This window comes from Kosakonia arachidis (genome assembly GCF_900116535.1).
Classification (GTDB): Bacteria; Pseudomonadota; Gammaproteobacteria; order Enterobacterales; family Enterobacteriaceae; genus Kosakonia; species Kosakonia arachidis.
This window is the reverse complement of record NZ_FPAU01000001.1, coordinates 917218-1032560: the sequence shown is the minus strand read 5'-3', so window position 1 is coordinate 1032560 and position 115343 is coordinate 917218. Positions and strand designations below refer to the sequence as shown.

At 52.5% G+C, this 115343-nt stretch carries 109 protein-coding genes, 1 tRNA gene and 6 pseudogenes (1 of these 116 running past the window's edge); 43 read left to right on the top strand and 73 right to left on the bottom strand.

Going from position 1 to position 115343, the window contains the following annotated elements:
• A pseudogene (locus BM427_RS04985) lies at positions 1–99 on the top strand (IS3 family transposase) (its annotated part extends 705 nt beyond the left edge of the window); the annotation flags it as partial.
• 94 nt (positions 100–193) lie between these two features.
• On the opposite strand, the gene BM427_RS04980 reads toward BM427_RS04985, so the two are convergent.
• Positions 194–2779, bottom strand: a complete 2586-nt coding sequence (locus BM427_RS04980; protein WP_244316591.1) for a bifunctional diguanylate cyclase/phosphodiesterase — start codon at positions 2777–2779, stop codon at positions 194–196.
• An 840-nt stretch (positions 2780–3619) separates the two neighbouring features.
• Here BM427_RS04980 and BM427_RS04975 point away from each other — a divergent pair.
• A complete protein-coding gene (locus BM427_RS04975; RefSeq protein ID WP_090119736.1) occupies positions 3620–5524 on the top strand; it encodes a methyl-accepting chemotaxis protein in 1905 nt (634 codons plus the stop codon).
• A 247-nt stretch (positions 5525–5771) separates the two neighbouring features.
• On the opposite strand, the gene BM427_RS04970 is transcribed toward BM427_RS04975, so the two are convergent.
• The gene (locus BM427_RS04970) at positions 5772–6155 is read right to left on the bottom strand and encodes a nuclear transport factor 2 family protein (protein WP_167518513.1); all 384 of its coding nucleotides are present in this window, start codon (positions 6153–6155) and stop codon (positions 5772–5774) included.
• Positions 6156–6299: 144 nt separating this feature from the next.
• Here BM427_RS04970 and BM427_RS04965 point away from each other — a divergent pair, with 144 nt between their 5' ends.
• Both BM427_RS04965 and BM427_RS04960 read left to right on the top strand, forming a co-directional pair.
• Entirely contained in the window at positions 6300–7208 is a 909-nt protein-coding gene (locus BM427_RS04965; protein ID WP_208809147.1) for a LysR family transcriptional regulator, read from the top strand.
• 675 nt (positions 7209–7883) lie between these two features.
• On the top strand, positions 7884–9434 hold the full coding sequence (locus BM427_RS04960) for a methyl-accepting chemotaxis protein (RefSeq protein ID WP_090120683.1): 1551 nt from the start codon (positions 7884–7886) through the stop codon (positions 9432–9434).
• 59 nt (positions 9435–9493) lie between these two features.
• On the opposite strand, the pseudogene BM427_RS04955 reads toward BM427_RS04960, so the two are convergent.
• The 5 genes and pseudogenes from BM427_RS04955 to BM427_RS04935 form a co-directional block, all read right to left on the bottom strand.
• Positions 9494–9837, bottom strand: a pseudogene (locus BM427_RS04955) (IS30 family transposase); the annotation flags it as partial.
• A 79-nt stretch (positions 9838–9916) separates the two neighbouring features.
• On the bottom strand, positions 9917–10654 hold the full coding sequence (locus tag BM427_RS04950) for an SDR family oxidoreductase (protein WP_090119732.1): 738 nt from the start codon (positions 10652–10654) through the stop codon (positions 9917–9919).
• A gap of 31 nt (positions 10655–10685) precedes the next feature.
• Positions 10686–11612 (bottom strand): SDR family NAD(P)-dependent oxidoreductase, encoded by a 927-nt coding sequence (locus BM427_RS04945; RefSeq protein ID WP_090119730.1) that lies wholly within the window; start codon positions 11610–11612, stop codon positions 10686–10688.
• Between the two features lie 15 nt (positions 11613–11627).
• Positions 11628–12548: an NADP-dependent oxidoreductase gene (locus BM427_RS04940; protein ID WP_090119728.1), complete on the bottom strand. Its 921-nt coding sequence runs from the start codon at positions 12546–12548 to the stop codon at positions 11628–11630.
• Positions 12549–12571: 23 nt separating this feature from the next.
• Positions 12572–13018, bottom strand: coding sequence for an ester cyclase (locus BM427_RS04935; protein ID WP_090119726.1), 447 nt, complete (start codon positions 13016–13018; stop codon positions 12572–12574).
• 112 nt (positions 13019–13130) lie between these two features.
• Between BM427_RS04935 and BM427_RS26440 the strand changes: the two are divergent.
• Both BM427_RS26440 and BM427_RS04925 read left to right on the top strand, forming a co-directional pair.
• Positions 13131–13328: pseudogene (locus BM427_RS26440) on the top strand (LysR family transcriptional regulator); the annotation flags it as partial.
• A gap of 406 nt (positions 13329–13734) precedes the next feature.
• A complete protein-coding gene (locus BM427_RS04925) occupies positions 13735–14274 on the top strand; it encodes a GNAT family N-acetyltransferase (RefSeq protein WP_090119724.1) in 540 nt (179 codons plus the stop codon).
• A 402-nt stretch (positions 14275–14676) separates the two neighbouring features.
• On the opposite strand, the gene BM427_RS04920 is transcribed toward BM427_RS04925, so the two are convergent.
• On the bottom strand, positions 14677–15555 hold the full coding sequence (locus BM427_RS04920) for a LysR family transcriptional regulator (RefSeq protein WP_090119723.1): 879 nt from the start codon (positions 15553–15555) through the stop codon (positions 14677–14679).
• Between the two features lie 104 nt (positions 15556–15659).
• Here BM427_RS04920 and eamB point away from each other — a divergent pair, with 104 nt between their 5' ends.
• The gene (gene eamB / locus BM427_RS04915) at positions 15660–16247 is read left to right on the top strand and encodes a cysteine/O-acetylserine transporter (protein ID WP_090119721.1); all 588 of its coding nucleotides are present in this window, start codon (positions 15660–15662) and stop codon (positions 16245–16247) included.
• A 98-nt stretch (positions 16248–16345) separates the two neighbouring features.
• Here the strand turns inward: eamB and BM427_RS04910 are convergent, their stop codons facing one another.
• Together BM427_RS04910 and BM427_RS04905 are read right to left on the bottom strand one after the other, a co-directional pair.
• Positions 16346–17356 carry an aldo/keto reductase gene (locus BM427_RS04910; protein ID WP_090119719.1) on the bottom strand — a complete coding sequence of 337 codons (1011 nt, stop codon included), beginning with the start codon at positions 17354–17356 and terminating at the stop codon, positions 16346–16348.
• Positions 17357–17466: 110 nt separating this feature from the next.
• On the bottom strand, positions 17467–17868 hold the full coding sequence (locus BM427_RS04905; RefSeq protein WP_090120682.1) for a MarR family winged helix-turn-helix transcriptional regulator: 402 nt from the start codon (positions 17866–17868) through the stop codon (positions 17467–17469).
• 241 nt (positions 17869–18109) lie between these two features.
• On the opposite strand from BM427_RS04905, the gene BM427_RS04900 reads away from it, so the two are divergent.
• Positions 18110–19498: an MFS transporter gene (locus BM427_RS04900; RefSeq protein WP_090119717.1), complete on the top strand. Its 1389-nt coding sequence runs from the start codon at positions 18110–18112 to the stop codon at positions 19496–19498.
• 112 nt (positions 19499–19610) lie between these two features.
• On the opposite strand, the gene BM427_RS04895 is transcribed toward BM427_RS04900, so the two are convergent.
• The 3 genes from BM427_RS04895 to icd form a co-directional block, all read right to left on the bottom strand.
• Positions 19611–20876 (bottom strand): Y-family DNA polymerase, encoded by a 1266-nt coding sequence (locus BM427_RS04895; RefSeq protein WP_090119716.1) that lies wholly within the window; start codon positions 20874–20876, stop codon positions 19611–19613.
• 2 nt (positions 20877–20878) lie between these two features.
• Positions 20879–21301 carry a translesion error-prone DNA polymerase V autoproteolytic subunit gene (locus BM427_RS04890; RefSeq protein WP_090119714.1) on the bottom strand — a complete coding sequence of 141 codons (423 nt, stop codon included), beginning with the start codon at positions 21299–21301 and terminating at the stop codon, positions 20879–20881.
• Between the two features lie 296 nt (positions 21302–21597).
• Positions 21598–22848, bottom strand: coding sequence for an NADP-dependent isocitrate dehydrogenase (icd, locus tag BM427_RS04885; protein ID WP_090119713.1), 1251 nt, complete (start codon positions 22846–22848; stop codon positions 21598–21600).
• 186 nt (positions 22849–23034) lie between these two features.
• Between icd and rluE the strand changes: the two genes are divergently transcribed.
• The 8 genes from rluE to BM427_RS04840 all read left to right on the top strand — a co-directional run bounded on the left by rluE (position 23035) and on the right by BM427_RS04840 (position 31003).
• Positions 23035–23703, top strand: a complete 669-nt coding sequence (rluE, locus tag BM427_RS04875) for a 23S rRNA pseudouridine(2457) synthase RluE (RefSeq protein WP_090120680.1) — start codon at positions 23035–23037, stop codon at positions 23701–23703.
• Positions 23696–24148: an NUDIX hydrolase gene (locus tag BM427_RS04870; RefSeq protein WP_090119711.1), complete on the top strand. Its 453-nt coding sequence runs from the start codon at positions 23696–23698 to the stop codon at positions 24146–24148. The genes rluE and BM427_RS04870 overlap by 8 nt, the downstream gene beginning before the upstream one ends.
• 118 nt (positions 24149–24266) lie before the next feature.
• On the top strand, positions 24267–25373 hold the full coding sequence (gene mnmA / locus BM427_RS04865; RefSeq protein ID WP_090119709.1) for a tRNA 2-thiouridine(34) synthase MnmA: 1107 nt from the start codon (positions 24267–24269) through the stop codon (positions 25371–25373).
• A 73-nt stretch (positions 25374–25446) separates the two neighbouring features.
• A complete protein-coding gene (gene hflD / locus BM427_RS04860) occupies positions 25447–26076 on the top strand; it encodes a high frequency lysogenization protein HflD (RefSeq protein ID WP_090119707.1) in 630 nt (209 codons plus the stop codon).
• A gap of 19 nt (positions 26077–26095) precedes the next feature.
• The gene (purB, locus tag BM427_RS04855) at positions 26096–27466 is read left to right on the top strand and encodes an adenylosuccinate lyase (protein WP_090119706.1); all 1371 of its coding nucleotides are present in this window, start codon (positions 26096–26098) and stop codon (positions 27464–27466) included.
• A 138-nt stretch (positions 27467–27604) separates the two neighbouring features.
• A complete protein-coding gene (gene phoP / locus BM427_RS04850) occupies positions 27605–28279 on the top strand; it encodes a two-component system response regulator PhoP (protein WP_090119704.1) in 675 nt (224 codons plus the stop codon).
• The gene (gene phoQ, locus BM427_RS04845; RefSeq protein ID WP_090119702.1) at positions 28276–29739 is read left to right on the top strand and encodes a two-component system sensor histidine kinase PhoQ; all 1464 of its coding nucleotides are present in this window, start codon (positions 28276–28278) and stop codon (positions 29737–29739) included. Before phoP ends, phoQ begins: the two co-directional genes overlap by 4 nt.
• A gap of 142 nt (positions 29740–29881) precedes the next feature.
• A complete protein-coding gene (locus tag BM427_RS04840) occupies positions 29882–31003 on the top strand; it encodes a ribosomal protein uL16 3-hydroxylase (protein WP_090119701.1) in 1122 nt (373 codons plus the stop codon).
• A gap of 100 nt (positions 31004–31103) precedes the next feature.
• Here BM427_RS04840 and pepT read toward each other — a convergent pair whose 3' ends face one another.
• Entirely contained in the window at positions 31104–32330 is a 1227-nt protein-coding gene (gene pepT / locus BM427_RS04835; RefSeq protein WP_090119699.1) for a peptidase T, read from the bottom strand.
• 259 nt (positions 32331–32589) lie between these two features.
• Here pepT and potA point away from each other — a divergent pair, with 259 nt between their 5' ends.
• Together potA and potB are read left to right on the top strand one after the other, a co-directional pair.
• Complete coding sequence (gene potA, locus BM427_RS04830) at positions 32590–33729, top strand: spermidine/putrescine ABC transporter ATP-binding protein PotA (protein ID WP_090119697.1); 1140 nt, start codon at positions 32590–32592, stop codon at positions 33727–33729.
• Positions 33713–33906 (top strand): annotated as a pseudogene (gene potB / locus BM427_RS26435) (spermidine/putrescine ABC transporter permease PotB); the annotation flags it as partial. The gene potA and the pseudogene potB, both read left to right, overlap by 17 nt.
• A 118-nt stretch (positions 33907–34024) precedes the next feature.
• On the opposite strand, the gene BM427_RS04820 reads toward potB, so the two are convergent.
• The 9 genes from BM427_RS04820 to lolC all read right to left on the bottom strand — a co-directional run bounded on the left by BM427_RS04820 (position 34025) and on the right by lolC (position 43549).
• Positions 34025–35416: an NAD-dependent succinate-semialdehyde dehydrogenase gene (locus BM427_RS04820; protein WP_090119694.1), complete on the bottom strand. Its 1392-nt coding sequence runs from the start codon at positions 35414–35416 to the stop codon at positions 34025–34027.
• Positions 35417–35668: 252 nt separating this feature from the next.
• Positions 35669–37036 carry an ATP-binding protein gene (locus tag BM427_RS04815; RefSeq protein WP_090119692.1) on the bottom strand — a complete coding sequence of 456 codons (1368 nt, stop codon included), beginning with the start codon at positions 37034–37036 and terminating at the stop codon, positions 35669–35671.
• Positions 37008–37691: a response regulator transcription factor gene (locus tag BM427_RS04810; protein WP_090119691.1), complete on the bottom strand. Its 684-nt coding sequence runs from the start codon at positions 37689–37691 to the stop codon at positions 37008–37010. Before BM427_RS04810 ends, BM427_RS04815 begins: the two co-directional genes overlap by 29 nt.
• Complete coding sequence (locus BM427_RS04805; RefSeq protein ID WP_090119689.1) at positions 37691–38449, bottom strand: MipA/OmpV family protein; 759 nt, start codon at positions 38447–38449, stop codon at positions 37691–37693. Before BM427_RS04805 ends, BM427_RS04810 begins: the two co-directional genes overlap by 1 nt.
• A gap of 174 nt (positions 38450–38623) precedes the next feature.
• Entirely contained in the window at positions 38624–39445 is an 822-nt protein-coding gene (gene cobB, locus BM427_RS04800; RefSeq protein WP_090119688.1) for a Sir2 family NAD+-dependent deacetylase, read from the bottom strand.
• A 16-nt stretch (positions 39446–39461) separates the two neighbouring features.
• Positions 39462–40373 carry an N-acetylglucosamine kinase gene (nagK, locus tag BM427_RS04795; protein WP_090119686.1) on the bottom strand — a complete coding sequence of 304 codons (912 nt, stop codon included), beginning with the start codon at positions 40371–40373 and terminating at the stop codon, positions 39462–39464.
• Positions 40374–40411: 38 nt separating this feature from the next.
• Entirely contained in the window at positions 40412–41656 is a 1245-nt protein-coding gene (gene lolE, locus BM427_RS04790; protein ID WP_090119684.1) for a lipoprotein-releasing ABC transporter permease subunit LolE, read from the bottom strand.
• Positions 41656–42357: a lipoprotein-releasing ABC transporter ATP-binding protein LolD gene (gene lolD / locus BM427_RS04785; RefSeq protein WP_090119683.1), complete on the bottom strand. Its 702-nt coding sequence runs from the start codon at positions 42355–42357 to the stop codon at positions 41656–41658. The genes lolE and lolD overlap by 1 nt, the downstream gene beginning before the upstream one ends.
• The gene (gene lolC / locus BM427_RS04780; RefSeq protein ID WP_167518515.1) at positions 42350–43549 is read right to left on the bottom strand and encodes a lipoprotein-releasing ABC transporter permease subunit LolC; all 1200 of its coding nucleotides are present in this window, start codon (positions 43547–43549) and stop codon (positions 42350–42352) included. The genes lolD and lolC overlap by 8 nt, the downstream gene beginning before the upstream one ends.
• 291 nt (positions 43550–43840) lie before the next feature.
• On the opposite strand from lolC, the gene BM427_RS04775 reads away from it, so the two are divergent.
• From BM427_RS04775 to ldtC, 3 genes are all read left to right on the top strand, one after another.
• Positions 43841–44914: an acyltransferase family protein gene (locus tag BM427_RS04775; protein WP_090119679.1), complete on the top strand. Its 1074-nt coding sequence runs from the start codon at positions 43841–43843 to the stop codon at positions 44912–44914.
• 111 nt (positions 44915–45025) lie between these two features.
• The gene (mfd, locus tag BM427_RS04770) at positions 45026–48472 is read left to right on the top strand and encodes a transcription-repair coupling factor (protein WP_090119678.1); all 3447 of its coding nucleotides are present in this window, start codon (positions 45026–45028) and stop codon (positions 48470–48472) included.
• Positions 48473–48625: 153 nt separating this feature from the next.
• Positions 48626–49591, top strand: a complete 966-nt coding sequence (ldtC, locus tag BM427_RS04765) for a L,D-transpeptidase LdtC (protein WP_090119676.1) — start codon at positions 48626–48628, stop codon at positions 49589–49591.
• A gap of 78 nt (positions 49592–49669) precedes the next feature.
• Here ldtC and bhsA read toward each other — a convergent pair whose 3' ends face one another.
• Positions 49670–49927: a multiple stress resistance protein BhsA gene (gene bhsA, locus BM427_RS04760; protein WP_090119674.1), complete on the bottom strand. Its 258-nt coding sequence runs from the start codon at positions 49925–49927 to the stop codon at positions 49670–49672.
• 242 nt (positions 49928–50169) lie between these two features.
• Between bhsA and BM427_RS04755 the strand changes: the two genes are divergently transcribed.
• The gene (locus BM427_RS04755) at positions 50170–50805 is read left to right on the top strand and encodes a TetR/AcrR family transcriptional regulator (protein WP_090120679.1); all 636 of its coding nucleotides are present in this window, start codon (positions 50170–50172) and stop codon (positions 50803–50805) included.
• Positions 50806–51324: 519 nt separating this feature from the next.
• On the opposite strand, the gene BM427_RS04750 is transcribed toward BM427_RS04755, so the two are convergent.
• The 22 genes from BM427_RS04750 to yceD all read right to left on the bottom strand — a co-directional run bounded on the left by BM427_RS04750 (position 51325) and on the right by yceD (position 70285).
• Entirely contained in the window at positions 51325–51864 is a 540-nt protein-coding gene (locus BM427_RS04750; protein WP_090119673.1) for a glycine zipper 2TM domain-containing protein, read from the bottom strand.
• 195 nt (positions 51865–52059) lie between these two features.
• Positions 52060–53364, bottom strand: coding sequence for an NAD(P)/FAD-dependent oxidoreductase (locus tag BM427_RS04745; RefSeq protein WP_090119671.1), 1305 nt, complete (start codon positions 53362–53364; stop codon positions 52060–52062).
• 256 nt (positions 53365–53620) lie between these two features.
• Positions 53621–54163 carry an alpha/beta hydrolase YcfP gene (ycfP, locus tag BM427_RS04740; RefSeq protein ID WP_090119669.1) on the bottom strand — a complete coding sequence of 181 codons (543 nt, stop codon included), beginning with the start codon at positions 54161–54163 and terminating at the stop codon, positions 53621–53623.
• A 36-nt stretch (positions 54164–54199) separates the two neighbouring features.
• The gene (gene nagZ, locus BM427_RS04735) at positions 54200–55225 is read right to left on the bottom strand and encodes a beta-N-acetylhexosaminidase (RefSeq protein ID WP_090119668.1); all 1026 of its coding nucleotides are present in this window, start codon (positions 55223–55225) and stop codon (positions 54200–54202) included.
• Positions 55226–55236: 11 nt separating this feature from the next.
• The gene (gene thiK, locus BM427_RS04730) at positions 55237–56052 is read right to left on the bottom strand and encodes a thiamine kinase (RefSeq protein ID WP_090119666.1); all 816 of its coding nucleotides are present in this window, start codon (positions 56050–56052) and stop codon (positions 55237–55239) included.
• Positions 56033–56692, bottom strand: a complete 660-nt coding sequence (gene lpoB, locus BM427_RS04725; RefSeq protein WP_090119665.1) for a penicillin-binding protein activator LpoB — start codon at positions 56690–56692, stop codon at positions 56033–56035. Before lpoB ends, thiK begins: the two co-directional genes overlap by 20 nt.
• A 10-nt stretch (positions 56693–56702) precedes the next feature.
• Positions 56703–57077, bottom strand: coding sequence for a YcfL family putative periplasmic lipoprotein (locus BM427_RS04720; protein WP_090119664.1), 375 nt, complete (start codon positions 57075–57077; stop codon positions 56703–56705).
• A gap of 1 nt (position 57078) precedes the next feature.
• Positions 57079–57438, bottom strand: coding sequence for a purine nucleoside phosphoramidase (hinT, locus tag BM427_RS04715; RefSeq protein ID WP_090119662.1), 360 nt, complete (start codon positions 57436–57438; stop codon positions 57079–57081).
• Positions 57439–57910: 472 nt separating this feature from the next.
• On the bottom strand, positions 57911–59344 hold the full coding sequence (gene ptsG / locus BM427_RS04710) for a PTS glucose transporter subunit IIBC (protein ID WP_090119660.1): 1434 nt from the start codon (positions 59342–59344) through the stop codon (positions 57911–57913).
• Between the two features lie 299 nt (positions 59345–59643).
• A complete protein-coding gene (locus BM427_RS04705; protein WP_090119658.1) occupies positions 59644–60438 on the bottom strand; it encodes a metal-dependent hydrolase in 795 nt (264 codons plus the stop codon).
• Positions 60439–60448: 10 nt separating this feature from the next.
• A complete protein-coding gene (gene holB / locus BM427_RS04700; RefSeq protein ID WP_090119656.1) occupies positions 60449–61453 on the bottom strand; it encodes a DNA polymerase III subunit delta' in 1005 nt (334 codons plus the stop codon).
• Positions 61450–62091 carry a dTMP kinase gene (tmk, locus tag BM427_RS04695; protein ID WP_090119654.1) on the bottom strand — a complete coding sequence of 214 codons (642 nt, stop codon included), beginning with the start codon at positions 62089–62091 and terminating at the stop codon, positions 61450–61452. Before tmk ends, holB begins: the two co-directional genes overlap by 4 nt.
• Positions 62081–63103 carry a cell division protein YceG gene (gene yceG, locus BM427_RS04690; RefSeq protein ID WP_090119653.1) on the bottom strand — a complete coding sequence of 341 codons (1023 nt, stop codon included), beginning with the start codon at positions 63101–63103 and terminating at the stop codon, positions 62081–62083. The genes tmk and yceG overlap by 11 nt, the downstream gene beginning before the upstream one ends.
• Positions 63100–63915, bottom strand: coding sequence for an aminodeoxychorismate lyase (pabC, locus tag BM427_RS04685; RefSeq protein ID WP_090119651.1), 816 nt, complete (start codon positions 63913–63915; stop codon positions 63100–63102). The genes yceG and pabC overlap by 4 nt, the downstream gene beginning before the upstream one ends.
• A gap of 114 nt (positions 63916–64029) precedes the next feature.
• A complete protein-coding gene (fabF, locus tag BM427_RS04680) occupies positions 64030–65271 on the bottom strand; it encodes a beta-ketoacyl-ACP synthase II (protein WP_090119650.1) in 1242 nt (413 codons plus the stop codon).
• Between the two features lie 90 nt (positions 65272–65361).
• Complete coding sequence (gene acpP / locus BM427_RS04675; protein ID WP_000103754.1) at positions 65362–65598, bottom strand: acyl carrier protein; 237 nt, start codon at positions 65596–65598, stop codon at positions 65362–65364.
• A 154-nt stretch (positions 65599–65752) separates the two neighbouring features.
• Complete coding sequence (fabG, locus tag BM427_RS04670) at positions 65753–66487, bottom strand: 3-oxoacyl-ACP reductase FabG (protein ID WP_090119648.1); 735 nt, start codon at positions 66485–66487, stop codon at positions 65753–65755.
• 12 nt (positions 66488–66499) lie between these two features.
• Positions 66500–67429: an ACP S-malonyltransferase gene (fabD, locus tag BM427_RS04665; protein ID WP_090119646.1), complete on the bottom strand. Its 930-nt coding sequence runs from the start codon at positions 67427–67429 to the stop codon at positions 66500–66502.
• Positions 67430–67445: 16 nt separating this feature from the next.
• Positions 67446–68399 carry a beta-ketoacyl-ACP synthase III gene (locus BM427_RS04660; protein ID WP_090119644.1) on the bottom strand — a complete coding sequence of 318 codons (954 nt, stop codon included), beginning with the start codon at positions 68397–68399 and terminating at the stop codon, positions 67446–67448.
• Positions 68400–68405: 6 nt separating this feature from the next.
• Positions 68406–69494, bottom strand: a complete 1089-nt coding sequence (plsX, locus tag BM427_RS04655; protein ID WP_090119643.1) for a phosphate acyltransferase PlsX — start codon at positions 69492–69494, stop codon at positions 68406–68408.
• Positions 69495–69573: 79 nt separating this feature from the next.
• Positions 69574–69747, bottom strand: coding sequence for a 50S ribosomal protein L32 (gene rpmF / locus BM427_RS04650; protein ID WP_007374494.1), 174 nt, complete (start codon positions 69745–69747; stop codon positions 69574–69576).
• 16 nt (positions 69748–69763) lie between these two features.
• Complete coding sequence (yceD, locus tag BM427_RS04645; RefSeq protein ID WP_090119641.1) at positions 69764–70285, bottom strand: 23S rRNA accumulation protein YceD; 522 nt, start codon at positions 70283–70285, stop codon at positions 69764–69766.
• Between the two features lie 141 nt (positions 70286–70426).
• Here yceD and BM427_RS04640 point away from each other — a divergent pair, with 141 nt between their 5' ends.
• Both BM427_RS04640 and BM427_RS04635 read left to right on the top strand, forming a co-directional pair.
• Positions 70427–71011, top strand: coding sequence for a Maf family protein (locus BM427_RS04640; protein WP_090119640.1), 585 nt, complete (start codon positions 70427–70429; stop codon positions 71009–71011).
• A 102-nt stretch (positions 71012–71113) separates the two neighbouring features.
• A complete protein-coding gene (locus tag BM427_RS04635; protein WP_425280066.1) occupies positions 71114–72247 on the top strand; it encodes a dienelactone hydrolase family protein in 1134 nt (377 codons plus the stop codon).
• Positions 72248–72284: 37 nt separating this feature from the next.
• On the opposite strand, the gene rluC is transcribed toward BM427_RS04635, so the two are convergent.
• Positions 72285–73238: a 23S rRNA pseudouridine(955/2504/2580) synthase RluC gene (gene rluC / locus BM427_RS04630; RefSeq protein WP_090119636.1), complete on the bottom strand. Its 954-nt coding sequence runs from the start codon at positions 73236–73238 to the stop codon at positions 72285–72287.
• Positions 73239–73810: 572 nt separating this feature from the next.
• Here rluC and rne point away from each other — a divergent pair.
• On the top strand, positions 73811–76951 hold the full coding sequence (rne, locus tag BM427_RS04620) for a ribonuclease E (protein WP_090119635.1): 3141 nt from the start codon (positions 73811–73813) through the stop codon (positions 76949–76951).
• 40 nt (positions 76952–76991) lie between these two features.
• On the opposite strand, the gene BM427_RS04615 is transcribed toward rne, so the two are convergent.
• Positions 76992–77999: a LysR family transcriptional regulator gene (locus BM427_RS04615; RefSeq protein ID WP_090119633.1), complete on the bottom strand. Its 1008-nt coding sequence runs from the start codon at positions 77997–77999 to the stop codon at positions 76992–76994.
• A 68-nt stretch (positions 78000–78067) separates the two neighbouring features.
• Between BM427_RS04615 and BM427_RS04610 the strand changes: the two genes are divergently transcribed.
• Complete coding sequence (locus tag BM427_RS04610; RefSeq protein ID WP_090119631.1) at positions 78068–79291, top strand: MFS transporter; 1224 nt, start codon at positions 78068–78070, stop codon at positions 79289–79291.
• A 79-nt stretch (positions 79292–79370) separates the two neighbouring features.
• Here the strand turns inward: BM427_RS04610 and flgL are convergent, their stop codons facing one another.
• The 11 genes from flgL to flgB all read right to left on the bottom strand — a co-directional run bounded on the left by flgL (position 79371) and on the right by flgB (position 89233).
• A complete protein-coding gene (gene flgL / locus BM427_RS04605) occupies positions 79371–80339 on the bottom strand; it encodes a flagellar hook-associated protein FlgL (RefSeq protein WP_090119629.1) in 969 nt (322 codons plus the stop codon).
• Between the two features lie 14 nt (positions 80340–80353).
• Positions 80354–82003, bottom strand: coding sequence for a flagellar hook-associated protein FlgK (gene flgK / locus BM427_RS04600; protein ID WP_090119627.1), 1650 nt, complete (start codon positions 82001–82003; stop codon positions 80354–80356).
• Between the two features lie 75 nt (positions 82004–82078).
• On the bottom strand, positions 82079–83038 hold the full coding sequence (gene flgJ, locus BM427_RS04595) for a flagellar assembly peptidoglycan hydrolase FlgJ (protein ID WP_090119625.1): 960 nt from the start codon (positions 83036–83038) through the stop codon (positions 82079–82081).
• On the bottom strand, positions 83038–84132 hold the full coding sequence (locus tag BM427_RS04590) for a flagellar basal body P-ring protein FlgI (RefSeq protein WP_090119623.1): 1095 nt from the start codon (positions 84130–84132) through the stop codon (positions 83038–83040). Before BM427_RS04590 ends, flgJ begins: the two co-directional genes overlap by 1 nt.
• Before the next feature lie 12 nt (positions 84133–84144).
• Entirely contained in the window at positions 84145–84843 is a 699-nt protein-coding gene (gene flgH, locus BM427_RS04585; RefSeq protein WP_064569036.1) for a flagellar basal body L-ring protein FlgH, read from the bottom strand.
• Positions 84844–84900: 57 nt separating this feature from the next.
• On the bottom strand, positions 84901–85683 hold the full coding sequence (gene flgG / locus BM427_RS04580; protein WP_090119621.1) for a flagellar basal-body rod protein FlgG: 783 nt from the start codon (positions 85681–85683) through the stop codon (positions 84901–84903).
• 15 nt (positions 85684–85698) lie between these two features.
• Positions 85699–86454 carry a flagellar basal body rod protein FlgF gene (locus BM427_RS04575; protein ID WP_090119619.1) on the bottom strand — a complete coding sequence of 252 codons (756 nt, stop codon included), beginning with the start codon at positions 86452–86454 and terminating at the stop codon, positions 85699–85701.
• A gap of 20 nt (positions 86455–86474) precedes the next feature.
• Complete coding sequence (flgE, locus tag BM427_RS04570; protein ID WP_090119617.1) at positions 86475–87683, bottom strand: flagellar hook protein FlgE; 1209 nt, start codon at positions 87681–87683, stop codon at positions 86475–86477.
• Positions 87684–87709: 26 nt separating this feature from the next.
• Complete coding sequence (gene flgD, locus BM427_RS04565) at positions 87710–88396, bottom strand: flagellar hook assembly protein FlgD (protein WP_090119615.1); 687 nt, start codon at positions 88394–88396, stop codon at positions 87710–87712.
• Positions 88397–88407: 11 nt separating this feature from the next.
• On the bottom strand, positions 88408–88812 hold the full coding sequence (flgC, locus tag BM427_RS04560; RefSeq protein ID WP_090119613.1) for a flagellar basal body rod protein FlgC: 405 nt from the start codon (positions 88810–88812) through the stop codon (positions 88408–88410).
• Between the two features lie 4 nt (positions 88813–88816).
• Positions 88817–89233: a flagellar basal body rod protein FlgB gene (gene flgB / locus BM427_RS04555; RefSeq protein ID WP_090119611.1), complete on the bottom strand. Its 417-nt coding sequence runs from the start codon at positions 89231–89233 to the stop codon at positions 88817–88819.
• A gap of 157 nt (positions 89234–89390) precedes the next feature.
• On the opposite strand from flgB, the gene flgA reads away from it, so the two are divergent.
• From flgA to flgN, 3 genes are all read left to right on the top strand, one after another.
• The gene (flgA, locus tag BM427_RS04550) at positions 89391–90050 is read left to right on the top strand and encodes a flagellar basal body P-ring formation chaperone FlgA (RefSeq protein ID WP_090119609.1); all 660 of its coding nucleotides are present in this window, start codon (positions 89391–89393) and stop codon (positions 90048–90050) included.
• A gap of 94 nt (positions 90051–90144) precedes the next feature.
• Entirely contained in the window at positions 90145–90438 is a 294-nt protein-coding gene (gene flgM / locus BM427_RS04545) for a flagellar biosynthesis anti-sigma factor FlgM (protein WP_090119606.1), read from the top strand.
• Positions 90439–90442: 4 nt separating this feature from the next.
• Positions 90443–90856 (top strand): flagella biosynthesis chaperone FlgN, encoded by a 414-nt coding sequence (gene flgN / locus BM427_RS04540; RefSeq protein ID WP_090119605.1) that lies wholly within the window; start codon positions 90443–90445, stop codon positions 90854–90856.
• 46 nt (positions 90857–90902) lie between these two features.
• Here the strand turns inward: flgN and murJ are convergent, their stop codons facing one another.
• From murJ to rimJ, 4 genes are all read right to left on the bottom strand, one after another.
• Positions 90903–92438 carry a murein biosynthesis integral membrane protein MurJ gene (gene murJ, locus BM427_RS04535; RefSeq protein WP_090119603.1) on the bottom strand — a complete coding sequence of 512 codons (1536 nt, stop codon included), beginning with the start codon at positions 92436–92438 and terminating at the stop codon, positions 90903–90905.
• A 107-nt stretch (positions 92439–92545) separates the two neighbouring features.
• On the bottom strand, positions 92546–93469 hold the full coding sequence (locus BM427_RS04530) for a Gfo/Idh/MocA family protein (protein WP_090119601.1): 924 nt from the start codon (positions 93467–93469) through the stop codon (positions 92546–92548).
• 2 nt (positions 93470–93471) lie between these two features.
• The gene (locus BM427_RS04525; protein ID WP_090119599.1) at positions 93472–94122 is read right to left on the bottom strand and encodes a YceH family protein; all 651 of its coding nucleotides are present in this window, start codon (positions 94120–94122) and stop codon (positions 93472–93474) included.
• Positions 94123–94131: 9 nt separating this feature from the next.
• Positions 94132–94716, bottom strand: coding sequence for a ribosomal protein S5-alanine N-acetyltransferase (gene rimJ / locus BM427_RS04520; RefSeq protein WP_090119597.1), 585 nt, complete (start codon positions 94714–94716; stop codon positions 94132–94134).
• A gap of 238 nt (positions 94717–94954) precedes the next feature.
• On the opposite strand from rimJ, the gene mdtH reads away from it, so the two are divergent.
• From mdtH to BM427_RS04475, 9 genes and pseudogenes are all read left to right on the top strand, one after another.
• Positions 94955–96163: a multidrug efflux MFS transporter MdtH gene (gene mdtH / locus BM427_RS04515; RefSeq protein WP_090119596.1), complete on the top strand. Its 1209-nt coding sequence runs from the start codon at positions 94955–94957 to the stop codon at positions 96161–96163.
• Between the two features lie 45 nt (positions 96164–96208).
• Positions 96209–96463, top strand: a pseudogene (locus tag BM427_RS26295) (glutaredoxin); the annotation flags it as partial.
• Between the two features lie 170 nt (positions 96464–96633).
• Positions 96634–97194 (top strand): lipoprotein, encoded by a 561-nt coding sequence (locus BM427_RS04505; protein ID WP_090119592.1) that lies wholly within the window; start codon positions 96634–96636, stop codon positions 97192–97194.
• A 117-nt stretch (positions 97195–97311) separates the two neighbouring features.
• Positions 97312–98355 (top strand): dihydroorotase, encoded by a 1044-nt coding sequence (gene pyrC / locus BM427_RS04500; protein WP_090119591.1) that lies wholly within the window; start codon positions 97312–97314, stop codon positions 98353–98355.
• A gap of 73 nt (positions 98356–98428) precedes the next feature.
• The gene (gene dinI, locus BM427_RS04495) at positions 98429–98674 is read left to right on the top strand and encodes a DNA damage-inducible protein I (RefSeq protein ID WP_007374461.1); all 246 of its coding nucleotides are present in this window, start codon (positions 98429–98431) and stop codon (positions 98672–98674) included.
• Positions 98675–98949: 275 nt separating this feature from the next.
• Positions 98950–99204: a biofilm formation regulator BssS gene (gene bssS, locus BM427_RS04490; RefSeq protein ID WP_007374460.1), complete on the top strand. Its 255-nt coding sequence runs from the start codon at positions 98950–98952 to the stop codon at positions 99202–99204.
• Positions 99205–99322: 118 nt separating this feature from the next.
• The gene (gene solA / locus BM427_RS04485; protein WP_090119589.1) at positions 99323–100441 is read left to right on the top strand and encodes an N-methyl-L-tryptophan oxidase; all 1119 of its coding nucleotides are present in this window, start codon (positions 99323–99325) and stop codon (positions 100439–100441) included.
• A gap of 49 nt (positions 100442–100490) precedes the next feature.
• Positions 100491–100604, top strand: coding sequence for a YceO family protein (locus tag BM427_RS04480; protein ID WP_090119587.1), 114 nt, complete (start codon positions 100491–100493; stop codon positions 100602–100604).
• 162 nt (positions 100605–100766) lie between these two features.
• Positions 100767–100951: pseudogene (locus BM427_RS04475) on the top strand (YceI family protein); the annotation flags it as partial.
• A 39-nt stretch (positions 100952–100990) separates the two neighbouring features.
• On the opposite strand, the gene trhO reads toward BM427_RS04475, so the two are convergent.
• A complete protein-coding gene (trhO, locus tag BM427_RS04470) occupies positions 100991–102040 on the bottom strand; it encodes an oxygen-dependent tRNA uridine(34) hydroxylase TrhO (protein WP_090119586.1) in 1050 nt (349 codons plus the stop codon).
• A 217-nt stretch (positions 102041–102257) separates the two neighbouring features.
• On the opposite strand from trhO, the gene BM427_RS04465 reads away from it, so the two are divergent.
• The 3 genes from BM427_RS04465 (at position 102258) to BM427_RS04455 (ending at position 105124) form a co-directional block, all read left to right on the top strand.
• Positions 102258–103178 carry a Kdo(2)-lipid IV(A) acyltransferase gene (locus BM427_RS04465; RefSeq protein WP_090119585.1) on the top strand — a complete coding sequence of 307 codons (921 nt, stop codon included), beginning with the start codon at positions 102258–102260 and terminating at the stop codon, positions 103176–103178.
• A 143-nt stretch (positions 103179–103321) separates the two neighbouring features.
• The gene (gene mdtG, locus BM427_RS04460) at positions 103322–104578 is read left to right on the top strand and encodes a multidrug efflux MFS transporter MdtG (protein ID WP_090119583.1); all 1257 of its coding nucleotides are present in this window, start codon (positions 103322–103324) and stop codon (positions 104576–104578) included.
• Positions 104579–104749: 171 nt separating this feature from the next.
• The gene (locus BM427_RS04455) at positions 104750–105124 is read left to right on the top strand and encodes a MysB family protein (RefSeq protein WP_090120678.1); all 375 of its coding nucleotides are present in this window, start codon (positions 104750–104752) and stop codon (positions 105122–105124) included.
• Here the strand turns inward: BM427_RS04455 and BM427_RS04450 are convergent, their stop codons facing one another.
• The 3 genes from BM427_RS04450 to mdoG form a co-directional block, all read right to left on the bottom strand.
• Positions 105125–105352, bottom strand: coding sequence for a YceK/YidQ family lipoprotein (locus BM427_RS04450; protein ID WP_090119580.1), 228 nt, complete (start codon positions 105350–105352; stop codon positions 105125–105127).
• A gap of 73 nt (positions 105353–105425) precedes the next feature.
• Positions 105426–107954, bottom strand: a complete 2529-nt coding sequence (gene mdoH, locus BM427_RS04445) for a glucans biosynthesis glucosyltransferase MdoH (protein ID WP_090119578.1) — start codon at positions 107952–107954, stop codon at positions 105426–105428.
• Entirely contained in the window at positions 107947–109482 is a 1536-nt protein-coding gene (gene mdoG, locus BM427_RS04440; protein WP_090120677.1) for a glucans biosynthesis protein MdoG, read from the bottom strand. The genes mdoH and mdoG overlap by 8 nt, the downstream gene beginning before the upstream one ends.
• A gap of 271 nt (positions 109483–109753) precedes the next feature.
• Here mdoG and mdoC point away from each other — a divergent pair, with 271 nt between their 5' ends.
• Positions 109754–110902 carry a glucans biosynthesis protein MdoC gene (mdoC, locus tag BM427_RS04435; RefSeq protein WP_090119576.1) on the top strand — a complete coding sequence of 383 codons (1149 nt, stop codon included), beginning with the start codon at positions 109754–109756 and terminating at the stop codon, positions 110900–110902.
• Between the two features lie 38 nt (positions 110903–110940).
• Here the strand turns inward: mdoC and ymdB are convergent, their stop codons facing one another.
• The 6 genes from ymdB to ghrA all read right to left on the bottom strand — a co-directional run bounded on the left by ymdB (position 110941) and on the right by ghrA (position 114938).
• Positions 110941–111483 (bottom strand): O-acetyl-ADP-ribose deacetylase, encoded by a 543-nt coding sequence (gene ymdB / locus BM427_RS04430; protein ID WP_090119574.1) that lies wholly within the window; start codon positions 111481–111483, stop codon positions 110941–110943.
• Between the two features lie 75 nt (positions 111484–111558).
• Complete coding sequence (locus BM427_RS04425) at positions 111559–111858, bottom strand: YmdA family protein (RefSeq protein ID WP_090119572.1); 300 nt, start codon at positions 111856–111858, stop codon at positions 111559–111561.
• Positions 111859–112018: 160 nt separating this feature from the next.
• Positions 112019–112501 carry a DUF1097 domain-containing protein gene (locus BM427_RS04420; RefSeq protein ID WP_208809149.1) on the bottom strand — a complete coding sequence of 161 codons (483 nt, stop codon included), beginning with the start codon at positions 112499–112501 and terminating at the stop codon, positions 112019–112021.
• Positions 112502–112605: 104 nt separating this feature from the next.
• Complete coding sequence (locus BM427_RS04415) at positions 112606–113157, bottom strand: TorD/DmsD family molecular chaperone (protein ID WP_090119568.1); 552 nt, start codon at positions 113155–113157, stop codon at positions 112606–112608.
• Positions 113158–113176: 19 nt separating this feature from the next.
• Positions 113177–113914, bottom strand: coding sequence for a phosphatase (locus BM427_RS04410; RefSeq protein ID WP_090119566.1), 738 nt, complete (start codon positions 113912–113914; stop codon positions 113177–113179).
• Between the two features lie 85 nt (positions 113915–113999).
• Entirely contained in the window at positions 114000–114938 is a 939-nt protein-coding gene (gene ghrA, locus BM427_RS04405) for a glyoxylate/hydroxypyruvate reductase GhrA (protein ID WP_090119565.1), read from the bottom strand.
• A gap of 262 nt (positions 114939–115200) precedes the next feature.
• Between ghrA and BM427_RS04400 the strand changes: the two genes are divergently transcribed.
• Positions 115201–115288, top strand: a tRNA-Ser gene (locus BM427_RS04400).
• Positions 115289–115343 lie beyond the last annotated feature (55 nt).

Below are 115343 nucleotides of genomic sequence, written 5' to 3'. Positions count from 1 at the left end.
CGCACGGATGAAGGCTGGCAGTATCTGGCGGTGGTGCCCGACCTGTGGTCTCGTGCAATTATGGGCTGGTCGATGTCCTCACGAATGACGGCGAAACTGGTCTCGTCAGTCCGGAGGACTTTTAGCAGGCCTCTTTGTAAGGATTGGATATATCCTGGATTGGGAAGCACGGCCAAAAAAAGCGCCCTTTTACTCAAGATAAATTCAAATCTGTAATGGCCACCGGTTTCCCGAGAAAATACCCCTGGACTTCATCACACTTATTCTTTTTAAGAAAAGATAACTGATCGGCGGTTTCCACTCCCTCTGCTGTCACTTCCATTGAATAGGCTTTACCCAGATCGATAATTTTCTCTACCACCGACTGATTTTGTTGCGAGTCGCCCAGTGAAAAAATAAAGCTTTTGTCGAGTTTCAATCCGTCAAACTGAAACTTCCTCAGATAGCTCAGCGATGCATAGCCGGTGCCGAAGTCATCAATCAGAATGCGCACGCCCATTTGTTTGAGAGTTTTCATGGTTTGACAGGTCCTTTCTGGATCAGAAAGCGTGACGTTTTCAGTCACTTCTATTTCAAGCCGTGTGGGCTCAAGCCCCGTATCCTCAAGAATATTTTTTATTCTGTCCGCCAGATCACTTGCCTGGAACTCAACAGGCGAAACGTTTACCGAAACTGATAATCCAGGCAATTTATCAAGCGTGTCGGAACAGGCTTTCCGTATAACCCAATTGCTGAGGTGAATAATTTGCCCGGTTTCTTCAGCCAGCGGAATGAATTGATCCGGCATCATGCTCCCTCGTTCCGGGTGCTGCCAGCGAACCAGGGCTTCCACCGCTTCCACATTGGACGTTCTGAGATTGAAGCGAGGCTGATAAACCAGAGAGAGCTGACCTTCCTGAATGGCGGTTTTCAGTTCCGCTGCCATTTTTCTGCGCTCGGTCAGCTTTTCCGACATATCCTGACGGTAATAAACCCATTTGTTTCTACCGGATTGTTTTGCCTCATAGAGCGCAATGTCGGCAAAGCGTAAAAGATCGTTCGCGCTGCTGCTGTCCTGTGGCGCCATGGCAATCCCCATGCTGACGCCTATCGTCACATCATTACCATCAATGGAGAAAGGACGGTTGAGTTCCTGCACGATGCGCCGGCAAACCTCTTCAACCTGATTTAATTGACTGGTGTCGGCGAGAAGAATTAAAAATTCATCGCCTCCCTGCCGGGCTACAAAGTCACCGCTGCGTATACATCTCTTAAGGCGCGAGGACACTTCGCCAAGCAGGGCATCGCCTGTTGAATGCCCAAAAATATCATTCACGGGTTTAAACTTATCCAGATCGAGGCAAATCATTGAAAAGAAGTAATCTTTTTCTTTATTTAACTGGCCCGCCAGAAACTCTTTAATGTGATACCGGTTGGGGAGGCCGGTTAATTCATCATGCCGTGACAGGAACTGGACGCGTTTTGTTGCCTCGACTTCCTGCGTAACATCGTTCGCAGCGCCACGGATAACCACGGAGCCATCATACTGAACCACAAACTTTGCCAGCAGGGTGCAATATGCCGTTGAGTTTTTTGAGTTTATGTATGGGCAGTTCTTAAATGCAATCTGCCCTGATATTTCCTGTCGATGTAGACAGTCCTGAAAAACATCCTTTATTGAAGGAAATAATTCATCGAGACGGCGGCCTGTCCATTCACTACTATCAAAACCTGTTACTCTGAAAAAACGTTCAGATAACCACAATATCTTCAAAGAGTTATCCGTTTCCCAGAGCCAGTCGCTGGTTGTTTCGCTGACATCCCTGAACCGTTTTTCACTGGTAATAAGTTTTAGTCGAGCCTGCTCGAGGAGAAAGCTATTTTCATCATTAATCCTGGCCTTGTGCATGATATGGCGCATTAATATTACCGTCATACAAATAGTCAGGAGTACTGAGAGTATTAGTAATGGCAGGAGAAAAATTATCAAAGCCTCACCCGGGTTTTCTCTGTCCCAGGCAATGCGTACTGCGCCAGTATTAAGGGCTAAGGTAAAACCTGCCCGGTTTTCTGTTTGAGAAATGCCTTTGACAGGCAAAGCGCGAACGTTCTTTATCCCTGCATCATGCCCAATTGTAAGCAGCTTTTGAGGCGTGAGTTTTTCGATAAATACCATGGTGGACGGGGAGCCCGGTAAGGTGGCCACGCTCGTATCACTGCCCGTTGTTATCCATGCGGCAGAAACAATGGCCGGAACGGAATTGATGAGCGTCACCACAGACATGGGCATTCCATGGTTTTGGCTCAGTTTATTAAGTAAATCATTTTTTGTAGCTATGCCTGTCCAGCTGTCCAGGTCTTCCAGCCTTAGTGTTCCGTCAAGCACGCTGTAGCGGGTTCTGCCTTCGGGGGAGAGGACGAAAACGCCTTCGTAGCCAAAATTATCATAAAGCGACTTACCAAGGTTCTGTTTATCCCACGCCCAGGCCAGGTCGATCGTTGTATGAAGGTGCTTATAGGCACCACCCCATTCAGCATAGTCTTTCAATTGGTTGCGTATATTTTCCTCTCTCGTGAAAAGTGTTTTTTTCAAAAAAAATTCATCACGCCTGTCATTGGTTGTATTAACGTTATCCTTTATGGCAAGCAATGAAATAATCGCGATGATAAAAATACCCATCAATAACGAGACCATATATGAAAATGTCTTATTTATGAGTTTTTTGGTTTGCTCGGTGTCGGAAACACCGAGATTAAGTATGGATATGCTCATCATTCGCCTTGTTATCTGAGGTAACATCAACTCTTCCCGCTTTATCTGTTATCGGCGCTTAAGGTTAAATATTTATAGTTATGAATAAGAGATAATTCCCTTCAATCTCACTCGATAATAATTAACCTGCATTCTGTAACCCTCTGAATTCAATGTGTTAGTTCGGCTGCGCAACTTAAAAGGAAAGCTTTTTAGTTCATAAATAAGCGTAAAAATCATATTGAAACCGGAATTTATTTCTCTACTGTGGGCTGATGAAATGAGTGCCATTCGGCGCTATGAATTAACAAAGATCGAAATGTGATTAGCTTACCCCCTCTCATAATAGGTAGTATTGTATAATCAGCTAATCATTATCCATATATCGATAATTCTGCGAAGTATAAAAGTGTGTGTTTTCTAATTTCTCCACGTCGGCCATTTTACTCATCGTACAGACATAACTGCGTTTAACTATCAAGCGCCGCTCTAAATCCTATCTTTTGAAAAGATATTTTTTCAATGTGTTAGCAAGCATTTTGAATTTAATGAATCTTATAATTGGCAAAAATTTGATTTATGTATACAAAGTTTTTCTCGTAATTTTAAATTTATAAGCATATAGCTTATTAGTATATGTGATTTATATATCATCGCTGATGAAAATATATTGGTTTTTTAGCTTCTTTTCAGGCAAGCTTGCTTTTGAAGAACATAAATGATGGATTACTCTTTATCTCATGGGTTAATAACGCAGGAAGCATATCTTTTTCTTTTACTGCGAGGCTAAAAAACTCATCACTAGTCGGTTAGAAAAATAAAAACCACAATATTATAAATAATAAGCGTTTATCGTTTTATGCACACGCTTCACATCAGGGCAAAATTATGAAAATAAATATCTTACCGTTAAAAAACCTTCCCGTCGCAGCAAAGCTGTATGGTGGTTTTTCTATCCTTATCATGATTATTATTGTCTCCTCGCTGATGAGTATTTACCAGTCGGACAGGATTAAGGATCGCGCCCATAAAGAGAAGCTAATAACGGAAATGCACGATGAACTCAACGCGGCGAGACGAAACCGCCTTGCTTTTCAGATAAACCATGACGAACGTACTATTGAAGAAAACAAAGCTGCGTTAGAAAGAATTCGACAGAAGGCAGTTACCGGCGACTCGTTTGTCTGGGCTAAAGAAACGCGTATTCTTTTTGATGAGTTAAAACGAAACTTACCGGTCTATAATGACGAAAGGGATTTCTTTGTCAAACTCGAACAAATAACTCAGGAATCATCAAAGAGGCTGACAACCCCTGCATTAAGGTCCGATCTGGATAAACTCCTTGAAAAAATATCCGAGAGTGGACTTCTGGTGAAAGAAAGCTTTCAGTTACAAACGACACTGAATCATCTTTGGGATGATGTTTATCAAATCCGCTCAAGTAATGGGACTCAGGGTTGGTCAGAATTTACTTTGGACCAAAAAGCCGCTTCAGATATGGCACGAAATTTCGCCGGCGTTCTTCCTGCGGAAACTAACACCTCATTAAATCTCTTTATAAACAAGTTACAGTTAAATGTGAAAGCCTATGGCGAAGCCAGGCAAAACTCACGCAATGCTTCGGATCAGTTAACCGTCACTGCGGATAAACTCGATAACGCGATGCAAAAACTACTCGAGTTTCAGAACACCTCTAACCTCTCAAACATTCAGCACGTCATTATCATTATGATTGTGGTTGCTGTCTGCGCTGTCGTAACCGGGATCCTTGTCGCATGGCTCCTGACGCGTCAAATGACCCGGCAGATACGTCATAATCTGACCCTGGCGGAGAAGATTGCCAGAGGTGATTTAACCGGTACGATTGAGCCCGAGTCAACGGATGAGTTCGGTCGGCTGACGATGGCGATGGCTACCATGAATGATCGGCTCCGTGAAATGATCTCTCAGATTAAGGAATCCGTGATGCATGTCGCGAGTGCATCCTCCGAAATTTCTGCGGGTAATATTGATCTCGCTTCCCGTACAGAAGAGCAGGCCGCAGCAGTAGTGGAAACCGCAGCCAGTATGGAAGAACTGACTTCAACAGTGAAACGTAATGCAGAGAATGCCCGTGAAGCCAGTAAACTGGCCGGTGTGGCTGCGGATCATGCCCGTTCAGGCGGAGGGATTGTCTGGGATGTGGTCAACACTATGACCGCCATTACTGAAAGCTCGAATAAAATCACTGAAATTATCAATGTCATAAATGGTATATCTTTTCAGACTAATATCCTGGCGCTGAATGCAGCAGTCGAAGCCGCAAGGGCGGGTGAACAGGGGCGCGGCTTTGCTGTTGTTGCAGGTGAAGTGCGTGCTCTTGCCCAGCGTAGTACGAATGCAGCTAAAGAAATTGCCGATCTCATTAAAGAGTCTGTTGAACGTGTCCACGCCGGCTCTGCGATGGCAAATAAAGCTGGAAGTACCATGGAGCAAATAGTTGCCTCAGTAACGAATGTCAGTGGGATTATGAATGAAATTTCTGATGCCTCTGACGAACAAAGCCGGGGCATTGACCAGATTGGTAAGGCAGTGACTGAGCTGGATTCCACAACACAGCAGAATGCTGCACTTGTTCAGGAATCTTCCTCTGCTGCATCTTCACTTGAAGAGCAGGCCAGCCAGCTCTCTCGCCTGGTATCAGCATTCAGGTTGACGAAAGAGAGCAGGGAAAGACGTCCCGCCACAGCTGGATCAAAGAGGCTTCGTCCTGTAACTGTTACAGCAGACAACGGAAGCTGGGAATCTTTCTGACACAGTCGTCTTTCATGATTACAGTCCGGTGATCGATTTATTCATTCGTTTTACCGGACTGATTATAGTTTTAAGATCCAGAAAACTGAATCTTTCGGGTCCGGGCTCGGTTTGGCAAATACCGCGCGTGTTGCCGCCGAAGATGATGAGCTCGGGATCATTATACGGCACCTTGATCCGATCGCAGATGCCAGACCGGATTACGCCGAGCTCTGGCTCTCCAGGCTGGAATTAGATTAACGGTTGCTCACCCTATTGGGGCGGCCGGTACAGACATCATCACGTCCCATCGCTCCACGATAATTCCATCGTCCAGGCGAAAGAACTCAGCTATAACGGAGCCGTTGTCGCCTGGAGTTTTGCGCATCAATGTATGTGCGACGACCAAATCATTTTCGGCAACAAGACATTCAACGCTGAATTCAATTTCCGGCAGGACATGGAAAATATGTTTTAGGAATTCTTCGAGCCCGGATCTCCCACTTCTCATCTCTGGATTATGCTCGGTGTAATCTTCAGAAACAAAAGTGGCCAAGGCAGTTAAATCGCGCCCATTGTAAATTCTTTCATAGAATTCACGAACCCTGGCCTTATTCAGGGCTGCTTTAGCGATTTCGTTTGAGTTCATCATGTCATCGATCCTTATTAGCGAGTTTAGCGAGGGGCGGCTCATGAGCTGATGCCCTCAAGTCTTCCTGGACAAAGATAGTCGATTGACATTCATAAATATAATAGATACTAAATATATTAATCATAAATATCATGGATATGTAATTTGGACCTTAACCTTCTCACATCGCTTAACATTTTGATCGAGGAAGCGAACGTCACGCGTGCCGCGGCACGTCTTGGTATCAGCCAGCCAGCTTTATCAACGCAACTGGCGCGTCTCCGTGACATATTTGGAGATCCATTACTGGTACCCTCAGCGACGAGTCGCGGTATGGTTCTGACAGCCCGGGCAATGTCCTTGCGAGATCCTCTTCGCGAGGCGCTGCAAAGCATTGATACTATTGTTCGGCAGCCCGATGCATTTGACCCGTTGACAGCCAACCGGCGTTTCAGCATTGCTGCCAGCGACTATGCTGCGACTGTTTTGGGAGTCCCCCTGGCTGGCTTTTTGACCAACGCCTCAGGCTCAGGAATTCAGGTGAGCTTCCAAAACCTGTTGTCCGAGCCCGCAAGCGCCACGCTACTTGAGCGTGGCGACGTCGATCTCCTGATTGGCAGGAGAGAACATCTTCAACCGGCAGTAAAGGCCCGCAAGCTGTTTGAGGATAGTTTCGTGGTTGCCCAACGCAAAAAACATCCGCGTGGAACACGTTCTTTTACTATAGAATCCTATTGCACATGCGATCACTTGCTCGTCTCGCCTGTCGTGGCCGATATGTGGGGTGTAGTTGACAATTTGTTAGAAGATTTTGGACACCAACGCCGCGTAACCATGTCAGTTCAGCAGTTTATGCTGGCTCCGCCACTGGTGGAGAGTTCAAATTTACTATGTACCCTGCCTAAACGTTTTGTCAGGCAATTCAGGGACCGTTTGGATTTTTTCCCGCTTCCATTTGATGTCCCGACGATCAATATCTTTATGGCGTGGCACCCACGTTTTGATGCTGACCCCGCTCATATTTGGATCCGCGAGCAGATTATTCATATTTCAACGAAATCCTTGTTATCTTAGTCATGAAAAATCAATAAATTGGCGAAAATCATCGGGTTCCTGGTGGTAATTTCATATGTTAAGCTTCTGGAAGCAGGTCAGCTAATCGGCAATGTTCAACATCAATGCTTCCGAAGATACAACACATCTTTCGATCAACACTTGTTGTAATGTTTTCTAAAAAACTCAGTCCACTTTATCTCGTCTATATGCTGTACATGAGATAGGAAAAATAACAGACCGTCGTGTTCCGACAGGATCTGCGCCAAATCGATCAAGCGGACTGAGCATCGATTGAAAGAAGTCATTATATTAAAAGCCAAACTTCCTCAGAGACTCACTCTTTTTCCGTGATTATTTCCTGTTCTATATCCTTAGGAAAAGCATTATGCGTAATAGAGGCTTTGAGAATATATTATATAATATATTTACAGTAAAATTTATACTTCCTTGAAGCCTGCCATGACTACTGACCTGTTCCCAAGCAATTAACACTGTGGCATCGAACTATATTTTCTTGAGTTCATAGCAGCTATCTCTTTGAAAATTAGTCGGTAAAAAAAGCAGGAATGAATATATCCTCTTCACGGCATATTTTTATCCGTTTTAGTTAAAGCCAGAAAAATACATGCCGATATCTTATATGTTTTACGTCTCTTCAGGCTGCTATCTCAAATTATGTGGATCGAGGTTAAAATGTTCAGGAACTTACCTATCAAGAAAAAATTCTTTTTTGCCTTTGGGGCCGTTTTAGTTTTGTTATTGTCGCTGTGCGCAACCTTCTACAATAATTTTTCCAACATCGTTAATACAAACGAATGGAACATTCATAGCTGGCGCGTCATCGATAAAAGCCGAGCCCTGACCCAAAGTCTGGTGAATATGGAAACCGGTCTGCGCGGCTATGCAATTAATGGCAAAGAGGAAATGCTGGCACCCTGGAGTTCAGGCAAAGAGGATTTTGTAAAATTTTGGCAGGAAACTAAAGACTTAACTGCGGATAACCCTGCACAGCAGAAACGCCTGGATAATTTGCTTAATCAGGAGAAAGAGTGGCAGAAGAAGTTTGTCGCTGAGTTACTTGATCACCGTCGCGCGCTAAACGCAGGGTCAATAACGCAGGGGGATTTCACTACCGCCTTCGAATCCAATACTGGCAAGCCGCAAATGGATCAGATGCGTAAAACCATTGATGAAATCGTCAATGATGAAACACGTCTGCTCAGCGAACGCCAGAATTCTGTCGATTCCGTTCAGACACAGACCGGACTTACCTTATTTATCGGCGCGCTGTTGGGGGTATTCATCGCTTCCGCTTTAGGCTATGCCCTTGCCCGCACCATTACCCTTCCGCTTGGGGAAGCGGTAAAAGCGGCTAAGGCGATTGCTGCAGGCGATCTCTCTTCCCGTTTGGTTGCACGTTCAAAAGATGAAACCGGTGTTCTGATCGTCACCCTTACCGCCATGCAGGAGCAGCTCAAAAAAGTGGTGTCTGATATTCAGACCGCCGCGTCCTCTATCGATAGTGCTTCTAAAGAAGTCGCGATGGGCAATACCGATCTCTCTGTACGAACTGAACAGCAGGCCGCCTCGTTGGAAGAAACCTCAGCCAGCATGGAGCAACTGACGGCGACCGTGAGGCAAAACGCCTCTAACGCGCAAAACGCCAGCAGTCTGGCGTCCGACGCGTCCGAGGTTGCGCAGCAGGGAGGCAAAGTGGTGGAGGAAGTCGTCTCCACCATGGCTGCCATTTTTGATAGCTCACAAAGCGTGGTTGATATTATCGGCACAATAGAAAGTATCGCTTTCCAGACCAATATCCTGGCGCTCAACGCCGCGGTGGAAGCCGCCCGCGCCGGCGAGCAGGGGCGCGGTTTCGCTGTGGTGGCAAGCGAAGTACGCGCTCTTGCGCAACGCAGTGCGACAGCGGCAAAAGATATTAAATCGTTGATTGAAGCCTCGAATCATCGCATATCCCAGGGTACAGATCTGGTCGCTCAGGCGGGTAAAACCATGACTGAGATAGTCACGGCGATCAGCAACGTCTCAGTCATTATGTCAGAAATCTACACAGCCTCCGGCGAGCAGGTTAACGGTATCGAGCATGTCGGTATCGCTATCACGCAGATGGATGAAGTAACCCAACAAAACGCCGCGCTGGTTCAACAGGCCGCTGCAGCTGCCGCGTCGCTGGAAGATCAGGCGGCTCAGCTAAACCGCTCGGCTGCAATTTTTAAACTCGCCTGACAAATGGATTTATCTTTAAAAACTGGCAAATACCTTTACGTCCGCTTCTGGCTGTGAGTTCATCCGATGGATGCAACACATTGGTTAACACGCTCTGCGGGTGATTCACAGTCCAGCGTTTTTCCTGGCCTCTCGTTGAGCTGCCTGGCACACTGTTTAGTCTTTGCTGGCTGTGAACCGATAAGTCAGTTCCTTTTGGAAAATACTGCCTGAGCAATCTGTTTGTATTTTCATTGGAGCCGCGTTGCCAGGGGGATTGAGGATCGCAGAAGTAAACCTGAATATCGGTGGCTACAGTAAACCGGGTGTGGCTGGTCATTTCAGCGCCCCGGTCCCATGTTAATGTTTTATAAAGTTCAGCAGGTCATTCCCGGGCTTGTTTGATGAGTGCAGATATAACCGTTATCTGGTTTTATCCCTGTGCAACACGTGCTACCAGACAGCCGTAATGCGTGGGTCGCCCTTTCTCAGGGTTGTTAGATTCAAGCGAAGCCCCCATTAACCCGGACAACCTGTGAGTTGACCCATCCGCCGTCTTTTCCTACCAGGAAGGAAACCGCGTTGGCAACGTCCAACGGCGTTCCCAAACGTTCCATTGGAGACATCTTCGCCAGCATCGCGATCTGTTCTTCGGTCTTACCGTTGAAGAACAACTCGGTGGCTACGGGTCCCGGTGCAACCGCGTTCACGGTGATGTTGCGGCCGCGCAGTTCATTGGCAAGCACATGCACCAAGCCTTCAACGGCAGACTTGGAAGCGATGTATGGCCCGTAGCCCGGCGTCGCCTTGGCGATGACGCTGGTAGACAGAGCCACGATACGCCCCCCATCACCAAGAATTTCAGCGGCCTTGGCCAGGACGAGGAACATGCCCCGCACGTTCGTCGTCAGCATCTGGTCCAGTTTTTCTACGTTGTCCGTCTTGATCGGCGCGAAGTTCATGATGCCTGCGTTGCTGACCACAACATCCAGTCGGCCAAACGCTTTCTCGGCCGACGAAAACAACTTACTCACATCGTCCACATTGGCGACATTACCCTTGATGGTAATCGCAGTACCGCCATTATCTTGAATTTCAGCCGCCACCGCGTCAGCCTGAGCTTGGTTGCCGGCGTAGCCGATAGCCACAGCGAAACCATCGGCAGCTAATCGCAGCGCGATGTCTTTGCCAATACCGCGGGATGCGCCCGTCACGATGGCTGTTTTGCTTGTATTCTTCATGGTCAAAACTCCAGTGTTGATTGAAGTGCGTCTACACCGCGCTTGATGGTGCTGGCAGAATCAGATCTTCGAGTCCCATTTGGCGTAGGAAAGCCGCCTGTTTCTCGTGATAAATGGCATCGATTGCATCCGTGCCTTTTCGCTGGCCGTCAATGACTACGCGGAAGGGTCGTTGACCGCGTGGTATCGCCAGCACATCGACAGCAGCTTGACCGACAGCTGAGACATCCAATGCCCCTCCGTTGGCCGCATCAATCGCACTGAGCTGATCGGCCAGGCCCGATATCCGATCAGGCAAATCTCCATACTGCTGTTCGATTGCGAAGTACTCCGGGGCATTGGAATGCGCGAAATGCTCAGTTCCCGAGGTAAAGGCACCTGGAACCAGGATCACGCTCTCGATGCCCACGGGACGCAACTCCATGGCCATTATCTCGGCTATTGCATCGCCTGCGACTTTGCTGGCGATGTAGGGACCAAGGAAAGGTTCATGCAGGCGAGCAGTCGTGCTGCCCACGTACATTAGAAGACCTCCCCCCTGCCGGCGCATTGCCGGCAGGACTGCACGATTGACGCGCAGCCAGGAGAGCGCGTTGGTGTCGATGATGCGTGCGACCTGTTCGATAGAGAACGCTTCGGTGATGCCTGTCATCAACATCCCGGCGTTGTTTACCACCACATCGACACGCCCATGTCTGGCGAGAATCTGGTTTACCGCAGCCTGGCAGCAAACCTCGGATAGCACGTCAAGTTCGACGATATCCAATGAAAGGCCTTCCGCCCGTGCGAGTTCCAGTAGCGCTTCGGCTCGTTCTCGATTCTTTTGCCGAATCTCACGCATGCTTGCGTAGACCTGATGCCCTGCGCGTGCCAGCGACAGGGAAACCGCGCGGCCGATGCCAGAGCCAGCGCCTGTCACCAGCACTACTTGTTGCGAATTTCTCGCGTTGTGTGTCATCGAATAACTCCTGATTCAGTTACGCATGCGGATCGAGACTTTGCCGCGCGCATGGCCTGTGGCCACTTTTTCCAGCGCAGCCCGAGCATCTTCCAGCGGGAATATCGAATCGGTGACGATCTGAAGTTGTCCGGCCTGAAACCGGCTGGCCGCCTCAGGCAGATAGGGCGTGGCGCTCGAGAAGAACACAGATTCGCCGGCCATCCCGTTTCTGCCCGTGATGTCGAATGCCACCAAACTCGCGATACGCCCATCCGGACGCAGCACCGACCATGATTTCTCCAGCGTCTCGCCCCCCAGGGAGTCGAGCACCAGATCGATGTCGCGTAATGACGAGAAGTCTTGCGTGCGGTAGTCGATCACTTCGTCCGCACCCAGGCTTTTCACCAGATCGAGATTTGCACCCGACGCCGTGCCGATAACGTATGCGCCGGCCAGATGGGCCTGCTGAACTGCCATGCTGCCCACACCACCCGCTGCAGCATGGATTAGCACGCGCTGTCCACGCTGTAAACGACCGATATCGAACAGTGCCTGACGGGCTGTGCCGAATGTAGTCGGGAGGGAGGCTGCTTGCTCGAAGCTCATGGCAGCCGGAATGACACACAGGTCTGCAGCCGCGGTTACGATGCTCTGCGCAATAGCGCCGCCAGCGTTGGGCATGCTTCGCCCGAACACGCGGTCGCCCGGTTGCAGATGCGTTACCTGTGTGCCGACCACGTCGACCACGCCGCTAAAGTCGGTGCCTGGAACGTAGGGGAAATCGACCGGGAAAACCTGTTGCAGATAACCTGCAATGATTTTCACGTCCAGGGGATTGATACCAGCCGCTTCGATGCGAACCACAACCTCTCCCGGTTGCGGATTACGCACGGTCATTTCACCGATACTGATGACGTCCGGGCTACCGAAAGTCTGGATGAGTGCTGCTTTCATAATGAACCTTGCCTTCAAAATAATCAGGACTGGACGGGGAACTGTCCAAGCTGAAGGAACAGGCCGAACCAGTCCTCCATGTGCCATGTGGTGGTGACGCGGCTGCCGCTCAGCGTGTGGAATTCATGCAATCGGAAGCTGACCTTCTTGCCAGTAGGTGCTATTCCGAAAAATTCGCCCTGGTGCGTACCGCTGATCTCGGCACGCACTCCGATCTGGCCAGGCACCTGGATCATGTCCTGGATAGCGATCTGTACATCGGGAAAAGCCTCGCCGAGGTCGCGGATAATCGGCTTGATACCTTCCGGCCCGGGGGCATGGCCCGGCGCCAGCGGGATGTCCTCCCATTGCGGCGCCAGCACGGTATCTACGAGATCGGGATTCTTTTCGCTGAAGGCGCGATACAGCGTTTCTACGGCCTGGCGCTCGATGCGCAGACGCTCGGTGAGTTCGGCGTTGATTGTGTTCATAGGTTGCTTCCCTTAGGGTACAGTTACCTACAAGTGGTTGTGGATGACTAAAGTGTCTTCCTTGCGATAAAATCCGTCTAACAAATGAATGATATGAATGATTATTTGATTTATGGATTTTCACGGAATTAACTTGAATCTGCTCGCAGCATTCGATGCGCTGATGACCGAGCGCAATGTGACGCGGGCCGCTACTCAGATTGGCGTGAGTCAACCCGCCATGAGTGCAGCATTGTCGAGGTTACGAAAGCTGTTCGGAGATCCGTTATTTTTGCACAGCGCAGATGGCCTGTTGCCGACGGCGCGCGCGTTGGCTGAACCCATTTCACAGGCGCTGCGGCAGCCTGAAGCCACTCTGGTCCGGAAGCCGGATTTCGTGCCAGGTGAAGCAAATGACAAAATCCACATCAACCAGCAAAACGCCCCGTAAACAGTACACACCTGAATTCCGTGATGAGATCACAATAAGCGCATACCCGGAATCACTTAAAAGTGTCATTCTCAGGGTTCGAATGACTATAACTGGCGCACGGCTGACAAGTGGCATGAGCAGCGAGTCAGCTATGCGCGAAGACTGGCCCTAAAACGCCCAACAATCCGGCAAAAATTGATAATATTAAATTAGAAATATATTATTAATCAGAATATCTATAGATCGTTTTACAGAGAGCATTTTATTAACCCACCAGGCCTATATTTTGACATAAGGATAAGTTATGAAGTTATTTTCTACAGAACGAACTGATGTGTACTTGCTCGTAACCGACCTTGCAGAAGCTTTTCAGCACTATCTACTTAATAACAGGTCACACCTGGCACCCTTTGAACCATTACGTAATGATGACTACTTTAAACTTGAAAACATATCAAGCAGAATAATAAACGCACTAAACGATTATGAGAATAAAAAGTGTTTGAACCTGGTTTTTACTTTAAAGAATGAAAGCAAAATAATCGGAAGTATAAACTTCACCAACTTCATATTTGGTGTGTTCGAAGCATGCTATCTAGGATTTTCGCTCGATCATGCTTATCAAGGTAAAGGGATAATGCATGAAGCTCTCAATAAATCAATCACCTATGTTCATGAAAAGTACGGAATGCACAGAATTATGGCCAATCATCTTCCTGATAACATTCGCAGTAGTAAGACTCTTGAAAAACTGGGGTTTGTTAAAGAAGGGTATGCACAATCTTATCTCAAAATAAACGGGGTATGGCAGGATCATGTCCTTAATTCACTTGTTCTTTCATAAGAGTTTATTAGTTAACTTTTGCCCTGCCCCCTTAAAATAACATATCGCAATGTTATCAACTTCCGCTTCTGGCACTTAGCGAATAATGCCAGAAGAAAAGATTTTACCTCTATCTTTACGACGCTCCTACCAAAAGAAACGCACGCGTTTATTATATCGAGCCTTTGATGAGTTTTCTGATTGATGCAGGCAGGTACTCACTTGTTGCTTTCCTGTCATCATCAGAAGGAGCACGCCGCGCATACCTGAGAATGAAAGGAAAAATTGACCCGGTGTCATCAGCCGTACCTGGACTTCCGGGAATCCGGCTTATCGTGACATTCTTTAGCCGTTAACTATTATCAGTCCTGTCAACGGCTAAAATCGATGGGGCAATTCTGCAAAGCAGTATGAGGGCAGCGGTCAAGCGTCCAGACTCTCCCGTAAGGACTGAATAAACAGCCCCATTGCTGGCGTAATGACCTTACCTGAGTGATGAGCACACACTGCAGAAAGGGTTTCAGGGACTGGTGACAGAGGAAGTTCCTGCAGCAGTCCGGCACGCAGATCTTTCTCCACCGTGAATCGCGGTAAGTATGTCACGCCTGTATTGGCCATGACGCACTGCTTAATACTTTCAATGCTGATGAGCTCAATGGTGGAGTCAATCGTTATTTTTCTTTGTCTGAGGACAGATTCAAACATCAGACGAAATACACATTGTTTTTCATTAATAATGAAACTGACGGGGATATGCTGATTTCCCCGTGTGAAATCAACCAGCGTTAATTCAGGAGAGGCAACGAGCACGAGAGGATGTTCGCCATAGTTTTCCGTGATAAGAGACGCATCCTTGCCCACCCGATAGAAAATCCCCAAATCAATTTCATTGGCCAGCAAACTGTCACGGATTGTATAACAGTTCTGGGATTGCAGAGACAGCAACACATTCGGCGCTCTTTTTTTAAAACTCTTTAGCACCTGCGGTATCTTGTAGGAAAGTAGCGTCTCGCCCACGGCAATGCGCAATTCACCTTCCGGTTCAGCATGTTGTTGGACGGCCTGTTTAATACCATTTATGGCGACCATCATCACATCAATATAGGGCATCATATTCCTGGCGGCATCCGTTGGCACCATGCGGCGACCAATTTTTTCAAACAGCTGAACACCGTATTCGGCCTCAAGTTGTCTGATCTGAAATGTGACCGTTGACTGCGTACAGCAAAGTTTACTGGCTGCTTTGGCAAACGATCCTTCTTCCAGAATGGTCCTGAGGGTTAACAAACGACGTAAGTCCAAGATTGTCTCCTGTGAAGTATTCATAACGTTGAATCATGAATGCGAAAACATTCAATATTTTTTCTTATTGGCATCCTCTAAATTAAAAAAAAAGAGGAGTTATTATGTCACTTTCGATTGCCGGAGCTTTTCTGGCTTATACTTTCATTACTGCACTTACCCCGGGTCCTAATAACATTCTGGCTCTGAGCAGCGTGCATACTCACGGATTCCGTAAAAGCCTGCGTCCACTGGCTGGCATGGGAGCAGGATTTCTCATTATTATGCTCCTGTGCGCCTTATTTACCGTGGCGATAACCCGAACACTGCCTGCCGTCACCCACTGGCTGACCTGGTCAGGCGTGGTTTATATTCTCTGGCTGGCGTTGAAAATTGCCCGAAGTCAGCAGGCAAATAACACCGGCTCTGACGTCCCACTGACCTTCAGAACCAGTTTTTTACTGCAGTTTGCGAATGTAAAAATCATCCTTTACGGGATAACGGCTCTCTCCGCCTTCGTCATCCCCTATACCAGCAGTAAGGTCTGGATTATTCTGGTCAGCGTTCTACTGGCTCTGATCGGCGCCTTTGGCAATCTCTGCTGGGCGGCAGCAGGACACCTGTTTCAGACGCTTCTGCACCGGCACGGTCGCCTGGTCAATATGATCCTTGCAGGGGCACTGGTACTGGTCGCGGTAGATATGTTGCTGTGAAACACAGACAGTTCGCGTGATCCTGTTCCAGTCACTTCGGTCGGATAAACTGACAACAGTTCTGATGTCAGTTTATTCCCCAGACCATAGTCCTCATGTTATGCCACTGGTTTACCTGGTATAACCTGATCCAGTAATGCCTGCACGGGGGCCGTTTTAATGTCATTGTCAAACTGGCTGACGCTGTTCAGCCTGTCGATTTGTGCCTCTGTGAGATTCAACCCTGAAAACCCCACATTACTGACGTACTGCGCCTGCGTCCGGGGGCCGATAATAGGGATACATTGCTGTGCAGCAACCCAGGCAATAGCCACCTGGTCGGGGCTTGCCCCGGTTTCAGCGGCAATAGCCAGAACTTCGTCGAGAATGGCGCTCCGCTGTTCGTTGTTTTCCGCCTGGAATACTTTTCCCCCCATCCCTTCTGCCCTGCCTTTTTCACCGGCACGGTATTTGCCGGTGAGCATTCCACCGCCCAGCGGGGACCAGGTTATGGGGGTTATCTGCAGCGCTCTGCAGGCTTTCAGCATGTCACGTTCGGGTTGACGTGAAACCAGACTGTACTGGAACTGAGAGGCGACAATGGGCACCGCGTGATACAGTTCGGCAAGCGTTGCTGCGCGTGCCAGCCGCCAGGCCGAAAAATTGGACAAACCGGCGTAAAGAATTTTTCCGGCTCTGGATAGATCTTCAAGTCCCCGGACCAGTTCTTCTGACGGCGTGATATCGTCAGGATGATGAACCCAGTATAAATCGATACGATCGGTTTTAAGCCGCTTCAGGCTCGACTCCACCGAGGACACCATCGCCCGACGACTGTTGCCTGTAACCAGCCCGCCGGCCACTTTAGATGCGCCGCTCGAATATTTTGTCGCGAGAAAGAAATTTTCTCTGCGTCCCTGAAGGAGGGCCCCCAGAAACTCTTCCGATTCACCGAACTGATACACATCAGCCGTATCTATAAAGTTACCGCCATCCGCTTCAAAAGCATCTAAAATCGCCCGACTTTCGTCTAATGATGCGCCGTACCCCCACCGCATGCCAAAATTTGCCGTTCCCAGGGCCACTGAGGAGACTCTAACGCCCGTATTGCCAAGGATCTGATATTTCACATTGCCACCTCTTACTTATGTTAATGATTTATTTGGTCTTTAAAATAGATTCATATATACGGGTATATACCCATATGTCATTTTATTCTTTTAAGCTGGCAACCTGCAATTCAGATTTGGTGAAAAATGTGCTGCAGCGCCCTGACGTTGTCCGCGCCAAGACGTTCTTCAATGATGTGCTGGCAGCGCTGCCAGGCCGGAAAGGCTTCTCTGATGAGCGCTTCACCTTCAGGGGTGATGGAGACCTGCTGCTGCCTTTTGTCCATACCATCACGGTCGACCTGCAACCACCCCTGACGCGCCAGAACGGTGACGTTTCGTCCTACCGTAGAACGATCCAGCCCGGCGATATCACCGAGCCGGGTAAGGCTTACGGGACTATTGTTTATCACCAGCCTCATCAACGAATACTGCGCAATATTGATGCCATAGGCATCCAGCTCGGCGTCGTAAATCGCGGTCATCTTACGTGTGAAATCACGCAGATTTTTACAGTAGCAGGGAGAACTCATATCCAGTGCCCATATCAAGTTCAGATAACAAAAGGGGTTTACGAGCATATACCCACATTATACCTGAGTCCAGAAAGCGATGCCGGAAGAGAATCATCTGATGCAGAGACTTCATGGCTGAAAGCGAAGGTTTATTGTTCTGCAGGTTGGAAAGCATTGACGCTCGTCGCCATATGCGGGTATATACACGTATATTGTTATACCTGCAGTCAGTGGGTAGCGCTTTATTCAGAGAGGAACAATGGCCCTTAATTCATCAACCATAACAGCGAGTTCACCATCACGTATTCACCCGGCAGGTCTGCTTTCAATCGGACTGGGCAGCATCCTGAGCTCACTGGACTTATTTGTCGTCAACCTTGCCTTCCCGTCGATCAGCCGAAGTTTTCCCGGGCAACCCGAGGCCACGCTGTCACTGATTCTGACGATCTTCTCCGTCTGTTTTGCCTCAACGCTGGTGCTGAGTGGTCGTTTTGCCGACCGGTACGGTCGACGGACCATCTTCTCGGTAGGTCTGGCCCTGTTTGGTCTGTCGAGTCTGCTCTGTGGGCTAGCACCCACGCTCTGGATACTCATCGCCGCACGAGCAATACAGGGGTTTGCAGCGGCCATGCTCATCCCGACAAGCCTTGGGCTACTACTGAGTGCATATCCTCAGGAGAAGCATAAGCAGGTGATCGGCTTCTGGGCAGCCACCGGCTCGGTTGCGGCAGCGGCCGGTCCTGTCCTGGGGGGTGTTCTGGTACAGGCTGACTGGCATCTGCTTTTCTTCATCAACGTGCCAATCGTGATTGGGGCTCTCATATGTACCCGATACCTGAAAGAAAGTGCACCGCATACCGGGCCTGCACCCGACATCACGGGAAGCGTACTCCTGACGACAGGAATAGCCCTTCTCACCGCCACCATCGCTCACACTTCGGAATGGGCCACCCATGAAGCCGGTATTCTCACGGGCAGTGTGGGAGCCATCGTCGTCCTGACGGTATTTGTGTACCACTGCCTGAAATCCTCCCGTCCTCTTCTCGACCTGAGCCTCTTCCATTCCCGGGCTTTCACAACGGCAACAATAGGCATGGGATGTTTTTATATGAGTTTTGCCGTTATGTTACTTGGCGGCACGATGTTCCTGACCCAGGCATGGCACCTGACCGCCGCGCAGGCAGGTCTTGCTTTTGCTGCGGGACCCGGTACCGCCGTTGTCGCCTCTCTGCTTATCGGGAGGGTAAAGGCCAGCCCGCAGAACCTTGCTGTCGCAGGCTCCGTACTGTACTTCCTGAGCGGACTATGGTGGTTTTTTACGCTTAGTAACCATACTGGTGATGCCTGGTTACTGGACTATTTGCCCGGCCTGATTATGACCGGACTCGGTGCGGGTATCGCGCAGACGGGCTTTATGGCAGGAGCAGTTTCCGGGCTTCCGGCCCATATGTATTCGACAGGAACAGGGCTCATCAACACCTCACGCCAGATTGGTGCGGCAATCGGCGTGGCGCTTTTTGTTGCGCTAAGCGGTAAGGCTGATGCACCTGAATCCTTCCGTACAGCCTGGCTGCTGATGAGCCTGTGCGGCCTTATCGCGGCCCTGGCGGCTAATTACCTGCGCCGCAAAATCTCCCCGAAAAAGTAAATGCCTCAGCAACACGGGAGCAGATCAGCTTGATCTGCTCCCCGTTTATTAACCCAGGCTGAAACGAGCAACTTCCGCCTGGCACATAGCAGACCACGTTAACTGATAAAGCTCATCGGACCCTAAGAAGATCTGAATACCTTGTGGTGTACCGTGGCGATAGCAGATTGCTCTTCATCTGCCATGGGGGTTGTATACCCTGCCCGGCAAAATACAACGTGCCCCGCCCGTCTTTTGCGTTGAGCTGATCCAGAACGTCCATCAGCTTTTCACTGTTCGCCCGCGGCGCGTTGTCATCGAATAGATTGAGCTGCGCGACACCCTGACTGAAAAAATCGCCGAGCATTACCCCCGCTTTCTGGTAGTGATGACCCTCTTTCCAGATCGCATCCAGGCAGCGTGTGGCCGCACCAATGATGCCCCTGCTGTCCTGCGTGGGCGTGAGGAGCTTTACAGATGCGCTGTTGCCATAATACGGCTTGTTTAATGCAAACGGGCTGGTCTTAACAAATACGGAGATAAACCGGCAGTACTGATGCTCACCACGCAGCTTTTCCGCCGCCCGGCTGGCGTAGCTGCATATTGCCTGTCGCATATCCTCGTAACCGGTAATGCAACCGCCAAACGAACGGGAGCAGACAACTTCCTGTTTTGCTGGCGCGAACTCCTCCAACTCGAGACATGGCTCGCCGCGAAGCTCCCGGACTGTCCTCTCCAGAACGACGCTGAAGTGCTTACGGATAAACCGGATATCGCTGTCAGCCAAATCCAGTGCCGTTTTGATACCCATGGCGTCGAGCTTTTTTGAAAGACGACGGCCTACACCCCAGACTTCTTCAACCGGAAGCATTGCCATCAGCCTTCGCTGGCGCGCCTGGTTCGACAAATCGACCACTCCGCCGGTCTGCCGCTGCCACTTTTTGGCGGCGTGGTTGGCCAGCTTCGCCAGGGTTTTGGTTTGTGCGATGCCAACGCCGACCGTCAGATGGGCACGTTTCAGCACGGTGGCCCGAACCTCATGCCCGAAGTCAGTTAAATCGCGGCAATTCCGCACGCCAGTAAGGTCACAAAAGGCCTCATCAATGGAGTATATTTCCACGCGCGGGCTCATCTCTTCCAGCGTCGTCATCACGCGATTAGACATGTCCGCGTACAGCTCGTAATTACTGCTGAACGCCACAATGCCGTGGCGCCGGAATGCCTCTTTCTGTCTGAAATAAGGCTCACCCATGGACACAAAAGGCTTCGCTTCCGCGCTGCGGGAAATCACGCAACCGTCGTTATTCGATAAAACGACGACAGGTCGCCCTTTCAAATCCGGTCGAAAAATGGTTTCACACGACGCATAGAAGCTGTTCACATCGCACAGCGCAAACATAATCAGCCCACTGCTTTGACGATAAAAGTCACGACACCGAAGATGTCGAGCGTGTCTTCACTCGTCACCCGGATCGGGCTGTATGCGGGATTCATTGGGTTAAGCTGAAGGGAGGGTCTGAGCTGAAGACGCTTCACGGTGAATGCGCCGTCTACTGCTGCGATCACAATGTCGCCATGCCGGGCGGTACGGGAACTGTCAACGACAAGAAGATCGCCATCGCTGATTCCGCCATCAATCATGGAATCCCCTGCCGCCCTGACGAAATACGTCGCGCAGGGATGTTGTACAAGTAGCTCGTTAAGGTCAATCCGCTGCTCAACATAATCTGCTGCCGGACTGGGAAAGCCGCACTGAACAAGGTCGCTGAAAAGGGGTAGCGCGACAACGGCGCGCGGAAAATCTGCGGGTTTGATGAGCTGCATAGTGTAGTCCTGCTAAATACTGTTTTTATATACAGTATATTCATCGATGCAGATGATCAAGCCCGCTTCGCTTAACATCAACACATTTTTAGCTGGTTTTCTTTTGGTGTGAGATGGTTACGGTGGTGAAAAAATTTTATGTTTTATGGCACCGGCTGGAGGGCCTCCACTTTCTTTTCCCACTATTACTGGCAGAGCCAAAAAGCCGAAAAACACGCCCATAGAACGTGTTTTTCAGTTAGCAATAAAAAACGGAAACCATCTGGCTCCCGTTCTTGTTTAACCCGCAAAGCGGATTACATGTTCGCGATGATCGCGTCGCCAAACTCTGAACATTTCAGCAGCTTAGCGCCTTCCATCAGACGTTCAAAATCGTAGGTCACGGTTTTGGCGTTAATCGCGCCGCTCATGCCTTTGACGATCAGGTCAGCCGCTTCAACCCAGCCCATGTGACGCAGCATCATCTCAGCGGAAAGGATCACAGAACCCGGGTTCACTTTGTCCTGACCCGCATATTTCGGTGCCGTGCCGTGGGTCGCTTCAAACAGAGCACATTCGTCACCAATGTTCGCGCCAGGCGCAATACCGATACCGCCAACCTGAGCAGCCAGTGCGTCAGAGATGTAGTCACCGTTCAGGTTCATACAGGCAATAACGTCATATTCAGCCGGACGCAGCAGGATCTGTTGCAGGAATGCATCAGCGATCACATCTTTGATGATGATCTCTTTGCCGGTTTTCGGGTTTTTGATTTTCTGCCACGGGCCACCGTCGATCAGTTCGCCGCCGAACTCTTCGCGAGCCAACTGGTAACCCCAGTCTTTGAACGCGCCTTCGGTGAACTTCATGATGTTGCCTTTGTGAACCAGCGTCACGGAATCGCGGTCGTTGGCGATCGCATATTCAATCGCGGCGCGCACCAGACGTTTGGTGCCCTCTTCGGAACACGGTTTGATGCCAATACCGCAATGTTCCGGGAAGCGAATTTTCTTCACGCCCATTTCTTCGCGCAGGAATTTAATCACTTTTTCTGCGTCAGCAGAGTCCGCTTTCCATTCGATACCGGCGTAAATGTCTTCAGCGTTTTCACGGAAGATGACCATGTCAGTCAGTTCCGGGTGTTTAACCGGGCTTGGGGTGCCCTCGTAGTAACGAACCGGGCGCAGGCAGATATAAAGGTCCAGCTCCTGGCGCAGCGCAACGTTCAGGGAACGGATTCCGCCGCCAACTGGCGTGGTCAAAGGGCCTTTAATTGCAACGCGGTATTCACGAATCAGATCAAGTGTTTCAGGCGGCAACCAGACGTCCTGGCCATAAACGTGGGTCGATTTCTCGCCGGTATAAATTTCCATCCAGGAAATTTTACGCTCGCCTTTGTAGGCTTTCTCCACAGCGGCATCCACCACTTTCAGCATCGCCGGGGTAACGTCAACACCGATACCGTCACCTTCAATGAACGGGATAATCGGGTCATTCGGAACGTTGAGCTTGCCATTTTGCAGGGTGATCTTTTTACCTTCCGCCGGAACAACTACTTTGCTTTCCATTCACCTCTCCTTCGAGCACTTCTGGTTGTTTGCTCGCTGACTTCATGCCGGGGCGCTCAGACTTCGTCCGTTCACCTGTTATCTGAATCACACAGAGCAAACCGTTTTTTGTTAATAAATTGTAATGAGCCCGTCAATACTAACCGATACTCAGGCTCCATGAAAGGCAATCGTTATTCCGTTATAATGCGGGAATTGATAACTACTGAAAATACCATGAAGAAAACTTCTTTTAGAAATCACCGGGTTGAGCGATTCAGCTCGCGACAAGCGTCTAAACCTTCCGGGCAAAGCCAACCAAAACGCGTTATTTTGTTCAATAAACCCTACGATGTTTTGGCACAGTTTACCGACGAAGACGGACGCAGCACGCTGAAAGATTTTATTCCGGTCCAGGGCGTGTATGCCGCCGGTCGTCTTGATCGTGACAGCGAAGGGCTGCTGGTATTGACCAACGATGGCGCGCTGCAGGCAAGTCTTACCCAGCCAGGCAAACGTACCGGCAAAATTTATTACGTGCAGGTGGAAGGGGAACCGACTGACGAGGCCATCGCCGCGCTGCGCAGTGGCGTCACCCTCAATGACGGCCCAACCCTGCCTGCAGGTATTGAGCTGGTCAATGAGCCAGACTGGCTATGGCCGCGTAATCCGCCAATCCGCGAGCGCAAATCGATCCCCACCGCCTGGCTGAAAATTACGCTATATGAAGGGCGCAACCGCCAGGTACGTCGCATGACCGCCCATGTTGGATTTCCCACTCTGCGTCTCATCCGCTACGCTATGGGGAATTACACGCTGGATAACCTCGCCAATGGCGAGTGGCGTGACGCTTACCAGGGAGCCAGCTATGTTTAAACCCCATATTACCGTCGCCTGCGTGGTTCACGCCGCCGGTAAATTTCTCGTTGTAGAAGAGACAATCAACGGCAAAGTACTATGGAATCAGCCTGCCGGCCATCTTGAAGCTGACGAAACCCTCATTCAGGCGGCAAAACGCGAGCTGTGGGAAGAGACCGGGATCCGCGCCGAGCCGCAGCAGTTTATCCGCATGCACCACTGGATCGCCCCGGACAAAACCCCGTTTCTGCGTTTTCTGTTTGCCATCGAGCTTGACGAAATGTGCGCCACTGAGCCGCACGACAGCGATATCGATCGCTGCCTGTGGGTGACTGCCGAAGAGATTTTACAGGCGTCAAATTTGCGCTCGCCACTGGTCGCGGAGAGCATCCGTAGCTGGCAGCGCGGGGAGCGCTATCCGCTAGCGTTAGTCGGTGAATTTAACTGGCCGTTCACCGTATAAACGGCCGCTGTGTGCCTTATCGCAACACATCCACAACATGAATGGGCACAAAGGGGTGCCTGCGCTGCCAGCCCGTGATAGAATACGCCGCCCTGAAGTTCTTAGTCGTGAGTATTCTATGTCTGATAGCCCAAAAAAAGTGATCGTCGGCATGTCCGGCGGTGTCGACTCTTCCGTTTCCGCTTACCTGTTACAGCAACAAGGTTATAAGGTGGAAGGCCTGTTCATGAAGAACTGGGAAGAGGATGACGGCGAGGAATACTGCACCGCGGCGGCGGATCTGGCCGACGCGCAGGCCGTTTGCGACAAGCTCGGCATTGAGCTTCACACGGTTAACTTTGCCGCAGAATACTGGGACAACGTGTTCGAACATTTCCTGGCTGAATATAAAGCCGGACGGACGCCGAACCCGGATATTCTCTGCAACAAAGAGATCAAATTTAAAGCCTTCCTTGAGTTTGCTGCTGAAGATCTGGGCGCAGACTACATTGCCACTGGTCACTATGTGCGTCGTGCCGACATTGACGGCAAAAGTCGGCTGCTGCGCGGCCTTGATGGCAACAAGGATCAGAGCTACTTCCTGTATACGCTGGGCCATGAGCAAATCGCCCAGAGTCTGTTCCCGGTCGGCGAGCTGGAAAAACCACAAGTGCGTAAAATCGCCGAAGAACTCGACCTGGCGACCGCGAAGAAAAAAGACTCTACGGGTATCTGTTTTATCGGCGAACGTAAATTCCGCGAATTCCTCGGTCGTTACCTGCCAGCCCAGCCGGGCAAAATCCTCACCGTCGACGGTGAAGAGATTGGCGAGCACCAAGGGCTGATGTACCACACCCTCGGCCAGCGCAAAGGTCTGGGGATCGGCGGCACCAAAGAAGGTAGCGAAGAGCCGTGGTACGTGGTTGATAAAGATGTGGAAAACAATATCCTCATCGTCGCACAGGGTCACGAACATCCGCGTCTGATGTCTGTCGGGCTGATTGCCCAGCAGTTGCACTGGGTCAATCGCGAACCGCTGCAAGGAACCCTGCGCTGCACGGTGAAAACCCGTTACCGTCAGGAAGATATTCCCTGCACTGTCACGGTGCTGGACAACGAGCGCATTGAGGTGCGTTTTGATGCGCCGGTTGCGGCCGTCACGCCGGGGCAATCCGCTGTTTTTTATCTCGGCGAAGTCTGCCTTGGTGGCGGCATCATTGAGCAGCGCCTGCCGCTGCCCCTTTAACGAATTAGCGTAAATACTGGACTGGCAAAAGCCCGCGCAGCCGTTAACGATGCGGGCAGTGGAAGGAGTGAGTGTGGCGAAGAACTATTACGATATTACCCTTGCATTGGCAGGCATTTGCCAGTCCGCACGGCTGGTGCAGCAACTGGCGCACCAGGGACATTGTGACTCTGACGCGCTGCACGTTTCGCTCAATAGCGTTATCGATCTCAACCCGGACTCCACGCTCAGTGTGTTCGGCGGCAGTGAAACCAACCTGCGTACCGGGCTGGAAACGCTGCTGGGTGTGCTGAACGCGAGCAGTCGCCAGGGTCTGAATGGTGAATTAACCCGCTACACTCTTTCTATGATGGTACTGGAGCGTAAACTTGCTGGCAGTAAAGGCGCAATGGATACGCTCGGTAACCGCATTGCTGGATTACAGCGACAGCTTGAGCATTTCGATCTGCAATCGGAGACGCTGCTCAGCGCGATGGCTGCTATTTATATTGACATTATCAGCCCGCTGGGGCCGCGCATTCAGGTCACTGGCTCGCCCGCCGTGCTGCAAAGTTCGCAGGTGCAGGCAAAAGTACGCGCCACGCTGCTCGCCGGGATCCGCGCCGCCGTGCTGTGGCATCAGGTCGGCGGGGGCCGCCTGCAATTGATGTTTTCCCGAAATCGCCTGTCGACACAGGCCAAACAAATTCTCGCTCATTGTTAACCTCCCGGAGTTGTGACTTATGGAATTATCCTCACTGACCGCCGTTTCCCCTGTCGATGGACGCTACGGCGATAAAGTCAGCGTACTGCGCGGGATTTTCAGCGAATTCGGTTTGCTGAAATTTCGTGTTCAGGTTGAAGTACGCTGGCTGCAAAAACTGGCGGCGCACGCGGCGATCAAGGAAGTTCCTGCTTTTGCTGCCCACGCAAACGGTTACCTCGATAAAATCGTCGAAGACTTCAGTGAAGAAGATGCCGCCCGCATTAAAACTATCGAGCGCACCACTAACCACGATGTCAAAGCGGTCGAATATTTTCTGAAAGAGAAAGTGGCCGATATTGCCGAACTGCACGCGGTATCCGAATTTATCCACTTTGCCTGTACCTCGGAAGATATCAACAACCTCTCCCATGCTCTGATGCTGAAAACCGCCCGTGACGAAGTGATCCTGCCTTACTGGCGCAAGATCATCGACGCGGTAAAAGATCTGGCGGTACAGTACCGTGATATTCCGCTGCTCTCGCGCACCCACGGCCAGCCGGCAACGCCATCCACAATGGGTAAAGAGATGGCCAACGTCGCTTATCGTATGGAGCGTCAATTCCGCCAACTGAACCAGGTGGAAATTCTAGGCAAAATCAACGGCGCGGTAGGTAACTACAACGCACACATCGCCGCCTATCCGGAAGTGGACTGGCATCAGTTCAGCGAAGAGTTCGTGACTTCGCTCGGGATCCAGTGGAACCCGTACACCACGCAGATTGAGCCGCATGATTATATCGCTGAGCTGTTCGACTGCATGGCGCGCTTCAACACTATTCTGATCGACTTCGACCGTGATATCTGGGGCTACGTTGCGCTGAACCACTTCAAGCAGAAAACTATTGCCGGCGAAATTGGTTCTTCCACCATGCCGCACAAAGTTAACCCGATCGACTTTGAGAACTCCGAAGGCAACCTCGGTCTGTCAAATGCCGTGTTACAGCATCTGGCAAGCAAACTGCCTATTTCCCGCTGGCAGCGCGATCTGACCGACTCGACGGTACTGCGTAATCTCGGTGTTGGCGTTGGTTACGCGCTGATCTCTTACCAGTCAACGCTGAAAGGCGTGAGCAAACTGGAAGTGAACCGTGACCGTCTGCTCGACGAACTCGATCACAACTGGGAAGTACTGGCCGAGCCTATCCAGACCGTGATGCGCCGTTATGGCATCGAAAAACCGTATGAAAAATTAAAAGAACTGACCCGAGGCAAACGCGTTGACGCCGAAGGGATGAAGCAGTTTATCGATAGCCTGGCACTGCCGGACGACGAAAAAGCGCGTCTGAAAGCGATGACTCCGGCCAACTATATCGGTCGTGCTATCACCATGGTTGATGAATTAAAGTAATCCATTCTTCTGCCTGCTAACCCTCTTTTTTCCTTGAAAAGAGGGTTTCTTCCCTCCTGGTTTAGTAAATGTTTATCCCCTACGCCTGACAATCCGCGTTAAACTATTTCAATCAAAAATATACGGAGAGTTCTGACGATGCGCGTTCTCGTTGTGGAAGATAATGCTCTGCTGCGCCACCACTTAAAAGTTCAGTTACAGGAACTGGAACATCAGGTTGACGCGGCGGAAGACGCAAAGGAAGCAGATTACTTTCTGAATGAACATCTGCCGGACATCGCCATTGTCGATCTCGGTCTGCCGGATGAAGATGGCCTGTCACTGATCCGCCGCTGGCGCAGCCATGACGTTTCACTGCCGGTGTTAGTTCTGACCGCCCGCGAAGGCTGGCAGGATAAAGTCGAAGTGCTGAGCGCGGGTGCCGACGACTACGTCACTAAACCCTTCCATATTGAAGAGATAGTAGCGCGCATTCAGGCATTGATGCGCCGTAACAGTGGCCTGGCCTCGCAACTGATCTCGATGTCACCTTTCCAGGTTGATCTTTCACGACGGGAATTATCCATTAATGATGAAGTAGTGAAACTCACGGCCTTTGAATACACCATTATGGAAACACTGATCCGCAACAGCGGCAAAGTGGTAAGCAAAGATTCCTTGATGTTGCAGCTTTATCCCGATGCAGAACTGCGTGAAAGTCACACCATCGACGTGCTGATGGGCCGGTTGCGTAAAAAAATCCAGGCGCTGTATCCCAATGACGTTATCACCACGGTGCGCGGTCAGGGATATTTATTTGAATTGCCGAAATGAGGCGTCTGCTGCAACACATCATGCCGCTGTCATTGCGGGTTCGCTTTTTACTCGCCACGGCAGCCGTAGTGATGGTGCTCTCGCTGGCGTATGGTGTGGTGGCACTGGTGGGTTATAGCGTCAGCTTTGATAAAACCACCTTCCGTCTGTTGCGCGGTGAAAGTAGCCTCTTTTACACCCTGGCGAAATGGGAAAATAATCAGCTCAGCGTTGAGTTACCGAAAAATCTCAACCTGCAAAGCCCGACGGTGGCATTTATCTATGATAAAGATAATAAACTGATCTGGTCGCAGAAAAATGTGCCATGGTTGCAGAAGATGATCGAGCCGGACTGGCTGACAGCTAACGGTTTTCACGAAATCGAAGCCGATGTCGATGCCAGCAGCACGCTGGTAGATGACGACCATTCCATTGAGGAAGAGCTGAAAGAGATCCGCAACGACGACAGCAACTCGGAAATGACGCACTCCGTGGCAGTGAATATTTACCCCGCTACGGCACGCATGCCGCAACTGACCATCGTGGTTGTCGATACCATTCCTGTCGAGCTTAACCGCTCCAATATGGTCTGGAACTGGTTTATCTATGTACTGGCCGCCAACCTGTTGCTGGTGGTACCACTGCTGTGGCTGGCGGCATGGTGGAGTCTGCGACCTATTGAGGATCTGGCGCGGGAAGTGCGCGAACTGGAAGAGCATCACCGTGAGCAACTCAACCCGGAAACCACCCGCGAGCTGACCAGTCTGGTGAGCAATCTGAACCGCCTATTGAAGAGTGAACGCGATCGCTACGACAAATATCGCACGACACTAACCGACCTCACCCATAGCCTGAAAACACCGCTGGCGGTATTACAGAGCACATTACGATCGCTTCGCAGCGAGAAGATGAGTCTTGGCGAAGCTGAACCCTTAATGCTGGAGCAGATCAGCCGTATTTCGCAGCAAATCGGTTACTACCTGCATCGGGCGACAATGCGAGGCAGCAGCGGCCTGTTGAGCCGCGAACTACATCCCATTGCGCCATTGCTCGACAGCCTCACATCAGCGCTGAATAAGGTTTATCAACGCAAAGGGGTGAATATCACACTCGATATCTCACCGGAAGTTAGCTTTGTTGGCGAACAGAATGACTTTATGGAAGTAATGGGCAATCTACTGGATAACGCCTGCAAATACTGCCTTGAATTTGTCGAAGTTTCCGCCCGGCAAACCGAAGATACCTTGCATATTGTGGTTGAAGACGATGGCCCCGGGATCCCGATTGCTAAACGCGAAATCGTTTTTGATCGCGGGCAGCGCGCCGACACACTGCGTCCCGGTCAGGGCGTCGGGCTTTCCGTAGCGCGGGAGATCGTTGACCAGTATGAAGGGCAAATTCTAACTGGCGAGAGCATGCTTGGCGGGGCCAAAATGGAAGCGATTTTTGGACGACAGCACACCAGCGCCATCGGTGACTGATCGCCATCATTTACCACGTGTGCAAAAAGGGGGATGAATTCGCCCCCTTTTTCTTGTTATCTCCCCTGTTACACAGACAAAATAGCGCATCAGCATTACTATAATCTTTTATTCAGCCAATGATTATTTGCCGGAAACGCATATGGAATATCATGTAGAGATTAACTGGCCAGATTTTATCCAACGCTACTGGCAAAAACGCCCGGTAGTGCTGAAACGCGGAATTAAAAATTTCGTCGATCCCATCAGCCCTGACGAGCTGGCCGGGCTGGCAATGGAAAATGAAGTGGACAGCCGGCTGGTCAGCCATCTTGATGGCAAATGGCAGGTCGGACACGGGCCGTTCCAGAGCTATGATCATCTGGGTGAAAACAACTGGTCGCTGCTGGTGCAGGCAGTAAACCACTGGCATCAGCCTGCCGCCGCGCTGATGCGTCCGTTCCATGCTCTGCCCGACTGGCGTACCGACGATCTGATGATCTCTTTCTCAGTGCCGGGCGGCGGCGTAGGCCCGCACCTCGACCAGTACGATGTGTTTATTATTCAGGGCACTGGCCGTCGTCGCTGGCGCGTGGGTGAAAAAACGTCGCTTAAACAACACTGTCCACACCCGGATTTGCTCCAGGTCGATCCGTTCGAGGCGATTATCGATGAAGAACTGGAGCCGGGCGATATTCTCTATATTCCGCCGGGATTCCCGCATGAAGGCTATTCGCTGGAAAACTCGCTTAACTATTCAGTAGGTTTTCGCGCGCCAAGCGCCCGCGAATTGATCAGCGGTTTTGCCGATTACGTTTTACAGCGTGAATTAGGTAGCCAGCGTTACAGCGATCCGGACGTGCCGCAGCGTGCGCATCCGGCAGATATTCTGCCGGAAGAGGTGGACAAGTTGCGTGGAATGATGCTGAACCTAATCAACCAGCCCGCACAGTTCAACGACTGGCTGGGTGAGTTTATTTCCCAGTCGCGTCATGAGCTCGATGTCGCGCCGCCGGAACCACCGTATCAGCCGGATGAAATCTATGATGCGCTGCAACAGGGCGACAAACTGGTGCGTCTTGGTGGCCTGCGCGTGTTGCGTATTGGCGAAGATGTCTTTGTTAATGGTGAGAAAGTGGATACGCCGCACCGCCCGGCGCTGAATGCGCTGGCAGCCGACGTCGTGTTAACCGGAGAGAACTTTGGTGATGCGCTGGAAGACCCGTCATTCCTCGCCATGCTCGCCGCGCTGGTCAACAGCGGTTACTGGTTCTTCGAGGACTAATAAAAACAGGGCGGTTGTGCCTTATCCGACCTGAAAAATACTCAACGTCCTGCCCTTGCACCAGGCCCGGTTAGCGCAGCGCTACCGGGCATTTACGGTGTTAATGCCCTTTTGCGGTCAACCCGGCGATACGGGCAATCACCCGCACCGCTTTTTCCATCCCTTCCAGCGTTACAAATTCATGCTTGCCGTGGTAGTTATAGCCGCCGGTAAACAGATTCGGACACGGCAATCCCATGAAGGAGAGCTGTGCGCCGTCGGTGCCGCCGCGAATCGGTTTCATGTCCGGTTCGATATCGCAGTCGCGCATCGCCTGCCTGGCGACCTCCAGGATATGCGGGAACTCCACTACTTTATCGCGCATGTTGTAGTAGCTGTCTTCAATCGCCAGTTCGATATAGCAATCCGGATGCAGCCCTTTACCCACTTTTTTGGCGATCTCCATCATTTTACGTTTCCGCGCTTCAAAGGCTTTACGATCAAAATCGCGGATGATGTAATGCATATCAGCGCGTTCAACCGTGCCTTTGATGCTGGTCAGATGATAGAAGCCCTCATAGCCTTCCGTCTGTTCCGGGCTCTCCTCTTCCGGCACCAGCGCATGGATCTTACTGGCGAGTGTCAAAGCGTTGACCATCACCCCTTTCGCCGTGCCGGGATGCACGTTGTTGCCGACAATTTTGATATCCACCGATGCGGCGTTGAAGTTCTCATACTCCAGTTCACCTACGCCGCCGCCATCGACGGTATACGCCCATTTCGCGCCAAAAGTTTCAACGTCAAAATGCTTTGCCCCTTTGCCAACTTCCTCGTCCGGAGTGAATGCCACACAGATGTCGCCGTGTGGAATATTTTCCTTTTTCAGCACCGCCAGCGCGGTCATGATTTCCGCGACGCCTGCTTTATCATCCGCGCCGAGCAGCGTTTTGCCGTCGGTGGTAATCAGCGTCTGCCCCAACAACTGATGCAGCACCGGGAACATCACCGGCGAAAGAATTTCATCGCCAACGCCGAGCGCGATATCGCCGCCACGATAGTTTTCAAGGATTTGTGGGTTGACGTTTTTCCCGCTGCAATCCGGAGAAGTATCAACATGGGAAATAAAACCGATCGCCGGAACCGGCGTTTGCACGTTCGACGGCAGCTTCGCCATTAGCGTGCCTCTGTCGCTTAATGTCACATTTTCCAGCCCCATCTCTTCCAGTTGGGCCTGAAGTAAACGCAGGAGCTTCCACTGACCGTCCGTGCTTGGCACCTGGCGGACGCCGGGCTTAGATTGAGTATCCAGAGAAACGTACTGTAAAAAACGCTCTAATAATTTGTCCATGAAGCCCCCCAACAAAGTGTCACAACATTATCAGTAAGCATGAAAAGATAAATATTGCGTCAAGTCACCTTTACCCCGTAAACGAGCATATTTTCAAAATTGCTCTCACACAGGAAATGCCGTTGAGAAAGTGATGACTTGATTAGCAAAAACTCACATGATTGGCGATTTCAGGGCGTTGCCGTAGCATGCCAACCCTTAAATCGTGCACAATCCTTACGGTGGTTAATCACTCCCCCCGCATCCAGTACGCCATCAGATGCACAAACACCAGACAGAGAAAAAATTGAATACACAATCGCGTTCGCCACTGGTTCAACTGGCCGGTATTGGAAAAAGTTTTGATGGAAAAAATGTCATTACCAATTTTAATCTCACCATCAATAACGGCGAATTTCTCACCCTGCTTGGCCCCTCCGGCTGCGGTAAAACTACTGTTCTGCGCCTGATTGCCGGGCTGGAAAACGTCGATGTCGGTCATATCCGCCTCGATGATCAGGAGATAACGAACGTTCCGGCAGAACACCGCCATGTAAACACCGTTTTTCAAAGTTACGCCCTCTTCCCGCACATGACCGTTTTCGAAAATGTGGCATTTGGTCTGCGGATGCAAAAAACGCCGGCCAGCGAAATCTTCTCGCGCGTCACCGAAGCGCTGCATATGGTGCAGCTTGATGAGCTCGCCCAACGTAAACCGCATCAACTCTCCGGCGGCCAGCAACAGCGTGTTGCTATCGCCCGTGCAGTGGTCAATAAACCGCGCCTGCTACTGCTGGATGAATCCCTCTCTGCACTCGACTACAAGCTACGCAAGCAGATGCAGAACGAACTGAAAGCGCTGCAGCGCAAGCTCGGCATTACCTTTGTCTTCGTCACCCACGATCAGGAAGAAGCGCTGACCATGTCCGATCGTATTGTGGTGATGCGTGATGGCCGTATTGAGCAGGACGGCACCCCGCGCGAAATCTACGAGGAGCCGAAAAATCTATTTGTCGCCAGCTTTATTGGCGAGATCAATATCTTTAACGCCACAGTGCTCGAACGTCTGGATGAGGCGCGCGTGCAGGCAAGCATTGAAGGTCGCGAATGTAATATTCATGTTAATTTCGCTGTCAAAAAGGGTCAGAGACTCAATGTGCTGCTGCGCCCGGAAGATCTGCGCGTGGAAAAGATTCATGATGTTGCCAAAGTGGCAGGTCTAATCGGCTACGTGCGCGAACGCAATTATAAAGGTATGACGCTGGAATCAATGGTTGAGCTGGAGAACGGCAAGATGGTGATGGTCAGCGAATTTTTTAACGAAGACGATCCCGATTTTGACCACTCGCTGGACCAAAAAATAGCCATTAACTGGGTGGAAAGCTGGGAGGTTGTACTGGCTGATGAAGAGTACAAGTAAATTCCAGAACGCGGCAATCATCACCATTGTCGCCTGGTTTGTTCTGCTTATTTTTTGTGCAATCTGATGATCATCGCCACCCGCTTTTAACCCACAATGACGCCCATTTTGTCGCGCTGGTCTTTAACACTGGGCACCGACACACGCCTGTTCGATCCGCTCTATTTCAACGTACTGCCGCTGTTCTTGTTGATCATCCTCTTCTGGACCATTAAGCCGCAAACCGCGGCCCTGAATGTGGGCCGCGTTGCGTTACCCGGGGAGCCGAACCGATAGGGCCTGGCTCCTCGCACAGTTAAAAATCGGCATCAATATCGACAACCGAAATCAGCTTATGATTGACGAACTCTTTAATCCCCAGCCCGGTTAATTCGCGGCCATAACCGGAACGGCGAACCCCACCAAACGGGAGATCAGCTTTAACACGTGTTGGGTGATTGATATACACCATGCCAGTAGAGATGCGGCTGGCAAGCGCTTCACCGCGCGCGGTGTCGCGGGTGAAGACAGAACCGCCAAGGCCAAACGGCGAGTCATTGGCAATCCGCACCGCGTCGTCTTCGTTTTTGGCTCTGAAGATCATCGACACAGGACCGAAGAACTCCATATAGTAGGCCGGATTGTCTGGCGTCACATTGGTCAGGATCGTCGGCTGTACAAATGCCCCGCGTTCCGGGACTTTCGGTCCAACTTCCAGCGCCTGTGCGCCATGCGCAATGGCCTGGCTGATTTTCTCTTTAACTTCGTCAGCGGCCTGCTGCGATGAGAGCGGTGCCAGCGTTGTTTTTTCATCCAACGGATCGCCCGCCTGCAACGCGGCAACACCGTTGATGTAATGGTCAACAAACTGGTCATACACCTCATCAACAACGATCATGCGTTTCGATGAGACACAAACTTGTCCGCCATTCCAGTGGCGACCAAATACACCCCACTTCGCCGCTTTTTCGATATCGGCATCGGCAAGCACGATAAATGCATCGGCCCCGCCAAGTTCCAGCGTGGATTTTTTCAGCGCCTTCGCCGCTTGCTGAGCAACGGTTGCGCCCGCACCCTCAGAACCGGTTAACGCCACACCCTGTACCCGTGGATCATTAAGAATCAGTTCGATATGGTGACGGGTTGCGTAGAGATTAATAAATCCGCCATCCGGAAGACCGGCCTCTTTCATCAGGCGCTCAAACCGGGCGGCACTTTGCGGAACATTCGACGCATGTTTTAACAGTATGGTGTTACCAGCGGAGAGTTGCGGAGAAATAATGCGGGCGATTTGATAGTACGGGAAATTCCACGGCTCAATTGCGAGCAGCACCCCCAGCGGTTCATGCACAATTTTCGCGGTGGCTTCTTTCGGATTTGCCACCGGCAGGATCTCCGGCGCCAGAAGTCTTTCGGCATTATGCACGTAGTATTCAAAAATTTGCGCCGACAGCTCAACTTCCGCTCGCGCTTCTGAAATCAGCTTTCCCATTTCAAGCGTAAGCAACTGCGCAAATTCATCTTTTTGTTGGCGTAACAGGTTGGCGGCGTTCTGTAAAATCGCGCCGCGCTGTGCAAATGAAACGTTTTTCCACTCGCTAAAAGCGCGGTGAGCTCGTTCTATCGCATCGTTAACTTCCGCATCGGTGGCATCCGGGAACGTCTTAACGACTTCGCCGGTATACGGGTTTGTTGTTACATATGCCATGCTAAATCTCCTTTTATGGGCCGGGGATCCTTGTAGGGTTTCCCGGTTTTAGCTCGGCCCTTTCTCATCTGATGGTACTGCGCAGATCGAAATCCGGGCCGATCCGGTTGTTCGCCATGATGGGTGCATCATGGGTATCAACAGAAAGATACTACGGTTGTAACGCTAACAGAGAAAGTCAGGAGATTTGTTGGCCATCCTCAGAATATCTGAACATTATGTACGCGGGATGCGAGATCCAGGAAGTAACACTCACTCCCCCGTCACACACAATCTCAGTCGCAGACCAGGTTGCACATTTTCCGCCGTCAGCGTCCAGCCATGAGCCACGGCAATTTCCTCGCAGATCGCCAGCCCCAGCCCGGCACCGCAATCGCGCCGGTGTGCGCCGCGCCAGAAACGCGTGAACAACAAAGGCAGTTCGTCTACAGCAACGCCCGGACCACAATCGCGAAGCGTGATGGTCTGTGCATTAATTTCCACCTGCACGTCGCTCCCCGCTGGTGCATGCTGGATTGCATTTTCCATCAGGTTTTTCAATAGCGTGAACAATGCACCGCGATCGGCATTCCACACCACTGTGGCATTCCTGAAGGTAAGCGTCAGATTGACGCGTGTCTCCTCGGCAATGCGTTGCAAAAATCGCGCGCTATCGTGGGCGACATCCGCCACATCAACGGGTGCGAAATGGTAGCTGAGCGGCTCGCTGGCCTCCGCGAGGATCAGCAGTTGCTGTACCTGGCGGGAAAGATGTTCTACACGTGCCAGCAGCAGTTCGCGAGCCTCGGTGCAATCGCTCATCAATTCCACTTCAGCGCGAATCAGCGTCAGCGGTGTTTTCAGTTCATGAGCGGCCTTCGCCAGAAAATCCTGCTGATTGCGAAACCCCGCCTCCAGCCGGGAAAGTGCCTGGTTAAAACTGTCGATTAGCGGAAAAATCTCTGTGGGAACGCCCGCCGTTGGTAAACGAGCATCCAGCGAGCGCGGCGAGATGGTGGCGGCGCCGGCGGAAGCCTGTCGCAGTGGGCGCAGCGACCAGGCCAGCGTCACCCAGGCGCACAAACCGAACACCACAAACAGCACCAGACTGAACAATGCAATACCAAGACGAATAAACGGCAGGGCAAACCCGCGGTGCAAGAAATCGACAATCCGCGAACTGGTGCTCACCTGGATAAACCAGCGCTTTCCCTCCATAAAATAGAGATTGCTGATACCGCGATAATCCTTGCCTTGCAACTGAAACTGGAACTTGAAGCCCCCCGCAACCGGCGCAGTAAGTTGTGGTATCGGCGGCCATTGCTGTGCACCCGGCGACATCAATACCACTTTACCGTCAGCATCCACGACCCGGTAAGCCAGCTCCTCTTTGAGACTGCTGTAGATCCACTGCGGATAATCAACCTGCTCACGAAAACCGATCGGCTGGCCATGCGCATCAAATTGCAACTGGCGGGCTAACGCCCTGGTGTAATCGGTCAGATGTATCCCCGGCAAACGCTCTTTCACCACCATACCGAGCAGGATCAACAGCGCAATGCTGAGCAGCACGCCTGTGATAAAAGCCAGTAAAATCTTGAGCGACAGGCTGTTAAAGCGGCATATTTTCCCGGATGGCATAGCCCAGCCCCCTGATATTTACAATCTGCAAACGCGAGCCAATCGCCAGTAGTTTGCGACGCAGGCGATACAAAACAACATCCAGGGCGTTCGGCGTGACGGCATCGCTCAACCCCCACCCGGCCGCTTCCATACGGTTACGGCGCACAATGCTGCCCTGCTTACGAATCAACGTCAGCATGATCTGAAGCTCTGCCGGGGCCAGCGGAACATTCTGCTGCCCACAGCACATTACCGCCGACTCCGGCAATAAAGTGATATCCCCCCACATCGGCTTCATGGTCTGGCTTTCGGCGGGACGACGTAATAGTGCCCGCACGCGGGCCACCAGTTCTTCCATGGCAAAGGGTTTGGCCAGATAATCATCGGCTCCGGCCTCCAACCCTTCAACACGGTCGTGCAACGCATCGCGGGCAGTAAGGATCAGGCACGGCGTGACAACCTGCGCCTGGCGCAGACGCTGCAATAGCTGCAAACCGTCGCCATCCGGCAATCCCCGATCGAGTACCAGTCCCTGGTAAGCCACTTGTTGTATGGCGTGCCAGGCAGCGTCGACACGACCGACAATATCCGTGGCGATCCCGGCGGCAGCCAGCCCTTTGCTAATCAGGTGCGCCAGATGATCATGATCTTCTATTAACAGTATTCGGCTCATCAGAAATAGTAGAGATAACTCAAAAAAAATTGGTTTTCGTTGCTCCTGTCCACCAGCGGACTCTCCTTAATCTCCGATGCCAACAACGTCGTCTGCACATCCACCATCAACACTTGGTGAGTGCTGAACTGCCAGCGGCCATTAAGGCCAATTTCCGTGTTCAGCGCGGCGTCTCCCTGCCAGGCAGGTCGCCAGGCGCGGGCTTCATCGCTGTGCACACCATAGTAATAATTCACATAATCGCTGTCGTAACGGTTCGCCACGATACGCGGTGTCAGGGTCACACCGCGCCACTTCCAGCTACGCTCCGCGCCAAGACGCACGCGTTGCCCGTGACTGTTATCGGAGATATCGTGCGACCAGTCGGTGAAAATATTCACCAGCGGGTTCTGCCACGCCACTTTGACTCCAGCCCACACGCCACCTTTGCGCCTGGCCATCCCTTGCAGAATGTCAGCATCGTCAGAGGTGTAGCCTGAGCCATCATAGCGAGCTATTAGACCGACATTTAGCTGTTGGGTTTCACTCCACTGCCATGCGGGTAATTTCACTTCGGCGGTGGTGCCTAAAAGGCGAAAATAACGGTTTTCGATATGCAGTACTGGCAACGGTGTATATTCGCGGTCGATCCCGGCATAGGGTTTTTGCGTGCTGACAACCCCGACACCCAGTCCCCAGATGGTAGCGTCATCGGCAAAGGCGGGAAATGAAAGGGACAGCAAACTGACCGCAATCATGCGGTACGGTACAGCAACCATAATGGTGCTCCTGTTGGCAATAGAAGCACTATCATCAGCGGTGATAACTTACGGGGAACTTACCGGAAAGCGAGCTGTAATTTATTTGACGGGGAGAAACAAAAGGCCCGGCAAGCAAAGTGCCACCGGGCGACAGGGAAAGAGCTTACCCCCCGCTTGCGCGAGCGCGTGTCGTTACAGCCCTTTCAGCAATCTTTCCACGAACTCTGGCACCACTTCGCTTGCCAGTCCGTAGTGCTTCTCTTCGAACTCGCTGCCCACCTGGCTTGGTTCAAGGTTCAGCTCTACGGTGTGTGCGCCCTGGAGTTTCGCTTCATGGACAAACCCGGCTGCCGGGTAAACATGCCCGGATGTACCAATGGCGATAAATACATCGGCCATCGCCAGGGCGCTATAGATCTCGTCCATACCCAGCGGCATCTCGCCGAACCACACTACATGCGGGCGCAGCGGTGCGGGGAACTGGCAGCAGTGGCATTTATCTTCAAGCGAGACATCACCTGCCCACTCCAGTACCTGCCCGCTCTGCGAGCAGCGCACTTTCAATAGCTCTCCGTGCATATGGATAATGTTGTTGTTGCCGGCGCGTTCATGCAGGTTATCGATATTTTGCGTGATCAGCAGGAAACGATCGCCCAGCGCCTTCTCCAGCTTCGCCAGCGCCAGGTGCGCAGCATTCGGCACAATTTCCGGCAATTGCAACTGACGACGGCGCTCATTATAAAAAGTTTGCACCAGTTGCGGGTTGCGGGCAAAACCTTCCGGCGTTGCCACATCTTCCACATGATGCTCTTCCCACAGCCCGTCGGCAGCGCGAAAAGTACGAATGCCGGATTCGGCAGAAATACCCGCTCCAGTCAGGACGACAACTCTTGGTTTTTCCATCAGTTCCGTTACCACTCTGTCTCTGAAGAAAATTCGCTGGCGTAACCGCTCGCGAAGGCGACGTTTGTTACGGCGAAAACGGCTGAGACGATGTAAACGACGCGATTGCATAGCATCCTCTCAGGATTTAATCAGTTAAATGAAGGAAGGCCGCGCCGCGCATGCCGCCCGCATCGCCGTGGCGAGCACGTTCAATACGCGGGACATCGCCTGCCGGCAACAGATGTGGCGCAATTCGCTCCGGTAACAGTCGGGTCAGTGCGCTGAAGTTTGATAGACCACCGCCGATCACCAGCAGATCGGGATCGACAATCGTCAGAATATTGCCCAGACACACCGCCAGCAAATCCACATAGCGCTCAACATGGGCCAGCGCTTTAGCCTCACCCTGCTCCCAGTTCGAAATGATTTCCGGCGCTGATAACGAGTGATGGTAGATGTACTGGTACAACCACGCAAAACCGCGCCCCGAGAGATAGTTCTCAATACAGCCGATTTTGCCGCAGCCGCAGCGGGTTAACGGAAAATCAAACCCCATCAGCCCCAGCGCATCCACCGGCAGACGGATATGGCCAAATTCGCCGGTAATAAAACGACGCCCGGTCACCGATTTCCCGTTCACCACCAGGCCGCCACCCACGCCGGTGCCGAGGATCAACCCCATCACCAGTGGATAGCTGCGGAATTCGTCATCCCAGGCTTCAGAGAGGGTAAAGCAGTTGGCATCGTTATCGATACGCACATCCCGCGCAAGCAGAGCGCTGAGATCGGCGCGCAGCGGCTGACCGCTGGCGGCAGGAAGGTTGGCAGCATACAGCGTGCCGTCCGCGGTCTCTGGCATGCCAGAAATACCGACGCCGACCCTGCCTTTGCTACCGAAGCGTTCATCCGCTTCGGCAACCAGCCCGGTGAGGGTGCGCAGAAAAGCGTCGTAACTGTCGTGGGGCGTGGCGACGCGCTTTTCCCACTGTAAGCGTCGCTCAGCGTCAAAGACGCCTAACGCGATTTTACTGCCGCCGATATCAAATCCGTAATTCATCGCCACTCCTTCGTTGTGGCCCTGTGAAAACGGCGGGATTACTGCCCGCTCAGCACTCTTGCCGGATCAATATTGCTCGCCCGACGCGCCGGATACCAGCTCGCCAGTAAGCTCAGGACTAACGCAGTCAACAGCACGTACACCACATCCAGCGGGTGTAACTCTGACGGCAGGAAATCGATAAAGTAGATATCCCCCGACAGGAACTGATGACCAATTATCTTCTCAATCACGTTGATAATAGGTGTCAGTTGCAGCGACACGATAACACCAATCACCACGCCACAAAGGCTGCCCAGCAGCCCGGCCAGTAGCCCGTACCAGATAAATACAGCGCGAATCAGGCCATCTTTCGCCCCCAGCGTACGTAACACGGCAATGTCGCCGCTTTTGTCTTTTACCGCCATCACCAACGTTGAGACAATATTAAAACAGGCCACGCCAATCACCAGCACCATCGCCAGATACATAATGGCGCGGATCATCTGTATGTCACGGTACATATAGCCGTACTTACCGATCCAGCTTTTGATATAGACATAGTTGTTCGTGACGCTGCCCGCATCGCGCACCAGTTTATTGGCGTTAAACACGTCATTCACTTTGATATCGATACCGGTAATGCTGCTGCCCATCTCCAGATACTGCTGCGCATCCGCCATCGGGATCATCGCATAGCTGTGATCGAGCTGGCCGCTGAGCTGTAAAATCCCAGTCACATGCAAACGCACACGTTTCGGTTGCAGCAGTTTGTGTGCGTCGTCCGAGTTGGGGATCATGATCGATACCCAGTCGCCCTGCTTCACTTTTAGCGCAACGGCTACGCCTTTGCCGAGAATGATTTGCTGCTCACCGGCGCGGAAATTCTGCCAGGCATCCCCCTGTACAAATTTCGGCAGCGCGCTCAGTTGGCTTTCCTGAGCCGGATCGACACCTTTCACCTGGATGGCGCGCAAATTCGCGCCACTTTCTATCAGCCCGGTAAAATTAATATAGGGCGCAGCGGCAGCTATGCCGGGAACTTTTTTCACTTTTTCCAGCGCCGTGTCCCAGTTGTTCCACGGCTGATTCACCGGCTCGATCTCACCGTGCGGCACCACCGCCAGAATACGATTGTTCAACTCGCGTTCGAAACCGTTCATCGCGCTTAAACCGACGATCAACACCGCTACACCCAGCGCAATACCGACGGTGGAGATCACCGAAATCAGCGACACCATTCCGCCACGACGGCGACCGCGGCTGAAGCGCAGACCAATCAATAACGACAGAGGCAGCGCCATTAATCGGCCCCCATCAACGTCACATCGGCGCTCAGGTGGCCGTCTCGCATCTCCAGTTGGCGATTCATACGCTTCGCCAGTTGCAGATCGTGCGTCACCACCAGAAAGGCGGTGCCCTGCGACTGATTCAGTTCCCCCAGCAGCGCAAAGATACTGTCGGCGTTACGGGCATCGAGGTTACCGGTCGGTTCATCTGCCAATACCAGACGCGGGTTGTTTACCAGCGCACGCGCGATAGCGACACGCTGGCGTTCACCGCCGGAAAGCTCAGAAGGACGGTGACTGGCGCGATGCTCCAGACCAACAGCGCGCAGAATTTCCCGCGCACGGGTATCGATTTCCGCTGGTTTCTTTTTCCCGATCAGTAGCGGCATAGCGACGTTTTCCAGCGCGGTAAAATCGGGCAGCAGGTGGTGAAACTGATAGATAAAGCCGAGTTCGCGGTTACGCAACTCAGCTTTCGCCGCCGACGAGAGTTTGCTCATCGGTCGATCGCGGAAAATCACATCGCCGGAGGTCGGTGTATCCAGCCCGCCGAGAAGGTGCAACAGCGTACTCTTCCCGGAACCGGAGCTACCGACGATCGCCATCAACTCCCCTTCGCCCATACTAAAGCTGACATTGTGCAGCACGTCGGTTTGCACACTGCCTTCCTGATAGCGTTTGCACAGGTTGTCGCATTGCAACAGGATTTTATTCATAACGTAAAGCCTCAGCGGGTTGAGTGGCGGCAGCGCGCCAGGAAGGATAAAGCGTTGAAAGCAGCGCGATGACCATCGCCACCAGCGCAATACCCACGACCTGTAGCGGTTCAATCGCCACCGGCAGTGCCGCGCCGTCGAGCAGCGCGCCGATAATTGGCATCAGGTTATTGAGCTGGCTGGCGAGCAGTGCGCCAAGCACGGCACCAAGCAGCGCGCCGATGATGCCGGCACTGGCTCCCTGCACCATGAAGACCGCCATAATCTGGCGCGGCGTCAGCCCCTGGGTTTGCAGGATCGCCACCTCGCCCTGTTTCTCCATCACCATCAGGCCCAGCGAGGTGATGATGTTAAACGCCGCAACGGCGACGATCAGGCTCAGCAACAGCCCCATCATGTTCTTTTCCATGCGCACGGCCTGGAACAATTCACCTTTGCGATCGCGCCAGTCCTGCCATTTTGTGCCTTCCGGCAGCGTTTGTTGGCTTAGAACATCCACTTTTAGCGGCTCCTTGAGCCACAAACGCCAGCCGGTAATATTGCCCAGCGGGTAAAGCATCAACCGCGATGCATCGTCAATATTCACCAGCATTTGATATTCATCTACCTCACTGTTGGCGGCGAAAGTGCCGATCACCGTGAACAGACGCTGGCTCGGCAGGCGCCCCATCGGGGTGAATTGACTGGCAGATGGCACCATAACGCGGATCTGATCGCCGCGATTAACGCCTAATTGCCCGGCCAGTTGCTCGCCGAGGATGATGTTGTATTTGCCCGCTTGCAGGTCGCTCTGTTTAACGTTCACCAGATACGGCGTCAACGGATCCTGCTGCGCCGGATCGATGCCCAGCATCACGCCGACCGCCACGCTACGTGCGCTTTGCAGTACGACATCACCGGTAGTCAGCGGCGCAATACGCGTTACACCCTGCAATTTCACAGCGCTGGCGGGAAGTTGTTGCGGGTTGAGGGAGCCGCTTTGCATAGTGAGCGTGGCCTGCGGCATTAACCCCAGAATGTTGTTTTGCAGTTCGCGTTCGAAGCCATTCATCACTGATAACACGGTCACCAGCGCCATGACGCCGAGCGTGATGCCAATCGTTGATAGCCAGGAGACAAAGCGGCCAAAGCGGTCCGCTGCGCGTCCGCGCATATAGCGCAGACCTATGAAAAGAGTGACAGGCTGGTACATGAAATCCGTCTGATTGCTGATAGCAGAGTCAGGAGTATATAAGCGAAAGCACATAGCGTAAATGAGAGGAACGGTAAGAATTCGTCAGCGTGATATAAAAAAAAGCCGGGAAATCAACTCAATAATTCCATTCTGCCAACGCTGAACCGCCGCCTGGTTGCACAGAGTTCAACCAGAACGATCCTGCTCTTAATCCTAAAATGACAAAATACAGACACTTTAACGTCATATTCACTTCCTCAATCGTCAAGATTAAAGGCTTAAGTTTTTGTAATACAGGGAACTAAGGACGTGAAACAAAAAGCTTTGTGGCTTAACCAAATTAAAGGGCTATGTATTTGTATGGTGGTGGTTTACCACTCCGTGATTACCTTCTATCCGCAGCTTAATTTATTCCAGCATCCATGGTCGCAAACACTCTCGAAGTGCTGGGTCTACTCCAATCTTTACCTCGCGCCTTTTCGCATGCCGGTGTTCTTTTTTATCTCCGGCTATTTAATCCGCCGCTATATCGATGAGGTGCCGTGGAAAGAGAGCATCGATAAACGCATCTGGAGCATTGTATATGTGCTGGTACTGTGGGGCGTGTTGCAATGGATAGGCTTAAGCCAGCTTAGTGCGTGGCTGGCACCGGAGCGTGATCTGACCAACGCCGCGAATGCCGCTTACGCGGGTAGCTGGGTTGAGTTTTTACAAGGGATGCTCACCGCCAGCACCAGCCTGTGGTATTTGTATGCACTGGTGGTTTATTTCACCCTGTGCAAATTGCTGAGCCGCTGGAAGGTGCCGATGCTGGCGCTGACTATCCTGTGCAGTCTGGCGATCAATTATCTGCCGCTGCCGTGGTGGGGAATGAACAGCGTAGTGCGCAATATGATTTTCTACTCGCTGGGCGCCTGGTATGGCGCAAGCCTGATGGCGTGGGTCAAAAACGTACCAATTCGCCGTTACGGCGTTCTGTTTGCCCTCGCAATGGTTGTGGCCTTCGGCCTGTGGGTGTTCACAATGCCGTTGCCACTCTGCCTGCTCTCTATTGTCGCCATTATGCGGCTGTTCTGGGAACTGGAGCAGCGTTTCTCGCCGAGTGAAAAGAGCCTATTGAATGTGGTGGGCAGCAATACGCTGGCAATTTATACCACTCATCGCATTCTGCTTGAAGGATTAAGCCTGGCGCTGGTCAAACCACTGAATACCGGTGTCTGGCCACCGCAAGCCGAACTGGCGCTGCTGCTGGTCTATCCATTTGCGACGTTGCTTATCTGTACGCTGTTTGGATTGCTGGTGCGTAAACTCTCCAGCGCCTTGTTTGGCGATCTCTTTTTCACCCTCCCGGCAAAACTTCGCCAGACCGCTACCGCGCGCTGATCCATGCGTTGGTCTTGGCTAAAATGACGCAATCGCGGATAATCAAGGGATTGCGTATCAGTGATATGCCCCCATGTGGGGGTATATCCACAAGAGACTCCGACATCTTCTATGCCTGAACAATATCGTTATTCACTGCCGACCAAAGCGGGTGACCAGCGCCAGTTTGGCGAACTCACTGGTGCCGCCTGTGCCACCGAAGTGGCGGAAATCATTGAGCGCCATGCAGGTCCTGTGGTGCTGATCGCACCCGATATGCAAAACGCCCTACGCTTGCAGGATGAGATAAGCCAGTTTACCGATAATCTGGTGATGAATCTGGCCGACTGGGAAACGCTGCCCTATGACAGCTTTTCACCGCACCAGGAGATCATCTCCTCCCGTCTTTCCACCCTTTATCAACTGCCGTCCATGCAGCACGGTGTGCTGATTGTGCCGGTAAATACCCTGATGCAGCGCGTCTGCCCGCACAACTATCTGCACGGCCATGCGCTGGTGATGAAAAAAGGGCAGCGGCTGTCTCGCGATCAGTTGCGCGCGCAGCTGGACAGCGCCGGTTACCGCCATGTTGATCAGGTGATGGAGCACGGCGAGTATGCCACGCGCGGGGCGCTGCTGGACCTCTTCCCGATGGGTAGCGATCAACCGTTCCGTCTCGACTTTTTCGACGATGAAATCGACAGCTTGCGGTTGTTCGACGCCGATACCCAGCGCACACTGGAAGAGGTTGAAGCAATTAATTTACTGCCCGCGCATGAATTCCCGACCGATAAAAACGCCATTGAGCTGTTCCGCAGCCAGTGGCGCGATCGGTTTGAGGTGAAACGCGATGCAGAACACATTTATCAGCAAGTGAGCAAAGGCACCTTGCCCGCCGGGATCGAATACTGGCAGCCGCTGTTCTTTAGCGAACCGCTGTCGCCGCTGTTTAGCTACTTCCCGGCGAATACGCTGCTGATGAGTACCGGCGATCTGGAGGCCAGCGCGGAACATTTTCAACAGGATACGCAGGCGCGTTTCGAGAGCCGCGGAGTGGATCCAATGCGCCCGTTGTTGCCGCCGGAAAGCTTATGGCTACGCAGCGACACTCTGTTCAGCGAACTGAAAAAATGGCCGCGTATCCAGCTCAAAACTGAACGGCTCAGTGAAAAAGCCGCACACGTTAATCTCGGTTATCGCGCATTGCCGGAGCTGGCGGTACAGGCGCAGCAAAAATCACCGCTGGAGAATCTGCGTAAGTTCCTTGAGTCCTTCAGTGGCCCCGTAATTTTCTCGGTCGAGAGCGAAGGCCGCCGCGAAGCACTGATTGAATTGCTGGCACGCATTAACGTGACGCCAAAACACATTTTACGTCTCGACGAAGCTTCAGCGCCGGGAGCCTGGATGATGATCGGCGCGGCGGAGCACGGTTTTATCGATACCCTGCGTAACCGGGCACTGATATGCGAAAGCGATCTGCTGGGCGAGCGCGTTGCGCGCCGCCGCCAGGATACCCGGCGGACAATTAATCCTGACACGCTGATCCGTAACCTTGCGGAGCTGCATGACGGCCAGCCGGTAGTACATCTGGAGCATGGTGTCGGGCGTTATGCCGGTATGACGACGCTGGAAGCTGGCGGTATTAAAGGCGAATACTTGATGCTGATGTACGCCGGTGACGCCAAACTTTATGTCCCGGTCTCTTCGCTGCATCTTATCAGCCGCTATGCGGGTGGCGCAGAGGAGAGTGCCCCGCTGCATAAACTGGGCAGTGATGCCTGGATGCGGGCGCGGCAGAAAGCGGCGGAAAAAGTGCGTGATGTGGCGGCTGAGTTGCTGGATATCTATGCACAGCGCGCGGCAAAAGCAGGTTTTGCCTTCAAGCATGATCGTGAACAATATCAACTGTTCTGCGATGGTTTCCCCTTCGAAACCACGCCGGATCAGGCACAGGCGATCAACGCCGTACTCAGTGATATGTGCCAGCCGCTGGCAATGGATCGTCTGGTGTGCGGCGATGTAGGTTTCGGTAAAACCGAAGTGGCGATGCGGGCGGCATTCCTTGCGGTTGAAAACAACAAGCAGGTGGCGGTGCTGGTGCCGACTACCCTGCTGGCGCAGCAACACTTTGATAACTTCCGCGACCGTTTTGCCAACTGGCCAGTGCGCATTGAGATGCTATCACGCTTTCGCAGCGCCAAAGAGCAGTCACAAATTCTTGAACAGGCCGCTGAGGGCAAAATCGACATTCTGATCGGTACACACAAACTGCTGCAAAGCGATGTGAAACTGAAAGATCTCGGACTGTTGATTGTCGACGAAGAACACCGTTTCGGCGTGCGCCATAAAGAACGCATTAAAGCGATGCGTGCCGATGTCGATATTCTGACACTGACGGCGACGCCGATCCCGCGCACGCTGAATATGGCAATGAGCGGGATGCGCGACCTGTCAATTATTGCCACACCACCGGCGCGCCGCCTGGCGGTGAAAACATTTGTTCGGGAGTACGATAGCCTGGTGGTGCGTGAGGCCATTCTGCGTGAAGTACTGCGCGGCGGACAGGTCTATTACTTGTATAACGATGTGGAAAATATCCAGAAAGCCGCCGACAGGCTGGCAGAGCTGGTGCCGGAAGCGCGTATCGCTATCGGCCACGGACAGATGCGGGAGCGTGAACTGGAACGGGTGATGAACGATTTCCATCATCAGCGTTTTAACGTGCTGGTCTGCACCACCATCATTGAAACCGGGATCGATATTCCGACCGCCAATACCATTATTATCGAACGCGCAGACCACTTTGGCCTCGCCCAGTTGCACCAACTGCGCGGACGCGTTGGCCGCTCACACCACCAGGCCTACGCCTGGCTGCTGACGCCGCACCCGAAAGCGATGACTACCGACGCGCAAAAAAGGCTGGAAGCTATCGCGTCGCTGGAGGATTTGGGTGCAGGTTTTGCGCTGGCAACGCACGATCTGGAGATCCGTGGGGCGGGTGAACTGCTCGGTGAAGATCAGAGCGGCCAGATGGAAACCATCGGCTTCTCGCTGTATATGGAACTGCTGGAAAACGCAGTTGATGCGCTGAAAGCTGGTCGCGAACCGTCGCTGGAGGATTTAACCAGCCAGCAGACCGAGGTCGAACTGCGCATGCCTTCACTGTTGCCGGACGATTTTATTCCTGATGTTAATACGCGGCTGTCGTTCTATAAACGCATCGCCAGCGCGAAAGATGCGAACACGCTGGAAGAGATTAAAGTCGAGCTGATCGATCGCTTTGGTCTGCTACCGGATGCAGCGCGTAATCTGCTGGATATCGCCCTGCTGCGCCAGCAAGCACAGAAGCTGGGGATCCGTAAACTGGAAGGCAATGAAAAAGGCGGCATCATCGAGTTCAACGAGAAAAACAAGGTCAACCCGGTGTGGCTGATTGGTCTGCTACAGAAGCAGCCGCAGCATTTCCGTCTGGATGGCCCGACGCGGCTGAAGTTTATGCAGGATCTGAGCGAACGGAAAACTCGCATGGGCTGGGTACGTAATTTTATGCAACAGCTGGCCGAAAATGCCATCGACTGACGGTCTCTACGCCGGGCCACCTGCCCGGCCTGTTATTTTTCGCAATATTTACAAATAGTTTGCAATAGCCAGGGCTTCCCGACACCCTGACCAACCATAATCCCATCATAAAGTTGTATATAAATAACCTTGATATTTGCATGGATTATGATAATGAGAAAAATTGCGCGTTTAACCTGTGGGATCATCCTCCTCACCGTTGCGGCCATCACTACCCTCACCCTGCCCGCACGGGCAAATAGCTGGCCATTACCGGCAGAGGGCAGCCGTCTGGTAGGAGAAAACCGCTATCATATTGTGCAAAATGATGGCGGTTCACTGGAGGCGATCGCAAAAAAATATAGTGTTGGTTTTCTCGCTTTGTTGCAGGCAAACCCGGGCATCGACCCTTATGTGCCAAGAGCTGGCAGCGTGCTGACGATCCCACTACAAACCCTGCTGCCGGATGTTCCGCGCAAAGGTATTGTGATTAACCTCGCGGAACTGCGCCTCTATTACTATCCACCGGGAAAAAATGAAGTGAGCGTTTATCCGATCGGGATTGGTCAGTTAGGTGGCGATACCCTGACGCCAACAATGGTCACCACGGTTTCGGATAAACGCGCAAACCCCACCTGGACGCCAACGGCCAATATCCGCGCACGTTACAAGGCTCAGGGGATTGAGCTGCCTGTGGTGATGCCCGCCGGCCCGGGTAATCCGATGGGGCATCATGCGATCCGTCTTGCCGCGTTTGGCGGGGTTTATCTACTGCACGGCACCAATGCTGATTTCGGTATCGGCATGCGCGTCAGCTCCGGCTGCATTCGCCTGCGCGATGCGGATATTTCCAGTCTGTTTGCCAGCGTGACGCCAGGAACAGCGGTAAACATCATTAATACACCGATGAAAGCGTCGGTTGAGCCGGACGGTAAACGACTGGTTGAAGTACATCAACCACTGTCAAAATCGATAGATGACGATCCGAAAACGCTGCCCATCGTGCTGAATGCCGCAATGCAGGCCTTCAAAGACGATGCCCATAGCGATGCCAGCATCATAAACTACGCAATAGAGATTCGCTCTGGTATGCCGGTTGACGTTACACGTCATAGTGAGAGAGCCTTACTGGCAATGTAAAACGGAGTGAAAAAGAAAGGCCCGGGGCTTTAAGCTGGGCCTTTTTTATTGCAGTGGCATAGGGGAGAGAGGGGAGATTTATTTGTACAGCACTGCGGTACCGTGCAGGTTGTCAGAGCCGGTCACTGAAGTGATGCGGAAAGATTTCGCGCCCATTTCGTCAGCTTTTTGTGCCAGTTTAGCTTCAACGGAAGAGAGATCTGAACCCGCACTGACGCCAATAGCCGCAACTTCCTGCTGACCGGTCGGCGCAGACTGAACTTCAACGGCAGCAAAGCTGGCAAAAGAAAGCGCACTGAGTGCAGCGGCGGCAAAAAGCGTAGTGGTGTTTTTCATGATTGTTTTCCTGAATAAAGATAAAGATGTCGTTAGTTATTAACTTAACGATCGATAGGTAAATAGTAAGTGTGATCTTCATCACGGGTCAACATATTTTTGTAATGATTGTTAATTAAAATATTAATTGCTTAAATTTCATAAGCATATCTTTTATGAATATGTGCTATTTGCTGCTGGTCATTGGCGAGGATTATTTTTATAATGGTTGTTCAACAAACCAACAAAGGTTAAGCGGCAATATGACCAGTGAAGTCACCAGTTGCACCAAAAAATGCCGTGGCCGACCGAAAGTGTTCGACAGGGAAGCGGCGCTCGACAAAGCCATGACGCTGTTCTGGCAGCATGGCTACGAAGCCACATCATTATCCGATCTCGTGGAAGCCACCGGAGCGAAAGCGCCGACGCTGTACGCTGAGTTCACCAATAAAGAGGGGTTGTTCCGTGCGGTACTCGATCGCTATATTGCGCGGTTCGCCCGACAGCACGAAGCCCAGCTTCTCTGCGAGGACAAACCGGTAGAAACCGCGCTGTTGGATTATTTCACCGCGGTGGCAAAGTGCTTCACCAGCACCGATACGCCAGCCGGTTGTTTTATGATCAACACCTCGGCGACGCTGGCAGCTTCTTCGCAGGCCATCTCGCAAACAATAAAAGCACGGCATGCGCAGCAGGAAGACACCCTGCTCCAGTTCCTCACCCAGCGCCAGCAGCGCGGTGAGATCCCGATGGATGCGGATCCGCAGGCGCTCGCTGAATTCCTTGGTTGTGTTTTGCAGGGAATGTCGATCAGCGCACGCGAAGGTGCAAGCGTTGAGAAGCTGCTACAGATCACGCGCACCACCTTGCGACTGTGGCCGAATTTGATCAAGGCATAAAAAAATTGAGACGGGAAACCGTCTCTTTTTTTATCTCTGTGATAGAGATATCATATTTCAATAATAGATAAAAACTATCAGCTAAATCCCCTGCTTTGCTATTATTAATTGTGATTATTGCTCTGCTAATCATTCGCAGAATGATACACATAATAAACGTCATGATGACATGTTCAACTGGCCTTCCTTTGCTCTCATTTTTACGCGCTGTAATGCATGACTTGTCGAGGATAAAGGGGTACTTCACTGACTGATCACAAGCAGAAGGAAAATAGAGATGATTTTGCTATTACCATTCATTAAAGTGCTAATAGTAATTACATTGTTATTTGGTCTGTGGGTTATGTTAGGCGGTTCCGTACTATTTGCTTTTATATCTGTTCTCATCACCGGGCTACTGCTGGTTAAACAGCACGATTTCATTTGATTTGATTAAGCCTTGCAAAATGTAAGGCTTTTTAGTGAAAAAAGGCTCCCCAGCCTGAGCGATGGGGAGCCAACATGCAGAGTACTACTATTTTACGCGTTGTTATTCAGTATCAACTGACCATTTTTATCCAGCGGAATCTGCGTCCCCGGATCTTTATCCATGCGGATTTTTCCCTGCTGGTCGCCGATTTTGTAAGTTACGTCGTAGCCGAGCATTTTTTCCGATTTATCATATACCGTGCTGCAACGCTGCTGGGTGGTGGTATAGGTGTCACGCTCCTGCATACCGCCCTGGAGTTGGTTACCAGCATACCCGCCACCTAACGCGCCGACTACTGTTGCGACATCCCTTCCTCTTCCGCCACCGAACTGGTGACCAAGTACACCACCAGCCACTGCGCCAAGTACAGAACCGGTGATACGGTTCTCATCCTGCACCGGGCGGCGATGCGTCATGGTAACATTGCGACACTCCTGACGCGGCGTTTTTACTGTTTCCTTGATTGGCGTGGATGAAACAACCTGCGCATATTGAGGACCGCGATCGAAAACATTCAGGCTGGCCACTGCGGCAACGCCCAGTGCAGCGGCCACGCCAATACCGATACCCGCTAACATTGATTTATTCACAGGATTATCTCCCTGGTTGACTATTGGTAACAATTTTGCAACTTGAGCAATAGTAAAGCCAATCGGAAAATACGAAAAAATAGGGGTACAGGTGGTGTAAAAGAGGATATTCAGAGTTCTCCTACCGGCATACGCGCACCAGGCAGCGAGATATACTGCTCCCCGGCCGACGACCAGGAGAGCAGCGAAACAGGATCAGTGCAATTTCAGACGCGGGCGGATCACGCGGTTAATACTGCCGACCAACATCATCAGACCCGTTTTGAAATAGCCGTGCAGCGCAATCTGGTGCATACGGTACAGCGAGATATATACAAAACGGGCGATACGACCCTCAATCATCATTGAACCACGCATCAGGTTACCCATCAGGCTACCCACGGTAGAGAAGTTCGACAAAGAAACCAATGAACCGTGATCCTTATAAGCGTAAGATTTCAGCGGGTTATCTTTGATCTGCGCCAGGATGTTATGCAACGCGAGAGTGGCCATCTGATGAGCAGCCTGCGCGCGCGGCGGAACAAATCCGCCTTCCGGACGGGCGCAAGAAGCACAGTCGCCAATGGCGTAAATATCCGCATCTCGCGTCGTTTGTAGCGTCGGCTCAACCACCAGTTGATTGATGCGGTTGGTTTCCAGGCCGCCGATCTCTTTCATAAAGTCCGGAGCCTTGATCCCCGCCGCCCATACCATCAGATCGGCTCTGATGTATTCGCCCTCTTTGGTATGCAGACCGCCTTCGTCGGCGCTGGTGACCATCGTCTGGGTCAGAACGCGTACGCCCATTTTGGTCAGCTCATTATGTGCGGCGCCGGAGATACGCGGCGGCAGCGCTGGCAAAATGCGCTCACCCGCTTCCACCAGCGTGACGTTCAGCGCTTCATTCGTCAGCCCTTTGTAACCGTAGCTATGAAGCTGTTTCACCGCATTATGTAACTCTGCGGAGAGTTCAACGCCGGTCGCGCCTCCACCGACAATCGCAATATTGACTTTGCCGTTAGCACCGAGGTTAGAGGAATATTTCAGGAACAGGTTGAGCATTTCCTGATGGAAGCGACGCGCCTGGTGTGGGTTATCGAGAAAGATGCAGTGCTCTTTCACGCCGGGCGTGTTGAAATCGTTCGAGGTACTGCCCAGTGCCATCACCAGCGTGTCATAAGCCAGTTTTCGTTCAGGCACCAGCAGATCGCCCTTCTCATCACGCAATTCCGCCAGGGTGATGGTTTTGCTTTCGCGGTTAATATCCACCACAGAACCCAGTTGGAACTGGAAATGATGATTCCTTGCGTGAGCCAGGTAGCTCAGCGCATCAACACCTTCATCCAGCGAACCGGTTGCCACTTCGTGCAGTAGGGGTTTCCATAAATGGCTGTGGTTACGATCGACCAGCGTAATTTTGGCTTTTTTACTGCGTCCCAGCTTTTTACCTAACTGTGTTGCCAGTTCCAGACCGCCAGCGCCACCACCTACGATCACAATTTTTCTCAACGGTGTTGTCAAAATGACCCCCTAAAATATTAACCAATTGTTAATTAAAAGTTATAATAATAGCTCTTAATTAACAATAGGTTACGCACTCGCAACTTCACTTTGACGTCGAGAATATCATGAACGGTTCAATGGTCATACCAAAATTGATATGAATCAAGTTTTCATGCATAAAAATTAAACAAGTATCGTTATGCAGCGAAAAACGGCCCGTCAGGAGAGGAGAAAAAAGAGAAGCCCGGCAGACGAAAACCTGCCGGGGAGAGGCTTAACCGAGGGTTTTAAAGGCCTTAATTCGCTGTAAATGCGGCGAGATGTTTTTAAACTTATGCGACTGTTCTTCGTCCCAGACAATCTCATAGTAATGATGCAACTCATCGGAAGCGCGCTGGTTGTCCAGTGCTTCATCTTTTCGCGATAGGATTACCAGGCAGCGATCGCGGTTTTTCTCGCGGAAGTTAGCGACACACTTAGTGGCAATGTCTTCATACTCTTCCGGTCGGTCAATTTTCCCTTCCATGTTCTCATGGGGGAATAAATTTGGATTGAATATTACCTGGCGGATGTCGCAGAGAAAACCAATGCGCTCGGCCCAGTAACCTCCAAGACCGACCCCGCAAATCAGCGGACGTTCATCTACGTTGAGCTGCAGCATCTTGTCGACTTCTTTCAACAGATGCTGCATATCATGTCTCGGATGCCGCGTGCTGTAGCTTAACAGGCGAACATCCGGATCGATAAACTGTAGCTGCAACACTTTCTCATGGTTGCCGGGGCTGTTTGAGTCAAAACCGTGTAAATAGATAATCATTGTATCCTCACCACTTCGACATCGCGTCCTCAGGGGTTAATGGGCGGCTTTCTGCTCCTGCCAGCACTCATGCAACTGCTCCAGTGCTTTATTGACAGCCTTCCAGCGCGCCGAACTCATCAACTCCTGACGAGAATATGAACCTTTATGATACAATTGTGTAACACGTTCTGCATTGATCGGCGACAGGTTATCTAACACGCTGACCGCGCCTTTACGATTATTACAGACGAGTATCATATCGCAACCGGCATCCAGCGATGACTGTCCGCGTTCAGCATAGCTTCCCATGATTGCCGCGCCCTCCATTGACAAATCGTCAGAAAAAATTACACCGTTAAAACCCAGCTCGCCGCGCAGAATCGTTTTCAACCACCACGGTGAACCGCTGGCAGGACGCGGATCGGCATCGGTATAAATCACATGCGCCGGCATTATGGCATCCAGTTTGTTTTGCTCAATAAGCGAGCAGAACACCGACATATCTTGCGCGCGGATCTCCGCAAGCGGGCGCGGATCGTGCGGCGTCTCTTTGTGTGAATCCGCGGTTACCGCGCCGTGCCCCGGAAAATGCTTACCGGTCGTTTTCATTCCCGCGCTATGCATGCCATCGATAAAGTGGCTCGCCATTACCAGCGCTTTAGCCGGATCGGCATGGTAAGAACGTTCGCCGATGGCGGCGCTGATATGCCCAACATCCAGCACCGGGGCAAAACTGATATCAATATCCATGGCGATCATTTCACTGGCCATCAACCAGCCGGCATCTTGTGCCAGCCGTCCGCCCTCTTCTAATCCGTGCAGAGCGGCAAAAGCCTGGGCCGCAGGCAAACGCGTGAAGCCTTCGCGAAAGCGCTGCACCCGTCCGCCCTCCTGATCAACGGCCACCACCAGGCGGTGGTGCGAAGCCTGGCGGATCTGGCGCACCAGTTCACGCAGTTGCTCAGGATCATGATAATTACGGGTAAAGAGGATCAGGCCGCCCACCAGCGGATGCGCCAGAATCTCGCGCTCTTCCGCATCCAGTTCATACCCTTCCACATCCAACATTACCGGACCCACACTGACCTCTCTTATTCTTTATTCTGTAACCGCCGCCAGGTAGCATCTGCCAGCGTAATAAATTGTTGTTCGCCCGTTTGCTGCCAGCGGCATTCAAACCAGCCCGCCATCAACATCCATACCCAGGGCCGCCAGCGTCGAACCTGCTGCTGTAATGTTACCGGATCGATCGCCGCCTGCTGAGCATACTGCGCAACCAATTGCTGGCGCTGCGCCTCATCCTCCCCCCATACTGCGGCGAGCTCGAGAGCAACATCACCATCGCCAGCATATTCCCAGTCGATGAGCCGCAAACCCGCGGCGCTGTGCACCAGGTTTCCCGCATGGACATCCATATGCAACGGCGCGAGTCGCAGCGGCTGGGGTTCGCCTTGTTTTCTTAACTGCTTTAACTGCCGCAACCAGAAGGGAGTGCGCCGTGTCGGCGCGCTCTGCTGCCAGTATCGCTCCAGTAGCGGCAGCAGCGTGATACGCCAGCCAAAAAGAGGCTGACGGTGTAAATCACGGAGTAATGCCGTCAGTACATCAGGCTGTGCTAAGGCCGTTTTGATCTCGCCAGGTATAAAGTCCACCGCCATCCAGGTGCCAGCATAGAGCCGCGGACGCGGCGCGAGGGTTGCAGGCAAGCGGCGGAGCAAACGGTACTGGCGCAGAAATGGCGATGAGACGGCCTGATGATGCTGGCGTAGCACCAATGTGTGTTGGCCATCATGAATAAGACAACTCCCGCCGCTTAGCCCGCTATTCTGGCCGGCGACGGGAGTATACGTCGGAAAATAGCGTGACAACACAGTGTCACGCGTCTGTTTATTGTTGCTGAACCGCACCTTTACCCGACCAGATAATTTCACCTGTCTGCACCAGCATCAATTGCATTTGTAACGCGGGTGCGCTGGCATTGCCGGTCGCATTGGAATAAAGCACATACTGTGCCCCAACGTTGCGGGCAATACCCATGGCTTTACTACGGGTACCCAGACTGTCCTGTGGGGAGAGACCCAGTTGCTGTTTCGCCAGCGAGAGCTGCTGCGCGGTAATTAGCGTAAATTTGCCGTTATTGGCCAGCGCATTGCGCACCGCTTCGGTGGCTTCGGCAGTGTTGATCGAGCCATTGGTCCGGTTGTTTACACTATCGACCAGCAAAACGCTGCCAGAGTTGACACCACTAGCCTGCAACATTTTTCCGACCATCGGCTGCACCGCGATGTTCCAGTCATAGTGGCGTTCACGCGGCGCGGGCTGCCCGGTTTGATCCTGATGTTCGATTGGGCCAGGCTGCTGCGGCAACGTCGGAACCGACGGTACTGTCGGAACGGGTTGTGTCGGCTGCGGCTGTGGCTGCGGCTGTGTGGGTTGCTGAGCGCCGCCTGCCTGTTCAACCGGCGCAGGCTGTTGACTACTGATACACCCCGACAGCAACACCGCCAACGTGGTCAGTAACGTGAAGCGTCCAAATGTTTTAATCAAGTGTCACTCCTTAGAGATAGAGATAAAGTCTGACGCTGTGTGCACCCAAATAGTTAGCGCTGCCATACAGCGTCACGCCGGAACGCGCCGGGATTGTAATGCTACGCGGCGCTTCCAGCGGGTGCATTTCCAGACCTCTGGTGTCATACCAGAAAAAACGATAGTGCACTGTCACAGGCTGCTGCCGCTCATTAAACAATCGGGAGGAGGCGGAGGGTTGAAGCTCATGCGAGCCCATTTCCGGTGGTTCCGCAATAATACCTGCCGCCAGAATACCAGACTCCATCACCAGCGTTTGATCGCTGGCGACCGGAATAGTCGGGCGCGAACTGCATCCCACCAGCCCCAGCGCCGCCAGCAACAGCGCGACACGCCCATTTATCATCTTACAGACCTTTATGAGCAAGCATTGGCCCCATTGGTCGCCCGCCCAACAGGTGCATATGGATATGGTAAACCTCCTGACCACCATGACGATTACAGTTCATGATCAGACGGTATCCGTCTTCGGCGATGCCTTCGTCGCGGGCGATTTTGGCCGCAACAGTCAACATACGGCCGAGCGCCTGCTCGTGCGCTTCAGTGGCATCATTCAGCGTGGGAATGAGGATATTCGGCACAATAAGCACATGCGTCGGCGCTTGTGGAGAGATATCGCGAAAGGCGGTGACCAGTTCATCCTGGTAGACAATATCCGAGGGAATTTCTCGGCGAATGATTTTACTGAAAATGGTTTCTTCGGCCATGACGTTTTCCTTTTTCAGGCGCGGAGCGAATCCGCAGCCATCGTCAATTAAGTGCCCTAGAGTATGATCGAGATTCTCTTGTTGTTTCAACCATAACGCTCTTTTTCTTTCGCCTTTGCACCCTTTTCAGCCGCAGGAACCTTTTGCCTTTCAATGCCGAGTGAATGAAATGGTATTTCAATTATGAATATTACATTTGAGGATAATTTTCATGAGGATATTCCCGGAAAAACGGACATTACCGTTATGGCTGTGCCCGGATGCCCCTGACGGGGCAGACATCATGGCTTCCAGCGATACCTGCCACGCATAACTGCTCGGACTTTAAGGTTTCACCTACTATGCCCTCAAATCACTTCTGCAGAGCGATCAGCACACTTCGCGATGGACAGGGCTTTTCAGGCTTTCAGGCATGAACTGCACACGTAAAAAAGGGAGCCAATAGGCTCCCTCAGTCTCCCCAGACTACGGCTTAGTTAGCGCGGATATAGTCATCCATTTCGGTTTTCAGGTTATCGGATTTGGTACCGAAAATTGCCTGAACGCCGGAACCAGCGACAACCACACCTGCAGCACCCAGTTTCTTCAGGCCAGCCTGATCCACTTTCGCTACGTCAGCTACGCTGACACGCAGACGCGTGATGCACGCATCCAGGTTGGTGATGTTTTCTTTACCGCCAAACGCTGCAACCAGGGCCGGAGCTATCTCACTGCTGACTCCAGCTTTGGTGTCTTCGGTCACGTCTTCACGGCCCGGCGTTTTCAGATCAAGCGCTTTGATCAGTACGCGGAACACGGTGTAGTAAACCACGGCATAGCAAGCACCGACGATCGGGAACAGCCACAGTTTGCTGCTATTGCCGCTCAGTACGATGAAGTCAATCAGACCGTGAGAGAACGACGTACCATCACGCATACCCAGCAGGATACAGATCGGGAATGCCAGACCTGCAAGAATAGCGTGGATAACGTACAGGATCGGCGCAACGAAGATGAAAGAGAACTCGATCGGCTCGGTGATACCGGTCAGGAACGAGGTCAGCGCTGCGGAGATCATGATACCGCCCACTTTCGCGCGGTTTTCCGGTTTAGCAGAATGCCAGATAGCAATAGCGGCAGCCGGCAGACCATACATTTTGAACAGGAAGCCGCCGGACAGTTTGCCCGCAGTCGGGTCGCCTGCCATGTAGCGCGGAATATCGCCGTGGAATACCTGACCAGCAGAGTTGGTGAATTCACCAATCTGCATCTGGAAAGGCACGTTCCAGATGTGGTGCAGGCCAAACGGTACCAGACAGCGTTCGATGAAGCCGTAGATACCGAATGCAACAACCGGGTTCTGGTAGGCAGCCCATTGAGAGAATGTCTGGATCACGGAACCAATCGGCGGCCAAATGAAGGAGAGGATCACGCCGGTGAAAATCGCTGCAAGGCCAGAAATAATCGGTACAAAGCGTTTACCCGCGAAGAAGCCCAAATACTCAGGCAGCTTGATACGGTAGAAGCGGTTAAACATGTATGCGGCAATCGCACCGGAGATGATCCCGCCGAGCACACCGGTATCCGCCAGGTGTTTTGCAGCGATCTCTTCAGTAGGTAAATGCAGAACCAGAGGTGCAACCACAGCCATGGTTTTCACCATGATACCGTAGGCAACAACCGCAGCCAGAGCAGAAACGCCATCGTTATTGGTGAAGCCAAGCGCAACACCGATAGCGAAAATCAGCGGCATGTTGGCAAAAACGGAACCACCCGCTTCGGCCATAACATGAGAAACCACTTCTGGCAGCCAGCTGAAGTTTGCAGAACCGACGCCCAGCAGGATACCTGCGATAGGGAGTACGGATACTGGCAGCATCAGCGATTTACCGACCTTCTGCAGGTTAGCAAATGCATTCTTAAACATAATTGAGAGTGCTCCTGAGTATTAGTGCTTTTTGTTGCGCTTTCACGCGTTGGCACGGGGGGAGAACCGCGCCTTGGGAAGGGCATCTAAGCGCCCCTTATTTATTACACACAGTAAAATAAATCCCTTCAGCTTTGTTTGACGGCAGTCACGTTTCAGTTAGCGGCCGTCTTAAAACTCACACAGATTTACAAAAGGCGATGACCGACGTATGAAAAATGACCATCACCGCTTTTTTTATGGCGCTGAACTTTACTCTGATCGTTTATTAATTACGAGTACTAAAATAAGATGATATTTCAGAGAGATTGCAACCTGGCGAGATCAATATGGAACAGGCGGGCAAAGTTTTGCGTAGTCTGCTGTGCGAACTCCTCAATAGAAACACCTTTCAGAACTGCCATATACTCTGCCACATCGCGTGTCATTGCGGGCTGGTTCTCTTTACCGCGGTGCGGTACGGGCGCAAGATACGGAGAATCGGTCTCGACCAGCAACCGATCCAGCGGCACATAACGTGCTGCGTCGCGTAGTTGTTCCGCATTGCGAAAAGTAACAATGCCGGAGAAAGAGATATAAAACCCCATATCCAACAGCTTGCCTGCTGTTTCACGATCCTCAGTAAAGCAGTGTAGTACGCCGCCGCAATTCTGAACCTGCTCTTCCTGCAAAATTGCCAGCGTGTCGGCGCGGGCATCGCGTGTATGCACGATAATCGGTTTATTCAGTTCGCGTCCGATGCGGATATGGTTGCGGAAGGAGATCTGCTGACGCGCTTTGGTTTCCGGAGTATAGAAATAGTCCAGCCCTGTCTCCCCCATTGCCACAACGCCATCTTCGGCTGCTAACTGACGCAGGGCCGCCACGTCATACTCTTCGTCCTGATTCAGCGGATGGACGCCGCAGGAAAACACCACATTACTGCGTTCACCCACCAGCTCGCGCATACTGCGATATCCGGGCAGTGTGGTGGCGACGGCCAGGCAAAACTTCACATCGCGCGCGGCAGCTTTCGCCAGTACGTCATCAACATTTTTGTGCAAAGATGTGTAATCCAGACCATCAAGATGGCAGTGCGAGTCGACTAAAAACATAATGTTTCTCTTAAAGGTGGGATACAGGAAGCCTGGCGCCTGGTTGCAGGTGCCGTTCCAGTGTTAACAAAAGATCGGTGAGTAGCAGCTCGCGGTTCACTCCCACGACATTCAGCAACTGTTCACGGCAAGTAAACACGTCATGCAGCAGAGCATGCAATGCCTCACTGCGTAACTGATGGGCAAGGTTGTGTATCAGCACTGGCATATCAACGTTGGTCAACAACGTCGCCCCCTGCTGTACTTTTAGAGCATCAAGGAACAGCGCACAAACCCATTGCAAACGTTCCGCCACCCGCTCATGGTTAAGCACCGACAGCATGGTGAACCAGTCACCGCTATTCAGCGCGTTTTCAATTGCCTGACAGAGTGCCTGACGCTGCGCCCAGTGTTCTTCCTGCAACAGCGCTTCGGCCGCGCCTGGAGACCCAGCACACAGACGCAGCGCGCTAAAAATAGCATCTTGTGATACCGTGACTTGCCTGCTAAGCCACGCGCTGGCATAGCTTTCCGCGGGTGGCGCGATATGATGCAAGCGACAGCGACTGCGTAGTGTCGCCAGTAACCTGGCGGGTTCCCGGCAGGCAAGGAAGAACCACGTCTGAGCTGGTGGCTCTTCCAGCGTTTTCAGTAATGCATTGGCAGCAGCATCGGTGAGTAACGCAGCGTCCTGAATCCAGACCACTTTCGCCCCGCCAAGACGTGCATGCTCATAGAGTTTTTCACTCACTTCACGCACCGCATCAATCCCCAACGTTGTTTTGCCCTTTTCCGGTGCAAGGACGTAGTAATCCGGGTGGGTTCCCGCTTGCATCAACTGACAGCCGCGACAGTGGCCGCAGCTTTTGTGCCCTTCCGGCGTTTGACACAGTAGAAAACGGCTGAGCGCATAGAGCAGTGCGTCCTCTCCCATGCCAGGTAGTGCGTGAACAAGTAATGCGTGGTGTCCGCGTCCGTTTTGATAACTGGCGACCAGTTGTTCAAAGTCCGATCGCAACCACGGGTACCATTTCATGCGCCCTGCTCCTGCACCCATACGGTAACAGTCTGACGGATGTCGCGCACCACGTCTTGCAGCGATTGCGTGGCATCCACAGTGCGAATAGAGACATCCTGCGCGGCCAGCTCAAGGTAACGCGCACGGGTGCGATTGAAGAAATCCAGCGACTCCTGCTCAATACGATCCAGCTCGCCGCGTGCACGGGCGCGTTTCAGGCCAACCTCAGGCGTGACATCGAGGTACAGGGTTAAATCAGGGCGAAAATCGCCCAGTACGGCATCGCGCAACGTCGCCAGCATGCCTTGATCGATACCGCGGCCGCCGCCTTGATAGGCCTGAGTGGAGAGATCGTGCCGATCGCCAATGACCCAGCAACCGCGCGCCAACGCCGGTTTGATCACCGTTTCCACCAGTTGGACACGCGCAGCATAAAACATCAGGACTTCGGCTTTATCAGAAATCACTTCGTCACCAACGGAGCGGATATCCAGCACCAGACTGCGCAACTTCTCCGCCAACAGCGTACCGCCCGGCTCGCGCGTAAATATCATCTCGCTGACGCCCAACTCTTTCAGTGTTTCGACGACGACATCGCGTGCCGTCGTTTTACCGGCGCCTTCCAGCCCTTCAATAACGATGTATTTACTGCTCATTTTTTTCCTTAAGCACTTTCAAATAGTCCTGCACTGACCGGTTATGGCTGGCGAGGTTGGTATTAAATGTGTGTCCACCTTTTCCATCGGCCACAAAATAGAGGTATGGCGTCTTCGCCGGATGCGCTGCCGCTTTCAGCGAGGCTTCACCTGGCGTGGCAATCGGCCCTGGCGGCAAACCGCTAATCACATAGGTGTTGTAATCCGTCGGAGTCTCCAGATCGGCGCGCGACAGCTTACCATTATAGCGTGCACCCATCCCGTAGATCACCGTCGGATCGGTTTGCAAACGCATCCCGACACGTAGGCGGTTAATAAAGACCGAGGCCACCTGATCGCGCTCGCTGGCCACAGCTGTCTCTTTTTCGATGATGGACGCCATGGTCACTAACTGGTTCTGATCTTTGTACGGCAGGCCGTCCATGCGCCCTTCCCAGACCTGTTCAACGGCCCGCGCCATTTTCTGGTGCGCACGCTTGAGCAGCGCGACATCCGTTGTGTTTGCGGTATACATCCAGGTATCCGGCCAGAACCAGCCTTCCACCCAGTTTGGGTGTTCCAGCTTCAGCGCCTGTGCGACAGTGGCATAATCATCATCTTTCAGCGTGTGCTTAAGGTATGGCGCATCACGTAGCTGTTTCAGATAATCACTCACACGCATTCCCTCCACCAGACGTAGTGGAAATTGCGCCTCTTTGCCGCTCGCCAGTAATTGAAGCATTTCGCGCACGGTCATACCCGCCGTAAAACGGTAGGTTCCCGCTTTGAAGTGCGACAAATCGGGTTCCAGGCGCAATAGCCACTGGAAAACACGCGGGCGATTGATCACTTTTTCCTGATACAGCAATTCACCCAGCGCCACCCGGCCGGTTCCGGTTGGCAGGGTAAAAATGATTTCATCTTTGGTGAGGATCGTGGAATCCGCCAGTTGACGAACCTTCCAGACTCCGGCCCATGCAGCAATCACTAATACCGCCAGCAGCGGGAGAACAACGCGTAACATTTTCTTCATGACTGATTTATCTGCTCACACAGTGGGGCTAAAAATTGGTACAAATCACGCGCTGACCAGCACAGTTCCCCCCATTGGCGAACGGGGACGACCGGCATCAACGCATTACAAATAACCACTTCCTCGGCATGCGCCAGCACTTGCTCGCGCGCATTCACTTCGACAACGCGAAAACCCGAAGATGCAAGTTGTCGCATACAATATTGCCTCATGATGCCATCAACTCCGGCATAGTCGAGGCGTGGCGTAAAAACCTCCTGTCCTTGCCGCCAGAAAATATTGGCCGCGCAGCATTCGGTGATCCATCCATCGCTATCCAGCACCAGCGCTTCATCAGCAGTGGTCTGCTCCAGCCCGGCACGGATTAACACTTGCTCCAGACGATTAAGATGTTTGATCCCCGCTAGCATCGGATTACGCCCGAGGCATACATCGCTCAGCGTCAATGTAACGCCTTCTCGCTGCCAGCGCGCGTAGTGTGCGGGCCGGGCTGAAACAGAAAGAATACGTGTCGGTGAATCGCAGTTCGCCGCGCTGTAGCCACGACCTCCGCCACCACGGCTGAGGATAACTTTGACCACGCCGTCGGCTTTTTCCTGCGCCAGCAATGCCATCTCCTGCGCCAGCAGATCCCAGTCATGAAAAGGAATAAATAGCCGTTCACATGCCAGACGCAAGCGCTGTATATGCTCGGATGCAAACTGGATTTGCCCGGCAAGGATACGCGCGGTAGTAAAGCAGCCATCACCAAACTGAACGGCCCGGTCACTGGCCGCAAGCTGTTGTTGCTCTGTGCCATTAATCAAGAACATAGAGGCTCCTTAAGCGTGTTGCCGGACAGTTTGGCAGGATGGAAAGCAGAGAACAAGGGGAGAAAACTGAATAGAAAAGGCCCGACAAGCGGGCCTTTAAAACAGAGCAGACGGTCAGACTTTTTTGAAGATCAACGAACCGTTGGTACCACCAAAGCCGAAGGAGTTACACAGGGTATACTCCATACCGCTGACCTGGCGCGCTTCGTGCGGGACGAAGTCCAGATCGCAACCTTCATCCGGGTTATCCAGGTTGATGGTCGGCGGTACCGCCTGATCACGCAGCGCAAGGATGGAGTAGATAGACTCTACTGCACCGGCCGCGCCCAACAGATGACCAGTCATTGATTTGGTTGAACTCACCATGACGCTACGCGCGGCATCGCCAAACACCGCTTTCACCGCCTGAGCTTCAGCCATATCGCCTGCTGGCGTAGAGGTACCGTGCGCGTTGACATACCCAATCTGGCCAGGTTCAATACCCGCATCGCGCAGCGCATTTACCATTGCTTTGGCCGCGCCAGCGCCGTTTTCCGGCGGTGACGTCATATGATACGCATCGCTGCTCATACCGAAGCCGACGATTTCAGCATAGATTTTCGCACCGCGTTTTTTCGCGTGCTCATACTCTTCCAGCATGATGATGCCAGCGCCATCGCCGAGGACAAAACCGTCACGCTCTTTATCCCACGGACGGCTTGCAGCTTGCGGGTTATCGTTGCGGGTAGACAGCGCGCGCGCTGCACCAAAGCCACCGACGCCCAGCGGGGTACTGGCTTTTTCTGCACCACCAGCCAGCATCGCATCGGCATCGCCGTAAGCAATAATACGCGCAGCGTGGCCGATATTATGTACGCCTGAAGTACAAGCTGTTGCAATGGAGATGCTAGGGCCTTGCAGGCCAAACATGATAGTCAGATGACCTGCCACCATGTTAACAATCGTAGACGGTACGAAGAACGGACTGATTTTACGCGGGCCGCCCTTAACGAGGGAGCTGTGGTTCTCTTCAATCAGTCCCAGACCGCCGATACCAGAACCTATCGCGGCACCCACACGGGAAGCATTTTCTTCCGTGATAACCAAGCCGGAGTCGTGCATGGCCTGAACACCAGCCACAATTCCATATTGAATGAAGTCATCCATCTTGCGCTGTTCTTTGCGCGAGATAATGTCTTCACAGTTAAAATCCTTTACTAAGCCAGCAAATTTGGTTGCATAGGCGCTAGTATCGAAATGGTCGATCAGGCTGATGCCACTCTGACCGGCAAGAAGAGCTTTCCAGGTAGACTCTACGGTATTGCCGACAGGAGACAACATGCCAAGTCCGGTCACAACTACACGACGCTTAGACACGTTCGTCCTCCAGGGAGGGATAAAAAAGAGATTCGAGGGATAACACTAGATAAAACTCAGGCGGTCGAGTGACCGCCTGGAGATGTTCACTTACGCCTGGTGACCGTTGATGTAATCAATGGCAGCCTGAACGGTGGTGATTTTCTCAGCTTCTTCGTCCGGAATCTCAGTATCAAACTCTTCTTCCAGAGCCATTACCAGCTCAACGGTGTCAAGAGAATCAGCGCCCAGGTCCTCAACGAAGGAAGCATTGTTGGTAACTTCTTCCTGCTTAACGCCCAGCTGTTCGCCGATAATTTTCTTAACGCGTTCTTCGATAGTGCTCATACTCTTAAATTTCCTATCAAAACTCGCTTTCGCGATGGTTTTCGTAGTGTATAAAATGTTGAAAAATTTGCAACTAAATCCCGGCAGTTCTTACCACGATTTTACGCTATTTTGAGGCCTTTCCCCCTCATAACGCAAATAATTTTAATCGTGGTTAGACCATATACATTCCGCCATTGACGTGCAGAGTTTCACCAGTGATGTAACCTGCCTCGTCAGAGGCTAAAAATGCAACCGCACTGGCGATTTCCTGAGCACCGCCAAGGCGACCCGCAGGAACTTGCGCCAGTATACCCGCACGCTGATCATCAGAGAGCGCACGCGTCATGTCCGTTTCAATAAAGCCCGGAGCAACAACGTTCACCGTAATACCGCGGGACGCAACTTCACGCGCCAGCGATTTACTGAAACCGATAAGACCCGCTTTCGCCGCAGCGTAGTTGGCCTGACCAGCATTTCCCATGGTACCAACCACAGAACCGATAGTGATAATACGCCCGTGACGCTTTTTCATCATAGCCCGCATTACCGCTTTTGACAGACGGAAAACAGATGAAAGGTTAGTGTCGAGAATATCGCTCCACTCATCATCTTTCATGCGCATCAGCAAGTTATCACGAGTGATTCCGGCATTATTAACCAGAATATCAACTTCGCCAAACTCAGCTCGAATGTTCCCCAGAACCGATTCAATAGATGCGGCATCGGTCACGTTCAGCAGCAGACCTTTACCCTTCGCACCTAAATAGTCACTGATAGCCTGCGCGCCATTTTCACTCGTTGCGGTACCAATAACTTTTGCCCCGCGAGCAGCTAACGTTTCAGCAATGGCACGACCAATTCCACGGCTTGCGCCGGTAACCAGCGCGACTTTTCCTTCAAAATTCATGGTCTTCCTCTTTTATTGCGCAAGTGCTTCTGACATCGCAGTTGGCTCATTGACAGCCGACGCAGTCAGTGTGTCAACAATACGTTTTGTCAGACCGGTAAGAACTTTACCCGGGCCGACCTCATACAGGTGTTCAACACCCTGCGATGCCATAAACTCAACGCTTTTAGTCCACTGCACCGGGCTGTACAACTGACGCACCAGCGCACTGCGAATGGCTTCCGGCGACGTTTCGCACTTCACATCCACATTATTAATAACCGGGATCTGCGGAGCATTAAATGTTATAGCGTTCAGCTCAACAGCCAGTTTTTCAGCAGCCGGTTTCATCAGTGCACAGTGGGACGGTACGCTGACAGGCAGCGGCAACGCGCGTTTAGCACCAGCGGCTTTACAGGCTGCACCAGCACGTTCAACGGCCTCTTTATGGCCTGCGATCACCACCTGACCCGGAGAATTATAGTTCACCGGAGAAACAACCTGTCCTTCAGCTGCGGTTTCACACGCTTTTGCGATAGATTCATCATCAAGACCGATGATAGCTGACATCGCGCCGGTACCTTCAGGTACGGCTTCCTGCATGAATTTACCGCGCAGCTCAACCAGCCGTACTGCATCGGCAAAAGCGATAACACCGGCGCATACCAGCGCTGAATACTCGCCAAGACTATGCCCAGCCATCAGTACCGGCGTTTTGCCGCCCTGCTGCTGCCACACACGCCACAACGCAACAGATGCGCTCAGCAGCGCCGGCTGTGTCTGCCACGTTTTATTAAGCTCTTCTGCCGGGCCTTGCTGCACCAGCGCCCAGAGGTCATAACCCAGAACAGCAGAGGCTTCGGCAAACGTTTCTTCAATGACCGGGTAAGCTGCCGCCATATCCGCCAGCATGCCGACGGTCTGGGAACCTTGCCCCGGAAAAACAAAAGCAAATTGCGTCATCTTCTTATCCTTATACTTAGAAACGAATCAGCGCGGAACCCCAGGTAAACCCACCGCCGAACGCTTCAAGCAGAATCAGCTGGCCAGGTTTGATACGCCCATCGCGCACCGCCTCATCCAGTGCGCTGGGAACAGAAGCCGCAGAGGTGTTGCCATGACGATCCAGCGTAACTACAACGTGATCCATCGCCATACCAAGCTTTTTCGCCGTGGCGCTGATAATACGCAGGTTAGCCTGATGCGGCACCAGCCAGTCCAGCGCGCTTCGCTCGAGATTATTAGCGGCTAATGTTTCATCAACAATACGCGCCAGTTCCGTCACCGCGACTTTGAACACTTCGTTGCCCGCCATCGTTAAATAAGTCGGGTTTTCTGGGTTCACGCGATCGAGGTTAGGCAGTGTCAGCAGCTCACCATAGCTACCGTCAGCGTGCATGTGGGTTGAGATAATACCGGGCTCTTCTGAAGCGCCCAATACCACCGCACCGGCACCATCGCCGAACAGAATAATTGTACCGCGATCGTTTGGATCTAATGTGCGTGCCAACACGTCCGACCCAATCACCAGCGCATGTCTTACCGCGCCGGATTTAACATATTGATCGGCGATGCTCAACGCGTAGGTAAACCCAGCGCATGCTGCAGCGATGTCAAACGCAGGACAACCTTTAATTTCCAACATATTCTGGATCTGGCACGCCGCGCTCGGAAAAGCGTGCGTTGCAGAAGTTGTCGCAACAATAATCAGGCCAATTTGATCGTTATCGATGCCGGCCATTTCCAGCGCGCGTTTAGCGGCCTCATAGCCCATGGTTGAGACAGTTTCGTTTGCCGAAGCAATACGGCGCTCACGGATCCCTGTACGGCTGACAATCCACTCGTCAGAGGTTTCCACCATTGTTTCCAAATCGGCGTTTGTTCGAACCTGCTCAGGCAGATAACTGCCGGTACCAATAATCTTCGTATACATGTACGCTCAGTCACTCTTGGGTAATATACACACATTCCGGTTATCACCGCCCAGGGGGGAGGATGCCGAAAGCGCATACACAGATTCCAGGCGAGCGGCAATTCGCTGTGGAACCTGCCGCTGCACCGCCTGCACTGCCTGTTCAATCGCGACGGTAAAGGCTCGCTGATTCGCTGCTCCGTGACTTTTAATCACAGTGCCGCGCAATCCTAACAGACAGGCGCCATTATACTGGTCGGGGTTGAGGTGACTGAATCGCCTGCTCAGGCTTTTTTGTAACCAACGTTTTAATAAAATCAGCCACCACGCCCTTTTTTGCCCTTCGCTTTGTGATTTCAGCAGCGAAAGAAACATCCTGACAACCCCCTCCATGGTTTTTAGTGTGACGTTTCCAGTAAAACCGTCACAAACTAACACATCCGTTTTGCCAGTCAGAAGTTCATTCGCCTCCAGATAACCAATGTAGTTCATTGAGGGGGCCGATCGTAAAAGAGCCGCTGCATCACGAATATTGTCATGACCTTTGGTTTCTTCTTCACCAATGTTCAGCAGTGCTACTCGCGGGTTAGCGATACCCAGGATCTCCTCAGCCATCACTGACCCCATAACCGCAAACTGCGCCAGCATCCTACTGTCGCAATCCACGTTCGCACCGAGATCCAACACAACAGTTCTGCCCTTCTGCTGATGGGGCAACATCGTCACCAGCGCAGGACGCTCAATCCCCTCAATCGGTTTGAGCAACATTTTCGCCAGCCCCATCAACGCGCCAGTATTGCCTGCGCTAACGCAAGCCTGAGCACGCCCTTCTTTCACTAATTCCAGAGCCATACGCATCGAGCTACCGCGACTAGTGCGGATCGCTTGTGCGGGCCGGGCATCACTGGCAATAACTGATTGTGCAGGAATAATGAGCAAACGTGAGCGTTGCTCGAAATCAGCTTTGGCAAGTAATGGCGTGATAGCGTCGGGATCGCCGACTAAAAGAAGGTTGAGCTGTGAATTAGAGTTCAGTGCCTGCAAAGCTGCAGGCACCGTCACGGAAGGGCCAAAATCGCCCCCCATGACATCTAACGCCAGGGTTAGACGTGTCAAGGTATCGTCGCAGCCCGGTTCGGTCTATCCCCGCTTTCGCGGGGAATTCCTCACTAAGCTTCATCACGCTTGCGCGTGATTACTTAGTGATAACCTTGCGACCGCGGTAGAAACCGTCGGCGGTGATGTGGTGACGCAGGTGGGTTTCACCAGAAGTTTTGTCTACAGACAGGCTGGTGACTGCGGTCAGCGCGTCATGGGAACGACGCATGCCACGTTTGGAACGGGTTGGTTTATTCTGTTGTACGGCCATGGACCTTACTCCTCAATTACTTACGCTTTAAGCTGGCTAATACGGCAAATGGGTTTGGTTTTTGCGCTTCATCAGGCAATTCTCCAAAGACCATGTCCGCCTCGGACACTTCACAGTGTTCAGAATCATGCACCGGAACTACAGGCAAGGAGAGAATGATTTCATCCTCAACCAGCGCCAGCAGATCGATTTCGCCGAATTCGTTAACCTCAATCGGCTCGTACGCTTCCGGCAGTGCTTCAGCCTGTTCGTCTGAACGCACAGGACTAAAACAATACGTTGTGTAGACCTGATGGGTGAACGGTTTCCCGCAGCGCTGGCATTCGAGCGATACCGTTACCTTCGCATCGCCGGTAAGAACCGCCAGACGCTGGTTATCGATAGCGAACGACATGGAGCACTCCACATCACTGTCTACGCTGACTACAGATTCGGCGACGCGCTCCGCCTGTTCGGAGGTATAGATACCCTCGTAATCAAGGCGTTTTTGAGCCGTACGAACCGGATCAAGAGTCAGGGGTAATTTTACCTTTTGCATAGGGCGCGCATATTAACTTTGTAACGTCATATAGTCAAAGAAAAAGGCAGCCTACGGTTGCCTTTCGCCAATAATTCGCACACATTGCGGCCTACAGTTTAAAATGCATCTCTTTGTTAAGCCATATTTGGTGAAAAAAATATGTCGCAAATTATTCTCGCTTCGACCTCTCCATACCGCCGCGCACTTCTGGAAAAGCTTGGCTTAGCGTTCGAATGCGCCACGCCACAGGCTGATGAAACCCCACATGCAGGTGAAGCACCACGTCATCTGGTGCTGCGTTTGGCGCAGGAAAAAGCGCAATCGCTGGCGGACAAATATCCTCAGCATCTGATTATTGGTTCCGATCAAGTGTGCGTACTGGACGGCGAAATAACTGGCAAGCCGCATACGGAAGAAAATGCCCGACAGCAATTGATGAAAGCTCGCGGAAATATTGTCACCTTTTATACAGGTCTGGCGCTATATAACTCGGCAACCGGTCATTTGCAGACTGAATGTGAGCCTTTCGACGTCCATTTCCGTCATTTAAGCGAGCAGGAAATTGATAACTATATCCGAAAAGAGCATCCGCTGAACTGTGCCGGTAGCTTCAAAAGCGAAGGTTTAGGCATTGCGCTGTTTGAGCGCCTTGAAGGCCGCGATCCCAACACACTGGTCGGTTTGCCGCTGATCGCACTGTGTCAAATGCTACGCCATGAACAGTGTAACCCCTTGTTAAGCTAATGCTTTAGCGATCACAGTTTCTTTTTGAGCAAACGTTACATTCACCTTCACTATTAAAACACCGTTTTAATTTCAGGGGTGATGATGAAGATAGTCAATAAAATGGCTCTGCTGCTGACACTTTTCGGCACCGCAAGTGCCATTGCACAGGCGCCGTGGCAAACGCAGGGAGTGGTTGAGGACAACCTTCCCGCATCATGGCAAACGCTGAAAACAGAGATGCGCTATCCTCATTCCTGGCTCTCCGGCCACTATAAAGATTTTACTCAGTGGAAAACACTTAGCCGCCAGTTGTTTCGCGCAGCATTGCTTACCCCGAACTCGACGAAATCTTTCGTGCCAGAAATTCTCAGCAAAGAAGAGCGAGGCAGTTATACCGCCGAAAAACTGGCGCTTAATATCACCGACGACAATCGTATTACGGCGCTGCTGCTGATGCCGAAATCACCGGGACCTCATCCCGCAATAGTGTTGTTACACGATCACGGTTCGAAATTTGATATCGGTAAAGAGAAGGTGATCCGTCCCTGGGGCGACGCTGGAAAGCTCGCCAGCGCACAAGCCTGGGCTGATAAATTTTTCAGCGGAAAATTTATCGGTGATGAGCTGGCCAGACGTGGGTATGCGGTTATCGCCATTGACAGCCCAGGTTGGGGCGATCGTGGACCAATGGTTTATGAGCAGCAACAAGCGTTGGCCAGTAACTATTTCAACCTTGGCCGCTCTCTGGCTGGCGAAGTGGCTTATGAAGATATGCGCACGGTAGACTTTATCGCCTCATATACTGGCGTGGACAGCCAACGCGTGGGCGTGTTGGGCTTCTCGATGGGCGGTTTTCGCGCCTGGCAACTGGCCGCACTGAGCGACAAAGTGGCGGCGACCGCCGTAATCTCATGGTTTGGTACGTATAACGGCCTGCTGCTGCCGGGCAATAACGTGCTGCGCGGCCAGTCCGCCTTTTTTATGCTCCATCCGGGGATGCCAGCACAAATGGACATTCCGGACATTGCCAGTATCGCCGCGCCTAAACCGATGCTGATCTTCAGCGGCGGCCAGGACAAACTGTTTCCGCCGGAAGCGGTAAAGGAGGCCTTTGCCAAAGCGCACCGCGTCTGGAAGTCGCAGCACGCCGACGACAAACTCGTCACGCGTACCTGGCCGCAACTGGGACATGTGTTTTACCGTGAGCAGCAGGACGAAGTCTTTCCGTGGCTGGATAAGTGGCTGAAGCCATAGCCTGTTGCTTTCCCCCTCGCACCGTAGGGGGAAACGCTCAATTGGCGCTACGCAGCACCTGCAAACAGTGTTTCAGTTCATCATCGAGCGGCGCTTCAATACGCAACGTCTCACCGCTGTTTGGATGAGTAAATTTCAGCGCCGCCGCATGCAAAAACAGACGTGACAAACCGGTTGCTGCCAGTTGCTTGTCAAATTCACGATCGCCGTACCGATCGTCAAAAGCAATCGGATGGCCCGCATGCTGCGTATGTACGCGGATCTGGTGCGTACGACCGGTTACAGGGCTACAACGCACCAGCGTCGCAAACTCATAACGCTCTTCCACTTTAAACCGTGTTTCGGACGGTTTGCCTTCGCTGTTGACACGCACAATGCGTTCACCACTTTGCAGAATATTTTTCAGCAACGGAGCCTGCACCGCTTTTACGTGTGACTGCCACTGCCCGCGAACCAGCGCGAGATAATCTTTCTGCATCTCTTTGCCTCGCAGTTGCTCATGTAGCGAACGCAGCGCCGAACGTTTTTTGGCCACCAACAGAACGCCGGAAGTATCACGGTCGAGACGATGAACGAGTTCGAGGAACCGAGCTTCCGGACGCAGAGCGCGTAGCCCCTCAATTACGCCAAAACTCAAGCCGCTGCCACCGTGTACCGCTGTACCGGACGGCTTGTTGAGGACGAGAATATGCTCGTCCTCGTACAAAATAACGTCGCTTAATGCCGCAACTTTCTGTAGATGCGGTGAAACCGCCTCTTCTTCACGTTCAGCGACGCGCACCGGCGGGATGCGTACTTCGTCACCCGCTTCCAGTTTATATTCCGGTTTGATGCGTTTTTTATTCACCCGCACTTCGCCTTTACGCAGAATGCGGTAGATCATGCTTTTCGGCACCCCTTTTAAGTGGGTGCGCAAAAAGTTGTCGATGCGTTGCCCCGCTTCGTCAGCGGAAATAGCAACAAATTTTACGGATGGTGTCTCAGTTTTCATGGGAGGCGATTCTAAATAGCCATGATGATTAGCGCCACTCATTTTTCTATGCTTATATTTACATTTGCACCTGGCTACTGACGTTAGATTCTTCTGATTCGGTGGTTATTAAACCAATCTCCGTAGAGAGGTGAAAAAACTGTGAGTAACCGGGTGATAAATGGTAAAAGTCAGCTTGCTATAAGAAGGCTCGCAGGGAATAATGTTGCAGTTTTCCGTGTTGAATCTTGTTGAAACAAGCAAAATAAGCGGAATGACCAGTTTTGCCTGTCCGATCATACACGCAGCAATGGCGTAAGACGTATTGAACTTTCAGGCAGTTAGCGGGCTGCGGGTTGCAGTCCTTACCGGTAGATGGAATCTTCTCTGGAGAGTTTTTCCCAGGCTGTTCCCCTGATAATTGCGCTGTATTTTCCACAGGAAATACAGGCAACCGACACACTGCGCCTCTTAAGCGAGCGACAACCGTGAGGTTGGCGGCGTGAATAGTCTCGAGGCCATCGGTTCTCCCCGGAAAGGCGTTATCTTGCCCGCAGCTTAGTCGTCAATGTAAGAATAATGAGTAAGTTACGATGAAAAGAATGTTAATCAACGCAACTCAGCAAGAAGAGTTGCGTGTCGCCCTTGTGGATGGGCAGCGTCTGTATGATCTGGATATCGAAAGTCCGGGGCACGAACAGAAAAAAGCGAACATCTATAAAGGTAAAATCACCCGCATTGAGCCGAGTCTTGAAGCTGCCTTCGTTGATTACGGTGCTGAACGACACGGTTTTCTCCCCCTCAAAGAAATCGCACGCGAATATTTCCCCACCAACTACAACGCGCATGGCCGTCCGAATATCAAAGACGTGCTGCGTGAAGGTCAGGAAGTCATCGTCCAGATTGATAAAGAAGAGCGTGGTAATAAAGGTGCTGCGCTGACCACGTTTATTAGCCTTGCGGGCAGTTATCTGGTGTTAATGCCGAATAACCCGCGCGCAGGTGGCATCTCTCGCCGCATTGAAGGCGACGACCGTACTGAATTAAAAGAAGCCCTCTCCAGCCTCGAATTGCCGGATGGCATGGGGCTAATTGTACGCACAGCCGGTGTGGGTAAATCCGCCGAAGCGCTGCAATGGGATCTGAGTTTCCGCCTGAAACACTGGGAGGCTATCCAGAAAGCCGCTGAAAGCCGTCCTGCGCCGTTCCTGATCCATCAGGAAAGCAACGTTATCGTTCGCGCCTTCCGTGATTACCTGCGTCAGGACATTGGCGAAATCCTTATCGACAATCCGAAAGTGCTTGAGCTGGCCCGCCAGCACATTTCCGCGCTGGGTCGTCCGGATTTCAGCAGCAAAATCAAACTGTACACCGGTGAAATTCCGCTGTTCAGCCACTATCAGATCGAATCGCAGATTGAATCCGCTTTCCAGCGTGAAGTGCGTCTGCCTTCCGGCGGCTCTATTGTTATCGACTCCACGGAAGCATTGACGGCTATTGATATCAACTCCGCGCGCGCAACCCGCGGTGGTGACATTGAAGAAACCGCTTTCAACACCAACCTGGAAGCAGCCGATGAGATCGCACGCCAACTGCGCCTGCGCGATCTCGGTGGCCTGATTGTTATTGACTTCATTGATATGACGCCAGTTCGCCATCAGCGCGCTGTTGAGAACCGTCTGCGCGAAGCCGTACGTCAGGACCGCGCCCGTATTCAGATCAGCCATATTTCCCGCTTTGGCCTGCTGGAGATGTCTCGTCAGCGCCTGAGTCCGTCGCTGGGCGAATCCAGCCATCACGTCTGCCCTCGTTGTAGCGGCACCGGTACTATTCGCGATAACGAATCGCTGGCGCTGTCGATTCTGCGCTTGATCGAAGAAGAGGCGTTGAAAGAGAACACCCAGGAAGTGCACGCGATCGTGCCAGTTCAGGTTGCCTCTTATCTGCTGAACGAAAAGCGTGCTGCGGTCAGCGCTATCGAATCCCGTCAGGGCGGCGTACGCTGCGTGATCGTGCCAAACGACCAGATGGATACGCCTCACTACTCCGTACTGCGCGTACGTAAAGGGGAAGAGACGCCAACCCTGAGCTACCTGCTACCGAAGCTGCACGAAGAAGCAATGGCGCTGCCATCGGAAGAAGAGTATGCCGAACGTAAACTGCCTGAGCAGCCTGCACTGGCGACATTCGTCATGCCGGATGTTCCTCCTGTACCGCAAGCACCTGCTGCTGCACCTGTGGCTAAAGCTGAGCCTGCCGTCGCTGAAAAACCTGTAACGCCAGGATTACTCAGCCGTTTCTTCTCGGCACTGAAAGGCCTGTTTGCGGGTGAAGAGACCCCGGCAACCGTCGAAGCCAAAGAAGAAGAAAAACCGGCGAAACAAGATCGCCAGCAGGATCGTCGCAAACCGCGGCAGAACAATCGTCGCGATCGTAATGAACGCCGTGATGGCCGCGCTGAAGGCAGCGAGGCGCGCGAAGGTCGTGAGAATCGCGAAAACCGCGAAGGTCGTGAAGAGAACCGCCGTAATCGCCGCGAGAAATCGCAGCAAAACGTGGAAACTCGCGAAGTACGTGAGCCTGCGGCAGTGGAAGAGACGGAAAAAACTAAACAGCGCGATGAGCAACAACCGCCACGCCGTGAACGCAACCGTCGCCGTAATGATGACAAACGTCAGGTTTCGCAGGATGTTAAAGAACTGAACCGTGCCGATCAACCTGAACAGGAAACTGAACAGGAAGAGAGCGTACAGGTGATGCCGCGTCGTAAACCGCGTCAACTGAACCAGAAAGTTCGCATCGAAAGCGCACAAGCTGAGAGTGTTGCCGAAGAGACGATCGCTCAGAGTACCGAAATGGCGAAAGTCGAGATCCCGGCCATTGTGGAAACCAACCCGGATCAGGATGGAAATGCCGAATCGCGCGAAAATGGAATGCCTCGCCGCTCTCGTCGTTCTCCGCGTCATCTGCGCGTCAGTGGCCAGCGCCGTCGTCGCTACCGTGACGAGCGTTATCCGTTGCAGTCAGCCATGCCGCTGACCGTCGCCTGTGCTTCGCCTGAAATGGCTTCCGGTAAGGTATGGATCCGCTATCCGGTTGTGCGCTCTCAGGAAGAGCAGGCGAAAGAGATCGCGGCAGAAGAGAGCGTAGCCACTGTGCAGGATGTTGCCCCAATGGTGGCTGAAACCGCGCTGGTTAGTGCTCCACAGATGACTGAAGTGGTTGAGCAACAACCCGCAGTAGAGGCTGAAGCTGTAGCGCCAGCCGCTGAAACGGAAGTGACGGAGCCAGTCGCGACATCAGAACCGCAACAGCCTGCCGCTGAGCCTGAGACCATTGAGGTAGAAACCATCCATCCGGAGGTTATCGCCGCGCCGGTTGATGAGCAGCCACAAATGATTGCCGAAGAAGATCGTGTCGTCGCCGAAGAGGTTACGCGAGAAGCTGCGCCGGCGCAGGAAAAACCGATCGTCGAAACTACTCCGGTCGTTCACGAACAAACCCCGGTTCCGGTTATTGAACCGGTGAAAGAAACGGTGGCACATGTCGTTGCTCGTAAAGTAGCCACTGCGCCGATGACTAAAGCGCCTGCACCGGCCTATATGCCGGAAGCGCCGCGTCACAGTGACTGGGTACGCCCGGGCTTCAATTTCGAAGGTAAAGGCTCCGCGGGCGGTCACAGCGCCACCCACGCTGCCACCGCACCGGCAACGAAACCGCCATCTGTTGACTAATCGTCAGACAGCCCAAAAGCCGGCCTCATGGCCGGCTTTTTTATGCCTGCCGCGCGGGCTGGCGCATACCTCCCAGCCCCGGCATCACTTCACGCATCAGTTGCAAAAATTTTCGCAATCGCGCCGGATAGTACCGCGCCCATGGGTACACCAGATGCACCGGTAGCGGTGCCGCCTGCCATTCCGGCAACAGGGCGACCAGTTTTCCGCTGTGTATATCCTCTTCCACCATCCAACTGGATATAACCACCAGACCAAGACCACTAATCGCCGTATTCCGCGCAGCGTACAGGCTGTCGGTAAACAATCTTGGCGAGATCGGCACCTGCTCCGCATCACCAGTTTGCTGATGCGTCAGATGAATTTCATGCTGATAAAAAGTGTTCAGCGCTATCCACGGCAAAGCTGAGAGTTGTTGCGGGGTTTCAATTGCCGGAAAACGTGCCAGCAAAGCCGGAGAAGCCACCAGGCTGCGGGGTACCTCTGCCAACAACACAGACACTGTCGTCGGATCCACTTCTGCGCCAACACGAATAGCACAATCAATGTTCACGCTAAGAAAATCGACCTTTTTATCGTTCAGCATCCACTCGACAGAAAGCTGCGGATGTCGCACCAAAAATTCGGTGAGCGGTCCAAGCAACTGCTCCTGACCAAAAGCATGAGGTGCACGCACACGTAAAATACCGACCGGTTCATCAGCGGACTGGCTCAGTTCATCCTCCAGAGCGACCCAGGCATCCGCTACCCGTTTTGCATGTTGATAGCAGCGTTCACCATCATCGGTCAGTTTCATCGCATGGGTGGTGCGCAGCAGCAGCTTCACCCCGAGCAGGGTTTCCAGCGACTGCAAACGACGGCTGACCGTTGCCTGCGTCGTTACCAGTTGACGTGCCGCCGCCGATAGCGAGCCCGCTTCCACGATGCGGATAAACGTCCGCATCAAATCCACTCTATCTATACGTTCCTGACGCTTCATTTTTATATTGCCTATACGTTTCACGTATAACCGTTTTACCACTCCGCTAGCTACCGCGCCACAGCGCATTAGATAAGAATGTACTCACTGCGTAGCACGTCTACGAATTCATAAAAAACATATCGGGGAAATACAGTATGAACCGTCATTCTCTTTCGACAGATGCTGTTGGCTGGGTCATTTTAGCGCTAGCACTGGGCGCAGGATTTAGCGTTGCGTCTATCTACTATTCGCAGCCGCTGCTGCCGCTGATGGGCAGCGATCTGCACCTGACCGTTAATGGCATGGGGTTGGTCCCCACACTGACTCAGGCCGGTTATGCGCTGGGTATTTTGTTCTTACTGCCGCTGGGCGATCGCCATGACCGTCGCCGCCTCATCCTGATAAAAAGCGTGGCACTGGCAATTCTGCTATTGGCCTGTAGCCTGACCAACAACCTTCCCTCTCTGCTGCTCGTTAGCCTGATGCTGGGGATGGCGGCAACAATGGCGCAGGATATTGTCCCGGCAGCAGCCATTCTGGCGCCAGCGGGTAAGCAGGGGAAAATGGTCGGCACGGTGATGACCGGCTTACTGCTGGGCATTCTGCTCTCTCGTACGGTTAGCGGCTTCGTCGGCGCGGCATTTGGCTGGCGAGTAATGTATCAACTCGCTGCCATCAGTATTGCCTTGATTGGCGTGCTGATGTGGTCCGTGCTACCGCGCTTTGCCACCCACTCTACACTGAGTTATCCGGCACTGATGAAATCGATGGCACACCTGTGGCAACGTTATCCGGCACTGCGCCGCGCGGCTTTCGCCCAGGGTTTCTTGTCCATCGCTTTTAGCGCTTTCTGGTCTACGCTTGCAGTGATGTTGCTGGAAAAATATCAGTTGGGCAGCGCCGTTGCCGGTGCATTTGGTATTGCGGGCGCGGCCGGTGCACTGGCCGCGCCGCTGGCTGGTGGTCTGGCAGATAAAGTCGGCGCTGAAAAAGTAACGCAGCTTGGCGCCGGGCTGGTGACACTCTCCTTTGCCCTGATGTTTTTGCTGCCGGTACTGCCGCCACACGCTCAGCTTATCCTGATTGCGATATCTGCGGTCGGTTTCGATCTCGGTCTGCAATCGAGTCTCGTGGCGCACCAGAACCTGGTGTACGGTCTGGAGCCGCAAGCGCGTGGCCGCCTGAATGCGTTACTGTTCACAGGTGTGTTTATCGGTATGGCGATGGGATCTGCACTGGGCAGTAAACTCTATTCCGTCGCCTCATGGCAGGGTGTGGTAGTGCTGGCAACGCTCTCTGGCTTTATCGCGCTGGTCATTCGCCTGGTCGATGCCCGTCGCATCCAGCAAGCGGCACAGAAAGCGGCGAAAAAGGCATAAGACAAAAAAAGGCCCGCTCCGGTAACAGAGCGGGCATACGGAACATGTCCAGTTTCAAGACATGCTCAAAATGAAACTATTACTTGTTAATCTGGAACAACGACATTCCCTGCATATCGGAGAATGCTTTGTAAGAAGCCTGCAATGCAGCTTGTTGCATGGTGTAAGACGAAATCACCGAGTTCCAGTCCACATCTACCAGATCGCTTTTCTGCTGTGTCAGACCCAGCGCGCGGTCATCACCCAACGAATCAAGACTGTCCAGCTCATTCAACTGCGTACCCAACTGCGCGCGAACCGTCAACACGTTGTTCAGGGAGTTCGACAAACCACGACTGGTTTTATCAACCGCAGCCTGCGCAGTCGCTTTGGCCGTATCATTACCGGAAACTGGCGTATTAAGCGCAGCGATGGCCGTATCCAGCATTTTAAACAGATTAGTTTCCGAGGTACCCGGCGCACCCGTTGCCGGATCCGTCGGTTCAGGCGTGGCGTTACTGGTGATGTGGTTAAAAACTTCATCACCCGTATGGGCAATTACCATGCTACGGGAAGCATCAACCTGCTGGGTGATGTTTTGCGTGCCTCCACTGTAAGTACCGGTAGAATCATACGGTGCCGTTTCGGTTTTATAGCCGCCGAAAATATAACGTCCGTTACCGTCAGTGCTGTTCGCGAGGTTCAACAACTGATCGCGATAGCCTTGCAGTTTGCTGGCCAGTGATGCGCGGTCATCGTCGCTGAGCGAGCCGCTGCCGGCCTCAACAATGGTGGACTGTGCCCCCTGAACCGCGGTCGTTACCTGCTGCAACACGCTCTCTTCCAGCGACACTTTTTGTTCGGCAAAAGTACGCGCTGTTGCGTACTGGGTATTCTGCGCCTGCGCCTGAGAGATCACCACGGCCTGCGAAGCGGCGATCGGATCGTCAGACGGACGGTTCACACGCTGCCCGGTAGACATTTGCTCACCATAGGACAGCCATTTGCTCTGCGCATTGGTGACACCGCGCATGTTTTGTTCATACATCATTTGCGTGCTGATACGCATCATTCACCCCTTACTTAGCGAATTTCCAGCAGCGCATTAAACAGCGTGCTTGCGGTCTGCAGAACCTGGGCGTTAGCCAGATAATATTGCTGATAACGTTGCAGGTTGCCGTACTCTTCATCGAGGTTAACCCCGGAGATAGACTGTTGCTGGTTACTGAGCTGTGTCACAACGTTGCCCTGCGTAGTGCTGCTGGTTTTCAGCGTAGACGTTTTGTTACCTATGTCGCTGACCAGCGTCGCATACGCATCGTTGAACGTTTTGTTGCCGCCGACTTTCGTCGCCTTTTGAAGATCCAGCATCGCCTGGCCGTTACGGTTATCGCTCGCACCGTCATTGGCGGCTTGCGCCATAGCGATCTTCGACTCGTCAGTCACTGCCACGCTCATATTGACAACCGCATTGCTTACCGGTTTAACGGTAAAACTGTCATTGGTGCCCGGCCCGCTCGTACCACCGACGGTAATTTTCAAACCGTCAAAGTTCAGCGTACCGTCAGTCGGGTTTGGTGTCACCGTGATCGAGGTATTGTTGGACAAGCGGGTGACATTCCAGTTTGTGCCATCGTAAACTACTTTGTAATCGGTCGCCTGTACCGCAGAGCTGTCGCTCACGGCTGCCGTCAACGTAGCACCACCGGTATTTTTCGAGTTGTTCAGCGTTGTTGGGGAACCAATAGTAAAGAAATCAGTACCCTGTGCGCCGTTCGCATCATAACCCTGCGTATGCTGTTGGTTAAATGAATCGGCAAATGACAGCGCCAGTTGGCCCAATGTGTTACGTGTCTGATCCAGATCTTGTGAACGGAAAGCCAGCAGACCACCCAGCGAGCCAGTGGTGATCAGTTTTTCCGGAATTTCGATATTGCCAGCGGTGTTATCAACATACGCCACTGTTGTACGTGATGGATCGGCGCTCGAAGCGACTGCCGCCAGTTGGCGAGAGCTACTGCCCTGCACCAGCGTATAACCGTTCGCCATCGTCAGGTTGTAGGTATTACCATCCTGTACGCTAACTTCCACACCAACGATTTTATTCAGTTCGCTAACCAGTTGGTCGCGTTGATCGAGTAAGTCATTCGGCGACGCACCAGCACCAACACCGGTAAGACGGGAAATCTGGTCGTTCAGCGAGGCAATCTGCTGAGTGTAGTTGTTGATCTGATCAACGCTTGATGAGATAGACAGGTTAACCTGTTTGTCCTGATCGCGCAGATACTGATCAGCCACTTTGAACTGGTTAACCATGCTGCCAGCTTTGCCCAACAGCGCCTGACGTGCCGCCGGATCTTCAGAGTTGCTGACCAGCGTTTGCAAGCTTGAGAAGAAATCCTGCATGCTGGTCGCCAGTGAATTGGTGGTGCTTGAGAACACATCGTCGATTTTCGACATCTGCTCATAACGCGTCGTCAGCCCACTACTCTGGTTTTGTGCCGCACGCAACTGGTTGGTGATAAAAGCATCATACTCACGCTGAACGCCAGTAACGGTCACGCCATTACCAATATAGCCGCCTGCGCCCAGCGTACTTTTCGCCGCTGAAAGCACCGTCGTCTGGCGAGTGTAGCCCGCCACGTTATAACTGGAAATGTTATTACTGGTAGTATTAAGCGCGGCCTGGGCTGCGCTGAGCCCACTCATGGCGCTATTAATCAAACTGGACATGGAGGTTCCTTATATACATTCAGTCATGAGTCCTGTTGACGATTATCGGCAACCGAGGGTGAAACTTGAGACTTTTCAGAACAGATTTTGGATGTCAGTGCTATACGCTTTGCTGACCTTTTCACCCATCGATTTCAACTGCTGAATCATGGATGTCAGTTTGCGAGCATAGTTAGGATCGGTGGCATAGCCGGCATTTTGCAGCGCCTGCGCACCCTGTTCTGGCGTTGCGGCAGTGGTGACCGCCGCGTAGCGTTTATTACGCGTCAGCATACCGACATAGTCGGAGAGCGCTTCAAGGTATGAGCTGTAAACGCGGAATTTGGCTTTCACTTTCACCGCTTCACCGTTTTCATATTCGGTGGTAGTAACTTCCGTGGTCGGCCCTTTCCAGCCTGGCGTGGCTTTAACGCCAAAAATATTAAAGCTCGGCTCGCCGTTTTCACGCGGGATCTGCCGTTGACCCCAGCCAGATTCCAGCGCCGCCTGCGCCAGGATGAGGTGATGCGGAACCCCACTCTGTTCACTCGCCAGACGGGCAGGAAGCGATAATTGCGCCAGGAAGTCTTTGCTGTCGCCGGAAAGCGGTTCATCGCTACTTTCCGGCGCTTTTGGCATCGCTTTACGTACCAGTTGCGTCAGCGCCTGGTTCTGATATGTGGTGACCGTTTCCAGCGGGAATTTCATCGGTACCTGCTGTGCTGATTGTTCTGCAGGCTCAGCAGTTCCCTGCTGAGCAGCCATCTGTTTGACCATCATATCTGCCAGTCCCAGGCCTTTACCGGCCGTCATCTGCTGGGCAATTTGTTGGTCATACATGCTGGTGTACAGCCGGGTTGAGTCACTGCTGAAAATGCCATCTTTCGGCAATGTTTCACGCATGCTTTTCAGCATCATCTGCACGAACATACCCTCAACCTGACGGGCAACGGGGCGCAAATTGGTCTGCGGATCCTGCCGGGTCTCGGTTTTCAGTTCGTTCAGTGATTGCGCGTCCCAGGCCGCGCTCGACAACAACCGGCTGTCTGTCAGCATTAGATGATCTCCAGTTTCGCGCGCAGGCAACCTGCACTTTGCATGGCCTGCAGGATAGACATCAGTTCCATCGGCGAAGCACCCAGTGCGTTAAGTGCGCGCACGACGCTATTCAGATTGGCGCTGGCGCGAACGCTTTGCAGCGAGCCACCGCTCTGGCGCAAATCGATCTGCGTCTGTGGCGTCACGACTGTCTGACCACCGCCAAACGGTGTATTCGGCTGGCTGACATTCGCCTGCTGGTTGACCGTGACAGAGAGATTTCCCTGCGCGACAGCACAGTTATCCAGCGACACTTCACGGTTCATCACTACCGAGCCGGTGCGCGAGTTGATGATCACTTTCGCATCCTGCTGGGTAGCGCCAATTTCAAGATTCTGAATATCGGCCAGCAGACGGACCTGCGAACTGCCGCCAGTGGAAACGCGGATTTGTACGGTACGGGCGTCAAGCGCCGTTGCACTGCCATAACCACGGCTGCGGTTAATGGTGTCGGCAATCTGCTGCGCCATAGAGAAATCTTCCTGGTTCAGTTGCAGGTTGATGGTATTCCCTGCGCCGAACTGCGTCGGCAACTCACGCTCGATCACCGCGCCGTTGGTAATACGTCCACCGTTAAGCTGGTTCACCTGAACACTACTGCCGCCTGCTGACGCACCAGCGCCGCCAACCAGAATATTCCCCTGCGCCAGCGCATACACCTGGCTGTCGACCCCTTTCAGAGGGGTCATCAGCAGCGTGCCGCCGCGCAGACTTTTAGCGTTACCCATTGAGGAGACCACCACATCAATGGTTTGCCCCTGGCGGGCGAATGCCGGGAACTGCGCCGTGACCATAACGGCCGCGACGTTTTTCAGCTGCATGTTGGTGCCGGTCGGCACCGTAATCCCCATCTGCGACAACATGTTATTCAGTGTCTGCGTGGTAAAGGGGGTCTGCGTGGTCTGGTCACCGGTGCCATCAAGGCCAACGACCAGGCCATAGCCGATCAAGGAGTTTTCTCGTACGCCCTGTACACTGGTGAGGTCCCGGATGCGATCGGCATGGGCAATAGATGCCACCAGTACCAACGCCATTGCCAGATATCTAAACATAATTCACCCCGGTTACATCGGCGATAAGTTGAGGAAGAAGCGTTGCAGCCAGCCCATATTCTGCGCTTCGTTGATGTAGCCATTGCCCACATACTCGATACGCGCGTCCGCCACCTGTGTGGACGGAACTGTGTTGCTGCCGCTGATGGTGCGCGGGTTTACGACACCTGAAAAGCGGATGAACTCTGTGCCCTGGTTAATGGCGATCTGTTTTTCACCCACTACATGTAAATTGCCATTGATCAGCACTTGATCGACCGTGACGGTCAGCGTGCCGCTAAATGTGTTACTGGCATTTGCGCCGCCTTTGCCGTTAAAGGTATTGCTACCGGAAGAACTCAGATCGGCTCGGGAGTTGCCGAACAGCCCTTCGAGATAACGCGGCGTGGTATCCATGCCAAAGCTGGATTTGCCATCGCGGCTGGCATTCGCTGACGAGCTTTTGCTGGCACTCACGTTCTCTTGCAGCACGATAGTCAGCGTGTCACCAACGTTACGCGGGCGACGGTCTTCAAACAGCGGCTGATAGCCATAGTTAATTGGCTGTGCAGTCTGATAAATCGAACCATTCACCATCGGTACCGGCCCCGGAATGGGCTGGGCGGTGGTCGCCCCCTGCACTAACGGTGTAGACGGAACCCAGGCACATCCTGTCAGGGTTAATGCGACTAAAGCCATAATCGGGTAGCTGCGCACGGCGTATTTTTGCATTGCATTCATCTTCAAAATCAGGGTTCCGGCGCGGCGCTTACCGCGCCGGAAAACGCCTTAGAGTTGCGTCAGTTTCTGCAGCATCTGATCGGTGGTCGATACTGCCTTACTATTAATTTCGTAAGCGCGCTGAACCTGGATCATATTCACCAGCTCTTCCGCCACGTTTACGTTTGAGGTTTCCACATACCCCTGATACAGCAGACCCGCGCCGTTCAACCCAGGCGTAGTGGCGTTTGGTGCGCCGGAGGCCTGCGTTTCGGTGTAGAGGTTTTCACCGATGCTTTCCAGACCGGTGTCATTCATAAAAGTGGTCAGGTTTAACTGGCCAACCTGAACGGGTGCAGGCGTCCCCTGCTGGGTCACACTCACCACACCATCGCTACCAATGGTGATGCTCAGTGCGTTTGCCGGAATGGTGATAGCAGGTTGAATCTGGTAGCCGCTAGCCGTTACCAACTGACCATTCTGGTCGACCTGGAAGGAACCGTCGCGCGTATAGGCGGAAGTGCCATCCGGCAGTGCCACTTCAAAGAAGCCCTGCCCTTTAATCGCCACATCTTTACTGTTATTGGTCTGAGACAAGTTGCCCTGGCTATGCAAACGTTCAGTGGCAACCGGGCGCACGCCGGTACCAATCTGCAAACCAGAAGGCAGAGAAGTCTGCGCAGAAGACTGCGCACCGGGCTGACGAATCGTCTGGTACAGCAAATCTTCAAATACTGCACGCTGACGCTTAAAACCATTGGTACTGACGTTCGCCAGGTTGTTGGCGATGACATCCATATTGGTTTGCTGGGCATCAAGGCCAGTTTTTGCGATCCATAATGAACTGATCATATGTAGTCCTGTTTATTAGCCCATTGACAGCAACTGGTTGGCACGTTGCGCGTTATCATCGACGCTGGAGATCACCTTCATCTGCATCTCGAAACGACGCGCGCTGGCGATCATGTCGGTCATGGCCGCCACCGGTTTAACGTTACTGCCTTCCAGCACCCCGGACATGACGCGTACGCTCGGATCGTCCTGCAACGTCGTGCCACGCGTCGCTTGTGCGGCCTGGGTCAGACGGAAAATGCCGTCATCGCCGCGCTGCACTTCTTGCGGGTTGGCTTTCACCAATTTCAGTTTGCCAACCGGAGCAATGGTATTAGCCGGATCACCCGGGTTTAGCGAGGAGATCGTACCATCAGCCGCAATCGTTATTTGCGAGCCTTCAGGAACAGTCAACGGCCCGGCATCACCCATCACCGGATGACCCTGGATCGTCAACTGGCCGGTCGAGCTCACCTGGATGTTACCGTTACGGGTATACCCTTCAGAACCGTTCGCCGTCTGTACTGCCAGCCAACCGTCCTGCTGTAACGCCACGTCCAGCGGACGCGAAGTATAATCCAGTTGGCCTGGTGTCATATCGGCGCCAGGTGTCGACTCGATCACCAGCGTACGGGTAGGTAGCGAAAGCCCTTCTACCGGTACCGCGCGCAGCGCATTAAGTTGTGCACGGAAACCCGGCGTGGACGCATTCGCGAGGTTGCTGGCCGTGACAGCCTGCTGATTCAGCGTCTGGCTGGCCGCGCCCATGGCGGTGTATATTGCGTGATCCATTAAGCCATCCCGTCAGACGATTAACGCAGGTTAACCAGCGTGTTAAGGATCTGGTCCTGGGTTTTGATCGTCTGCGCGTTTGACTGATAGTTACGCTGCGCGACGATCATATTCACCAGTTCTTTACTCAGATCCACGTTAGAAGCTTCCAGCGCTCCGCTGGTCAGAGTACCGAAGTTACCGGTGTTTGCTGTACCGAGTAGCGCCACACCGGAAGAAGCCGTAGCAGACCAGACGTTGTCGCCTTCGGACTTCAAACCTTCGTTGTTGGCGAAGTTTGCCAGCACAATCTGACCCAACAGCTGATTCTGTTCGTTGGAGTAGTTACCTACAACGGTACCGTCATCGTTAATCTGGTAGCTCACCAGGTCACCCGGTTTGTAACCATTCTGGGTGGTCGCAACGATGTTGTTGGCACCGGTGTTTTGCTGCATGGAGTTCAGAAAGCTCAGGGAGAATGTCGCCGGGGTTGCGCCGTTAACGGTACCGGTGGTGATATTCGCCGTAGTGCCGCTGGTCAGAGTGCCATTCGCATCAAACACCATCGTGCTAGCCAACGTCGCAGCGTTGCCACTTACGCTACTGTCCTGTGTGTAAACACTCCAGGTGTTCGCCGTGGAGCTTTTCACGAAGAAGACGTTCATGTCATGCGCGTTACCCTGGCTGTCGTAAACGGTAACAGAGCCTTTTTTGTTGTAGCTATCCGCATTCGTCGGATCAAACGTGGTCACTGACGGAACAGGATCCGTGGAGTTCAGGTTGATCTGCATTGTTGCCGTGGTGGTGGTTTTCGCCGCCATCAGGGTGTTTGGAATAGTAATGCCCTGCGGGTTCGCACCGGTCTGAATCGTTGGCGGTGTCCCCGTTGCCGGATAACCGGTGACTTGCATGCCTTGCATGTTCACCAGGTTACGGTTCTCGTCCAGTTTGAGCTGGCCGTTACGGCTGTAATAAACAGAACCGTTGCTGTCAACCAGACGGAAGAAACCGTTGCCGCTCAGCGCGACATCAAGACCGCGACCAGTGTTGGTAGTCGTACCGTCGTTAAAATCCTGGGTAATCCCGGCCACCTTAACACCCAGACCGACTTTAGAACCGGCAAACATATCGGCAAAAGACGCAGTCCCGGATTTAAAGCCATATGTGGCGGAGTTGGCGATGTTGTTACCAATGACATCGAGGTTGGTGGCCGCAGCATTCAGGCCGCTGACCGCTTGTGAAAAGGCCATGACTTACTCCTGATAAGTGTTAAGGCTTAGATAATCTGCCGTACTTCGTCGAGTGTGGTTGTACCGTAGGTACCCAAATCTAAAGCATTGCCGCTGGAGTTGAGCGTAACGCCCTGTACCATGGCAAATTGCAGCGGTTGCGCAACCAATTGCGTTGAGCCGGTGCTCGCGGAGATGGAAACTTTATAAGAGCCATCCGGCGCTGCCGTCCCATCGCTCAGCTTGCCATCCCAGCTAAAGGTATGAACGCCAGCCGACAGCGAACCGATGTCAATCGTGCGCACCACAGTGCCGTCTTTGCTCGTGACGGTAGCGGTGACTTTGTCGGCGGCCTGCGTCAGCTCAACACCAAACGGCGTGGAGGTTCCGCTGCCTACCAGCACCGTCTGCCCAGGGATCATAACGCCGTGACCAATCAGGCTAGATGCCTGCAATGACTGGCTGTTATCAATCTGCCCGGAAATCGAACCCAGCGTGGTGTTTAGTTTTTCAATCCCGCTGAGGGTACTAATTTGTGCCAGTTGCGAGGTTAGCTCGTTGTTTTGCAGCGGGTTGGTCGGGTCCTGGTTTTTCAGCTGTGCGACCAGCAGCGTCAGAAAGCTACTCTGTAGGTCAGAAGCGCTGTTAGTGCCTGTGGCGGACGTACCACTATTGTTGGTTGATGAGACACTACTGTTAGCAGTGGGGTCATTAATGTTCACGGCAATAGACATGCGTGTCTCCTTTACTGGCCAAGGGTGAGCGTTTTGAGCATCATGCTCTTAACGGTGTTAAGCACTTCGACGTTTGCCTGATAGCTGCGTGAAGCGGACATGGTATTCACCATCTCACCGACCACATCAACGTTCGGCATTTTGACGTAGCCATTGGCGTCAGCCAGCGGATTGCCTGGTTCATAGACCAGTTTGTCCGGTGCCTGACTTTCGACCACATCTGATACTTTCACGCCGCCGGTCGCCTGACCCGGGGCAGCGTCAACCTGGAAGACAACCTGTTTAGCACGGTAGGGTTGCCCGTCTGGCCCGGTTACGCTATCGGCATTGGCCAGGTTACTGGCGGCAACGTTCAGACGTTTTGATTGCGCGGTGAGCGCAGAACCGGCGACATCAAAGATATTCAGTAATGCCATTTACTTAGTTCCCCTGTTGCAGAACGCTCATCATGCTTTTGATCTGCCCGCCCAGCACGGTCAAGCCGGTCTGGTATTTCACGCTGTTGTCAGCGAATTGCGTACGTTCGCGATCCATGTCCACGGTGTTACCGTCGAGTGAAGGCTGATCAGGAATGCGGTACAGCAGATCGGCGGACGGCGCGGAGATGTTTTGCGCCGGAATATGGCGGGAAGATGTCAGCGTCAGCGCAACACCGCTGTTTTCAGCACGCCCGCGCTCCATGACTTTTTTTAATTCGCTGGAGAAATCAATATCACGCGCCTGAAACCCAGGGGTATCGGCGTTGGCAATGTTTGCCGCCAGAATCTCCTGGCGCTGGGCGCTCAGGTTCAGCGCTTCTTGTTGAAAACGCAGCGCGGCATCAAGTTTATCGAGCATAGCTCCCCCACTGATGACAATTATTTAGCCAACAGCTTAAATCTCCTCAGGCAAACTTATCGCCGGAATAAGGGCAAAATGCGTCGCTATTTATTGCGTTGATACATTTGCCATGCAGTTAAAATCTCTGCATCCCATCAACAGGCAGGAGCCTGCGATGAATACGTTGAAAAGCGGTTTAGCCGCGACCTTACTGTTTTTGAGTCCGCTGACACAAGCGAGCGATTTGCAAGCTCAGCTCACGTCATTTTTTGCTCAGCGCCTTGCTGGCTTTAGTGACGAGGTAGTGGTAAATATACGGACTCCGCAGAACATGTTGCCCGCCTGCGATCAGCCCGCACTGAGCGTAGTCGGTGGCGCAAAGCTATGGGGAAACGTAAACGTTGTCGCGAACTGCGCGGGGGCTAAGCGCTTTTTGCAGGTCAACGTGCAGGCGACAGGCAATTATGTGGTGGCGGCGCAAGCTGTTGCGCGTGGCAGCACGCTGCAACCCGGCAGCGTGACATTAAAACGCGGTCGTCTCGATCAATTGCCGCCGCGCACAATGCTGGATATTAATCAGGCGCAGGATGCGATCAGCCTGCGCGATCTCCTACCCGGGCAGCCGATTCAGCTCTCAATGCTGCGTCAGGCATGGCGGGTAAAAGCGGGACAGCGGGTACAGGTTGTGGCATCGGGAGAGGGCTTTAGTGTGAACGGCGAAGGGCAAGCGCTGGATAATGCCGCCGTGGCGCAAAATGCCCGCGTGCGTATGTCTTCAGGCCAGATTGTCAGCGGTACGGTGAGCACTGATGGGAATATTCTGATTAACCTATAATCTTTTTAAAGAATTTATGTTGCCTGCCGATAATTAAGCAACGACTAAAGATATCAGGCCCGAAACGCCAGGACACCTCGATGAGGACAACACTATGAGCATTGATCGTACATCGCCTCTGAAGCCGGTTAACACTGTTCAACAGCGTGAAACCAACGACGCCCAGTCGCAGAAAGCGCGTCTGGAAAAAGCTGCGACGGCGAACAGCACCAGCGTCACTATCAGTGGCGCTCAGGCGAAGCTGATGCAGGCGAGCGCGAATGACATCAATACGGAACGCGTTGAACAATTGAAAACCGCGATTCGTAATGGTGAACTGAAAATGGATACCGGCAAGATTGCCGATGCCCTGATTAACGAAGCGCAGAGTTACTTACAGAGTAAATAACAGAATGAATCGACTGTCAGACATTCTTGATCAGATGACAGTTATCCTGAGCGCTCTGAAAGACGTGATGGATGCTGAGCAAAAGCAACTTTCCGTGGGCCATGTGAATGGCAGTACGTTACAGCGTATTACGGAAGAAAAAAGTTCCTTGCTCGCAACGCTGGATTACCTGGAGCAACAGCGTCGTTCGACGCAGCACAGCGCTGACGACGATATTGCCGATCGCTGGCAAATTATTACGCAGAAAACACAGCATTTGCGCAACCTTAACCAGCACAATGGATGGCTGCTGGAAGGGCAAATTGAGCGTAATCAGCAGGCGTTGGATGTACTGAAGCCTCATCAGGAACCAACGTTGTACGGCGCCAACGGTCAAACCGCTTCCGCTAACCGCGGCGGCAAAAAAATCTCGATTTAATCGACAAACATTTTTTTGGCCAGGTGGTTCCCCCTGGCCAAATTGTTTATGCCACCCGGCGAGCAAACTCTTTCAGTTTAAAACCCAGTAGCACCAGCGTGGCGAAGTAAGCAACCACGCCTACTCCCACGACAGCCATCAAACGTAACAAGCGATATGGCATCGTACCCTGCGACCATTCCGGCATGACATAGAGTATGCCTACCAGCGCCGCCGCCATCACCAGCACAGCGATGACCAGACGCAGCAGAAAGCTTTTCCAGCCTGGCTGCGGCGTGAAAATATCTTGTTTACGCAACTGCCAGTAAAGCAGACCGGCGTTAAGACAGGCCGCCAGACCGATCGACAGTGATAGCCCGGCATGTTTCAGCGGACCAATAAAAGCAAGGTTCATCAACTGCGTCATCAGCAGAGTGACAATGGCAATCTTCACCGGCGTTTTAATGTTCTGCCGCGAATAAAAGCCCGGCGCCAGCACCTTCACAACAATCAGGCCCATTAAGCCGACGGAATAAGCAATTAATGCCCGCTGGGTCATCAGCGCGTCAAAGGCAGTGAATTTACCGTACTGAAACAGCGAGATGGTCAACGGTTTTGCCAGAATACCCAACGCCACTGCGCTCGGTAGCGCCAGCAGGAAGCACAAGCGCAGCCCCCAGTCCATCAGACGGCAGTACTCATCATGATTGCCGCTGGCAAAACTTTTCGCCAATGAAGGCAGCAAAATCGTCCCCAACGCCACGCCCAGCACACCAGACGGAAACTCCATCAATCGGTCAGCGTAATACATCCACGATACCGAACCGGAGACCAAAAACGAGGCGAAAATCGTATTAATGATTAACGAAATCTGGCTGACCGACACCCCAAGAATGGCTGGCCCCATCTGCTTCACAACGCGAATGGCCCCGGCATTGTGAAAACTTACGCGCGGTAAGACCAGCATGCCAATCTTCTTCAGATGCGGCAGTTGATAAACCAGTTGCAGCACGCCGCCCACCGTCACCGCCCATGCCAGCGCCAGCACTGGCGGATGGAAGTACGGCGCAGCAAACAGTGCAAAGCCGATCATGCTGATATTGAGAAATGTCGGCGCAAATGCCGGCACCGAGAAACGGTTCCAGGTATTGAGAATAGCGCCCACCAGTGACGCCAGCGAGATCAGCAGAATATAAGGAAAGGTAATGCGCAGTAGCTGTGAGGTGAGATTGAATTTATCCACGGTATCGGCAAAACCAGGCGCAGTGACCAGAATCACCCACGGTGCCGCCAGCATCCCGGCAACAGTCACCAGCGCCAGCGCCAGCGTCAGCAACCCCGAGACATACGCCACAAAGACGCGCGTCGCATCCTCGCCCTGCTTGCTTTTGTACTCAGCAAGAATAGGAACAAATGCCTGAGAAAATGCCCCCTCAGCAAAGATACGTCGCAACAAATTTGGCAGTTTAAAAGCCACAAAGAAGGCGTCGGTTGCCATACCCGCGCCAAAAACCCTTGCCACAATAGCGTCACGCGCAAAACCCAGCACGCGAGAAAACATCGTCATTGAGCTGACGGCCGCCAGCGATTTTAGTAGATTCATTCTGGATTCCATAAGGCACAACGCCTGCAATGCAGGCGTTGGTATACAGCGAAGCGCATAGTCTACAGGGAAAAAGGCGAATTACTATCACCAGATGTTACAGGCGGTTATTCACTCATCGCCTCACGCCAGAGCTTTTCTACTACGCGTTGGGCCAGTATGGCCTCTTCGCCCGCCGTTTCCGGAACCGTCTGATTTTGCACACATTCAATAAAATGGCGCGCACAACCGGCAAAACCACGCTGTTCCAGCACGCTCTGCCAGCCAGCAACCGGACGCGCCACGATGCCCTGCCCGCGCTCTTCACGCCATTCACGCATATCGGTGATATCCACCAGCGCACCATCAGTAACGGCCTGAATCCACTCACGCTGGCTTCCCGCCCGCCGGTGCATACTGGTGGTGATTTGCAGGTGATCCAGTGAGAAGTGGTGTTCGGCATAAACCATTGCGCCGTCATCATCTGTGAGCAACGTACCGCTTTGTAATGCCGCCGTACCCCCCGCCAGCCACAATGCGGTATCCACCACATGCAGATAATCGTCGAGCAGCGTGAATCGTAAATCCTGCGGCCCCACACTGTCGGTGCGGTGTTTATCCATCCGCAGTGACGCCGCCTGCGACATCTGCTGTTTCAGTTCGCGATATAGCGGCGAGAAGCGGCGGTTAAAACCGACCATCAGCGTCAGCTTTTTCCGCGCGGCCAGTTCGATAAGCCGCTCAGCATCCTGGAGGTTTTCGGCCAGCGGTTTATCGACGCAAACATGCACACCAAGGTTCAGTAACTCGCTGACCACGCTGTAGTGCGAAGCCGTCGACGTATGGACGAAAACCGCATCACACTGGGCGGCTAATGCCGCCAGCGAATCAGCATACGGAATGCGCCAGGTTTCGCATACCCGCAGGGCTTTTTCCCGGGTCGGCGACCAGGCCGCGGCTAGCGTCCAGTCGGTCGCAGCACCTACAACTGGCAGCCAGGCTTTTTGCGCAATGCCGCCAAGGCCGACCACGCCAATACGTAGTTTCGTCACGCCTAATCTCCTAAATGTGCGAGCAGCGAATCCAGACGCTGTTTCAGCTCTGCCACTTCCTCTTCCAGCGCCTCAACGCGCGCCACCAGCGATTCTTCGGGAGGGGGGGTGACCGCCTCAGTCATATTCTCCAGAATCTGTACGTCGCCACTGAACAGGTGCATATAGCGGCTTTCGCGTTTGCCGGGCTCTCTGGGAAGCCGCACGACATACGGGCCCTCTTCCCGTGTCGCCAGTCGTTCCAGCGCCGTTTCCACTTCCGCCATATCATTAAAGCGATGCATGCGTTCCGCACGGCCACGCAGTTCCCCCGGCGTTTGCGGCCCGCGCAACAGCAGCGTGGTGATGAGCGCCACTTCTGCCGGATTGAGTTTCAGGTCGCCAAATTCGGAGTTGCAAAAACGCTGCTCGTATTTCGTTACTCGATTGCCAAAACCGCTGACGGTGCGCAGATAGTGCCGCTTCACCAGTTCATCCAGCACAACCTGTACCTCATGTTCGCTGAGGTTCATGACGGGTTCACGATTGGTCTTCTGATTACTGGCGGTAACCACACCGTTGATCGACAGCGGATATTGTTCCGGCGTGGTGATCTGCTTTTCCAGCAGGCAGCCGATAACTCGCGCCTCAACCGCTGAGAGTTGATACTTCATTGTTGCTCCTTAGCGACCCGGGGTCCATTCTTGCGCAGTGAGCGCAGTAAGTACGTGATCGCGCCACTGCCCGTCGATCAGCAAATACAATTTGGCGTAACCCTCTTTCTCGAAGCCCAGCCTCGCCAGCAAATCGCCGCTACGTTTATTATGCGGCATGTAATTTGCCATGATGCGGTGCATATGTTGCGTGCGCTGCATGTAACGGATCGCCGCCGTCAGTGCTTCAAACATCAGCCCTTGCCCCTGCCATTTTTGTCCGATGGAGTAGCCAAGGTAACAAGCATGAAACGAACCGCGTACCACATTGGAAAAATTCGCCACTCCGACGATCTCTTTTTCCTCCGGATCGAGCAGCGCGAAATAGAATGCCGATCCCTGCTTATGAAATTCATTGATCATGCCAAGACGAGCCTGCCAGCCGGAAGGATAGCAATGACTTTCATCACGTACGGGCTCCCAGGGCTTTAGAAATTGCCGATTTTCGGCGTAATAATCCGCCAGGCGCCAGGCATCGCGCTCATGCACCAGACGAACCACTAATCTGTCTGTGATTAAGCGTACTTTCGGCACGTTACTGCGGTAGCCAAACATGCATTACCACTCCTTCCATTTCACCACACTTTTAACCCCTCACCTTTACTATACATTTGCGCAGCCACTCTGTGAAAACAGCAACATGGCATTTTCCACTTTGCGAACCATTTTCGATGAAAACTCTGAATCAAAGCCGGTTTTTGATAAAAAAATATTGTCACCACGAATCTGGGAAAAGACCGGGTGAACACGCAGAATAAGAATGTCTTATCTTTCTTAATTCCCCGGAGGGGAAATGTCGCGCATATCGCAGGCAAGGAGCCTGGGTAAATATTTCCTGCTTGTCGATAATATGCTAGTGGTACTCGGTTTTTTCGTTGTCTTCCCACTCATTTCTATTCGTTTTGTTGATCAGCTCGGCTGGGCGGCTTTGATGGTCGGTATTGCACTCGGCCTGCGACAATTTATTCAACAGGGTTTGGGCATTTTCGGCGGCGCAATTGCCGACCGTTTTGGTGCAAAACCGCTGATCGTCACCGGCATGTTGATGCGCGCGGGCGGTTTCATCGCCATGGGCATGGCACATGAACCCTGGCTACTGTGGCTCTCCTGCATTCTTTCGGGGTTGGGCGGTACGCTGTTCGATCCACCGCGCTCCGCGCTGGTAGTCAAACTGGTGCGCTCAAACCAGCGCAGTCGCTTTTTCTCTATCTTGATGATGCAGGACAGCGCTGGCGCGGTTGTCGGCGCATTGCTCGGTAGCTGGCTATTGCAATATGACTTTCGTCTGGTGTGTGCCGCCGGTGCGCTAATGTTTGTGCTCTGCGCCGCGTTCAACGCCTGGCTGTTACCGGCGTGGAAACTCTCTACGGTAAAAGCCCCTGTGCGCGAAGGGCTGACACGTGTGCTGCGCGACAAACGGTTTGTCACCTACGTACTGACGTTGACCGGCTATTATATGCTGGCGGTACAGGTGATGCTGATGCTGCCGATCATGGTCAACGATATTGCCGGTTCACCGTCAGCAGTGAAGTGGATGTACGCCATCGAAGCCTGTTTGTCGCTGACCTTGCTCTACCCTATCGCCCGCTGGAGCGAAAAACGCTTTCGTCTTGAACATCGTCTGATGGCCGGGCTGCTGGTGATGTCATTCAGTCTGCTGCCGGTCGGAATGGTAGGGACGTTGCAGCAACTACTTACGCTTATCTGCATGTTCTATATCGGCTCAATTATTGCAGAACCTGCACGAGAAACCTTAAGTGCCCAGTTAGCTGATGCCCGCGCGCGCGGCAGCTATATGGGTTTCAGTCGCCTGGGGCTGGCATTTGGCGGCGCGCTTGGTTACGCCGGCGGTGGATGGTTGTTTGATGTCGGCAAAACCTTCAATCAGCCTGAATTGCCGTGGATGATGCTCGGCCTGATCGGTTTGATGACCTCAATGGCGCTGCTGTGGCAATTCGGACAGAAGCGTATTCGTCCGCAGATGCTTGAACCAGGTGCCTGATTTGAGCCATGCGAAATCCGCCTTTGACGAGCTTTCCATACCGCAGGCACACAAGCCCGGTTTGTTGCGAAGAAACAGGCGGCGAGCGACAATTTCGACGAATATCCTGGCCACGCTAGCGTGGCTGGTGAAAAATATTTGCGACGATCCCGGGGCGCTGACAAACACCTTGCCAAATCGAATTCGGTCAACGGCGAGCGCTCCGGGGATGATATTCATCTTTTCCTGCCGCTGTATAACCTTACTCTTATCGCCGGAATTAACTGGCCAGGCCAGGTGGCGTCCTGGCCGATATTATGACCACGCAGACTCAGCTTAACCTACTTTCATAGAGGGCTATTTAGTGGGCTCAAGGATGGATGTAAGCGTATGTTCCCACCAGCCATTCAGTTTTTTCCGCTAGCCTTTGTACCGTGCCTGACGCATCCTACGCACCGGCTTTGGCGCTTTCGGAATGACGTTGAGGAATTATGAAGAAGATATTTTTTGCCGCTGCCTTACTGCTGAGCGGCGTGCTGGTAGGCTGTAACCAACTGACCCAATATTCAATCAGCGAACAGGAAATTAACCAGGCACTGCAAAAACGCAATAATTTTGCGAAAGACATTGGTCTGCCTGGCGTGGCTGACGCACACGTTGTGCTGAACAACCTGGCGGCGGAAATTGGTCGTGAAGAGCCGAACAAAGTGATGTTGACCGGCGATGCCAACCTCGATATGACATCCCTTTTCGGTAACCAGAAAGCAGTCATCAAGCTGAAACTGAAGGCGTTGCCGGTGTTTGATAAAGAGAAAGGCGCCATTTACTTGCAGGAGATGGAAGTGGTGAAAGCCGACGTGCAGCCAGAAAAAATGCAGACGGTGCTGCAAACATTGATGCCCTATCTGAACCAGTCACTACGCAGCTACTTTAATCAGCGCCCGGCTTATGTGCTGAAAGAGGACAGCAGCAAAGGCGAGGCGCTGGCGAAGAAATACGCAAAAGGCATTGAGGTGAAGCCAGGCGAAATTATTATCCCCCTCACCGACTGAGTCACAGGGTGCTCGCGGGCACCCTTTTTTTCAGGAAAAAGATGCAAACGAAAACGTTTCCGCTTATCCTTAGTGCCCGGCAAAAAACATCTGATTCTCACCAGCCGGAGCACTCCAATGACACAACCCCAGGTTTTGAAAATCCGCCGTCCTGACGACTGGCACGTCCACCTGCGTGATGGCGATATGTTAAAAACCGTGGTGCCGTGGACCAGTGAAACCTACGCCCGCGCCATTGTCATGCCCAATCTCGCTCCCCCTGTGACAACTGTGGATGCTGCGCGTGCGTACCGCCAGCGCATTCTTGATGCCGTACCTGCGGGACATGATTTCACTCCGCTAATGACTTGCTATCTGACCGACAGTCTGAGTGCGGATGAAGTGGAACGTGGGTTTAACGAAAACGTCTTTACGGCGGCAAAACTTTATCCCGCCAATGCCACCACCAACTCCAGCCATGGCGTTACCAGCATTGATGCCATTATGCTGGTGCTGGAGCGTATGGAAAAACTGGGTATGCCGCTGCTGGTGCATGGTGAGGTGACCCACGCCGATATCGATATCTTCGATCGCGAAGCGCGTTTTATTGAAACGGTAATGGAGCCGTTGCGCCAACGCCTTCCTGGGTTGAAAGTGGTATTTGAGCATATCACCACCAAAGACGCGGTTGATTACGTGCGCGAGGGCAACGAACGCCTGGCGGCCACCATTACGCCACAGCATTTGATGTTTAACCGTAACCATATGCTGGTTGGCGGCGTACGTCCGCATCTCTACTGCTTGCCAATCCTTAAACGCAACATCCATCAGCAGGCGCTGCGAGAGTTAGTCGCCAGCGGATTTGAGCGCGCTTTTCTCGGCACTGATTCCGCACCGCACGCACGGCGCCGAAAAGAAGCCAGCTGTGGTTGCGCCGGTTGCTTCAATGCACCAACCGCACTCGGCAGCTACGCTACCGTATTTGAAGAGATGAATGCCTTGCAGCATTTTGAAGCATTCTGCTCACTGAACGGGCCACGTTTTTACGGGCTCCCGCTCAACGAGGGCTTTATTGAGCTGGAACGCATCGAAAGCCTCGTGCCAGAGACCATTGCCCTGACCGATGATACACTAGTACCGTTCCTCGCGGGTGAAACCGTTCGCTGGCGCGTTAAGCAATAAAAATTTTACGTCCCCTGTTGTAAAGGTATTTCATTAACTGTATATATATACAGTAAATACACAGGGGGCTATTATGCGCATTGAAGTGACTATTGCCAAAACCACACCTTTACCGCCAGGTGCTATCGATGCGCTGGCAGGCGAATTATCCCGCCGACTCAATAATTACTATCCCGAACACGATAACAAGATCACTGTTCGTTATGCTGCGGCTAATAACTTGTCGGTGCTTGGTGGTGCAAAAGAAGATAAAGATCGCATAAGTGAAATTTTGCAAGAAACCTGGGAAAGCGCAGACGACTGGTTTATCAACGACTAATTTCTCTTTGCGTTTGTTCTTATTGCCGGGTCGCCCCGGCTTTTTTGTCTGTTTTTTACGCTTTGCATTATTTCTCTAATTCTTTAGTAAAAATATGTGTTTAAGGTTTCGTTTTCTTATTCAAAAAAATCAAACAGCCCAAAAAACATGTTGCAGAGTGTTTATTTATTCGATCATCACCCCCAGATGTTGATATACTAAAGAGGCTTCAAATAAAACACGCATTGAACCTCGAAAGTCGTTGTCTAAATAAACACGCTAATATGGGGGTTATGATGGTAAAGAATAATGAAGTCATCCAGACCCATCCACTGGTCGGATGGGACATCAGTACCGTGGACAGTTACGACGCCCTGATGCTCCGGTTACACTACCAGACCCCAAACAGAGCTGCTCAGGAAGAGACTGAAGTCGGCCAGACATTATGGTTAACGACAGATGTCGCCCGCCAGTTTATATCGATTCTCGAGGCGGGTATTGCCAAGATTGAATCAGGCGATTACCAGCAAGATGAGTACCGTAGGCATTAGTGTTAATGCTGACCTTCATACCAACAGGCACCCTTCAGGGTGCCTTAATTATTTCTACCCTTGTATAACGCCGTCAGGTTAATTACCCTCCTGAACACGCTTTTTCCTGGAGAACACCATGAAATATGACCTGATTATTATCGGCAGCGGATCTGTCGGTGCTGCGACCGGCTACTATGCTACCCGGGCCGGGCTAAATGTGCTGATGACCGATGCGCATCTCCCGCCACACCAGCAAGGCAGCCATCATGGCGATACACGTCTTATTCGCCACGCGTATGGTGAAGGTGAAAAATATGTTCCGCTGGTGCTGCGCGCCCAACAGTTGTGGGAGCAGTTAGCCAGCGAAAGTGGTGAGGCGGTGTTCGAACGGACCGGTGTGATCAACCTCGGACCGGCTGATTCCGACTTTCTCGCTAATGTCGCCGACAGTGCTAAGCAATGGGATCTGGCGGTAGAAAAACTGGATGCGCCTTCGTTGATGGCCCGCTGGCCCGAAATCACCGTACCGGAAGACTATATTGGTCTGTTCGAAGCCGATTCCGGCGTGCTGAGGAGCGAATTGGCTGTAAAAACCTGGATCCGTCTCGCCCAGCAAGCCGGTTGCGCGCAACTGTTTAACTGTCCGGTTACTGCGCTGCGTCATGGCCCTGAAGGTATTACCATCGAAACAGCGGAAGGGGAGTTCGTCGGCAAAAAAGTGTTAATTAGTGCCGGCACCTGGGTACGTCAGTTAATTCCAACACTTCCGGTACAACCCGTACGCAAGGTTTTCGCCTGGTTCCAGGCGGACGGTCGCTACAGCAGCAAAAATCATTTCCCAGCTTTCACCGGTGAAATGCCGAATGGCGACCAGTATTACGGCTTCCCCGCCGAAGACAACGCGCTAAAGATTGGGCGTCATAACGGAGGCCAGCTCATTGACGAGGCGCAACAGCGTACGCCCTTTGGCGATGAAGCGGGAGACGGTTCAGAGTGCTTCGGTTTTCTGCGCCAGTTCTTGCCAGGCATCGGCGGTTGCCTTTATGGTGCTTCATGTACCTATGATAACTCGCCGGATGAAGATTTTATTATTGATACCTTGCCGGAACACCCGGACACGCTGATTATCACTGGACTGAGCGGCCATGGATTTAAATTCGCCCCAGTGTTCGGCGAAATAGCCAGTGCATTTGCGCAAGGTAAATGCAGCGATTTTGATTTAACGCCTTTTTCCCTGTCACGCTTTACCCGATAATCCGTCCGCGGCCTTATTTGTGGCCGCTTTATTTTTCTGCGGAGAGATCATGCGTCGTTTATTCAACTACCTTATTAATAACGTGCGTGAGCATTTGATATTATATATTACGCTGTGGCTACTCGTTGCGCTTATCGACCTGATTTATATTGTATGGTTCTGACCATAACTACGGATAAAAGCTAAAATTCACTTAAAAAAGATGGGATTAAAACAATTTTCCTGAACAACACAAATCTCACATATCCTGCTGCTAACCGCCAGACTGACTTGGTTCTCACTAATCATCTGAACATTAGAAGTTATAATCATTCAAAAAACATGAGTAACGAAGCCGGTAGTGTTGGTGGCAAAACTCATCGGTAAGGTCAAAGATCCATGGCGTGGCGTACGTTCAGGGTTCGATGCTTCCGGCAAAATTGCGCTGAAAAATTTCAATATTACGACCGAACGGGGCAGGCATCGCAGGATGTGAAGTTGATTATTTCCGTTGAGGGTGTACAGCAGAAGACAATAAGCAGGAGAGAGTTTTCCCCCCTCCTGTTTGTATTATTCCGGATCCGGAATACCCATTTTAGTGTTCAGGCGTCCACGTGATTTGTTGAAGATTTTATTGCCATTCTCACGTCCGGCGCGGCGTTTACGCTGCTCCTCTTCTGGCAACTTGCTCTCTTCCTGACACAATTCACTGCAACAGCCCTCATATTTCTCTGCACAAGTTGGGCACTGAATAAACAGCAAATGGCAACCGTCATTGCGACAATTGGTATGCGCGTCGCAAGGCGCACCGCACTGGTGGCAATGGGCAATCACGTCGTCGGAAATGCGTTCCCCCATTCGCTCATCGAAAACGAAATTCTTCCCGACAAAGCGAACAGGCAACCCCTGTTCACGGGCACGGCGGGCATACTCAATAATCCCGCCTTCAATATGCCACACTTTATTAAAACCGTTGTGTTTCATCCAGGCGCTCGCCTTTTCGCAACGAATACCGCCAGTGCAATACATCACAATTTTCTTGTCTTTATGCGCCTGCATCATCTCAACGGCTTTAGGTAACTGCTCGCGGAAGGTATCGGCCGGGATCTCCAGCGCGCCGTCAAAATGCCCCACCTCATATTCATAGTGGTTGCGCATATCGATAAAAATCGCGTCCGGATCGTCGAGCATAGCGTTCACTTCCGCTGCTTTCAGGTAATCGCCGACATCGCTGGCGTCAAAACTCTCATCTTCAATACCGTCAGCAACAATGCGATCGCGCACTTTCATGCGCAGCGCCCAGAATGATTTACCGTCATCGTCAATGGCGATATTCATACGCAGACCATCCAGCGCCGGATCGAAGGCATAAAGAACATCACGCAAAGCCGGGAACCGGCTTTTCGGTACGCTGACCTGGGCATTAATCCCTTCATGGGCAAGATAAATTCGACCAAATACCTTCAGTGCGGTAAACGCCTGGTAAAGGGCATCGCGCGTTTCCTGCGGATTAATAATAGAAAAATATTTATAAAACGAGACCGTAATACGCGGCTCGGTTTCCGCAAGCATGCGCGCTTTTAATTCATCGTTGGCGATGCGGTTGTGTAACACTGGCATGGTGTACGTATCCTGCAAAGTAGAGAGTGAAAAAACGGCGGCATCATAAAGCAAATATTGATAATTTACATCCACACATTTTACGCTACATTTCATCTCAATCTGCTCATTGCGGTATAACAATCACCGGAGAAACAGCCATTCCGTGCGCCGGGATTTTGGCAAACTCTGAAAAAATGCGAGAATACAGGGAATTGTTGCTTAACACAGGACAGTCATGACGCTTTTACCTAAATTTTCAGTCTCACTTTTACACCCTCGTTTTTGGCCAACCTGGTTTGGAATGGGTTTGCTGTGGCTGGTCGTTCAACTCCCCTATCCGGTCATTTATCGCCTGGGGTATAGCATTGGCCATCTGGCTAAGTGTGTAATGAGACGCCGTGTAAAAATCGCCGAGCGCAATCTTGAACTCTGTTTCCCGCAGATGCACGCCGAAGAACGCCAGCGTATGGTTACCAAAAATTTTGAGTCAGTCGGCATGGGTCTAATGGAAACGGGCATGGCCTGGTTCTGGTCAGATCGCCGAATAGCCCGCTGGATGGATGTATCCGGTTTTGAATATGTTCGCAATGTACAGGCACAAAAGCGCGGTATTTTGCTGATTGGCGTGCATTTTCTGACTCTGGAAATGGGCGCGCGCATGTTCGGAATGAATGAGCCCGGGATTGGTGTCTACAGACCGAATGATAATCCGGTTATTGATCTGATGCAGACCTGGGGCCGCATGCGTTCCAACAAAAGCATGCTCGATCGAAAAGATCTTAAAGGTATGATCCGTGCGCTGAAAGCTGGCGAAGTTGTCTGGTACGCCCCGGACCACGATTACGGCCCGCGAGCCAGCGTTTTCGCCCCTTTCTTTGCCGTTGACCAGGCTGCGTCTACTTCCGGCACCTGGATGCTGGCGCGCATGTCTCAGGCCGCTATTGTACCCTTTGTTCCGCGCCGTAAGCCGGATGCGAAAGGCTATGAGTTGATCATGCTGGAACCGGAGTTCTCTCCTCCGCTTGACGATGCAGAAACGACAGCCGCCTGGATGAACAAAGTCGTGGAGCGTTGCATCATGCTGGCTCCCGAACAATATATGTGGCTACATCGCCGCTTTAAGACGCGCCCTGAAGGCGTTCCTTCTCGTTACTGAGCATCTGTAAAGCCCGTATTGCGGGCTTTTTTCACTACACAAAAATCGTCCCACACATTGCAGCAACCATTACCTGAGCGCATAATTAGCATGCTTATCAATTTCCCTTATGCGCGCGTTGCAACAACGCTGTACGGATGGTTATGTCATCTTCTGATGCCCCAATAAACTGGCAACGTAATCTTGCCGTTACCTGGTTTGGTTGTTTTCTTACTGGCGCAGCCTTCAGCCTGGTCATGCCTTTCCTGCCACTGTATGTTGAGCAACTCGGCGTAACCGATCCTGGCGCGCTGAATATATGGTCCGGGCTGGCGTTTAGTATTACCTTTCTGTTTTCTGCCATCGCCTCGCCGTTCTGGGGCGGGCTTGCCGACCGTAAAGGGCGCAAAATTATGTTGCTGCGTTCGGCGCTGGGCATGGCAATTGTCATGGCACTGATGGGAATGGCGCAAAATGTCTGGCAATTTTTAGCCTTACGCGCACTTTTGGGCTTATTGGGTGGCTTTATCCCGAACGCGAATGCCTTGATTGCGACACAAATGCCGCGGAATAAAAGCGGCTGGGCGCTCGGTACCCTTTCTACCGGCGGCGTCGGCGGGGCACTGCTTGGTCCGCTGGCAGGCGGCCTTCTGGCGGATAACTGGGGCCTGCGGATGGTCTTTTTTATCACCGCGTCAGTGCTGTTCCTCTGTTTCCTGCTGACATTGTTCTGTATCCGGGAGAATTTTGTCCCGGTGGCAAAACGCGAAATGCTGCACTTTAAAGAGGTTTTTGCCTCGCTGAAAAACCCAAAACTGGTGCTGAGCCTGTTTATCACCACCATGATTATTCAAGTGGCAACAGGATCCATTGCCCCGATTCTGACGCTATATGTACGCGAGTTGATGGGTAACGTCAGCAATATCGCGTTTATCAGCGGCATAATTGCGTCGGTGCCAGGCGTTGCGGCACTGATGAGCGCTCCTCGTCTGGGAAAACTGGGCGATCGCATCGGCCCGGAGAAAATTCTGGTGGCCGCGCTGGTGATATCCGTGCTGTTGCTGGTACCCATGTCGGTAGTACAAGCCCCCTGGCAACTGGCGATTCTGCGCTTCCTGCTCGGCGCCGCCGATGGTGCATTGCTTCCAGCTGTGCAGACGTTGCTGGTGTATAACTCAACCAGCCAGATTGCCGGGCGCATCTTCAGTTATAACCAGTCATTCCGTGATATTGGCAATGTAACCGGGCCGCTTATTGGTGCAGCGGTTTCCGCCAGCTATGGGTTCCGCGCGGTCTTTTGCGTAACCGCAGGCGTGGTGCTATTTAATGCCATCTATTCCTGGTTTAGCTTACAGCGCCCTGCACGCTTTCATGTTGAAACGCCTACTTCCACAACATCCGTAGTCAGCAGTAAAGAGTGATCGGTTACAGCGCGGGGCCCCCACCCTGCTCTGCCGCATTTTCATAATGACTAATTCCTGTTAAATGTCTGATTACCTCAACCATCATTTGACGCTGGCGAAACCAGCGTCTATAGATTTTTGCAGGTACTTTTTCTGCGACTTGAGGAGTTTTACATGGCTGAATCCGAACTGGAATATTACTCAACACTGTCTGAAGCAATTGATGCCGCACGGGAAATTTTTCTTGCCAGTAATCCCGATGTTGATGAAGACGAGATCAGTGTGCAGCAATTTAATGTGCAAAAGTATATTCTTCAGGATGGCGATATCGCGTGGCAGGCTGAGTTTTTTGCCGATGATGAGGAGCCAGGGGAGTGTCTGCCGATGCTTAGTGGCGAAGCCGCACAAAGCGTATTTGACGGTGATTTCGACGAGATCGAAATAAGCCAGGAGTGGCAGGAAGAAAATACGCTGCACGAATGGGACGAGGGAGAATTTCAACTTGAACCGCCACTCGATACCGAAGAAGGTCAGACCGCCGCAGATGAATGGGATGAGCGCTGATCACTCATAGGGGCCGTGATGTGCATCCAGTGGCAATAGTAAAGTGTCAAACACCAGTGAAAAAGGCAGATCGAGCACAGTAATATAGCGCCATGCCGAATCACGAACGTCCCATTGCACGCCGGGATAGTACTGATTCCCGTGGCCCTGCCCCGGTATAGTTCGACTAATAATGCTGCCGCAGCCGCTCAATAAACAGGACATTACGACAATCAGAATAACTCTCACACCTGACCTCACCTTGCTGTTTGCAGAGTAAAAAAATACCGGCACAATGGCCGGTATTTTCCTTAATGTCGGCTTACTTCGCCTTCAACGCCAGCGGATTCAGCTTCAGCTCTTCATACTGATTTACCCATGAAAGATATCTCTCCGGCGCGGACCATAAGCGATAGTGGAGTCGAGAAAGTGTAACGGGATCGCTTAACAGCACCAGGCGACGATCGCGGTTCAGCTTCTCAGGCGTTTCGTTCAAAGCCTGCTCAACGTGACGGTCGCGGGCAATGTCCAGCACGCGGCTGGAGCGATGACGCGCAGTTGCCATTGCTGTTGCCAGCGCATTGAAAGAAGGATTAAACACCGCGTGCATAAAACCATCCTCCAGCGAACGCGAGCGGTTCAGTTCCAGATAGTTATCGGTATCCACCAGCACCTGCGGCGGTGAATACTCTTCCGGAATGAGGAACAGCTTCCAGCGTTTCGTACGCAGACCCACCGTGGAGCGACTGGAGATCACTGATACAAATGGCGACAGGATCAGCGAGAATACAATCGGCGCCAACCAGAACAGGAAACGCAGATCCAGCCACGCCATTCCCACTGCCCACACCAGCCCCAGCAGTAACTGCGAGCCGTGACGCATAAAGGCTTCACCCCATGGCGTGGAGTCATCATCACGCTGCGGCGAATTCCATACCACTTCCCAGCCGAGGAAAGCACTGACAACAAATACAGTATGGAATAGCATGCGTACAGGCGCCAAAAGCACCGAGAACAGCACTTCCAGCAGCAACGAGATTGTTACGCGGAAGAAGCCGCCATACTCCTTCGGCCCTTTACACCATACCAGAATGATACTGAGTAGCTTCGGCAGGAACAGCAGCACCATCGTCGAGGCAAACAGCGCAATAGCCAACTCAGGACGCCACTGTGGCCATACTGGGAACAGCTGACGAGGCTGCAGGAAGTACTGCGGCTCCGTCAGGGCATGCACCACCTGCAACGCCGTGGAGAGCGCAAGGAACATAAACCACAACGGTGCGGAAAGGTAGGACATTACGCCTGTCAGGAACACTGCGCGGTGTACGGGGTGCATACCTTTGACCAGGAACAGACGGAAGTTCATCAGGTTGCCATGGCACCAACGACGGTCACGCTTCAATTCATCGAGCAGGTTCGGCGGAAGCTCTTCGTACGAACCCGGCAGGTCATATGCGATCCAAACGCCCCAGCCCGCACGACGCATCAGCGCTGCTTCCACGAAGTCATGCGACAAAATGGATCCCGCAAAAGAGCCTTCACCCGGCAGCGGCGCCAGCGCGCAGTGTTCGATAAACGGCTTAACGCGGATAATTGCGTTATGCCCCCAGTAGTGGGATTCCCCCAACTGCCAGAAGTGTAGCCCCGCAGTAAACAGCGGCCCGTAAACGCGGGTGGCAAATTGCTGGCAGCGCGCGTAGAGCGTATCCATACCGGACGCTTTCGGCGACGACTGGATGATCCCGGCATTGGGGTTGGCTTCCATCAGACGCACCAGCCCGGTCAGACATTCACCGCTCATCACAGAGTCTGCGTCCAGCACAACCATGTAACTGTACTGGCTGCCCCAGCGACGGCAGAAGTCGTCGATGTTGCCGCTTTTACGTTTCACACGGCGACGACGACGGCGATAGAAGATCTGCCCTTCGCCCTGTACTTCCGCGATCAGCTCCATCCACGCTTTCTGCTCAGCAACGCAGATATCCGGGTTATAACTGTCGCTGAGGATATAGACGTCGAAATGCTGTTGCTGCCCGGTGGCTTTAACTGATTCCCAGGTCGCACGCAGCCCCGCAAAAACGCGATCCACATCTTCATTACAGATAGGCATAATCAACGCGGTACGATGTTCCGGATTAAGCGGCTCATCACCCACCGTTGAGTGCGAAATACTGTACTTGTCGCGGCCGATCAGCAACTGCAGGAAGCCCATTAGCGCCGTCCAGAAACCGGCGGATACCCAACAGAATAAAACGGCGAACAGAATCAGGATGCCGGTTTGCAGCACGTACGGCAGCAACTGCATAAAAGAAACCCACAGATTCTGGCCCGCCATATCGGTCGGGTTGATCAGTGCCCAGCCCTGATAAGGCAGGATGGTTTTCATATACCAGGTTGCCACCACCGTCTGCGCGAGCGTCAGCAGCAGTAAAATATAACGGCGGACTGAGCCGACAGTACGCCATTTCTGTTCGTGTGCCTGCTCTTCTTTCGTCAGACGAGAAAGATAACGTGGCACCACTTCCCGCCCACGTAGGCGATCCCAAAAACGTCCGATAGGGTTGGTACGCCACGGATCGGGAAACATGGAAGAACGCTTCGCTTTCGGCATCGCCTGAAGTTGCGCACGCCCTTCGTCATCCTTAATAAGCTGCTCTTTGCCCAGTGAATCCGGCCAGCTGTGCTGCAAGCGCGCCGTCACAGAACCCAATGGCGTATCGTCTGCACGTTTCCAGTCTGTGTGTTCAGCATCCAGCGCCTGATGCACGCTCAGAATACTCTCTGTCGGCAGCACTGCTTTCTCCGCATCCGTAAGCGGCAGCGCGTCGATATACTCAGTTGTCTTATTCATTGGCAGGTAGCTGATAGCTCCAGGTTTCACTCAGGGTCTGGTTGGCATTAACCAGGGCCGCGCGCATATCCGTCGTTTTCTTCGGATCTTTAACTTTCACGCGCAACATCAAGCGCCAACCTTGCGTCACTGGATTATAGCGAACGGTGTTTTCCACGATTTCGCCGTTATCGCCAATGCTGGCTTGCGCCGTGACTGGGGTGTCCCGCGGCATTTTTTTCATATCCTGGCCGGTAAAATCGACGACAAATGCAATCGTTCCGTCAGGCTGACGAATCAGGTTCGACTGTTTTACATCCCCGGTCGAACGACGGGTTTGCAGTACCCAGGCGTTGTCTGGCGCATGCAATTTATCTTCGTCGCGACTAAAGGTGATGGTGTATTTAAAGTTCATCTCCTTGCCTGGTTCCGGCAGTTGATCCGGCGTCCAGTAAGCCACGATGTTGTCGTTGGTCTCGTCATTAGTCGGAATTTCAACCAGCTCAACCTTCCCTTTACCCCACTCGCCTTTCGGCGTGACCCATGCGCTCGGACGCAGATCGTAGCGGTCATCAATGTCTTCAAAACGGGAGAACTGACGTCCACGCTGCAACAAGCCAAAGCCCTGCGGGTTTTCCATCTCATAGCTGCTGACAGCCAGGTGTTTCGGGTTGTTCAGTGGACGCCAGATCCATTCACCGTTGCCAGCAAGCATCGACAGACCGTTAGAATCATGCAGCTCCGGGCGGTAGTTGATCGCCGGAGAGGGCTGCGACGGACCGAACAGGAACATACTGGTCAGCGGTGCAATACCCAGTTTGCCCACTTTATCGCGCAGGTAAATTTTGGACTGCACATCCACTACGGTATCGCGACCAGGAATAATGACGAAGCGATAGGCACCCGTGGCGCGTGGTGAATCCAGCAATGCGTAAATCGTCAGGCGTTTATCGCCAGGCTTGGGACGCTCGATCCAGAATTCACGAAAACGCGGGAACTCTTCACCGGAGGGAAGCGCAGTATCAATTGCCAGACCGCGTGCGGAAAGCCCATAAACCTGACCTGCGCCAATCACGCGGAAGTAGCTTGCGCCCAGCATGCTGACGATTTCATCGTTTTTATCTTTATTATTAATGGGGTAAAGAACTTTGAAACCAGCAAAACCAAGATCTTTTACAGTGTCTTTATCGTGCTGAACGTTACCGAAATTAAAGTAGTCCGGGCTGTATTTAATTTGGCGAACGGCGTTGGCGGTCACTTCGTTGATGGTCACCGGCGTATCGAAATACATGCCCTGATGATAAAACTCAAGCTTAAACGGGGTGTTGGTCGCGTTCCAGTAGGCTTTGTCGTGGTTGAACTGAATCTGCTGATAGTCCGCGTATTTCATGTCGCGGAACGCAGAGGGCAGATTGCTCTTGGGTGCTTCATAGCCTTTGCCAGCCAGGGATTGAGCCTGTTTTGCGACATCGTCAATAGAAAAAGCCCAGCCTGATGACGTATAAAGTGACAACAGAACCGCAGCACCTACCCAACGCATTTTCATCATTTGTAATTTAGGTTTCATAATAACTAAGCACTTCCCCCTTTGTGTGCTTAAATCGATCCGATCCATTTTAATGGAAACTCAGCCAATCCGACAACTGAATCCCTGTATTGTTCTGCCCGCTGGCTCTTTGACCAGGCAAAGAAACCCACCTTTGTCGTTTTACAGGCTTATCCTGGAGACAGGTTATAGGGCATAGTGTAGGGTTAGTTTCGAATGTAACCCTTATCTTTCTTATGAATAAGGCGAAAAGTCTTAGAATGCCCGGAGCTATATGGTCAGAGTACCCACACAACGAGAATATTTCCTCGATTCCATCCGTGCGTGGTTAATGCTGCTTGGGATCCCGTTCCACATCTCGCTGATTTATTCCAGTCATATGTGGCACGTTAACAGTACCTACCCTTCCTGGTGGCTAACCCTGTTTAATGACGCTATTCATGCGTTTCGTATGCAGGTGTTTTTTGTTATATCCGGTTATTTTTCATACATGCTATATCTGCGTTATCCTCTGAAACGCTGGTGGAGGGTGCGCGTTGAGCGCGTCGGTATACCGATGCTCACCGCAATTCCGTTACTCACGTTGCCACAATTTATTATGTTGCAATATGTGAACAACAATACCGAGCAATGGCGCACCTTATCGGCGTATGACAAATTCAATACACTGTCGTGGGAGTTGATATCTCATTTATGGTTTCTGTTGGTACTTGTCATATTAACAACGGTTGGCATGTGGTTGTTTAAAAAAATAAAAAACCATGCCGATCGCCTGCTTGCTTCTATTTCACTCGGGACGCTTTCCCTCTGGTTCCTGCTACTGGGCATTGTCTGGGCCACATTTCGGCGCATTATTTTTCTGTTGTATCCTGATATATTGCGCGATGCACTGTTTAATTTCGCCGTCATGCAGTCGCTGTTTTACATTCCATTCTTTATCCTTGGTGCGCTGACTTTCATAAATCCACGACTAAAATCACTTTTTACCACACCGTCACCGTGGTGTATGGCTGGCTCAGCGCTGGCGTTTGTTGCTTATCTGCTTAACCAGCGCTATGGCAATGGCGATGCGTGGATGTATGAGACTGAAGCGGTAATTACTATGCTGCTGGGGCTGTGGATGGTGAATGTGGTGTTCTCGCTGGGGCACCGGTTGCTTAATTTTCAGTCGCCGCGAGTGAGTTATTTTGTCAATGCGTCTCTGTTTATTTATCTGGTACACCACCCACTGACCCTACTCTTCGGCGCATGGATAACCCCACATATTCAGTCGAACGCGTTAGGTTTTGTCACCGGGCTGGTATTCGTCATTGGGATTGCAGTTTTGCTGTACGAAATTCACTTGCGCATTCCGCTGCTGCGTTTTCTCTTCTCCGGTAAACCGCAGGAGAAAGAGGTAAAAACGCACGCTACCGCCCGTTGATTTCGCAGGCGGCTCACGACGAGCGGCCTGCGTTTCCCCTATTTTGCAGACTCTTCGCCCTGCTGAGTTAATAAATGCTGGTAAAGATGCGCTGTTTCGGCATCAAAGCAGACAAACAAAACCTGCTGTAGCTGCGGTCGCCGGATCAGATGCGCAGAAACCGTATTGACCGCAATTTCTGCCGCTGCCGGTTTCGGATAGCCGTATACACCAGTGCTTATCGCCGGGAAGGCAATCGAGGTATATCCGTTAGCCTCAGCGAGCAACAAACTGTTACGGTACGCATCCTCCAGCAGACGAGCTTCGTGTTCGCCTCCGCCATGCCAAACCGGCCCAACCGTGTGGATCACCGCCTTGGCACGCAAATTTCCTGCCGTGGTAATCACCGAATGCCCAGGAGGACACTCCCCCTGCTGCTGACGCACCTGCTGACACGCCTTCAATAATTCCGGTCCTGCCGCACGATGAATAGCGCCATCAACACCCCCCCCGCCTAGTAGCGACGAGTTTGCGGCATTCACAATAACATCAACCTCAAGAGTCGTAATATCCCCTTGAAGTACCTGCATACGTGGCTGCATTTTTGCCCCCTTTCCGGTCAACCAACCGTCTTTGCGATAAGTGTATCCTGGGCGGGGGGCAACATGCAGTCACAATCAGCGATAACTGATAACGACAATGGCCCTGGAATGCTCAGGATCGAGATAGCGCACCTCAATTTTCGCCAGCGATGCAAAAGACTGCCCATCAATGTCGCGAAGAGAAAATTGCCGCGTTTCAACCTTTTTCCCCTGCGGACAAGAGAGCTGAAGTTGCTGTGCGTGGAAACGATAATCGCAGCCATCCTCAACAATCGCGCCCTGGAAGTGAATGATCCCGCCCGTCGTCGCAGCACCGACAGAAGTGGTAGATAAAAGGATAAACAGAGGAAACAGGAATACCATGAAAAGCCGCATAAACACCTCACAGATTACTCATCTTTGATGGTGGGAGTCAGATATTCCACCTATCTGACTCATCGGCTTTTTTAATTAATCACTTTAATAGTGTCGGTACGCAAAACAGGACATTTTTGATTATCATTCTGTTTTTAAAAGATCTTTTTGTTGATGCGGTTTATATTTTTTCTTGCTCATTTAGCAAAGACTGCGCGCGGCGAGCCGCGATCCACAGGCCGCTATTTTTCATGGCATAGCCGAATAGCAGCCCGACGGCGAGCGAAGGTACAATCATACGCCACTCGCTCTGCCCGGCAAACATCGCGCAGGCCCCCATAAACGTGCCCGGAACAAAAGAGAGCAGCAAACTTTTGGCTTGCAAACACATCAGGAACGCCACCACGCCGGTCATCATATAACCGACGATCGCCAAATGCGGTGCCAGCGCTGCACCGTGAATAATCACTTGCGCCCAGACAACGCCACTCATAACGGTACAGACGGAAATAAGCAGCCCTTTCAACCCGCCCTGCGGGCAGGCGAAATAGGCCGTACATCCGAGAAAGCCCGCCCAGCTAATCAAGCCGAGGGAAACCGCTACCCAACCCCAAAGGCCAGAGAGGATACCCGTCGTCAGTGCAATAGAAAGGAGAATGTTCATGGTGCGCATCATAACAAATGCGCACCGAGGTTATGTGATTACAAGCACATTACTTGAAACAATGAATTATCCGTTACATTAAATTAGTGATGCAAATCACATTATCAAGCGGATTCTTCCTGCAGTTCATCCCACATTGCTGCAATCGCATCGCGCGCAAGCGGCGCCATTGTACGCCAGAACGGCGTAGTAGCGTGGGCTTCAACCTTACCGAAGAACGTGCCGCACCAAGGCAACAGATAGTCAGCGAACAGCGTTTCCAGTGCTTCGCTTTCGTCTTCAGTCGACTGGTCTTCTAGCCAGGAGGCTGCCAGCAACAATGTACCAATATGATCGGCTGGCGCATCGGTTAATGGCATGCCACGGCTCGACAAAAATGAACGTGCTTCGGCTTCTGTAGCGCCATCCACCCAGGCGCTACGAAACGGCGGCACCCGGCACTCTTCGCCGACAAAAAGCGCGTTGTAATCAGCAGCCAGCGCCTGCGCATCGCAGTTTTTTTGCAAGCGCTCCAGCAGTTCATCCTGCTCCAGAGGCCAGCTTTCCGTCAGCTTCCCCTCGCGGATCATGGTGTACAGCGGCACCAGCAGCGGATCCTGCGGCTGACGGTAAAACAGCGAGCCGAGCACGCGGCAGAGGATAGAAAATTCGTTCATTCAATTGTTCCAGTCAGTATTAAAGTTCAGAAAACTCAGCAATCGGTGCCATGCCACGAGACTCAAGGAAACTCAGCAGGCGATGCGGTGAGACATTCAGAATACGTTCTTCCGGGAATCCGACATCATCGAGCACCTTACGGCATTCGGTGAAATCACCCAGCGTAAACGCGGTGTGAGAATCCGATCCCAGCGCGACCCAGCCACCAGCATCACGCACCGCGGCGGCAATCGCACGGCAGTTAGCTTCACTGCCTATGCGTGAGTGCATAAAGGAAGAGTTGTTAATTTCCAGCGCCACCTGATATTTCGCGGCAGCTTCCGCGATGGCAGGAATATCAACCTCAAATTTCGGGTTGCCAGGATGGCTAATAATATGCACGTTGCCGCTGGCCATAGTGGCAATCATCGCCTGCGTATGTGTGGTTTTATCCTGCGGCGGAAAGACCGGTTCATGGAAACCAGCAATAATCAGATCGAGTGATGTCAGCATCGGGCCGGTGCAGTCAATCTCACCATCAATGTTTTTAATGTTGGCCTCAATACCGCGTAAAATCCCCACGCCATCCACCAGACGCGGCCAGATACGCATATTGACGAAGTGCCAGTAATGTGGCGCATCCGCCATATCCGGGCCGTGGTCAGTAATGGCAAACAGTTTGATGCCTTTGCTTTTTGCTTCAGCAATATAATCATGAAGCGTGCTATAAGCATGGGTGCTGGCGACGGTATGCATATGCAGGTCAACGGGGTACATGTCTCACTCCTGTCGTTATTTCTTGCAAGGATAGCAGTTATCGGTGTCGATTTTAATGACAAAACCCGGCCGGGCCGGGCTTTCGTCAATAACCCCGAACTCTGTCAACGCGCCCGCTGACGGTTTCTCCTCGCTCCAGTTTGCCAATCGTGTGGCTGATAAACTCAATGGCTTCGTTCGGTCTCGTGAACGCCGCAATGTGCGGAGTCATTGCGACACGCGGATGCGCCCACAGCGGATTATCGGCGGGCAACGGCTCGCGGCTAAACACATCAAGCATGGCGCCCTTCACCTTTCCGCTCTCCAGCGCCGCCAGCAGATCGGCTTCCACAACGTGGACGCCGCGCGCCAGGTTCATCACATAACTGTGTTCGGCGAGTTGGTTAAGCAGCGATTGATTAATAAGACCCACTGTTTCCGACGTATTCGGTAGCAAGTTGATCAGCACACGAGTGCCCTGTAAAAAATCCCCGAGTTCTTCAGGGCCGGCAAAACTTTGTATACCGGGCAGCGACTTACGGCTGCGACTCCAGCAACGAACCGGAAATCCCCACGGCAGCAGGCTTTCCGCGACTTTTGAACCCAGTACCCCCGCGCCAAGAATACCAACAGTAAAATCACCGTGCGCATACTCCTCCAGTTGTTGCCATCGGGACTGCTGTTTTAACACCTGATAATCATCAAAACGCCGGAACCAGTGCAATACCTGACTTACCGCATACTCTTGCATTTGCGATCCCATGCCGGTGTCTTCCAGACGGAATAGCGGAATATCATCAGCCAGCATCCCTGGGTTGGCGCTGAGTTGACCGAGAATGGCATCTACTCCTGCACCAAGCGCAAACACCCCTTTCAGTTTACGCCCTTTAAGCATTTCGACAGGTGGATGCCACACCAGGGCGTAATCCGCCGGGGCATTATCGCCTGCTGTCCATGCACGAACATGTGCATGTGGCATTGCCTTATGCAGTGTGTTAATCCAGTAATCACTATTAAAGGAAGGGTGATAAAAAATAATGTCCATACCAACTCCAAAACGCGTTGTGATGTATCCGGATAATTTCCGGTTCTGTTGGTGATTTTTAAAAGGGTGATCAGCATAACAAATTTCTTCTGTACGCCGCGGAGAAAGTACCGTGACGAGAAAAAAAGCGATTTCAGAACGTTTACGAAGCAGGTTGTTTGAAGTTTGTCTAAACGCGCGAATTTGTTGAAAAAGAAGATTGACGCCGCAATGGCTTTTCCCTACATTAGCGCCCGTCCCGATGACATCGGGAAGACAATGTGGTGAGGTGTCCGAGTGGCTGAAGGAGCACGCCTGGAAAGTGTGTATACGGCAACGTATCGGGGGTTCGAATCCCCCCCTCACCGCCATCATTTCAGATAAGAGCCTGTACGAAAGTACGGGCTTTTTTCTTTTACATTCTCC

Bases quoted from the DNA above. Each gene is read 5' to 3' on its own strand.
- rne (WP_090119635.1), top strand. From the start codon at position 73,811: ATGAAAAGAATGTTAATCAACGCAACTCAGCAAGAAGAGTTGCGTGTC.
- phoP (WP_090119704.1), top strand. From the start codon at position 27,605: ATGCGCGTTCTCGTTGTGGAAGATAATGCTCTGCTGCGCCACCACTTA.
- flgL (WP_090119629.1), bottom strand. From the start codon at position 80,339: ATGCGTATCAGCACGCAAATGATGTATGAACAAAACATGCGCGGTGTC.
- mnmA (WP_090119709.1), top strand. From the start codon at position 24,267: ATGTCTGATAGCCCAAAAAAAGTGATCGTCGGCATGTCCGGCGGTGTC.
- rimJ (WP_090119597.1), bottom strand. From the start codon at position 94,716: ATGTTTGGCTACCGCAGTAACGTGCCGAAAGTACGCTTAATCACAGAC.
- rluC (WP_090119636.1), bottom strand. From the start codon at position 73,238: ATGAAAACTGAGACACCATCCGTAAAATTTGTTGCTATTTCCGCTGAC.
- BM427_RS04980 (WP_244316591.1), bottom strand. From the start codon at position 2,779: ATGTTACCTCAGATAACAAGGCGAATGATGAGCATATCCATACTTAAT.
- cobB (WP_090119688.1), bottom strand. From the start codon at position 39,445: ATGCAATCGCGTCGTTTACATCGTCTCAGCCGTTTTCGCCGTAACAAA.
- flgM (WP_090119606.1), top strand. From the start codon at position 90,145: ATGAGCATTGATCGTACATCGCCTCTGAAGCCGGTTAACACTGTTCAA.
- BM427_RS04610 (WP_090119631.1), top strand. From the start codon at position 78,068: ATGAACCGTCATTCTCTTTCGACAGATGCTGTTGGCTGGGTCATTTTA.
- rluE (WP_090120680.1), top strand. From the start codon at position 23,035: ATGCGGGAATTGATAACTACTGAAAATACCATGAAGAAAACTTCTTTT.
- BM427_RS04425 (WP_090119572.1), bottom strand. From the start codon at position 111,858: ATGCGGCTTTTCATGGTATTCCTGTTTCCTCTGTTTATCCTTTTATCT.
- fabG (WP_090119648.1), bottom strand. From the start codon at position 66,487: ATGAATTTTGAAGGAAAAGTCGCGCTGGTTACCGGCGCAAGCCGTGGA.
- BM427_RS04895 (WP_090119716.1), bottom strand. From the start codon at position 20,876: ATGTTTGCGCTGTGCGATGTGAACAGCTTCTATGCGTCGTGTGAAACC.
- BM427_RS04410 (WP_090119566.1), bottom strand. From the start codon at position 113,914: ATGTACCCCGTTGACCTGCATATGCATACCGTCGCCAGCACCCATGCT.
- mdtG (WP_090119583.1), top strand. From the start codon at position 103,322: ATGTCATCTTCTGATGCCCCAATAAACTGGCAACGTAATCTTGCCGTT.
- BM427_RS04975 (WP_090119736.1), top strand. From the start codon at position 3,620: ATGAAAATAAATATCTTACCGTTAAAAAACCTTCCCGTCGCAGCAAAG.
- flgG (WP_090119621.1), bottom strand. From the start codon at position 85,683: ATGATCAGTTCATTATGGATCGCAAAAACTGGCCTTGATGCCCAGCAA.
- ldtC (WP_090119676.1), top strand. From the start codon at position 48,626: ATGAGAAAAATTGCGCGTTTAACCTGTGGGATCATCCTCCTCACCGTT.
- BM427_RS04720 (WP_090119664.1), bottom strand. From the start codon at position 57,077: ATGATAAATGGGCGTGTCGCGCTGTTGCTGGCGGCGCTGGGGCTGGTG.
- phoQ (WP_090119702.1), top strand. From the start codon at position 28,276: ATGAGGCGTCTGCTGCAACACATCATGCCGCTGTCATTGCGGGTTCGC.
- fabD (WP_090119646.1), bottom strand. From the start codon at position 67,429: ATGACGCAATTTGCTTTTGTTTTTCCGGGGCAAGGTTCCCAGACCGTC.
- flgJ (WP_090119625.1), bottom strand. From the start codon at position 83,038: ATGCTGACAGACAGCCGGTTGTTGTCGAGCGCGGCCTGGGACGCGCAA.
- yceG (WP_090119653.1), bottom strand. From the start codon at position 63,103: ATGAAGAAAATGTTACGCGTTGTTCTCCCGCTGCTGGCGGTATTAGTG.
- BM427_RS04940 (WP_090119728.1), bottom strand. From the start codon at position 12,548: ATGAAAGCAGCACTCATCCAGACTTTCGGTAGCCCGGACGTCATCAGT.
- mdoH (WP_090119578.1), bottom strand. From the start codon at position 107,954: ATGAATAAGACAACTGAGTATATCGACGCGCTGCCGCTTACGGATGCG.
- flgE (WP_090119617.1), bottom strand. From the start codon at position 87,683: ATGGCCTTTTCACAAGCGGTCAGCGGCCTGAATGCTGCGGCCACCAAC.
- BM427_RS04660 (WP_090119644.1), bottom strand. From the start codon at position 68,399: ATGTATACGAAGATTATTGGTACCGGCAGTTATCTGCCTGAGCAGGTT.
- flgC (WP_090119613.1), bottom strand. From the start codon at position 88,812: ATGGCATTACTGAATATCTTTGATGTCGCCGGTTCTGCGCTCACCGCG.
- BM427_RS04590 (WP_090119623.1), bottom strand. From the start codon at position 84,132: ATGTTTAGATATCTGGCAATGGCGTTGGTACTGGTGGCATCTATTGCC.
- BM427_RS04815 (WP_090119692.1), bottom strand. From the start codon at position 37,036: ATGCCATCCGGGAAAATATGCCGCTTTAACAGCCTGTCGCTCAAGATT.
- mfd (WP_090119678.1), top strand. From the start codon at position 45,026: ATGCCTGAACAATATCGTTATTCACTGCCGACCAAAGCGGGTGACCAG.
- yceD (WP_090119641.1), bottom strand. From the start codon at position 70,285: ATGCAAAAGGTAAAATTACCCCTGACTCTTGATCCGGTTCGTACGGCT.
- BM427_RS04420 (WP_208809149.1), bottom strand. From the start codon at position 112,501: ATGAACATTCTCCTTTCTATTGCACTGACGACGGGTATCCTCTCTGGC.
- pepT (WP_090119699.1), bottom strand. From the start codon at position 32,330: ATGGACAAATTATTAGAGCGTTTTTTACAGTACGTTTCTCTGGATACT.
- BM427_RS04950 (WP_090119732.1), bottom strand. From the start codon at position 10,654: ATGAAGAATACAAGCAAAACAGCCATCGTGACGGGCGCATCCCGCGGT.
- flgB (WP_090119611.1), bottom strand. From the start codon at position 89,233: ATGCTCGATAAACTTGATGCCGCGCTGCGTTTTCAACAAGAAGCGCTG.
- BM427_RS04805 (WP_090119689.1), bottom strand. From the start codon at position 38,449: ATGGTTGCTGTACCGTACCGCATGATTGCGGTCAGTTTGCTGTCCCTT.
- BM427_RS04640 (WP_090119640.1), top strand. From the start codon at position 70,427: ATGTCGCAAATTATTCTCGCTTCGACCTCTCCATACCGCCGCGCACTT.
- hinT (WP_090119662.1), bottom strand. From the start codon at position 57,438: ATGGCCGAAGAAACCATTTTCAGTAAAATCATTCGCCGAGAAATTCCC.
- holB (WP_090119656.1), bottom strand. From the start codon at position 61,453: ATGAAATGGTACCCGTGGTTGCGATCGGACTTTGAACAACTGGTCGCC.
- BM427_RS04840 (WP_090119701.1), top strand. From the start codon at position 29,882: ATGGAATATCATGTAGAGATTAACTGGCCAGATTTTATCCAACGCTAC.
- ymdB (WP_090119574.1), bottom strand. From the start codon at position 111,483: ATGCAGCCACGTATGCAGGTACTTCAAGGGGATATTACGACTCTTGAG.
- lolE (WP_090119684.1), bottom strand. From the start codon at position 41,656: ATGGCGCTGCCTCTGTCGTTATTGATTGGTCTGCGCTTCAGCCGCGGT.
- BM427_RS04480 (WP_090119587.1), top strand. From the start codon at position 100,491: ATGCGTCGTTTATTCAACTACCTTATTAATAACGTGCGTGAGCATTTG.
- BM427_RS04870 (WP_090119711.1), top strand. From the start codon at position 23,696: ATGTTTAAACCCCATATTACCGTCGCCTGCGTGGTTCACGCCGCCGGT.
- BM427_RS04900 (WP_090119717.1), top strand. From the start codon at position 18,110: ATGGCCCTTAATTCATCAACCATAACAGCGAGTTCACCATCACGTATT.
- BM427_RS04960 (WP_090120683.1), top strand. From the start codon at position 7,884: ATGTTCAGGAACTTACCTATCAAGAAAAAATTCTTTTTTGCCTTTGGG.
- mdtH (WP_090119596.1), top strand. From the start codon at position 94,955: ATGTCGCGCATATCGCAGGCAAGGAGCCTGGGTAAATATTTCCTGCTT.
- bhsA (WP_090119674.1), bottom strand. From the start codon at position 49,927: ATGAAAAACACCACTACGCTTTTTGCCGCCGCTGCACTCAGTGCGCTT.
- flgH (WP_064569036.1), bottom strand. From the start codon at position 84,843: ATGCAAAAATACGCCGTGCGCAGCTACCCGATTATGGCTTTAGTCGCA.
- purB (WP_090119706.1), top strand. From the start codon at position 26,096: ATGGAATTATCCTCACTGACCGCCGTTTCCCCTGTCGATGGACGCTAC.
- eamB (WP_090119721.1), top strand. From the start codon at position 15,660: ATGTCACTTTCGATTGCCGGAGCTTTTCTGGCTTATACTTTCATTACT.
- ptsG (WP_090119660.1), bottom strand. From the start codon at position 59,344: ATGTTTAAGAATGCATTTGCTAACCTGCAGAAGGTCGGTAAATCGCTG.
- BM427_RS04755 (WP_090120679.1), top strand. From the start codon at position 50,170: ATGACCAGTGAAGTCACCAGTTGCACCAAAAAATGCCGTGGCCGACCG.
- lolC (WP_167518515.1), bottom strand. From the start codon at position 43,549: ATGTACCAGCCTGTCACTCTTTTCATAGGTCTGCGCTATATGCGCGGA.
- BM427_RS04970 (WP_167518513.1), bottom strand. From the start codon at position 6,155: ATGATGAACTCAAACGAAATCGCTAAAGCAGCCCTGAATAAGGCCAGG.
- flgD (WP_090119615.1), bottom strand. From the start codon at position 88,396: ATGTCTATTGCCGTGAACATTAATGACCCCACTGCTAACAGTAGTGTC.
- ghrA (WP_090119565.1), bottom strand. From the start codon at position 114,938: ATGGACATTATTTTTTATCACCCTTCCTTTAATAGTGATTACTGGATT.
- icd (WP_090119713.1), bottom strand. From the start codon at position 22,848: ATGGAAAGCAAAGTAGTTGTTCCGGCGGAAGGTAAAAAGATCACCCTG.
- BM427_RS04615 (WP_090119633.1), bottom strand. From the start codon at position 77,999: ATGCGCTGTGGCGCGGTAGCTAGCGGAGTGGTAAAACGGTTATACGTG.
- tmk (WP_090119654.1), bottom strand. From the start codon at position 62,091: ATGAGCAGTAAATACATCGTTATTGAAGGGCTGGAAGGCGCCGGTAAA.
- bssS (WP_007374460.1), top strand. From the start codon at position 98,950: ATGGTAAAGAATAATGAAGTCATCCAGACCCATCCACTGGTCGGATGG.
- solA (WP_090119589.1), top strand. From the start codon at position 99,323: ATGAAATATGACCTGATTATTATCGGCAGCGGATCTGTCGGTGCTGCG.
- trhO (WP_090119586.1), bottom strand. From the start codon at position 102,040: ATGCCAGTGTTACACAACCGCATCGCCAACGATGAATTAAAAGCGCGC.
- BM427_RS04925 (WP_090119724.1), top strand. From the start codon at position 13,735: ATGAAGTTATTTTCTACAGAACGAACTGATGTGTACTTGCTCGTAACC.
- murJ (WP_090119603.1), bottom strand. From the start codon at position 92,438: ATGAATCTACTAAAATCGCTGGCGGCCGTCAGCTCAATGACGATGTTT.
- BM427_RS04820 (WP_090119694.1), bottom strand. From the start codon at position 35,416: ATGGCATATGTAACAACAAACCCGTATACCGGCGAAGTCGTTAAGACG.
- BM427_RS04465 (WP_090119585.1), top strand. From the start codon at position 102,258: ATGACGCTTTTACCTAAATTTTCAGTCTCACTTTTACACCCTCGTTTT.
- flgN (WP_090119605.1), top strand. From the start codon at position 90,443: ATGAATCGACTGTCAGACATTCTTGATCAGATGACAGTTATCCTGAGC.
- BM427_RS04705 (WP_090119658.1), bottom strand. From the start codon at position 60,438: ATGTTTTTAGTCGACTCGCACTGCCATCTTGATGGTCTGGATTACACA.
- dinI (WP_007374461.1), top strand. From the start codon at position 98,429: ATGCGCATTGAAGTGACTATTGCCAAAACCACACCTTTACCGCCAGGT.
- rpmF (WP_007374494.1), bottom strand. From the start codon at position 69,747: ATGGCCGTACAACAGAATAAACCAACCCGTTCCAAACGTGGCATGCGT.
- BM427_RS04525 (WP_090119599.1), bottom strand. From the start codon at position 94,122: ATGAAGTATCAACTCTCAGCGGTTGAGGCGCGAGTTATCGGCTGCCTG.
- BM427_RS04945 (WP_090119730.1), bottom strand. From the start codon at position 11,612: ATGACACACAACGCGAGAAATTCGCAACAAGTAGTGCTGGTGACAGGC.
- BM427_RS04905 (WP_090120682.1), bottom strand. From the start codon at position 17,868: ATGAGTTCTCCCTGCTACTGTAAAAATCTGCGTGATTTCACACGTAAG.
- pyrC (WP_090119591.1), top strand. From the start codon at position 97,312: ATGACACAACCCCAGGTTTTGAAAATCCGCCGTCCTGACGACTGGCAC.
- potA (WP_090119697.1), top strand. From the start codon at position 32,590: ATGCACAAACACCAGACAGAGAAAAAATTGAATACACAATCGCGTTCG.
- BM427_RS04505 (WP_090119592.1), top strand. From the start codon at position 96,634: ATGAAGAAGATATTTTTTGCCGCTGCCTTACTGCTGAGCGGCGTGCTG.
- mdoC (WP_090119576.1), top strand. From the start codon at position 109,754: ATGGTCAGAGTACCCACACAACGAGAATATTTCCTCGATTCCATCCGT.
- pabC (WP_090119651.1), bottom strand. From the start codon at position 63,915: ATGTTCTTGATTAATGGCACAGAGCAACAACAGCTTGCGGCCAGTGAC.
- BM427_RS04810 (WP_090119691.1), bottom strand. From the start codon at position 37,691: ATGAGCCGAATACTGTTAATAGAAGATCATGATCATCTGGCGCACCTG.
- ycfP (WP_090119669.1), bottom strand. From the start codon at position 54,163: ATGATTATCTATTTACACGGTTTTGACTCAAACAGCCCCGGCAACCAT.
- nagK (WP_090119686.1), bottom strand. From the start codon at position 40,373: ATGAATTACGGATTTGATATCGGCGGCAGTAAAATCGCGTTAGGCGTC.
- mdoG (WP_090120677.1), bottom strand. From the start codon at position 109,482: ATGATGAAAATGCGTTGGGTAGGTGCTGCGGTTCTGTTGTCACTTTAT.
- flgA (WP_090119609.1), top strand. From the start codon at position 89,391: ATGAATACGTTGAAAAGCGGTTTAGCCGCGACCTTACTGTTTTTGAGT.
- BM427_RS04635 (WP_425280066.1), top strand. From the start codon at position 71,114: ATGGCTCTGCTGCTGACACTTTTCGGCACCGCAAGTGCCATTGCACAG.
- BM427_RS04935 (WP_090119726.1), bottom strand. From the start codon at position 13,018: ATGAACACAATCAACGCCGAACTCACCGAGCGTCTGCGCATCGAGCGC.
- BM427_RS04890 (WP_090119714.1), bottom strand. From the start codon at position 21,301: ATGCAGCTCATCAAACCCGCAGATTTTCCGCGCGCCGTTGTCGCGCTA.
- BM427_RS04575 (WP_090119619.1), bottom strand. From the start codon at position 86,454: ATGGATCACGCAATATACACCGCCATGGGCGCGGCCAGCCAGACGCTG.
- flgK (WP_090119627.1), bottom strand. From the start codon at position 82,003: ATGTCCAGTTTGATTAATAGCGCCATGAGTGGGCTCAGCGCAGCCCAG.
- BM427_RS04415 (WP_090119568.1), bottom strand. From the start codon at position 113,157: ATGAACGAATTTTCTATCCTCTGCCGCGTGCTCGGCTCGCTGTTTTAC.
- lolD (WP_090119683.1), bottom strand. From the start codon at position 42,357: ATGAATAAAATCCTGTTGCAATGCGACAACCTGTGCAAACGCTATCAG.
- acpP (WP_000103754.1), bottom strand. From the start codon at position 65,598: ATGAGCACTATCGAAGAACGCGTTAAGAAAATTATCGGCGAACAGCTG.